At 67.4% G+C, this 110,771-nt stretch carries 114 protein-coding genes, 4 tRNA genes and 5 pseudogenes (1 of these 123 running past the window's edge); 73 read left to right on the top strand and 50 right to left on the bottom strand.

Going from position 1 to position 110,771, the window contains the following annotated elements:
* The 5 genes from ACX9NE_RS13510 to ACX9NE_RS13490 form a co-directional block, all read left to right on the top strand.
* Positions 1–429: the 3' portion of a class III extradiol ring-cleavage dioxygenase family protein gene (locus ACX9NE_RS13510; protein WP_459362048.1), read on the top strand. It extends 261 nt beyond the left edge of the window; the window shows 429 of its 690 coding nt (coding positions 262–690); its start codon lies off the left edge, out of view; it ends in the stop codon at positions 427–429.
* Positions 426–1,346 carry a tRNA (adenosine(37)-N6)-dimethylallyltransferase MiaA gene (miaA, locus tag ACX9NE_RS13505; RefSeq protein WP_459362049.1) on the top strand — a complete coding sequence of 307 codons (921 nt, stop codon included), beginning with the start codon at positions 426–428 and terminating at the stop codon, positions 1,344–1,346. Before ACX9NE_RS13510 ends, miaA begins: the two co-directional genes overlap by 4 nt.
* A gap of 4 nt (positions 1,347–1,350) precedes the next feature.
* Positions 1,351–2,223 carry a diaminopimelate epimerase gene (gene dapF, locus ACX9NE_RS13500; protein ID WP_459362050.1) on the top strand — a complete coding sequence of 291 codons (873 nt, stop codon included), beginning with the start codon at positions 1,351–1,353 and terminating at the stop codon, positions 2,221–2,223.
* Between the two features lie 46 nt (positions 2,224–2,269).
* Entirely contained in the window at positions 2,270–3,706 is a 1,437-nt protein-coding gene (gene hflX / locus ACX9NE_RS13495; RefSeq protein WP_459362051.1) for a GTPase HflX, read from the top strand.
* Positions 3,707–3,795: 89 nt separating this feature from the next.
* Entirely contained in the window at positions 3,796–4,956 is a 1,161-nt protein-coding gene (locus ACX9NE_RS13490; RefSeq protein ID WP_459362052.1) for an acyl-CoA dehydrogenase family protein, read from the top strand.
* Positions 4,957–4,959: 3 nt separating this feature from the next.
* On the opposite strand, the gene ACX9NE_RS13485 is transcribed toward ACX9NE_RS13490, so the two are convergent.
* Positions 4,960–6,135 carry a TerC/Alx family metal homeostasis membrane protein gene (locus ACX9NE_RS13485; RefSeq protein WP_459362154.1) on the bottom strand — a complete coding sequence of 392 codons (1,176 nt, stop codon included), beginning with the start codon at positions 6,133–6,135 and terminating at the stop codon, positions 4,960–4,962.
* Between the two features lie 323 nt (positions 6,136–6,458).
* Here ACX9NE_RS13485 and ACX9NE_RS13480 point away from each other — a divergent pair, with 323 nt between their 5' ends.
* Positions 6,459–8,726: an LGFP repeat-containing protein gene (locus tag ACX9NE_RS13480; protein WP_459377731.1), complete on the top strand. Its 2,268-nt coding sequence runs from the start codon at positions 6,459–6,461 to the stop codon at positions 8,724–8,726.
* A gap of 30 nt (positions 8,727–8,756) precedes the next feature.
* Here the strand turns inward: ACX9NE_RS13480 and lexA are convergent, their stop codons facing one another.
* On the bottom strand, positions 8,757–9,479 hold the full coding sequence (gene lexA / locus ACX9NE_RS13475) for a transcriptional repressor LexA (protein WP_459362054.1): 723 nt from the start codon (positions 9,477–9,479) through the stop codon (positions 8,757–8,759).
* Between the two features lie 294 nt (positions 9,480–9,773).
* On the opposite strand from lexA, the gene ACX9NE_RS13470 reads away from it, so the two are divergent.
* The 3 genes from ACX9NE_RS13470 to ACX9NE_RS13460 all read left to right on the top strand — a co-directional run bounded on the left by ACX9NE_RS13470 (position 9,774) and on the right by ACX9NE_RS13460 (position 11,409).
* Complete coding sequence (locus tag ACX9NE_RS13470) at positions 9,774–10,280, top strand: LysM peptidoglycan-binding domain-containing protein (protein WP_459362055.1); 507 nt, start codon at positions 9,774–9,776, stop codon at positions 10,278–10,280.
* Positions 10,281–10,440: 160 nt separating this feature from the next.
* Positions 10,441–10,902 carry a transcriptional regulator NrdR gene (gene nrdR / locus ACX9NE_RS13465; RefSeq protein WP_459362056.1) on the top strand — a complete coding sequence of 154 codons (462 nt, stop codon included), beginning with the start codon at positions 10,441–10,443 and terminating at the stop codon, positions 10,900–10,902.
* A 21-nt stretch (positions 10,903–10,923) separates the two neighbouring features.
* On the top strand, positions 10,924–11,409 hold the full coding sequence (locus tag ACX9NE_RS13460) for a peroxynitrite isomerase (protein WP_459362057.1): 486 nt from the start codon (positions 10,924–10,926) through the stop codon (positions 11,407–11,409).
* A 56-nt stretch (positions 11,410–11,465) separates the two neighbouring features.
* Here the strand turns inward: ACX9NE_RS13460 and ACX9NE_RS13455 are convergent.
* The 3 genes and pseudogenes from ACX9NE_RS13455 to ACX9NE_RS13445 all read right to left on the bottom strand — a co-directional run.
* Positions 11,466–11,543, bottom strand: a pseudogene (locus ACX9NE_RS13455) (PhzF family phenazine biosynthesis protein); the annotation flags it as partial.
* Positions 11,544–11,692: 149 nt separating this feature from the next.
* Positions 11,693–12,718 (bottom strand): alpha/beta fold hydrolase, encoded by a 1,026-nt coding sequence (locus tag ACX9NE_RS13450; RefSeq protein WP_459362058.1) that lies wholly within the window; start codon positions 12,716–12,718, stop codon positions 11,693–11,695.
* A gap of 41 nt (positions 12,719–12,759) precedes the next feature.
* The gene (locus ACX9NE_RS13445) at positions 12,760–13,737 is read right to left on the bottom strand and encodes a proteasome assembly chaperone family protein (protein ID WP_459362059.1); all 978 of its coding nucleotides are present in this window, start codon (positions 13,735–13,737) and stop codon (positions 12,760–12,762) included.
* A gap of 210 nt (positions 13,738–13,947) precedes the next feature.
* Between ACX9NE_RS13445 and ACX9NE_RS13440 the strand changes: the two genes are divergently transcribed.
* On the top strand, positions 13,948–14,760 hold the full coding sequence (locus tag ACX9NE_RS13440; RefSeq protein WP_459362060.1) for a trypsin-like serine peptidase: 813 nt from the start codon (positions 13,948–13,950) through the stop codon (positions 14,758–14,760).
* A 164-nt stretch (positions 14,761–14,924) separates the two neighbouring features.
* On the opposite strand, the gene sthA is transcribed toward ACX9NE_RS13440, so the two are convergent.
* Positions 14,925–16,331: a Si-specific NAD(P)(+) transhydrogenase gene (gene sthA / locus ACX9NE_RS13435; protein WP_459362155.1), complete on the bottom strand. Its 1,407-nt coding sequence runs from the start codon at positions 16,329–16,331 to the stop codon at positions 14,925–14,927.
* Between the two features lie 112 nt (positions 16,332–16,443).
* Between sthA and ACX9NE_RS13430 the strand changes: the two genes are divergently transcribed.
* The gene (locus tag ACX9NE_RS13430; protein WP_459362061.1) at positions 16,444–17,499 is read left to right on the top strand and encodes a DUF4192 domain-containing protein; all 1,056 of its coding nucleotides are present in this window, start codon (positions 16,444–16,446) and stop codon (positions 17,497–17,499) included.
* Between the two features lie 11 nt (positions 17,500–17,510).
* Here the strand turns inward: ACX9NE_RS13430 and ACX9NE_RS13425 are convergent, their stop codons facing one another.
* The 3 genes from ACX9NE_RS13425 to ACX9NE_RS13415 form a co-directional block, all read right to left on the bottom strand.
* Positions 17,511–18,203: a metal-dependent transcriptional regulator gene (locus ACX9NE_RS13425; RefSeq protein ID WP_459362062.1), complete on the bottom strand. Its 693-nt coding sequence runs from the start codon at positions 18,201–18,203 to the stop codon at positions 17,511–17,513.
* A gap of 149 nt (positions 18,204–18,352) precedes the next feature.
* Positions 18,353–19,324 carry a sigma-70 family RNA polymerase sigma factor SigB gene (gene sigB / locus ACX9NE_RS13420; RefSeq protein WP_459362156.1) on the bottom strand — a complete coding sequence of 324 codons (972 nt, stop codon included), beginning with the start codon at positions 19,322–19,324 and terminating at the stop codon, positions 18,353–18,355.
* A 147-nt stretch (positions 19,325–19,471) separates the two neighbouring features.
* Positions 19,472–19,879, bottom strand: coding sequence for a DUF3099 domain-containing protein (locus ACX9NE_RS13415; protein ID WP_459362063.1), 408 nt, complete (start codon positions 19,877–19,879; stop codon positions 19,472–19,474).
* Positions 19,880–19,956: 77 nt separating this feature from the next.
* Here ACX9NE_RS13415 and ACX9NE_RS13410 point away from each other — a divergent pair, with 77 nt between their 5' ends.
* Positions 19,957–20,196 (top strand): DUF3039 domain-containing protein, encoded by a 240-nt coding sequence (locus ACX9NE_RS13410; protein ID WP_459362064.1) that lies wholly within the window; start codon positions 19,957–19,959, stop codon positions 20,194–20,196.
* Here ACX9NE_RS13410 and ACX9NE_RS13405 read toward each other — a convergent pair whose 3' ends face one another.
* Positions 20,197–21,195 (bottom strand): YihY/virulence factor BrkB family protein, encoded by a 999-nt coding sequence (locus tag ACX9NE_RS13405; RefSeq protein ID WP_459362065.1) that lies wholly within the window; start codon positions 21,193–21,195, stop codon positions 20,197–20,199.
* Positions 21,196–21,260: 65 nt separating this feature from the next.
* Positions 21,261–21,446: a DUF7455 domain-containing protein gene (locus ACX9NE_RS13400; RefSeq protein ID WP_055578419.1), complete on the bottom strand. Its 186-nt coding sequence runs from the start codon at positions 21,444–21,446 to the stop codon at positions 21,261–21,263.
* Between the two features lie 120 nt (positions 21,447–21,566).
* Here ACX9NE_RS13400 and ACX9NE_RS13395 point away from each other — a divergent pair, with 120 nt between their 5' ends.
* Entirely contained in the window at positions 21,567–21,953 is a 387-nt protein-coding gene (locus ACX9NE_RS13395; RefSeq protein ID WP_459362157.1) for a DUF952 domain-containing protein, read from the top strand.
* Here ACX9NE_RS13395 and ACX9NE_RS13390 read toward each other — a convergent pair.
* The 3 genes from ACX9NE_RS13390 to ppgK form a co-directional block, all read right to left on the bottom strand.
* Positions 21,938–22,309 carry a RidA family protein gene (locus ACX9NE_RS13390; RefSeq protein WP_459362066.1) on the bottom strand — a complete coding sequence of 124 codons (372 nt, stop codon included), beginning with the start codon at positions 22,307–22,309 and terminating at the stop codon, positions 21,938–21,940. The genes ACX9NE_RS13395 and ACX9NE_RS13390 overlap by 16 nt on opposite strands.
* Positions 22,310–22,473: 164 nt before the next feature.
* Positions 22,474–23,952: an RNA polymerase sigma factor gene (locus tag ACX9NE_RS13385; protein ID WP_459362067.1), complete on the bottom strand. Its 1,479-nt coding sequence runs from the start codon at positions 23,950–23,952 to the stop codon at positions 22,474–22,476.
* 176 nt (positions 23,953–24,128) lie between these two features.
* Complete coding sequence (gene ppgK / locus ACX9NE_RS13380) at positions 24,129–24,917, bottom strand: polyphosphate--glucose phosphotransferase (RefSeq protein WP_459362068.1); 789 nt, start codon at positions 24,915–24,917, stop codon at positions 24,129–24,131.
* Positions 24,918–25,033: 116 nt separating this feature from the next.
* Here ppgK and ACX9NE_RS13375 point away from each other — a divergent pair, with 116 nt between their 5' ends.
* The gene (locus ACX9NE_RS13375; RefSeq protein WP_459362069.1) at positions 25,034–25,906 is read left to right on the top strand and encodes an inositol monophosphatase family protein; all 873 of its coding nucleotides are present in this window, start codon (positions 25,034–25,036) and stop codon (positions 25,904–25,906) included.
* Between the two features lie 4 nt (positions 25,907–25,910).
* Here ACX9NE_RS13375 and cei read toward each other — a convergent pair whose 3' ends face one another.
* On the bottom strand, positions 25,911–26,564 hold the full coding sequence (gene cei, locus ACX9NE_RS13370) for an envelope integrity protein Cei (RefSeq protein WP_459362070.1): 654 nt from the start codon (positions 26,562–26,564) through the stop codon (positions 25,911–25,913).
* A gap of 190 nt (positions 26,565–26,754) precedes the next feature.
* On the opposite strand from cei, the gene ACX9NE_RS13365 reads away from it, so the two are divergent.
* A complete protein-coding gene (locus ACX9NE_RS13365) occupies positions 26,755–27,057 on the top strand; it encodes a DUF4193 domain-containing protein (protein WP_003919098.1) in 303 nt (100 codons plus the stop codon).
* A gap of 9 nt (positions 27,058–27,066) precedes the next feature.
* On the opposite strand, the gene ACX9NE_RS13360 is transcribed toward ACX9NE_RS13365, so the two are convergent.
* Complete coding sequence (locus ACX9NE_RS13360; RefSeq protein WP_459362071.1) at positions 27,067–27,543, bottom strand: DUF3093 domain-containing protein; 477 nt, start codon at positions 27,541–27,543, stop codon at positions 27,067–27,069.
* A 25-nt stretch (positions 27,544–27,568) separates the two neighbouring features.
* On the opposite strand from ACX9NE_RS13360, the gene dut reads away from it, so the two are divergent.
* Together dut and ACX9NE_RS13350 are read left to right on the top strand one after the other, a co-directional pair.
* Complete coding sequence (gene dut / locus ACX9NE_RS13355; RefSeq protein WP_459362072.1) at positions 27,569–28,033, top strand: dUTP diphosphatase; 465 nt, start codon at positions 27,569–27,571, stop codon at positions 28,031–28,033.
* A gap of 47 nt (positions 28,034–28,080) precedes the next feature.
* A complete protein-coding gene (locus ACX9NE_RS13350; protein ID WP_459362073.1) occupies positions 28,081–28,836 on the top strand; it encodes a DUF3710 domain-containing protein in 756 nt (251 codons plus the stop codon).
* Here ACX9NE_RS13350 and ACX9NE_RS13345 read toward each other — a convergent pair.
* Positions 28,833–29,540: an alpha/beta hydrolase gene (locus ACX9NE_RS13345; protein ID WP_459362074.1), complete on the bottom strand. Its 708-nt coding sequence runs from the start codon at positions 29,538–29,540 to the stop codon at positions 28,833–28,835. The genes ACX9NE_RS13350 and ACX9NE_RS13345 overlap by 4 nt on opposite strands.
* A gap of 155 nt (positions 29,541–29,695) precedes the next feature.
* Between ACX9NE_RS13345 and ACX9NE_RS13340 the strand changes: the two genes are divergently transcribed.
* Positions 29,696–30,064 carry an OB-fold nucleic acid binding domain-containing protein gene (locus ACX9NE_RS13340; RefSeq protein ID WP_459362075.1) on the top strand — a complete coding sequence of 123 codons (369 nt, stop codon included), beginning with the start codon at positions 29,696–29,698 and terminating at the stop codon, positions 30,062–30,064.
* Positions 30,065–30,104: 40 nt separating this feature from the next.
* A complete protein-coding gene (locus ACX9NE_RS13335; RefSeq protein ID WP_459362076.1) occupies positions 30,105–30,767 on the top strand; it encodes a DUF3159 domain-containing protein in 663 nt (220 codons plus the stop codon).
* Positions 30,768–30,772: 5 nt separating this feature from the next.
* Here the strand turns inward: ACX9NE_RS13335 and ACX9NE_RS13330 are convergent, their stop codons facing one another.
* Together ACX9NE_RS13330 and ACX9NE_RS13325 are read right to left on the bottom strand one after the other, a co-directional pair.
* Positions 30,773–31,435: a potassium channel family protein gene (locus ACX9NE_RS13330; protein ID WP_459362077.1), complete on the bottom strand. Its 663-nt coding sequence runs from the start codon at positions 31,433–31,435 to the stop codon at positions 30,773–30,775.
* A gap of 85 nt (positions 31,436–31,520) precedes the next feature.
* Complete coding sequence (locus tag ACX9NE_RS13325) at positions 31,521–32,192, bottom strand: potassium channel family protein (protein WP_459362078.1); 672 nt, start codon at positions 32,190–32,192, stop codon at positions 31,521–31,523.
* Positions 32,193–32,341: 149 nt separating this feature from the next.
* On the opposite strand from ACX9NE_RS13325, the gene ACX9NE_RS13320 reads away from it, so the two are divergent.
* The 4 genes from ACX9NE_RS13320 to dxs all read left to right on the top strand — a co-directional run bounded on the left by ACX9NE_RS13320 (position 32,342) and on the right by dxs (position 39,076).
* On the top strand, positions 32,342–34,339 hold the full coding sequence (locus tag ACX9NE_RS13320) for an APC family permease (RefSeq protein ID WP_459362079.1): 1,998 nt from the start codon (positions 32,342–32,344) through the stop codon (positions 34,337–34,339).
* Positions 34,336–35,532, top strand: a complete 1,197-nt coding sequence (locus tag ACX9NE_RS13315) for a class I SAM-dependent RNA methyltransferase (RefSeq protein WP_459362080.1) — start codon at positions 34,336–34,338, stop codon at positions 35,530–35,532. Before ACX9NE_RS13320 ends, ACX9NE_RS13315 begins: the two co-directional genes overlap by 4 nt.
* Before the next feature lie 104 nt (positions 35,533–35,636).
* Positions 35,637–37,100 carry a cation:proton antiporter domain-containing protein gene (locus ACX9NE_RS13310; RefSeq protein WP_459362081.1) on the top strand — a complete coding sequence of 488 codons (1,464 nt, stop codon included), beginning with the start codon at positions 35,637–35,639 and terminating at the stop codon, positions 37,098–37,100.
* A gap of 59 nt (positions 37,101–37,159) precedes the next feature.
* Positions 37,160–39,076 carry a 1-deoxy-D-xylulose-5-phosphate synthase gene (gene dxs / locus ACX9NE_RS13305; protein ID WP_459362082.1) on the top strand — a complete coding sequence of 639 codons (1,917 nt, stop codon included), beginning with the start codon at positions 37,160–37,162 and terminating at the stop codon, positions 39,074–39,076.
* On the opposite strand, the gene ACX9NE_RS13300 is transcribed toward dxs, so the two are convergent.
* The 3 genes from ACX9NE_RS13300 to ACX9NE_RS13290 all read right to left on the bottom strand — a co-directional run bounded on the left by ACX9NE_RS13300 (position 39,073) and on the right by ACX9NE_RS13290 (position 41,907).
* A complete protein-coding gene (locus tag ACX9NE_RS13300; protein ID WP_459362083.1) occupies positions 39,073–40,380 on the bottom strand; it encodes an HRDC domain-containing protein in 1,308 nt (435 codons plus the stop codon). The genes dxs and ACX9NE_RS13300 overlap by 4 nt on opposite strands.
* A 1-nt stretch (position 40,381) precedes the next feature.
* The gene (locus tag ACX9NE_RS13295; protein WP_459362158.1) at positions 40,382–40,918 is read right to left on the bottom strand and encodes a DUF3000 domain-containing protein; all 537 of its coding nucleotides are present in this window, start codon (positions 40,916–40,918) and stop codon (positions 40,382–40,384) included.
* Positions 40,919–41,100: 182 nt separating this feature from the next.
* Positions 41,101–41,907: an enoyl-CoA hydratase/isomerase family protein gene (locus ACX9NE_RS13290; RefSeq protein ID WP_459362084.1), complete on the bottom strand. Its 807-nt coding sequence runs from the start codon at positions 41,905–41,907 to the stop codon at positions 41,101–41,103.
* Between the two features lie 58 nt (positions 41,908–41,965).
* Between ACX9NE_RS13290 and hemE the strand changes: the two genes are divergently transcribed.
* The 4 genes from hemE to ACX9NE_RS13270 are packed head-to-tail and all read left to right on the top strand — an operon-like array spanning position 41,966 to position 45,813.
* Entirely contained in the window at positions 41,966–43,030 is a 1,065-nt protein-coding gene (gene hemE, locus ACX9NE_RS13285) for a uroporphyrinogen decarboxylase (protein WP_459362085.1), read from the top strand.
* Complete coding sequence (locus tag ACX9NE_RS13280) at positions 43,027–44,361, top strand: protoporphyrinogen oxidase (RefSeq protein ID WP_459362086.1); 1,335 nt, start codon at positions 43,027–43,029, stop codon at positions 44,359–44,361. Before hemE ends, ACX9NE_RS13280 begins: the two co-directional genes overlap by 4 nt.
* A 4-nt stretch (positions 44,362–44,365) precedes the next feature.
* Positions 44,366–45,061, top strand: coding sequence for a hydrogen peroxide-dependent heme synthase (gene hemQ / locus ACX9NE_RS13275; protein WP_459362087.1), 696 nt, complete (start codon positions 44,366–44,368; stop codon positions 45,059–45,061).
* A complete protein-coding gene (locus tag ACX9NE_RS13270; protein WP_459362088.1) occupies positions 45,058–45,813 on the top strand; it encodes a class I SAM-dependent methyltransferase in 756 nt (251 codons plus the stop codon). Before hemQ ends, ACX9NE_RS13270 begins: the two co-directional genes overlap by 4 nt.
* A 22-nt stretch (positions 45,814–45,835) precedes the next feature.
* Here ACX9NE_RS13270 and ACX9NE_RS13265 read toward each other — a convergent pair whose 3' ends face one another.
* The 5 genes from ACX9NE_RS13265 to ACX9NE_RS13245 all read right to left on the bottom strand — a co-directional run bounded on the left by ACX9NE_RS13265 (position 45,836) and on the right by ACX9NE_RS13245 (position 52,373).
* Complete coding sequence (locus tag ACX9NE_RS13265) at positions 45,836–48,034, bottom strand: PE family protein (protein ID WP_459362089.1); 2,199 nt, start codon at positions 48,032–48,034, stop codon at positions 45,836–45,838.
* A 142-nt stretch (positions 48,035–48,176) separates the two neighbouring features.
* On the bottom strand, positions 48,177–48,596 hold the full coding sequence (msrB, locus tag ACX9NE_RS13260; RefSeq protein ID WP_459362090.1) for a peptide-methionine (R)-S-oxide reductase MsrB: 420 nt from the start codon (positions 48,594–48,596) through the stop codon (positions 48,177–48,179).
* A complete protein-coding gene (aftC, locus tag ACX9NE_RS13255; protein WP_459362091.1) occupies positions 48,593–49,897 on the bottom strand; it encodes an arabinofuranan 3-O-arabinosyltransferase in 1,305 nt (434 codons plus the stop codon). Before aftC ends, msrB begins: the two co-directional genes overlap by 4 nt.
* 38 nt (positions 49,898–49,935) lie before the next feature.
* Positions 49,936–51,495: an alpha/beta hydrolase gene (locus ACX9NE_RS13250; protein WP_459362092.1), complete on the bottom strand. Its 1,560-nt coding sequence runs from the start codon at positions 51,493–51,495 to the stop codon at positions 49,936–49,938.
* 86 nt (positions 51,496–51,581) lie between these two features.
* On the bottom strand, positions 51,582–52,373 hold the full coding sequence (locus ACX9NE_RS13245) for a pyrimidine reductase family protein (protein WP_459362093.1): 792 nt from the start codon (positions 52,371–52,373) through the stop codon (positions 51,582–51,584).
* Here ACX9NE_RS13245 and zapE point away from each other — a divergent pair.
* Positions 52,372–53,466 carry a cell division protein ZapE gene (zapE, locus tag ACX9NE_RS13240; RefSeq protein WP_459362094.1) on the top strand — a complete coding sequence of 365 codons (1,095 nt, stop codon included), beginning with the start codon at positions 52,372–52,374 and terminating at the stop codon, positions 53,464–53,466. The genes ACX9NE_RS13245 and zapE overlap by 2 nt on opposite strands.
* Here the strand turns inward: zapE and ACX9NE_RS13235 are convergent.
* From ACX9NE_RS13235 to ACX9NE_RS13225, 3 genes are all read right to left on the bottom strand, one after another.
* Complete coding sequence (locus ACX9NE_RS13235) at positions 53,444–53,938, bottom strand: GNAT family N-acetyltransferase (RefSeq protein WP_459362159.1); 495 nt, start codon at positions 53,936–53,938, stop codon at positions 53,444–53,446. The two genes, zapE and ACX9NE_RS13235, sit on opposite strands and share 23 nt — an antisense overlap.
* Position 53,939: 1 nt before the next feature.
* On the bottom strand, positions 53,940–54,464 hold the full coding sequence (locus ACX9NE_RS13230) for a hypothetical protein (RefSeq protein WP_459362095.1): 525 nt from the start codon (positions 54,462–54,464) through the stop codon (positions 53,940–53,942).
* Between the two features lie 85 nt (positions 54,465–54,549).
* The gene (locus tag ACX9NE_RS13225; protein WP_459362096.1) at positions 54,550–55,281 is read right to left on the bottom strand and encodes a Clp protease N-terminal domain-containing protein; all 732 of its coding nucleotides are present in this window, start codon (positions 55,279–55,281) and stop codon (positions 54,550–54,552) included.
* A gap of 130 nt (positions 55,282–55,411) precedes the next feature.
* Between ACX9NE_RS13225 and ACX9NE_RS13220 the strand changes: the two genes are divergently transcribed.
* The 5 genes from ACX9NE_RS13220 to ACX9NE_RS13200 all read left to right on the top strand — a co-directional run bounded on the left by ACX9NE_RS13220 (position 55,412) and on the right by ACX9NE_RS13200 (position 58,468).
* On the top strand, positions 55,412–55,741 hold the full coding sequence (locus ACX9NE_RS13220) for a DUF732 domain-containing protein (protein WP_459362097.1): 330 nt from the start codon (positions 55,412–55,414) through the stop codon (positions 55,739–55,741).
* Between the two features lie 21 nt (positions 55,742–55,762).
* Positions 55,763–57,160, top strand: coding sequence for an MFS transporter (locus tag ACX9NE_RS13215; protein ID WP_459362160.1), 1,398 nt, complete (start codon positions 55,763–55,765; stop codon positions 57,158–57,160).
* A 186-nt stretch (positions 57,161–57,346) separates the two neighbouring features.
* Complete coding sequence (locus ACX9NE_RS13210) at positions 57,347–57,493, top strand: hypothetical protein (protein ID WP_459362098.1); 147 nt, start codon at positions 57,347–57,349, stop codon at positions 57,491–57,493.
* A gap of 30 nt (positions 57,494–57,523) precedes the next feature.
* Positions 57,524–57,802, top strand: a complete 279-nt coding sequence (locus tag ACX9NE_RS13205) for a hypothetical protein (protein WP_459362099.1) — start codon at positions 57,524–57,526, stop codon at positions 57,800–57,802.
* 189 nt (positions 57,803–57,991) lie between these two features.
* The gene (locus ACX9NE_RS13200) at positions 57,992–58,468 is read left to right on the top strand and encodes an SRPBCC family protein (protein WP_459362100.1); all 477 of its coding nucleotides are present in this window, start codon (positions 57,992–57,994) and stop codon (positions 58,466–58,468) included.
* Positions 58,469–58,554: 86 nt separating this feature from the next.
* Here ACX9NE_RS13200 and ACX9NE_RS13195 read toward each other — a convergent pair.
* The 3 genes from ACX9NE_RS13195 to ACX9NE_RS13185 all read right to left on the bottom strand — a co-directional run bounded on the left by ACX9NE_RS13195 (position 58,555) and on the right by ACX9NE_RS13185 (position 58,817).
* Positions 58,555–58,629: transfer RNA gene (locus tag ACX9NE_RS13195), tRNA-Val, on the bottom strand.
* A 13-nt stretch (positions 58,630–58,642) separates the two neighbouring features.
* Positions 58,643–58,716 (bottom strand) — tRNA-Cys (locus tag ACX9NE_RS13190).
* A gap of 28 nt (positions 58,717–58,744) precedes the next feature.
* Positions 58,745–58,817: transfer RNA gene (locus ACX9NE_RS13185), tRNA-Gly, on the bottom strand.
* A 177-nt stretch (positions 58,818–58,994) separates the two neighbouring features.
* Here ACX9NE_RS13185 and ACX9NE_RS13180 point away from each other — a divergent pair.
* The 6 genes from ACX9NE_RS13180 (at position 58,995) to ACX9NE_RS13155 (ending at position 63,722) form a co-directional block, all read left to right on the top strand.
* Positions 58,995–59,066, top strand: a tRNA-Val gene (locus ACX9NE_RS13180).
* A gap of 525 nt (positions 59,067–59,591) precedes the next feature.
* Entirely contained in the window at positions 59,592–61,535 is a 1,944-nt protein-coding gene (locus ACX9NE_RS13175) for a PE family protein (RefSeq protein WP_459362101.1), read from the top strand.
* 226 nt (positions 61,536–61,761) lie between these two features.
* Positions 61,762–62,538: a polysaccharide deacetylase family protein gene (locus ACX9NE_RS13170; RefSeq protein WP_459362161.1), complete on the top strand. Its 777-nt coding sequence runs from the start codon at positions 61,762–61,764 to the stop codon at positions 62,536–62,538.
* 122 nt (positions 62,539–62,660) lie between these two features.
* Complete coding sequence (locus ACX9NE_RS13165) at positions 62,661–63,029, top strand: SpoIIAA family protein (RefSeq protein WP_459362102.1); 369 nt, start codon at positions 62,661–62,663, stop codon at positions 63,027–63,029.
* A gap of 69 nt (positions 63,030–63,098) precedes the next feature.
* Positions 63,099–63,392 (top strand): putative quinol monooxygenase, encoded by a 294-nt coding sequence (locus ACX9NE_RS13160; RefSeq protein ID WP_459362103.1) that lies wholly within the window; start codon positions 63,099–63,101, stop codon positions 63,390–63,392.
* A gap of 39 nt (positions 63,393–63,431) precedes the next feature.
* Entirely contained in the window at positions 63,432–63,722 is a 291-nt protein-coding gene (locus ACX9NE_RS13155) for a hypothetical protein (protein ID WP_459362104.1), read from the top strand.
* Positions 63,723–63,767: 45 nt separating this feature from the next.
* Here the strand turns inward: ACX9NE_RS13155 and ACX9NE_RS13150 are convergent, their stop codons facing one another.
* On the bottom strand, positions 63,768–64,445 hold the full coding sequence (locus tag ACX9NE_RS13150) for a GAP family protein (RefSeq protein WP_459362105.1): 678 nt from the start codon (positions 64,443–64,445) through the stop codon (positions 63,768–63,770).
* 414 nt (positions 64,446–64,859) lie between these two features.
* Between ACX9NE_RS13150 and ACX9NE_RS13145 the strand changes: the two genes are divergently transcribed.
* The 4 genes from ACX9NE_RS13145 (at position 64,860) to ACX9NE_RS13130 (ending at position 67,804) form a co-directional block, all read left to right on the top strand.
* Positions 64,860–65,735, top strand: coding sequence for a hypothetical protein (locus ACX9NE_RS13145; protein ID WP_459362106.1), 876 nt, complete (start codon positions 64,860–64,862; stop codon positions 65,733–65,735).
* A gap of 142 nt (positions 65,736–65,877) precedes the next feature.
* Entirely contained in the window at positions 65,878–66,660 is a 783-nt protein-coding gene (locus tag ACX9NE_RS13140) for a sulfite exporter TauE/SafE family protein (RefSeq protein ID WP_459362107.1), read from the top strand.
* Positions 66,661–66,826: 166 nt separating this feature from the next.
* On the top strand, positions 66,827–67,108 hold the full coding sequence (locus tag ACX9NE_RS13135) for a hypothetical protein (RefSeq protein ID WP_459362108.1): 282 nt from the start codon (positions 66,827–66,829) through the stop codon (positions 67,106–67,108).
* A gap of 141 nt (positions 67,109–67,249) precedes the next feature.
* On the top strand, positions 67,250–67,804 hold the full coding sequence (locus ACX9NE_RS13130) for a hypothetical protein (protein ID WP_459362109.1): 555 nt from the start codon (positions 67,250–67,252) through the stop codon (positions 67,802–67,804).
* A gap of 21 nt (positions 67,805–67,825) precedes the next feature.
* Here ACX9NE_RS13130 and ACX9NE_RS13125 read toward each other — a convergent pair whose 3' ends face one another.
* Positions 67,826–68,932, bottom strand: a complete 1,107-nt coding sequence (locus ACX9NE_RS13125; RefSeq protein WP_459362110.1) for a glutamate--cysteine ligase 2 — start codon at positions 68,930–68,932, stop codon at positions 67,826–67,828.
* Between the two features lie 215 nt (positions 68,933–69,147).
* Here ACX9NE_RS13125 and ACX9NE_RS13120 point away from each other — a divergent pair, with 215 nt between their 5' ends.
* Entirely contained in the window at positions 69,148–69,810 is a 663-nt protein-coding gene (locus ACX9NE_RS13120; RefSeq protein WP_459362111.1) for a TetR/AcrR family transcriptional regulator, read from the top strand.
* A gap of 4 nt (positions 69,811–69,814) precedes the next feature.
* Here the strand turns inward: ACX9NE_RS13120 and ACX9NE_RS13115 are convergent, their stop codons facing one another.
* Complete coding sequence (locus ACX9NE_RS13115) at positions 69,815–70,240, bottom strand: anti-sigma factor antagonist (RefSeq protein ID WP_459362112.1); 426 nt, start codon at positions 70,238–70,240, stop codon at positions 69,815–69,817.
* Positions 70,241–70,399: 159 nt separating this feature from the next.
* Here ACX9NE_RS13115 and ACX9NE_RS13110 point away from each other — a divergent pair, with 159 nt between their 5' ends.
* Entirely contained in the window at positions 70,400–71,041 is a 642-nt protein-coding gene (locus ACX9NE_RS13110; RefSeq protein WP_459362113.1) for a TetR/AcrR family transcriptional regulator, read from the top strand.
* 1 nt (position 71,042) lies between these two features.
* On the opposite strand, the gene ACX9NE_RS13105 is transcribed toward ACX9NE_RS13110, so the two are convergent.
* Positions 71,043–71,705, bottom strand: coding sequence for a DedA family protein (locus ACX9NE_RS13105; protein ID WP_459362114.1), 663 nt, complete (start codon positions 71,703–71,705; stop codon positions 71,043–71,045).
* A gap of 110 nt (positions 71,706–71,815) precedes the next feature.
* Here ACX9NE_RS13105 and ACX9NE_RS13100 point away from each other — a divergent pair, with 110 nt between their 5' ends.
* On the top strand, positions 71,816–73,453 hold the full coding sequence (locus ACX9NE_RS13100) for an acyl-CoA synthetase (protein WP_459362115.1): 1,638 nt from the start codon (positions 71,816–71,818) through the stop codon (positions 73,451–73,453).
* Between the two features lie 86 nt (positions 73,454–73,539).
* Here the strand turns inward: ACX9NE_RS13100 and ACX9NE_RS13095 are convergent, their stop codons facing one another.
* Positions 73,540–74,169: a phosphotransferase-like protein gene (locus ACX9NE_RS13095; protein ID WP_459362116.1), complete on the bottom strand. Its 630-nt coding sequence runs from the start codon at positions 74,167–74,169 to the stop codon at positions 73,540–73,542.
* 205 nt (positions 74,170–74,374) lie between these two features.
* Between ACX9NE_RS13095 and ACX9NE_RS13090 the strand changes: the two genes are divergently transcribed.
* Positions 74,375–76,762, top strand: a complete 2,388-nt coding sequence (locus ACX9NE_RS13090) for a PE family protein (protein ID WP_459362117.1) — start codon at positions 74,375–74,377, stop codon at positions 76,760–76,762.
* The gene (locus tag ACX9NE_RS13085; RefSeq protein WP_459362118.1) at positions 76,762–77,559 is read left to right on the top strand and encodes an IclR family transcriptional regulator; all 798 of its coding nucleotides are present in this window, start codon (positions 76,762–76,764) and stop codon (positions 77,557–77,559) included. Before ACX9NE_RS13090 ends, ACX9NE_RS13085 begins: the two co-directional genes overlap by 1 nt.
* On the opposite strand, the gene ACX9NE_RS13080 is transcribed toward ACX9NE_RS13085, so the two are convergent.
* From ACX9NE_RS13080 to ACX9NE_RS13055, 6 genes are all read right to left on the bottom strand, one after another.
* A complete protein-coding gene (locus ACX9NE_RS13080; RefSeq protein ID WP_459362119.1) occupies positions 77,547–78,278 on the bottom strand; it encodes a class II aldolase/adducin family protein in 732 nt (243 codons plus the stop codon). The genes ACX9NE_RS13085 and ACX9NE_RS13080 overlap by 13 nt on opposite strands.
* A complete protein-coding gene (gene hcaB / locus ACX9NE_RS13075) occupies positions 78,262–79,068 on the bottom strand; it encodes a 3-(cis-5,6-dihydroxycyclohexa-1,3-dien-1-yl)propanoate dehydrogenase (protein WP_459362120.1) in 807 nt (268 codons plus the stop codon). The genes ACX9NE_RS13080 and hcaB overlap by 17 nt, the downstream gene beginning before the upstream one ends.
* Positions 79,052–79,303 carry a dihydrodiol dehydrogenase gene (locus ACX9NE_RS13070; RefSeq protein ID WP_459362121.1) on the bottom strand — a complete coding sequence of 84 codons (252 nt, stop codon included), beginning with the start codon at positions 79,301–79,303 and terminating at the stop codon, positions 79,052–79,054. The genes hcaB and ACX9NE_RS13070 overlap by 17 nt, the downstream gene beginning before the upstream one ends.
* Positions 79,300–79,824, bottom strand: a complete 525-nt coding sequence (locus tag ACX9NE_RS13065) for a 3-phenylpropionate/cinnamic acid dioxygenase subunit beta (protein ID WP_459362122.1) — start codon at positions 79,822–79,824, stop codon at positions 79,300–79,302. Before ACX9NE_RS13065 ends, ACX9NE_RS13070 begins: the two co-directional genes overlap by 4 nt.
* On the bottom strand, positions 79,821–81,119 hold the full coding sequence (locus ACX9NE_RS13060; protein ID WP_459362162.1) for an aromatic ring-hydroxylating dioxygenase subunit alpha: 1,299 nt from the start codon (positions 81,117–81,119) through the stop codon (positions 79,821–79,823). Before ACX9NE_RS13060 ends, ACX9NE_RS13065 begins: the two co-directional genes overlap by 4 nt.
* Positions 81,120–81,264: 145 nt before the next feature.
* Entirely contained in the window at positions 81,265–83,706 is a 2,442-nt protein-coding gene (locus ACX9NE_RS13055; protein ID WP_459362123.1) for a PE family protein, read from the bottom strand.
* A gap of 252 nt (positions 83,707–83,958) precedes the next feature.
* Here ACX9NE_RS13055 and ACX9NE_RS13050 point away from each other — a divergent pair, with 252 nt between their 5' ends.
* Together ACX9NE_RS13050 and ACX9NE_RS13045 are read left to right on the top strand one after the other, a co-directional pair.
* Complete coding sequence (locus ACX9NE_RS13050) at positions 83,959–84,885, top strand: Rieske (2Fe-2S) protein (protein ID WP_459362124.1); 927 nt, start codon at positions 83,959–83,961, stop codon at positions 84,883–84,885.
* On the top strand, positions 84,882–85,367 hold the full coding sequence (locus ACX9NE_RS13045) for a hemerythrin domain-containing protein (RefSeq protein WP_459362125.1): 486 nt from the start codon (positions 84,882–84,884) through the stop codon (positions 85,365–85,367). Before ACX9NE_RS13050 ends, ACX9NE_RS13045 begins: the two co-directional genes overlap by 4 nt.
* Here ACX9NE_RS13045 and ACX9NE_RS13040 read toward each other — a convergent pair.
* Positions 85,364–86,143, bottom strand: a complete 780-nt coding sequence (locus ACX9NE_RS13040; RefSeq protein ID WP_459362126.1) for a class I SAM-dependent methyltransferase — start codon at positions 86,141–86,143, stop codon at positions 85,364–85,366. The two genes, ACX9NE_RS13045 and ACX9NE_RS13040, sit on opposite strands and share 4 nt — an antisense overlap.
* 198 nt (positions 86,144–86,341) lie before the next feature.
* Between ACX9NE_RS13040 and pcaH the strand changes: the two genes are divergently transcribed.
* From pcaH to ACX9NE_RS13025, 3 genes are read left to right on the top strand one after another with little or no spacing between them, the layout of a single operon-like run.
* Complete coding sequence (gene pcaH / locus ACX9NE_RS13035; RefSeq protein WP_459362163.1) at positions 86,342–87,025, top strand: protocatechuate 3,4-dioxygenase subunit beta; 684 nt, start codon at positions 86,342–86,344, stop codon at positions 87,023–87,025.
* Complete coding sequence (gene pcaG / locus ACX9NE_RS13030) at positions 87,022–87,591, top strand: protocatechuate 3,4-dioxygenase subunit alpha (protein ID WP_459362127.1); 570 nt, start codon at positions 87,022–87,024, stop codon at positions 87,589–87,591. The genes pcaH and pcaG overlap by 4 nt, the downstream gene beginning before the upstream one ends.
* Complete coding sequence (locus tag ACX9NE_RS13025; protein ID WP_459362128.1) at positions 87,588–88,805, top strand: lyase family protein; 1,218 nt, start codon at positions 87,588–87,590, stop codon at positions 88,803–88,805. The genes pcaG and ACX9NE_RS13025 overlap by 4 nt, the downstream gene beginning before the upstream one ends.
* On the opposite strand, the gene ACX9NE_RS13020 is transcribed toward ACX9NE_RS13025, so the two are convergent.
* The gene (locus ACX9NE_RS13020) at positions 88,802–89,602 is read right to left on the bottom strand and encodes a class I SAM-dependent methyltransferase (protein ID WP_459362129.1); all 801 of its coding nucleotides are present in this window, start codon (positions 89,600–89,602) and stop codon (positions 88,802–88,804) included. The two genes, ACX9NE_RS13025 and ACX9NE_RS13020, sit on opposite strands and share 4 nt — an antisense overlap.
* A gap of 134 nt (positions 89,603–89,736) precedes the next feature.
* Between ACX9NE_RS13020 and ACX9NE_RS13015 the strand changes: the two genes are divergently transcribed.
* From ACX9NE_RS13015 to ACX9NE_RS13000, 4 genes and pseudogenes are all read left to right on the top strand, one after another.
* Positions 89,737–90,396, top strand: a complete 660-nt coding sequence (locus tag ACX9NE_RS13015) for a helix-turn-helix transcriptional regulator (RefSeq protein WP_459362130.1) — start codon at positions 89,737–89,739, stop codon at positions 90,394–90,396.
* Positions 90,393–90,818, top strand: coding sequence for a hypothetical protein (locus ACX9NE_RS13010; protein WP_459362131.1), 426 nt, complete (start codon positions 90,393–90,395; stop codon positions 90,816–90,818). Before ACX9NE_RS13015 ends, ACX9NE_RS13010 begins: the two co-directional genes overlap by 4 nt.
* Before the next feature lie 13 nt (positions 90,819–90,831).
* Positions 90,832–91,179 carry a cupin domain-containing protein gene (locus ACX9NE_RS13005; RefSeq protein ID WP_459362132.1) on the top strand — a complete coding sequence of 116 codons (348 nt, stop codon included), beginning with the start codon at positions 90,832–90,834 and terminating at the stop codon, positions 91,177–91,179.
* Between the two features lie 2 nt (positions 91,180–91,181).
* Positions 91,182–92,094: pseudogene (locus tag ACX9NE_RS13000) on the top strand (NAD(P)H-dependent flavin oxidoreductase).
* A gap of 48 nt (positions 92,095–92,142) precedes the next feature.
* Here the strand turns inward: ACX9NE_RS13000 and ACX9NE_RS12995 are convergent.
* On the bottom strand, positions 92,143–92,646 hold the full coding sequence (locus ACX9NE_RS12995) for a DUF1990 domain-containing protein (protein ID WP_459362133.1): 504 nt from the start codon (positions 92,644–92,646) through the stop codon (positions 92,143–92,145).
* Positions 92,647–92,754: 108 nt separating this feature from the next.
* On the opposite strand from ACX9NE_RS12995, the gene ACX9NE_RS12990 reads away from it, so the two are divergent.
* The 13 genes from ACX9NE_RS12990 to ACX9NE_RS12930 all read left to right on the top strand — a co-directional run bounded on the left by ACX9NE_RS12990 (position 92,755) and on the right by ACX9NE_RS12930 (position 105,568).
* Complete coding sequence (locus tag ACX9NE_RS12990) at positions 92,755–93,624, top strand: aldo/keto reductase (protein ID WP_459362164.1); 870 nt, start codon at positions 92,755–92,757, stop codon at positions 93,622–93,624.
* A 72-nt stretch (positions 93,625–93,696) separates the two neighbouring features.
* On the top strand, positions 93,697–94,320 hold the full coding sequence (locus tag ACX9NE_RS12985) for a PaaI family thioesterase (RefSeq protein WP_459362134.1): 624 nt from the start codon (positions 93,697–93,699) through the stop codon (positions 94,318–94,320).
* 169 nt (positions 94,321–94,489) lie between these two features.
* Positions 94,490–95,470 (top strand): glycosyltransferase family 2 protein, encoded by a 981-nt coding sequence (locus tag ACX9NE_RS12980; RefSeq protein ID WP_459370727.1) that lies wholly within the window; start codon positions 94,490–94,492, stop codon positions 95,468–95,470.
* Positions 95,471–95,718: 248 nt separating this feature from the next.
* Complete coding sequence (thrS, locus tag ACX9NE_RS12975) at positions 95,719–97,791, top strand: threonine--tRNA ligase (RefSeq protein ID WP_459362136.1); 2,073 nt, start codon at positions 95,719–95,721, stop codon at positions 97,789–97,791.
* Positions 97,781–98,344, top strand: coding sequence for an ATP adenylyltransferase (locus ACX9NE_RS12970; RefSeq protein WP_459362165.1), 564 nt, complete (start codon positions 97,781–97,783; stop codon positions 98,342–98,344). Before thrS ends, ACX9NE_RS12970 begins: the two co-directional genes overlap by 11 nt.
* The gene (gene pgsA, locus ACX9NE_RS12965) at positions 98,341–98,994 is read left to right on the top strand and encodes a phosphatidylinositol phosphate synthase (RefSeq protein ID WP_459362137.1); all 654 of its coding nucleotides are present in this window, start codon (positions 98,341–98,343) and stop codon (positions 98,992–98,994) included. The genes ACX9NE_RS12970 and pgsA overlap by 4 nt, the downstream gene beginning before the upstream one ends.
* 23 nt (positions 98,995–99,017) lie before the next feature.
* Positions 99,018–99,941: a phosphatidylinositol mannoside acyltransferase gene (locus ACX9NE_RS12960; protein ID WP_459362138.1), complete on the top strand. Its 924-nt coding sequence runs from the start codon at positions 99,018–99,020 to the stop codon at positions 99,939–99,941.
* Positions 99,941–101,065, top strand: a complete 1,125-nt coding sequence (locus tag ACX9NE_RS12955; protein WP_459362139.1) for a glycosyltransferase family 4 protein — start codon at positions 99,941–99,943, stop codon at positions 101,063–101,065. The genes ACX9NE_RS12960 and ACX9NE_RS12955 overlap by 1 nt, the downstream gene beginning before the upstream one ends.
* Positions 101,065–102,096, top strand: coding sequence for an NUDIX hydrolase (locus ACX9NE_RS12950; protein WP_459362140.1), 1,032 nt, complete (start codon positions 101,065–101,067; stop codon positions 102,094–102,096). The genes ACX9NE_RS12955 and ACX9NE_RS12950 overlap by 1 nt, the downstream gene beginning before the upstream one ends.
* Before the next feature lie 268 nt (positions 102,097–102,364).
* Positions 102,365–103,291, top strand: a complete 927-nt coding sequence (pdxS, locus tag ACX9NE_RS12945) for a pyridoxal 5'-phosphate synthase lyase subunit PdxS (protein ID WP_459362141.1) — start codon at positions 102,365–102,367, stop codon at positions 103,289–103,291.
* 23 nt (positions 103,292–103,314) lie between these two features.
* Positions 103,315–104,160 carry an acyl-CoA thioesterase II gene (gene tesB / locus ACX9NE_RS12940; protein WP_459362142.1) on the top strand — a complete coding sequence of 282 codons (846 nt, stop codon included), beginning with the start codon at positions 103,315–103,317 and terminating at the stop codon, positions 104,158–104,160.
* Positions 104,157–104,768: a pyridoxal 5'-phosphate synthase glutaminase subunit PdxT gene (pdxT, locus tag ACX9NE_RS12935; RefSeq protein ID WP_459362143.1), complete on the top strand. Its 612-nt coding sequence runs from the start codon at positions 104,157–104,159 to the stop codon at positions 104,766–104,768. Before tesB ends, pdxT begins: the two co-directional genes overlap by 4 nt.
* Positions 104,769–104,812: 44 nt before the next feature.
* Positions 104,813–105,568 carry a YebC/PmpR family DNA-binding transcriptional regulator gene (locus ACX9NE_RS12930; RefSeq protein WP_459362144.1) on the top strand — a complete coding sequence of 252 codons (756 nt, stop codon included), beginning with the start codon at positions 104,813–104,815 and terminating at the stop codon, positions 105,566–105,568.
* 136 nt (positions 105,569–105,704) lie between these two features.
* Here ACX9NE_RS12930 and ACX9NE_RS12925 read toward each other — a convergent pair.
* Positions 105,705–105,861: pseudogene (locus ACX9NE_RS12925) on the bottom strand (type II toxin-antitoxin system PemK/MazF family toxin); the annotation flags it as partial.
* Between the two features lie 411 nt (positions 105,862–106,272).
* Here ACX9NE_RS12925 and ACX9NE_RS12920 point away from each other — a divergent pair.
* Positions 106,273–108,642, top strand: a complete 2,370-nt coding sequence (locus tag ACX9NE_RS12920) for a PE family protein (RefSeq protein ID WP_459362145.1) — start codon at positions 106,273–106,275, stop codon at positions 108,640–108,642.
* Positions 108,643–108,739: 97 nt separating this feature from the next.
* Positions 108,740–109,066 (top strand): annotated as a pseudogene (locus tag ACX9NE_RS12915) (PIN domain-containing protein); the annotation flags it as partial.
* A gap of 378 nt (positions 109,067–109,444) precedes the next feature.
* Here the strand turns inward: ACX9NE_RS12915 and ACX9NE_RS12910 are convergent.
* Both ACX9NE_RS12910 and ACX9NE_RS12905 read right to left on the bottom strand, forming a co-directional pair.
* Positions 109,445–109,752: pseudogene (locus tag ACX9NE_RS12910) on the bottom strand (type II toxin-antitoxin system PemK/MazF family toxin).
* The gene (locus tag ACX9NE_RS12905; RefSeq protein WP_459362166.1) at positions 109,739–109,984 is read right to left on the bottom strand and encodes a ribbon-helix-helix protein, CopG family; all 246 of its coding nucleotides are present in this window, start codon (positions 109,982–109,984) and stop codon (positions 109,739–109,741) included. The pseudogene ACX9NE_RS12910 and the gene ACX9NE_RS12905 overlap by 14 nt, the downstream one beginning before the upstream one ends.
* A gap of 376 nt (positions 109,985–110,360) precedes the next feature.
* Here ACX9NE_RS12905 and ACX9NE_RS12900 point away from each other — a divergent pair.
* Positions 110,361–110,771: PE family protein (locus ACX9NE_RS12900; protein WP_459377730.1), on the top strand; the 411-nt coding region annotated here is incomplete at its 3' end.

The raw sequence follows: 110,771 nt of genomic DNA, 5'->3' as shown, positions 1-110,771 counted from the left end.
CCCCTGTGCGCGCTGATGGCCGCCTGGGTCCGTGGCCGGGCCAGGCCGGAGGCCTCCGCCGGGGTACGCGTGTACGCGAGCGACCACGACGTCGCCACGGCGACGCTTCGCGGGCGGGAGCTACGGGCCGAGATCGACCGGACGGCGGATGCGACCGGTGTGATGATCGTCGCCGACGGCGTCAACACCCTGACACCACGGGCGCCGGGGGGTTATGACCCCGGCGGTGCCGCCGCGCAACAACTCCTCGACGACGCGCTGGCAACCGGTGACGTCGATGCGCTGCTCCGGCTGCCCGCGCCCGTCCTGGGCCGGGTAGCTTTCGCGGTGCTGGCGGGCCTGACCGGGCGCGCTCCGCGTTCGGCCCAGGAGCTCTACCGTGGCGCGCCATACGGTGTGGGCTACTTCGTCGGCGTCTGGCACCCGTGAGACCGCTTGCGATCATCGGCCCGACCGGCGTGGGCAAAACTCAATTGACCCTTGACGTCGTCGAGCGCCTCGGCGGCGCCGCGGAAATCGTCAATGCCGACGCGATGCAGCTCTATCGCGGAATGGACATCGGGACCGCGAAACTGCCCGTCGGCCGGCGCCGCGGCATCCCGCACCACCAACTTGACGTCCTGGACGTCACCGAGACCGCAACCGTTGCCCGCTACCAACAGGCGGCTGTCGCCGACATCGAATCGATCCGGGCCAGGGGAGCGGTCCCGGTGGTGGTCGGCGGATCCATGCTCTACATCCAGTCGCTGCTGGACAACTGGTCGTTTCCCGCGACCGATCCGGCGGTGCGCGCGCGCTGGGAGCTTCGGCTCGCCGAGGTCGGCGTGGCCCGGCTGCACGCCGAGCTGGCTCGGCAGGATCCCGCCGCGGCCGCGGCGATCCTGCCCACCGACGGCCGCCGCACCGTCCGGGCGCTGGAGGTGATCGAGATCACCGGCCGGCCGTTCGCGGCGTCCGCACCCCGCATCGGTGCGGCTCGCTGGGATACCGTGATCGTCGGATTGGATTGTCAGACAACGGTTCTCGATGAGAGGTTGGCACGGCGCACGGAACTGATGTTCGCCGAAGGGCTGGTCGCGGAGGTGCACGCGCTAGTGGGCCGGGGTCTGCGCGAGGGAGTGACGGCTTCGCGGGCACTGGGCTACGCGCAAGTGCTCGCGGCACTCGATGCCGGCGGCACCCCGGATCTGCTGCATCACGCGCAGGAGCAGACGTTCGTGGGCACCCGCCGCTACGTCCGGCGCCAGCGTTCCTGGTTTCGCCGCGACCACCGCGTGCACTGGATCGACCCGTCCGATGCCGGCGCGGTCGATGACGTCGTGCGGGTATGGCGGCACGTAACCTGATCTGGTGAGATTCGCCAAGGGCCACGGCACCCAGAACGACTTCGTGCTATTGCCCGACGTGGATTGCCGGGTTGCCCTCTCTGCTGTGCGCATCGCCGCTTTGTGCGACCGGCGCCGTGGCCTGGGCGCCGACGGTGTACTGCGGGTCACCACCGCCGCGGCAGCCCGCAGCGCCGGTGTGCTCGAACGGCTGCCCGACGGGGTCGGCGAATCCGACTGGTATATGGACTACCGCAACGCCGACGGGTCGACGGCCCAGATGTGCGGGAACGGGGTACGGGTCTTCGCGCATTACCTGCGCGCCAGCGGCCTCGAGACGCGGGACGAGTTTGTCGTCGGGTCGCTCGCCGGGCCGCGACCGGTCGTCATGCACCACGTCGATGCGACCGACGCCGACGTCACCGTGGACATGGGCAAGGCCAACGCGCTTGGTAGCGGCCACGCGGTGGTGGGCGGCAGGCGGTTTCGCGGCCTGGCTGTCGACGTCGGGAACCCGCATCTGGCGTGCGCGGATCCGCAGCTCACCCCCGACGGCCTGGCGGAACTGGATGTCGCGGCGCCCGTGCAGTTCGACGCGGAACAGTTCCCGGAAGGAGTCAACGTCGAGGTGCTCACCGTCCCGGTTGACGGGCTGGTCTGCATGCGCGTGCACGAACGCGGCGTCGGGGAAACCCGCTCATGTGGTACCGGAATCGTGGCGGCCGCCGTCGCGGCGCTGGACGCCACCGGTGCGCACACCGGCATACTCACCGTGCGGGTCCCCGGTGGCGACGTCAACGTCACCGTCACCGACGCCACCAGCTTCCTGCGGGGTCCGTCGGTGCTGGTTGCCCGCGGCGAGGTGAGCGGGGAATGGTGGTGCGCGCAGGAGCGTTAATTGGGGTGCATGACGCCGAGTCGGCGTGCAACATTGCTTATTGCCTATGAAAAATTCTGAGTCATTTCCCGAATTTCCCGACCACACCGTGCCGGAGCCCAGCACCGGCGAGCTGGCCCTCGAAGACCGGTCAGCGCTGCGGCGGGTGGCCGGGCTGTCGACCGAACTCGCCGACATCTCCGAGGTCGAGTACCGCCAGCTGCGGCTGGAACGCGTGGTGCTGGTGGGCGTCTGGACCGAAGGCAGCTCGGCGGACAACCGGGCCAGCCTGGCCGAGTTGGCCGCCTTGGCCGAGACCGCCGGCTCGCAGGTCCTCGAAGGGTTGATTCAGCGCCGCGACCGGCCCGACCCGTCTACCTACATCGGCTCGGGTAAGGCCCAAGAACTGCGTGAGGTGGTGCTGGCCACCGGTGCCGACACGGTGATCTGCGACGGCGAGCTGTCACCGGCTCAGCTGACCGCGCTGGAAAAGGCCGTCAAGGTCAAGGTCATCGACCGTACCGCGCTGATTCTCGACATCTTCGCCCAGCACGCCACCAGCCGGGAAGGCAAGGCACAGGTATCGCTGGCGCAGATGGAGTACATGCTCCCGCGGCTGCGCGGCTGGGGTGAGTCGATGTCGCGGCAGGCCGGCGGTCGCGCGGGCGGCAGTGGAGGCGGTGTCGGCCTTCGTGGACCCGGTGAAACCAAGATCGAAACCGACCGGCGTCGCATCCGCGAACGCATGTCCAAGCTCAAGCGTGAGATCAGGGACATGAAGCAGGTCCGTGACACCCAGCGCAGCCGGCGCCTGCATGCCGACCTGCCTTCGATCGCCATCGTGGGCTACACCAACGCCGGCAAATCCAGCGTGCTCAACGCCCTGACCGGGGCCGGGGTGCTGGTGCAGGACGCGCTGTTCGCCACGCTGGAACCCACCACCCGTCGGTCTGAATTCGAGGACGGTCGACCATTCGTCATCACCGACACCGTCGGCTTCGTGCGGCATCTGCCCACGCAGCTGGTCGAGGCGTTCCGCTCCACGCTCGAGGAGGTTGTCGACGCCGACCTCCTGGTGCACGTCGTCGACGGCTCCGACACCAACCCACTGGCCCAGATCAGCACCGTCCGTCAGGTGATCTCCGATGTGATCGCCGATCACGGCGCGCAAGCACCGCCGGAGCTGGTGGTTGTGAACAAGATCGACGCCGCCGCGGGTCCGACGCTGGCCGGGTTGCGCCACGAACTGCCCGGAGCGGTATTCGTATCCGCGCGCACCGGCGACGGCATCGACGCGCTGCGACGGCGGATGGCCGAGCTCGCGGTGCCGACCGACACCGCCGTGGATGTCGTCATCCCCTACCACCGTGGCGACCTGGTGGCGCGGGTGCACTCCGACGGGCGGGTGCAGCAGGCGGAACACCAGGCAGACGGCACCCGGATCCAGGCCCGGGTTCCGGTGGCGCTGGCCGCCGCGCTGCGGCAATTCGGTTCCAACGCCTGACCTCACGGACCGTCCCCGCCGACCAACCACCCGGTTGGTATATGTTGGGCGCAGGAGTCTTCCACCTATGACAGCCGGAGGTCGCACGCATGGGCAGCGCCGTCAAATACCAGCGCACACTGTTCGAACCCGAACATGAGCTGTTTCGAGAGTCCTACCGCGCCTTCCTGGATCGCCACGTCGCGCCGTACCACGACGAATGGGAGAAAGCGCACATCGTCGACCGCGGAGTGTGGCTCGAAGCCGGCAAGCAGGGATTTCTGGGCATGGCGGTGCCCGAGGAGTACGGCGGCGGGGGAAACCCGGACTTCCGCTACAACACGATCGTCACCGAGGAAACCGTCATCGGGCGCTACAGCGGCATCGGGTTCGGTCTGCATAACGACGTCGTCGCGCCTTATCTGCTGAAACTGACCAACGACGAGCAGAAGCAGCGCTGGCTGCCGAAATTCTGCACCGGAGAACTGATCACGGCGATCGCGATGACCGAGCCCGGCACCGGCAGCGACCTGCAGGGCATCAAGACCCGGGCGGTCAAAGAGGGTGACCACTACGTGCTCAACGGGTCAAAGACGTTCATCACCAACGGAATCAACTCCGACCTGGTGATCGTGGTGGCTCAGACGGACCCGGAGAAGGGCGCGCAGGGGTTCAGCCTGCTGGTCGTCGAGCGCGGCATGGAGGGCTTCGAACGCGGCCGTCATCTGGACAAGATCGGTCTGGACGCCCAGGACACCGCCGAACTGTCCTTCGTCGATGTGAAGGTGCCGGCCGAAAACCTGCTGGGCGAAGAGGGCATGGGCTTCATCTACCTCATGCAGAACCTGCCGCAGGAGCGGATCAACATCGCGATCATGGCGGCGTCCGCCATGGAATCGGTGCTCGAGCAGACCTTGCAATACACCAAGGAGCGCAAGGCTTTCGGCAAGCCGATCGGCAGTTTCCAGAACAGCAGGTTCCTGCTGGCCGAACTTGCCACTGAGGCCACCGTGGTGCGCATCATGGTCGACCAGTTCATCGCTTTGCATCTCGAAGAAAAGTTGACGGCTGAACAGGCCGCCATGGCCAAGTGGTACTCGACGGAGAAGCAGGTCCATCTGATCGACCGCTGCCTGCAGCTGCACGGCGGCTATGGCTACATGCGCGAATACAACGTCGCCCGTGCCTATCTCGATGCGCGGGTACAGACCATCTACGGTGGCACGACCGAGATCATGAAGGAGATCATCGGCCGCGGACTCGGTGTCTGAGGTCTAGCCCGCGGCACCGTGGGCGTCGTGTACTCGTTGCAGTAACGCGGTGAACTCGGTGTCCCGCTCGATCGCTGCGGTGTATCTGGCTGGGAGTGCATCGATCTGGCGTTCGGCGGCCAGCAGCTCGGCGTAGATCGTCTCCCGGTCGACCGGATCCTCGGTCAGGCTGAGGTATTCCACAGCGTGCCGACGCGCCCGGCTCACGGCATTCTGCGTTCGTCCGCGCGCCGAGAACAGCGACGTCAGCGTAGTTGTCAGCAGCACGAGGATGATCACCAGCAATGACACCGTCGTACTCAACTCAACCACCGCGATCGGCCTGCCGTGGTTGATGAACGGCAGGTTGTTGGCGTGCAACGCTTCCAAGATCAGCTTCACCCCGATAAAGGCCAGTATCACGGCGAGCCCGTAGGAGAGATAGACCAGCCGATCCAGCAGATTGTCGATCAGGAAGTACAACTGACGTAGCCCCATCAGGGAGAACGCGGTTGCGGCGAACACCAGGTAGATGTTCTGGGTCAGACCGAACATCGCCGGCACCGAGTCGAAGGCGAACAACAGGTCGGTGCCGCCGAGCGCGATCATCACCAGCAGCAGCGGAGTCAGAACCCGCTTGCCGTCCTGCACGATGAACAGCCCATCGCCGTCGTAGTCGCTGGCCGTCCGCAACCAGCGACTGGACAACCTGATGATCAGGTTGTCGGGGCTGCGGTCTTGTGCGGCTTCCGGTTTGGCAACCTTGCCGGCCATCATCAACAGGCCCAGGCCGAACACGTAGAACGCGGCATTGAAGCTGTCGATGAGCGCGCCACCGACCACGATGAACACCGTGCGGGCGATGAGCGCGAACACGATGCCGAACAGCAGCGCCTTCTGCTGGGCCACCCGTGGAACCGAAAAGCTGCTGATGATCAGCAGGAACACGAAAAGGTTATCCACTGACAGGGCTTCGTTGCTCAGGTAGCCGGCGAAGTATTCGACGGCCATGCGGGGGCTGCCCAGAATGGCCACGCCGAGACCGAAAAGCACCGCAATACCGATGTAGGCCACGGACCACGTCACGGCTTCACGTAGCGTCGGCACGTGGGTTTTGCGTACCTGAAAGGTGTAGTCGAACAGCATCAAGCCGACGATCAGGACGATCGTGATGGTCCAGACAAGCCCGGAAACACCCATTGGGGCGGGGTTTCCTCTCTCGTGGTTGGCCGACATGCCCGGCAGGATCTTGTCTCCGGCACGGTAACGCAATGTCGGCGCGCGCCGCAGCTCGGTTTCTCGCGACACGAGCGCGGGCCGGCATCATTTCGACATCGGCTCGGTATCCGTTTCCGTAATGTGTACGATTTGACTTCGCATTTCTCGTTCGCTAGAGCAAAGTTATGCGAGCCCGGTGACGATTCGTGTCGTAGCTGGGGAACAGCCCACGGCGGTGAAGCCGCCTGCTCGCCAGGTGGGCAGGGCATCGGCTGGGAGGCTTGGTGAACGGGCAGAGGGGTCAATTGAACAAGTTGGTCGCGCGTGCGCTGATCGGCCTGACGTCCGCCGCGCTGGCAACCGGGCTGGCCCTGGGGTTGCTGGCGCCGACCGCGTCGGCGTCTCCGATCGGCGACGCCGAGGTCGCCATGATGGCCGCGTGGGAGAAGGCCGGGGGAGCCTCGTCAACCCTCGGGGCCAGGAAAGGCGACGTCTATCCCGTCGGGGATGGATTCGCGCTGGACTTCGACGGCGGCAAGATGTACTTCACGCCGGCCACCGGCGCCAAGTTCATGTTCGGCCCGATCCTGGACAAGTACGAATCGCTCGGCGGTCCGGCTAACAGCGATCTGGGATTTCCGACCATCAACGAGGTTCCCGGTCTTGCCGGGCCCGACAGCCGGGTGAGCACGTTCTCGGCCAGCGACAACCCGGTGATCTTCTGGACGCCGGACCACGGTGCGTTCGTGGTTCGCGGCGCGCTCAACGCGGCATGGGACAAACTCGGCAGCTCGGGTGGAGTACTCGGCGCGCCGATCGGCGACGAAACCTACGACGGTGAGGTTGCTTCGCAGAAGTTCACCGGCGGCGAGGTGTCCTGGAACCGTAAGACCAAGGAGTTCACCACCAATCCGCCGGGGCTGGCCGAGCAGCTCAAAGGGCTGCAGATAGCGATCGATCCGACCGCCGCGATCAACATGGCGTGGCGCGCCGCAGGTGGCGCGAACGGCCCTCTGGGCGCCAAGAAGGACGGGCCCAGTCCCATTGGCGGCGACGGCATCGTTCAGGAGTTCAACGGCGGCAAGATCTTCTTCAGCCCTGCGACCGGCGCTAACGCCGTGGAAGGGCCGATCCTCCAGAAATATGAGTCCCTGGGTGGACCGGTCAGCAGCGACCTGGGCTTCCCGATCGCCAACGAGACCGACGGCGGCATCACTCCGGCCAGCCGGATCGCGACGTTCTCGGCAGCCGACAAGCCCGTCATCTTCTGGACTCCCGACCATGGCGCCTTCGTCGTGCGTGGGGCCATGAAGGCGGCCTGGGACAAACTCAAAGGCGCGACCGGAAAGCTGGGCGCGCCGGTCGGTGATCAGACCGTGGACGGCGACGTGGTGTCGCAGAAATTCACCGGCGGCAAGGTTTCGTGGAACCGCGCGAAGAACACCTTCACCACCGATCCGGCGAACCTGGCCCCGCTGCTGTCCGGTCTGCAGGTGTCGGGGCAGAACCAGCCGAGCAATTCCGCGGCACCGTCGCCCGGGAAGAAGTTCACCTTCCACTGGTGGTGGCTGGTGGCAGCGGTGCCGGTGCTGCTGCTGGTCGTGATGTTCGTGTTGGTGGTCATCGGACTGCGCCGGCGCCGCCATGGTCGGGACGTCCCCGCCTACGGTCACGGTCGCGACGTGGCCGAGGAGTTCGACGCCGTGGCCGAGGGGCACTGGTCGCACGATGATGCCGACTACGGTTCCGAGCGCTTCCCGCCCGTCGAGCACCACCCCGAAGAGCACGAGGTGCCGGAGTACGGCGCAGCGCCACGGGTGAGCTGGTCGCGAGGCGGGGCGGCTGTCGGCGCGCAGGAACACGGTTCTCCCCCCGGGGAATACGACGACGGCTACGACGACGACGCCTATGACGACGAGTACGCGCCGCGAGGCGAGCAGGGCGGCGATCAGGAGTACGAGGACGCCGGCGAATTCGAGGGTGACGAGGACCCCGACGCGGTCGATACCACTCCGACGCCCATCGTGACGCGTGGTGCCTTCGGTCAACTCGGGGTTGAGCCACAGATCGCGGAAACGGTGTCACCGGAGTCCTTTGCGGCGGAATCCGAGGTACCACATACACCGGCGCCGTCAGAGCAGGAGGTCGAGGTTCCGCGAACGCATCAGCCGGACGAATTCCCCGACATCTTCTACCCCCGCGGAGTCCCCGCCGAGGAGGAGATGCCCGACATGGCTTCTCCGGAGGCGGTCGAGGTCCCCGAGGTGAGAAAAGGCCGGCATGCCGCCGCCGACGACCCGGGATACGCGCCGGCAGCCGCCGAGGCGGCCTACGCGGCGGCGCCGCTGGCCGAAGCTCCGCAAGCGTCCCCGGGCGCTTCTGCGCGTCCTACCATTCATCTGCCCCTCGACGACGACCCATACCGGGCGCCCGAGGGTTATCCGATCAAGGCCAGTGCCCGGTTCGGCTTGTACTACACGCCGACCAGCGCGCTGTACCACGACACGCTGGCCGAGATCTGGTTCGCCAGCGAGTCGGTCGCGCAGGCGAACGGCTTCGTCAAGGCCGACTGACACGCCCGGAGCCCCGGTGAACCGGGGGGCCTAGACCTTTCGGATGACGGTGACGACCTTGCCCAGCACAGTCGCGTCGTTGCCGGGAATCGGATCGAAGGCCGGATTGTGCGGCATCAGCCACACCTGACCGCCCGCCCTCTTGAAGGTCTTGACGGTGGCCTCACCATCGATCATGGCGGCCACGATGTCGCCGTTGTCGGCAACGTTCTGTTGGCGGATCACCACCCAGTCGCCGTCGCAGATGGCCGCTTCGACCATCGAATCGCCGACCACCTTGAGCAGGAACAACGTCCCCTCGCCGACCAGCTCGCGCGGTAGCGGAAAGACGTCCTCGACCGCCTCCTCGGCGAGAATCGGACCACCGGCCGCGATACGCCCCAGCACGGGTACGAATGTCGGTTCTGGCAGGGCGTCGGAGCCGGCCACGTCGGTGGCGGGCGGCGTGACGGCGTCGTCGGCCGCGCGGACATCGACGGCGCGCGGACGGTTAGCGTCGCGTCGCAGGTAGCCCTTGCGTTCGAGGGTGCGCAACTGGTGGGCGACCGAAGACGTCGATGTCAGGCCCACGGCGTCGCCGATCTCTCGGATGCTCGGGGGATATCCGCGGGAGGTGACCGAGGCACGGATTACTTCGAGGATGGTGCGCTGCCGCTCGGTCAGCGGCGCGTCGACGGCATGCGGGCGGTCATCGTGCGCGGCTCCGCCGGAGGCGGTTCGATCAGCTACCGGGGGGTCGTTGCTGTCGTTCATGGCACTGAATGTAACCACACCTGGCCGCAGAATCAAACATGTGTTCGACCGGCGTGTCACATCTGGCCGGAACCGCCGTCCAGCTGGCCGGATTCGGCGAATCACAAGCGTGTAACTTTCTGCCGGATCGGGTATTCGAAAGTCATCCAGCTGGTTGCACCGACAAACTCTTGTCGGTGGCGAGGTTTATCGTTTTGCTCGCGCGACACGCGTCGCTCAGATGTTCGATATCGAACACTTGAGCGACTACGGTCGAACACACGAGCGACACGGAGTCGAGCCGGAGGCAACAAGATGACTATCAGCTACGCGGGCCCACAGCGCACCTGGAACGGCCAGAGGCTGGTGAACAGGCCTGTAAACAGGCCGATCGACGAATCGTCGCGCTACCGCGCGGGGCGGGTCCGTTCAAACAGGCCCGGCCCCGCGCGCCCGGAAGGTGCGCCGCTGCGCTACCACGGCACCGGTGTCGCGGTATCGACGGCGTCGCACCGCCGGCGTCCGGTCTCGGTGCTGACGACGGCGGCCCTGGCGTTGGTTGCGGGCCTCATCACACTCTGGCTCGGGCTCATGGCCAATTTCGGGAGCATGAGAAACCAGGAACCGGCCGATGTGTCCGCCCAGGTGCCCTCGGCGCTCGCAGTGGTGCGCGTGGAACCCGGGGAATCGCTGCAGCAGTTGGCGACTCGCGTCGCGCCCGGGGCGCCGGTCGGCGATGTCGTGGAACGTATCCGGAATCTGAACGCGCTGGACTCCAACGCGGTGTCGGCAGGTCAGACGTTGATCGCGCCGATTGGCTAGGGCTGCGGCGTACCGCGAATGCCGCTCTGCGCCAACGCTCCTCGGTGATCATCGCGGGGGGCACAGTCGGATCGTGCCAGCGTTGGCCCCGTCGCGAATGCGCAGGTACTCTCGGGTTGGTTCTGCGGTACCCCTGATCAGGCGCGGCAAAGGAGCGGTTATGCACTGCCCGTTCTGCCGGCATCCCGATTCCAGGGTGATCGATTCGCGGGAAACCGACGAAGGCCAGGCCATTCGTCGCCGCCGGTCCTGTCCCGAGTGTGGGCGCAGATTCACCACGGTGGAGACCGCGGTGCTGGCCGTGGTCAAGCGCAGCGGTGTGACGGAGCCGTTCAGTCGCGAAAAAGTGATCAGCGGTGTGCGCCGGGCCTGTCAGGGCCGACAGGTCGACGACGACGCGTTGAATCTGCTGGCCCAGCAGGTGGAAGATTCGGTACGGGCCGCCGGGCCGGAGGTTCCCAGCCACGAAGTCGGGTTGGCCATCCTGGGCCCGCTGCGCGAGCTGGACGAGGTGGCCTACCTGCGTTTCGCCTCGGTCTACCGGTCGTTTTCGTCGGCCGACGATTTCGAGCGGGAGATCGAGGCGCTGCGTGCTCATCGCAACGTGTCGACTCCGGGCTGATCGGGGCCCTAGGCTCCTCTCATGCCAGTAGACCTACATCCCGATCTGGAAGCATTGGCGCCACTGCTGGGCACGTGGTCCGGCCGAGGGGCGGGTGAGTACCCCACCATCGAGCCGTTCGAATACTTCGAAGAAGTTGCTTTCACCCATGTGGGCAAGCCATTTCTGGTCTACGCGAAGACGACGAAGGCGGCCTCAGACGGCAGACCCCTGCACGCCGAATTGGGCTACCTGCGGGTGCCGCAACAGGGGAGTGTCGAGTTCGTCCTCGCGCACCCGAGCGGAATCGCCGAAATCGAGTTAGGCACGTACTCGGTCGTGGACGGCGTCATCGACATCGAGTTGGCCACCAGCGAGATTAAGCTCACCCCGACGGCCAAAGTGGTGACGGCGCTAAGCCGTTCCTTCCGCATCGACGGTGATGAGCTGTCCTATTCGCTACGAATGGCTGCGGTAGGGCAATCCGAGCAGCATCACGTCGCTGCTGTGCTGCGGCGGGGAAGCTGAGGCCGCCCGTTCCGCCGGCGCGCTGATCGCGGTGAATTCGACCTAGTGACTCACCCCACCAGGCCAGCAGGCACCCGCAGCGTGCTGATCGGCGTTCCGCGACGGCGTAACCACCACGACGCGCCGACGCTGGGGGGCCAGTTCGGTGCGTGGGGTCTAGAGATGATGGCGCGGTCGTCGCGCCGTCGCCGCGCAACTCGACAAAATCGTTTCGCTGTAACCCCTGGCCGGCGTCGACCACAGCCAAGACGTCGATGCTCACGACCTGACCTACAACGGCGGATCAGGTGGCGCTGCGCTCGTCGGCTCCCATGGCGTTGAGTACGGCGACTCGGGTGTCGGTCGGCCCGGACACCGTCCGCTCTCCGCCGCCGCTGCGCAGCAGCTCCCGCAGTGCGGCCTGGTCGTACACCGGGGGCTCGGTGGTGTCGATGAAGCGCTGCACGACGTCGAGGAAACGGGCGGGGTCGTCGTGGAACGGGAAATGAGCGGAGTTCTCGAAGATCTCCAGTCGCGAGCCAGGCATCGCGGCGTGCGCCATGTGAGCGTGCCTGACCGGGATCACCGAGTCCTTCTGACCCCAGATGATCTGCACCGGGATGGCCTCCGTCAAATAACATCGGTCGAGCATTGTGACGATCTGGCCGCGCCAGTCCACGACAGCCCGAAGGGTGCGGGTGAACGCCGAGGATGCCGTCGGCTCCGGTAGGTCGTCGAGGATGCGCAGCATGTTGGGCAGATCCCGGCCCAGAGCCGTCGAACCCAGGGCAAGGCCGGCGAGGCGACCCATCAACTGAACCGCGGGCAACACCATGGGCAGACGCAACAGGGCCAGCGTCTCAGCGCCCATCGGTAACGACGCGAACCGCAATGCGATGTTGACGTCCCTGGTCACGCCACCGGCCCCCACCAGGATCAGCCTGTCGACCAAATGCGGGAACTGGTAAGCGAATTGCATCGCCACACCGCCGCCGAGCGAATGACCGATGATGGTCACCCGCTCGATGTCCAGCACACTGAGCAGGTCGCGCATGCCGTTGGCGTAGGCCGCGGTCGAGTAATCGGCGCGCGGCTTGTCCGACTTGCCGTGGCCCAACAGGTCCGGCGCAATGACGGTGAAACGCTGTGCCAACTTGGCGTGGACGCCGGTCCAGGTCGTCGAATTGTCGCCGATGCCGTGGATCAGCAGGACTGCCGGACCGGATCCCGCGATGCGGAACGCCCGCTTGTAGCCGTGAATGGAGCGGAATTGCAGCGACGGGGTTGTCACTTCCCGCACCGGGCGAAGACTGCGCGTTCGCTCGGTCATGTCGCCAACCTCGTCGTAGGGCCGTGTAGGCGTCTGTGCGGTTAGTTCGAGTCGTCGTCGTCGAATTTCTTCTCAGCCTGCTGGGCCAGGAACCGCTCGAACTCGGCGCCCAGCTCATCGCCGCTAGGCAGATCCTCGTCGTTGGTCAACAAAGATCTATTTTCCTGAGCGTCAATGAACGCATCGTACTGGCGCTCCAGAGCGGCCACCACTTGAGCGACTTCTGCACTCGCCTGCACCTGTTCGTCGATCTTGGCTCGGATCTCGGTCGCCGCCTCGGCGAGGGCGGTCAGCGGCAGCTCCAAGGATCCGGTCTTGGCGACCTGTTCCAGGAGCGCCTGGGCGGCGGCGGGATAATCGGTCTGGGTCAGATAGTGCGGGACGTGCACCGTGAATCCGACGACTTCGTGGCCGTGCTGTGCCATCCGGTATTCGAGCAGGTTGGAAGCGCTGCCGGGAACCTGGATCTCGGATATCCACGGTTGGAAGTCGCTGATCAGGGCCGGGTTGTTCGAGTGTGCGGTCATGGTGACCGGACGGGTGTGCGGAACGGCCATCGGGACAGTGCCCAGTCCGATGGTCTGCCGGACCCCGAGCCGCTCGGCGAGCAATCGCACCGCGGTGATGAACCGCTCCCACTTCAGGTCCGGCTCCATGCCGGAGAGCAGCAGAAACGGGGTGCCGACCGTATCGCGCAACGCGTAGAGGCTCAGCTCAGGATCGTCGTAGTGGGTGAAGTGGTCGGTCTTGAACGTCATGAGCGGCCGCCGAGACCGGTAGTCCAGCAGTTCGTCGATCGCGAAGGACGCGACCAGCTCGGTGTCCAGCGCCGCCTTGAGGTGTGCTGAGGCCAGCCGAATGGCGTGACCGGCGTCGGAGAAGCCCTCCAAAGCGTGTACCAAGACCGGACCGCGGCCGTCTGACGTCGACAACACGGGCGCCGGGAACTCAAGCTCGTACATGCCCGGTTGTCCCGGCTGATACTCCTGCGCCTCGCCGGAGTCATAGTGGTCGGACATTGGCGCTGCTTCCTCTCGGGGGTCTCGCGAAAGTCTCTTCAGGGTGCCCTGTCCAGTGTCGCTCAATCGACCGGAATTCATTATCGAACACCACACCTGCCGACGGTCGAGGCAGCCACAGCGCCCGGGCACTAACTTTGCTGCGGTACGTATCAACGCACAAGGGTCGGTTTCTATTGGCTTGCCAGCCCTTCCCTTCAGGCATGATGGATGGCGATGCGCGCCATGACGGGGATGCTGTGCCTGCCGATCGGCCTGACGTTGTTGTTCACGTCATGCGCCCGGCCCGTTCACCATGCGTCCGTCAGCAGCACCTCGGTGCCGCGGTCGACCAGCCCGGTGCAGCGGCTCAGCGAACCCGGGAGCGTGGCGCCGGACCCGCGTGTGGGCGCGATATTCCGCGGTGTCACCCAACTAGGGGGGAACCTGCACGTCTGCACCGGCGCGGTAGTGCACTCTCGTGGCGGTGACCTGGTGTTGACGGCTGCACATTGCCTACTCGGTGACATCGACGCGACCTTCGCCCCCGGTTTCGCCGGTGACGACACGTCCACCGACACCTTCACCGTTGCCGAGGTCTTCTTCGACCCGCGCTGGACGGGCAGCCGCGATCCCCGCGCGGACTACGCTATCGCGAAGGTGAGCGGTGGCGGGTCGCTGGAGCGTCGGGTCGGCGGCGGCTTCTCGTTGGGCACTTCGCCGCCACCGGGTAGCCGCGTGAGTGTGACCGGATATCCGGCCGGCGTCGGTGGGCGTCCCATCGCGTGCCAGGGCACCACCGGCGTCAACGAGCGTGGATTCCCTTCGTTGCCCTGTCAAGGGCTCGTCGACGGTACCAGCGGCGCACCATGGGTCAGCGAGTCCACCGTCGTCGGGGTGGTCGGTGGCTTCGAAGGCGGTGGCTGTACCGAAAACCTCTCGTACTCAGCGCCTTTCGACGAACGTACCGCGCAACTGCTGGCTCGTGCCGAAGCCGGCGGGCCAGGCGACAGCCCGCCGGCCGACTATGACGACACCTGCTAATCAACACTGGTGGCGACCCGCTGCGCGTGGCTGCGCCGCGCTTGCGATCGCCACGGGCAACACCGGTGGCGACCCGCTGCGCCCGGCTGCGCCGCGCTTGCGATCGCCACGGGCAACACCGGTGGCGACCCGCTGCGCCCGGCTGCGCCGCGCTGCGATCGCCATTAACGACGGAACTGGTTCAGCGCGCGCATCTTGTTGGTCACATCCAGCGCGGCGACCTTGTACGCCTCGGAGAACGTCGGGTAGTTGAACACCGCGTCAACCAGGTAGTCGACCGTGCCGCCACATCCCATCACCGCCTGCCCGATGTGCACCATCTCGGTGGCGCTGGTGCCGAAGATGTGGGCACCGAGCAGGGTTCGGTCGGTGGTGGAGACCAGCAGCTTGAGCATGCCGTAGGAGTCGCCGGCGATTTGACCGCGAGCAAGTTCGCGATACCGGCACACGCCCACCTCGTAGGGGACCGAATCCTTGGTCAACTCCACCTCGGTCTTCCCGACGTAGGACACCTCGGGAATCGAGTAGATCCCGATCGGTTGCAGTGCGGTGATGCCGTCGGTCGGCTCGCCGAATGCGTGATACGCGGCCAAGCGGCCCTGGTCCATCGAGGTCGCGGCCAAGGCCGGGAAACCGATGACGTCGCCGACAGCGTAGATGTGCTCGACCTTGGTCTGGAATTGATCGTCGACGAAAATCCTTCCGCGATGGTCGGTCTCGAGGCCGGCGTTCTCCAGACCCAGGTGCTCGGTCTGGCCTTCCCGGCCCGCGGAGTACATCACCGTCTCGGCGGGAATCTGCTTTCCGCTGGCCAGCGTGGTGACGGTTCCCGCCGAGCCCACGTCGACCGCCGTCACTTCCTCGCCGAACCGGAAGGTGACCGCGAGGTCGCGCAGGTGGAACTTGAGCGCCTCGACGATCTCCGGGTCGCAGAAGTCGAGCATGGTGTCGCGCTTCTCCACGACGGTGACCTTGGTGCCCAGCGCGGCGAACATCGACGCGTACTCGATGCCGATGACCCCGGCGCCGACCACCACCATCGATGCCGGCAGCGACCGCAGGTCCAGGATGCCGTCGGAGTCCAGTACCCGGCTCTCGTCGAATTCGATGCCGGACGGGCGCACCGGCTTGGTGCCGGTGGCGATCACGATGTAGTCGCCGCTGACCGTGACCCGCTCGCCCTGGGCATCCTCCTCCACGAGCACGGTGTGCGGGTCGATGAAGCGGCCATGCCCCAGCACCAGGTCGATCCGGTTTCGCATCAACTGTGAGCGCACCACGTCGACTTGCTTGCCGATCACGTGCTGCGTTCGCGCCAGCAGGTCGGCGGGGGTGATCTTGTCTTTCACCCGGTAGCTCGTGCCGTAGAGTTCGCGCTGGCTCATCCCGGTCAGGTAGACAACCGCCTCGCGCAAGGTCTTCGACGGGATGGTGCCGGTGTTGACGCAGACGCCGCCGACCATGCGCCCACGCTCGACGATTGCGACCGACTTGCCCAGCTTGGCCGCCGCGATGGCAGCCTTCTGGCCGCCGGGCCCCGACCCGATAACGACCAAGTCGTACTCGCGCATTGAAGTCATGAGTAGACGATAAAGCCCACAGTGGCGACTTTCTCCACAAGCGGGCGCCTGAATCACGTTGCGCGAGCACGAGGTGACGGTGCCTGTCGTCAGCGTTGACGCCATGACGACGCATGAACCTGCCTTCGACCTGAAACGCCCCGGCACCCTGATCGCCGCGCTACCGGCCATCCTGGGCTTCGTCCCGGAGAAATCGCTGGTGTTGGTGACGCTGGAAGACGGCGGCCTGGGCTCGGTGTTGCGTGCCGACCTTTCCGACCAACTCGCCGATCGGGTAACTGAACTCGCCGAACTGGCCGCAGCGGCAGATCCGGACGCAGCGATCGTGGTGATCGTCGACGAAGAAGGCGCCCGGTGTCCGGGGTGCAACGAGGGGTACCGGCAGCTTTGCGACGCGATCACCGAGGCACTGCATCGGTTCGGCGTCGAGCACTACGCGGCGCACGTGGTCGACCGGATCACCGCCGGCGGGCGATGGCACTGCGTCGACGGCTGCGGTGCGGGCGGTGAGATGGACGATCCGTCGGCGTCGCCGCTGGCGGCAGCAGCGGTGCTGGACGGCCGGCGGCTGTACTCGCGGCGTGCCGACCTGCAGGCGGTGATCGCTGCGGACCTGGTGCGCAGTTCGGCGTTGACCGGAGTTGTCGAGCACGCGGCCACCCTGCGCGAGATCGCCCGTCAGGCCGATCCCGCGGCCTGCAAGCGGCGCGATGTGGAGAACGCGATGGCGGCCGCCGCGCGGGTGATCAACGGGCAGCCGTTGTCTGATGCCGAGCTGGCCGAACTGGGCTGTGCGCTGAGCGACCCGCACGTGCGCGACACGCTGTACGCGCTCGCGGTGGGGGAGGACGCCGGCGCGGCCGAGTCACTGTGGGCGGTGCTGGCGCGCCTGCTCCCGCAGCCGTGGCGGGTGGAGGCTCTGGTGTTGTTGGCCTTCAGCGCATACGCGCGCGGCGACGGGCCGCTGGCCGGTATTTCGCTGGACGCCGCGCTGCGCTGCGATCCGCACCACCGAATGGCTTCGATGCTGGACCAGGCACTGCAATCGGGTATGCGGCCCAAGGATATTCGCGAACTGGCGGACACCGGCTATCGGCTTGCCATGCAGCTGGGGGTGAGGTTGCCGCCGCGACAACCGTTCGGCCGGCGCGCGGGTTAGGTGCCGGCGGGTCAGACCTTCTCGACCTTGACCGCGTGCGCCATCTCGTGTGGCAGGGTGACGTTCTCATGGCCCGGGATGAGGATGGTCACCCCGCCGCTCTTCCCGGTTTCGACGGTGACCCGCGCGTTGGGTACCACACCGGCGTCCTTGAGCCGCGTGATCAGGTCGATGTCGCCCTGCACGTGCTCGGTGAGCTGACGGACGACGACGGCGACCGGCGATCCGGGCGGCAGTTCGGTCAGCCGGACCAGGTTCGCCTCGTCGGATCCGGAGTCCGGGCCCACGCCTAGGTCCAGCAGACCCGGAATCGGGTTGCCGAACGGGGACGTCGTCGGGTTGTTGAGTACCTTGACCAGCCGGCGCTCGACATCCTCGCTCATCACGTGTTCCCACCGGCACGCCTCGGCATGGACTTCTTCCCAGGGCAAGCCGATGACGTCGACCAGGAGGCGTTCGGCGAGGCGGTGCTTGCGCATCACCGAAATGGCCAGGGCCCGGCCCTTGTCGGTGAGTTCGAGGTGGCGGTCGCCCGCGACACGGAGTAATCCGTCCCTTTCCATCCGGGAGACGGTCTGGCTGACGGTGGGTCCACTCTGCTCGAGACGCTCGGCAATCCGGGCACGCAGCGGCGTTACGCCCTCTTCCTCGAGGTCGTAGATGGTCCGCAGGTACATCTCGGTGGTATCAACCAGGTCGTTCATTCAGCATCCTCCGTTGCCGCCGAGTCTACTTCGCCAGCCGCGCGAGTGGCTCGTCTAAAACGCCCCACGGCAGCAGTATGCCCGCCGCGCCACAGGGCGCGGCGGGCACACCGTCTCCCACAAGCTTGCCGAACGGGCCGGCGCTGACCTCAGCTGGCGTAGGACCGCAGTCGGTCTGCCCGCTCGCCGTGTCGCAACTTGCACATCACGTCTCGCTCGATCTGGCGGACTCGCTCCCGGGACAGGCCGAACAGCTTGCCGATCTGGTCCAGGGTGCGCGGCTGACCGTCGTCCAGACCGAAGCGCAGCCGGATCACCTGGTGTTCTCGTTCGTCGAGAGTGGCGAGCACACTGCGGATGTCGGTGTGCAGCAGTTCGGCGATCACCGCGTTCTCCGCGGACATCGCTTCGGCGTCTTCGATGAAGTCGCCCAGTGGCGCCTCTTCCTCGGAGCCGACCGGCATGTCCAGGCTCACCGGGTCGCGGCTGTGCTCCAGCAGGTCGTTGATCTTCTCGATCGGGATGCCGGATTCGGCGGCGAGTTCCTCGTCGGTGGCCTCCCGGCCCAGGGTCTGGTGCATCTCCCGCTTGATCCGCGCCAGCTTGTTCACCTGCTCGACGAGATGAACGGGTAGCCGGATGGTGCGGCTCTGGTCGGCCATGCCGCGGGTGATGGCCTGCCGGATCCACCAGGTGGCATAGGTGGAGAACTTGAATCCCTTTGCGTAGTCGAACTTTTCCATCGCGCGGATGAGACCCAGGTTGCCTTCCTGAATCAGGTCCAGCAGCGGCATACCACGGCCGGTGTAACGCTTGGCCAGCGACACGACCAGTCGCAGGTTCGCTTCCAGAAGGTGCCGACGGGCGGCCTCGCCATCGCGGACCACCGCGGCCAGATCACGTTTGCGGTTGTCTCCCAGGCGTTTCCGTGTTTCCAGGAGATGCTCGGCGTATAAGCCGGCCTCGATGCGCTTGGCCAACTCGACCTCGTCGGCGGCGTTGAGCAACGCCGTCTTCCCGATGCCGTTCAGATACACGCGCACCAAGTCTGCAGCTGGGCTTTGAGCATCCAAGTCGCCGTCAACCCGGCTTGTGGTGGCCCGTGTAGTGAGTTCGGCCATTACGCCCTCCCGATCGGCTTGTCTTGTCATGTGGTTAACGAGAAGCCCGGCGAATGAGTTCCCACGCCGCCGCCATCTCACACCCTGTGACGTGCAGAAATACGGCCCCGACCTGAGAATGTCCTGAGAAGGTGCGCGAGGGGACGGCTAGTCGGAACCGTCCGGGTCGATCGTCTGGGCGTCCGGCCGCGGCGCAAAGTGTCGCCGTTGCTCGAGCGCCGGACGCTCGGCCGTGGGGAACAACGGGGTGCGCTGTCGAGTGTGCTCGAAGCGTCGTGGCTCGTCGGCGCTGCGCGGCGGTCGATCGTTGGCGATCAGAACGGCTATCCACGGCAACGGAATCGAAGCTGCCACGATCAGCAACGAGATGAGACCGTTGTGCCAGGCTCCGTAAGCGAGGGCCGCCAGCAAAAGTGCCGGGATGCGAAACGCCATGATGGTCAGGTACTTACGCACGCGCGCCCGATGCTGTACCTCATAGGAGGGTGCGGCCGCAGTGATCAGCACCGGCCGGCCCTCCTGGTCGAACCCATCGAACTCGGGGCCGCGCTTCATACGTCCACTGTGTCACACCTGGACAGATTGCGGTTCCCCCGGTGTCAGACGGCTGCTCAGGAGGCACAATGTGAGGGATGGACACCCAGACGATCGAGCGCACCGACGTCCGCGAACGCACCGACGACGGGACCGGCAGCGACACTCCGAAGTACTTCCACTACGTCAAGAAGGACAAGATCGCCGAGAGTGCGGTCATGGGTAGTCACGTCGTCGCGTTGTGCGGCGAGGTATTTCCCGTCACTCGCGCCGCCAAGCCCGGCTCGCCGGTGTGCCCCGACTGCAAGCAGATCTACGAGCGGCTCAAAAAAGGTTGATCAGGTTTTCGGTTCCACCGGGTCAGCGATCGGTTCGGTCGCCGCGGCGTCGGAGTGGGGTAGTGCCGGCTCGGATGCGCCCGACAGCGCGGCACTACGACGAACGATCCAGTTGCGCAGCCGGTGCGCGTGCGTGGCCGGCGCCGGCCACTCCTCTTGGATGGCGGCATTGAGTTCGGCGCCGATCATGACCGAGAAGCCACCGAAGAACGCGAACAGCAAGAACGCGATGGGCGTGGCCAGCGCGCCGTAGGTGTAGCCAGTGCTGCCGATCCAACGCAGGTAGATGCGCAGGCCCAGGGTGGCGACCAGGAACACCACCGCGGCCAGCACGGTGCCGGGGATCAGCCGGTGTGTGGGCAGCGGTACCGGCAGGGCCACGCGGTAGAGCACGGTGACGCCGGCCATCAGGCCGAGGATCAGCGCCGGGTAGTAGCCGTAGTGCAGCAGATTCTGCAGGCCCACCGGGATGTGTTCGCTCACCTTGCGCGGTCCCACCACGGCCACCGGCGCGGTGATCACCACGAAGGTCAGCATCACGATGTACAGAAACAGCGCGAAAAACCGCTGCCGCACCGGATGGCGCAGCGGAGTCTGATCGTGGGCCTCCACCACCGCGTCGACGAAAGACGAGATGGCAGAGGAGCCTGCCCACAGCGAGATGAGGAAACCCACCGACACCACTTCGCCGCCCGCGGTGGTGGTGATGTCGCGGATAGAGGGTTCGATGATCTCGTTCACCACGTTGGGAGAGAAAAAGTTGCGGGCCGAGGACAACGTGCTCTTGATGATGGCGTGTAACGTGTCGGCCCCGAACAGCGGAGCCACCCAGGCCAGCGTGCCCAGGATTCCCAGCAGCAGTGGCGGGGTCGAAAGGCAGGTCCAAAAACCGGCTTCCGCCGATTCGGAGAAAATTGAATCGTCCCAAGCCTTGGACAGCGTCCTTCGGCTGATTTGCCAAATGTGGTGGCGGGACGGTTTGGAGACCTGGTTGTTCATACCCGTCCAGCATTGCCGATCAAACCTCGCACCGACAGCATTGAGCCGGGCGAGTTTTGCGGCAATTACTGGCCGCTGACCTCCAGCACCGCCGCCAGCTCGGCCAACTTGGCTTCGTGCTTGTTGGCGTGGTGCTGGCAGAAGAGGAGCTCAGCGCCCGAGGGCAGCTTGGCACGTACCCGGGCCGCAGCGCCGCAGCGATCGCAGCGGTCTGCACGAGTTAGCTCGGGACTGGTCAGAGTTGCGTTCATGGCTCCTCCGTTCTGGCGATAATTTCACTCTGTCAGACGTTCGGAGTTTTCGCCTTGTTCCCCGACCGTTATCAGGTGTGTCGTTTCTCACGCATATTTGCCCGCAATTGGGGGAGGTTAATCACCGTGGTGCCAACTGCCGAATTCTTGGTGCGTTTGTGCTCTGAGCAGGAGTGGGCGTCGGCCCGGGAGCTGGGCTGGATAGCTCCCGAGTCCGACGGGTCGGGCGGGCAGGCATTCGTCCATCTCTCGACGCTCGAGCAGGTGCATCTGCCGGCGAACCGCCTCTACCGCGGCCGCACGGACATGGTGCTGCTGTATGTCGACCCGTCGTCCGTCGACGCGCCTGTCCGATGGGAGCCAGGTGTGCCGACCGACCCGGAGTCGATGCTGTTTCCGCATCTGTACGGTCCACTGCCGGTAGCCGCCGTGATGAAGTGGGAGGCGTACTTGCCGGGGGCCGATGGCAGCTTTGCGGCCTGCCCATCCAATCAGGGCCCGAGGTAAGCATCCGCCTCGATCTCCACCAGCAGCTCCGGTGCGATCAACGCCGACACCTCGACCATGGTGGCCACCGGACGGATATCGCCGAAGACCTCAGCATGCACGTCACCGACCTCGCGCCACCGGGAGATGTCGGTCACGTAGATGCGGGTGCGGATGACGTCGGCCAGCACCGCCCCGGCCTGCCCGAGCGCAATCTCGATGCGGCGCAGGGCATCTCGCGTCTGAGCGGCGATGTCGTCGCCGCTGCCGGTGGTGCCGGCCACGGCAACGACCGGTCCGAGGCGTACCGCTCTGGAATATCCGACGATCGATTCGAACTCGGAATTCGACGGAACGTTCTGGCGGCTCGCTGACATGGCGTCACAGTACGAGGGGTTTACGGGTTTACCCGCACCGCATCTGCTGGTAGCTGTGCTTGGGTGCGCAGCAACCTGCCTCTGGTGTGCTCCGTGGTCGCCCACGCGGTCTTGGGTTGCTTTGGCACACGGCACACCTGCGCACTGTCACTCCACGACGAGGTTCAGTCCAGGTAGTCGCGCAGCACCTGCGAGCGGCTGGGGTGGCGCAGCTTGGACATCGTCTTGGATTCGATCTGGCGGATGCGCTCCCGGGTCACCCCGTATACCTGGCCGATCTCGTCCAGGGTCCGCGGCTGGCCGTCGGTGAGTCCGAAGCGCAGCCGCACCACGCCGGCCTCGCGCTCTGACAGCGTGTCCAGCACCGACTGCAACTGATCTTGCAACAGGGTGAACGACACGGCGTCGACCGCGACGACAGCCTCGCTGTCTTCGATGAAGTCACCGAGCTGGCTGTCGCCCTCGTCGCCGATGGTCTGATCCAGCGAGATGGGCTCGCGGGCGTACTGCTGGATCTCGAGCACCTTCTCCGGCGTGATGTCCATTTCCTTGGCGAGTTCCTCAGGGGTGGGCTCGCGGCCCAGATCCTGCAGCAGCTCGCGCTGGATGCGGCCCAGCTTGTTGATGACCTCGACCATGTGCACCGGGATACGGATGGTGCGGGCCTGATCGGCCATGGCGCGGGTGATGGCCTGGCGGATCCACCACGTCGCGTAGGTGGAGAACTTGTAGCCCTTGGTGTAGTCGAACTTCTCCACCGCGCGGATCAGACCGAGGTTGCCCTCCTGGATGAGGTCCAGGAACGCCATGCCGCGGCCGGTGTAGCGCTTGGCCAGCGACACCACCAGCCGCAAATTCGCTTCCAGCAGATGGTTTTTCGCGCGGTCGCCGTCCCGGCAGATCCACATCATGTCGCGGCGCTGGGCGGCGGGCAGCTTCTCGCCCCGATCGTTGAGCTCCATCATCAGCTGCGTCGCGTAGAGGCCGGCTTCGATGCGCTTGGCCAGCTCGACTTCTTCCTCGGCGTTGAGCAGCGCCACCTTGCCGATCTGCTTGAGATAGGCACGGACCGAGTCGGCGGATGCGGTGAGTTCGGCGTCCTTGCGGGCCTGACGCAGCGCCTCGGATTCGTCTTCGTCCCAGACGAAATCGCCGGAGGCCTTGTCTTTTTCGGACGGTTCGGCGATCTCCTCGTCTTCCTCGACGGGGGCGGCGGTGACCACCGCCGGCGTCACGGCCTCGGCCTCCTCGGGATCGTCGGCGTCACCCGGGTCGAGTTCCCCGGCGTCCGGGGCCACCTCGACTTCCAGTTCGTCGAGGCTCAGATCGGCGGCGTCGATCTCCAGATCGTCACCAGGCTCCACGTCGATGTCGGCGTCGAGCTCCTCAGCGCCCTCGATGGTGACGTCGGCGTCGAGCAGCACGTCGGCGTCCTGCAGCTTGGCTGCCGGTGCCTTTGCGGCGGCCTTGGCCCGGGTCTTCTTGGGTGCCGCACCTTCGGATGCCGGCTCTGCGGTTTTCGCGGCCCGCTTTGCCGGAGCGGAGCTGCCGGCGGCCTTGGCCGCCGTGCGCTTGGCGGGGGACTTCGCGGCGGTGCGCTTCACCGGCTCATCGGTTGACGCACTTGCCTTGGTCGCTGCCACATACACCCCTTCGGTCGGACGCACTTCCGGTGGGTCTGGGCATGGTTGACCGAAAGTGTCTGCTATGTCGAATGTCGGCGTTTGATATCAGCGTGGTATCGCTCGCTATCGGTTTGGGCGGCCGCCGACGACCATTGTAACTTCACCGCGCCCTTGTACCGGCCGAGCGGACAAATTCAGTGCGTCACGTCGCCGGTCGATGCCATGGCGGCCCCGACGATACCGGCCGCGTTCCGCAGGGCGGCGGGCACCACGGGCGTGCGGTTTTCCAGCAAGTGCACCCACTTGTCGGCCTTGCGGCTGATCCCGCCGCCGGCGATGAACAGATCGGGCCAGATCGCGTTTTCGATGGCGACCAGCACTCTGGTCACCTGTTTCGCCCACTTCTCGTAGCTCCAGTGTTCGCGTTCCTTGACCGATGACGCGGCTCGTTCCTCGGCTTCCATACCGCCGACTTCGAGGTGGCCGAACTCGGTGTTGGGAATCAGCTTGCCGTTGTGGATGAGCGCCGAGCCGATGCCGGTGCCGAAGGTCAGCAGCACAACCAAACCCTCGTGCCCTTTGCCGGCGCCGTAGCGTTCCTCGGCCAGCCCCGCCGCGTCGGCGTCATTCAGGATCGTCACGTCCCGACCTCCGAGTTCGGCGCTGATGATGTCGCGAGCGTTGGTGCCGATCCAGGACTTGTCCACATTGGCCGCCGTGTGCACGATGCCGTGGCTGACCACACCGGGATAGGTGACCCCGAGCGGGCCGGTCCAGCCGAAACCGTTGACGACTTCGGCGATGGTCTTGGCGACCGCGTCCGGGGTGGCCGGCTGCGGCGTCAGCAGTTTGATTCGGTCGCCGATCAACTGTCCGGTGTCCAGATCCACGATGGCGCCCTTGATGCCACTACCGCCGACGTCTATGCCGAATCCGCGGCGCTGCGGCATACCGGTGTCGGTCCCAGAGACGGTGCTGGTCATCGAAATCTCCTCGGCGAGACTTGGTGGTTCGCCCACCTTATAGCGCCCCGGCACGGCAAACGGGGTGAGGCGGGCTGCATCCGCCGCCGAGTCGGCGGCTGTGGTGCGATAGACCGGTGACTCGACTCGACAAACCTCTCGCTGAGCCCGCGCGGCTGCGTGAGGTGGCCGTCACGGTCGCCACCGAGGCGGCGGCGTTCGTGCGACGCCGGCGCGCTGAGGTCTTCGGTCGCGGCGCCGAACCCGCGACCGGTTCCGACGCGGTTCGCGCCAAGACCACCCCGACCGATCCGGTGACGGTGGTCGACACCGAAACCGAGCAACTACTGCGGGAACGCTTGGCCGAACTTCGCCCCGGTGACCCGATACTCGGTGAGGAAGGCGGCGCGGATCCCGCGGGCGATGCCTGGGGAACGGTCACGTGGGTGCTCGATCCCATCGACGGGACGGTGAATTTCGTCTACGGCATCCCTGCCTACGCGGTATCGGTCGGCGCACAAATTGACGGCGTATCGGTGGCGGGCGCGGTGGCCGACGTCGTTGCCGGCCGGGTGTATTCCGCCGCGAAAGGCCTGGGGGCGCACGTCAGCGACGGGCACGGTAGGCAGGAACTGCGCTGCACTGACGTGGCCGAGCTCTCGATGGCGTTGCTGGGAACCGGGTTCGGGTATTCACCGGACCGCCGGGTTCGTCAGGCCGAGTTGGTGGCCCAGCTGCTGCCCGTGGTGCGCGACGTGCGGCGCATCGGCTCGGCGGCCCTAGACCTGTGCATGGTCGCAGCCGGCCGACTGGATGCGTACTACGAGCATGGTCTGCAGGTGTGGGATTGCGCCGCCGGCGCTCTGATCGCTGCGGAGGCGGGGGCGCGGGTCATCCTGCCGCCGCCGGATGCGGACGGGGCAGGCCTGGTCGTCGCCGCAGCCCCCGGCATCGCCGATTCGCTGCTGACGGCCCTGGGGCGGGCGGGTGCGCTGGATCCGATCCAGTGACCTGTCAGCAGCTGTTGGCGTGAATCTTGGCCAGCAGTGCGTGATCTGCCGGCTCGGTGGCCCCGGGCCGCAGGGTGGCCAGTACGGCGTCGATGTCGTCATTGTGGGCCAGTGAGCTGAACTCGGTGCCTAGTGCGAGATCCACCGAGTCGTCACCGCGACTGTCATGGAAGAGTTCGGTGCACGGCGCAACCAGCCACAGCGCCGCGGCGGTGGCTTGCCCCGCTGTCCCGAATCGGATCTGACCCTGGCAGTTCAGGCGTGTGCCGGCATAGACCGGGTCGTTGGCGGAAGTGGGCTGCGCGAAGCCCAGATCCTGTAGGGCACCGGCGATGTCGCCGGCCTGGCCGCCTCGGCCGCTGGCGTTGAGAACGCGGACCTTGGTGTCGCTGAGTTTGGCGGGGGTGACGTCGATCATCTCCGTCCGCGACACCTGCTCGCCGAGCTTGGCGGCCGGCGCGTCCCCGTTCGCCTGCGGCGGTGGGTTGCACACCGCCGCCTCGCGGACGTCCCCCGGTCGGGTGAGCGCCACGGTCCACACCACGCCGGTCACCACCACGAGGAAGATGACGACGATGATGGCGGGGCGGGGATTACGCCGCCGGAAGGGCCGTCCGTGCTTGTCGAAGGCGGTACCCTCGGTGATGTGTGCGACCACACCTGCACTGTAATCGCTACGTAAGCGCACGGTTTAAGGCCAAGTGCAGGGGCTAATCCAACGGTGTGACGCAAATCACAGTCAATTCGTCCGCAATACGGGCACGAATCATTTGGTGCACGCGTTCGACGCTGGTACAAAGCGTTCCTTGAGCTTATGAGGGCCCTGAGGGGATAAGGACGGGGAAAAGATGCCTACCGACTACGACGCTCCGCGGCGTACCGAGACCGACGATGTCTCGGAGGATTCGCTGGAGGAGCTCAAAGCGCGACGGAACGAGGCGGCGTCAGCCGTGGTTGACGTCGACGAATCCGAGTCCGCCGAGTCTTTCGAACTACCTGGTGCCGACCTTTCGGGTGAAGAACTGTCGGTGCGCGTGATTCCGAAGCAGGCCGACGAATTCACCTGCTCCAGTTGCTTTCTGGTCCAACACCGCAGCCGGCTGGCCAGCGAGAAGAACGGCGTGATGATCTGTACCGATTGCGCGGCCTGAGGACCGCACTCAGCTTCTCAGTGCTGACAGCACCCGATCGGGGTGACGGCAGCTCACCATCCAGTACGGGGTCGGATCGTCGGGATCGTCGAGGACCAGCAGCACCATCGGGCCGACCCAAGCCCGGTGCAGGACGTAGGCCGCCGGGTCGAGTTGGCGGCCCAGCGCCGCCGACTTGGCGCTGCGCACGACCTCCGCGGACCGGGAGACCACGGTGACCGGCAGATGGGCTTGCCCTGCCCACAGCTCGACGCCGCCGTCGTCGGCGGTGACTCGTATCTCGACGCGGCCCAGCCAGAGCAGCACTCCTGTGGCGACGGCGAACAGCACCGCGTACGGCAACCAGTCGGGCAGCGACCGAATGCCCAGGTTGACTTCGAACGCGATGATCGCCGCGAGCAGGAATCCCAGCGGCCACCACCACCAGGGCACCCACAGCCGCTCGCGATATCGCAAACTTTGCGGCGCGACGCGCGTATCGGACACGCGGTCAAGGGTAGTCTGTGCCCCCGTGTCGACCAGTCTGGCCGTAGTCCGTCTCGACCCCGGGCTTCCGATGCCCAGCCGCGCTCACCACGGTGACGCCGGTGTTGATCTGTTCAGCGCCGAAGACGTCGAGCTGGCGCCGGGTCACCGGGCTCTGGTGCGCACCGGCATCGCGGTAGCCATCCCGCTCGGCATGGTCGGGTTGGTACATCCGCGTTCTGGACTGGCGTCCCGTGTCGGGCTGTCGATCGTCAACAGTCCCGGCACCATCGATGCGGGATATCGTGGCGAAATCAAGGTCGCGCTGATCAACCTCGACCCCACCACCGCGATTGTGGTGCATCGCGGCGACCGCATCGCCCAGTTGCTGGTGCAGCGGGTCGAGCTGGTCGAGCTGGTGGAGGTCTCGTCGTTCGACGAGGCCGGTCTGGCCGAAACGTCCCGTGGCGACGGGGGCCACGGCTCCTCCGGCGGACATGCGAGTTTGTGATGACCCTCGGACGACCCAGAGCGAAGCGATGAAAAGGAGCGGCGCTGATGCCAGCATTCGGTAGGCGCACACGCAAGAACGACAGCGCTTCGGACGACCAGGCGTCCGCGCCGGTCGACCCGCCCGTCGAGGACGCCGGCGACAGCGAGGAGTCGCTCGAGGGGCCGTTCGACATCGAGGACTTCGACGATCCCGCGGCCGCCGAGGTGGCCCGGCTTGACCTGGGTTCGGTGTTGATTCCGATGCCGGCGGCAGGGCAGGTTCAGGTGGAGTTGACCGAGACCGGGGTGCCCAGTGCAGTCTGGGTGGTCACGCCGAACGGGCGTTACACCATCGCCGCCTATGCGGCTCCCAAGACCGCCGGTCTGTGGCGCGAGGTGGCCGGCGAGCTGGCGGATTCGTTGCGCAAGGACTCCGCGAAAGTGTCGATCAAGGACGGGCCGTGGGGACGCGAAGTGGTCGGCACCGCCGCCGGTGCAGTGCGCTTCATCGGAGTAGACGGCTACCGATGGATGATCCGGTGTGTGGTCAACGGGCCGCACGAGACCATCGACGCCCTGACCGACGAGGCGCGGGAAGCGTTGGCGGACACCGTCGTTCGGCGTGGCGATACGCCGCTGCCGGTGCGCACGCCGCTGCCGGTGCAGCTGCCCGAGCCGATGGCCCAGCAGCTACGCGAGGCGGCCGCTCAGCAGGCTGCCGGACAGGCCGAATCGCAACCCCCCTCCGGTGAGCCGGCCGCGCGTCGTGGCGCCGAGGGATCGGCGATGCAGCAGCTGCGCAGCACCTCAACCGGCGGCTAACGTTCGCCGGCTTCGGCGAGCGCGGCCAGGCAGGCCGCTCCCAGGGCGTCCGGCTGCGCACCCATTTCGTCCAGGGTCACCGTGCGTAGCGCTGCCCTGGGTGCAGCGGTCACCCAGTCGACGCCGACCTGCAACGGGTGGATCGGGTCGTCGACCGCGGCCACCACGCCCATCGGCGGCACCAGGCGCACCAGCTCCGAGCAACTCGGCGCGACGTAGGACGCCGCGTCTTCCATCGCGTCCGGTAGCTGCGGCCACTGGGCACGCCACGACCGCGCCAGTTCGTCGGCGAGCCACCGTGGGCTCGAGGCCCGCATCTGCGCCGTCGTTTCTTCCAGACCGTCGCGGCGCAACTGCGACGCCGTGTAGTGCGCGGCCAGCGCTGCGGGTGCCGAGCCGGGGTCCCCGATCCAGGGGGGCAGGGCGGCCAGCACGGCGACGGTGTGCTCCGGACGGGCCAGCGCCCACGCGGCAGCCACCGCGGCACCGATCGACACACCGCCGACCGCGATCGGGCCGCAGCGCGCTGCCTCGTCAAGCGCCGCAACGTATCCCGCGATGAGCTGACGGGGTTGCGGGGCCGGTGTGATCAACACCGCACCGGTTGCCTGCAACGGAGCCGAAAAGGCCCGGTCAACGTAATTTTCGTCGGACCCGGTACCCGGCAGCAACACCGTTGTGACACCGCGCAGATCGAAGATCACGATTTCCATAGTGCCTGGTACCCGGCGCCGCCCGGAATCAGTAGTTTCGTCTGTATGGCATCGGGGAACCAAGAGGTCTACGGTGACCGTTGGCATGGTGGAATGCTGCTTTAGAACATAGCTTTCTCAACGACGTCGAAGTGTCAGGAGTGGCCATGGGGGCCCAAGGGTATCTACGCCGGCTCACCCGTCGGTTGACGGAAGACCCGGAGCAACGCGACGTCGAAGAACTCTCCGACGAAGTCCTCAATACGGGCGCGCAGCGCGCCATCGACTGTCAGCGCGGCCAGGAGGTCACGATGGTGGGCACGCTGCGCAGCGTCGAGACGAACGGTAAGGGGTGCTCGGGAGGCGTCCGCGCGGAGTTGTTCGACGGCAGTGACACCGTCACGCTGGTGTGGTTGGGACAGCGGCGTATCCCCGGCATCGAGTCCGGACGCACCCTGCGGGTGCGGGGCCGGATGGGCAAGATGGAAAACGGCGCCAAAGCCATTTACAACCCGCACTACGAAATTCAGCGGTGACGATTTCCGGATTCTGGCAACCGAGGCACGTCGAATACCCGTGAGCGCTAACCGTTTCAGCTCCGACCGCCTGCTGGCGCAAGCCGGTGGAGTGAGCGGCCTCGTCTACTCGTCGTTGCCCGTGGTGACGTTCGTGATCGCCTCCAGCATCGCCGGGTTGCTGTCGGCGATCGGCGCCGCGGTCGCGGCGGCGACGCTGGTGCTGCTGTGGCGGCTGGTCCGCCGAGACTCCGTGCAGCCGGCGGTTTCCGGATTCTTCGGGGTGGCGGTCTGCGCGCTCATCGCCTACCTGGTCGGACAGTCCAAAGGATATTTCCTGCTGGGCATCTGGATGTCTTTGTTCTGGGCGGTGATCTTCGGGCTGTCGATTCTGATCCGCCGTCCGGTGGTCGGCTACCTGTGGACTTGGGCCAGTGGCCGCGACAACGGCTGGCGCGACGTGCCGCGGGCGGTCTACGCATTCGACCTCGCGACGCTGTGCTGGACGCTGGTATTCGTGGCGCGCTTCGGCGTCCAGGGCCACCTCTACGAGCTCGGCAAGACCGGGTGGCTGGGTGTGACCCGGATCGCCATGGGCTGGCCCCTGACCGCGCTGGCGGCACTGGTGACCTACTGGGCGATCAAAGCCGTACTGCGGGCAGTTCCGGCCGTGGAGCACGCGGTGACCGCCGAGATCGACGGAGATGCCGCCGCGACCGGCTGACGACGTCAGGTGCTCGGCAGCAGCAGGCTGCGCAGTTCTTCCTCCGCCTCGGTGACCGCGACGAACAACAACTCGTCGCCGCCTTCGAGTGGTTCGTCGCCCTCCGGGACGATCACCCGCGGTCCGCGCAGGATAGTCACCAGCGAGACATTGCGCGGCAGCTGCAATTTTCGCACCGGCTTGCCGCCCCACGGCGTGTCATCGGGCAGGGTGATCTCGACCAGATTGGCCTGGCCTTTGCGGAATTCCATCAGCCGCACCAGGTCACCCACGGCGACGGCTTCCTCGATCAGCGACGCCAGCATGCGCGGGGTGGACACCGCCACGTCGACCCCCCACGCGTCGGTGAACAGCCATTCGTTGCGTGGGTCGTTGACCCGGGCCACCACCCGCGGCACCGCGAATTCGGTCTTGGCGAGCAGGCTGAGCACCACATTCACCTTGTCGTCACCGGTGGCGGCCACGACCACATCGAAATCCTCGAGGTGCATCTTCTCGAGCAGGCTGAGCTCGCAGGCGTCGCCGAGCAGCCAGTGGGCGGCGGGGATCGCATCGGTGTCGAGATGGTCGGCGTTGCGCTCGATCAGCGTGACGTCGTGCTTGTTGGCGACGAGTTCACGGGTGACCGAGCGCCCGACCGCCCCGGCCCCGGCAACAGCTACCTTCATCTGCGCCACTCTCCCCCGCAAGCGGGTGGTACCCCCACAACCCCGGCTTGGAAACAGGGCAAGTCGACGTTCGCTTTTCCGCGCTTCATTTGTCCAGGTCCTCGCTCGGCGGCAGGGCGGCAATGGCCACGGCTTCGGCGGCGCGGCCCGAAATGGCGGCAACGTAGACCTGGTCGCCCGCCTGCAGCACGGTCTTGGGTTCGGGCAGGATGCCCGTTCCAAAGCGGATCAGGAACGCCACGCGGGCGCCGGTGGCCTGTTCCAGGTCGGTGGCGCGGCGGCCGACCCAGTCCTCGTGCAGCACCACCTGAGCGACCGCGACGGTGCCGGTGGGATCTCGCCATTTGGCGGTCTCGGTCTCCTGGGTGAGGGCGTTCAGCAGGCGATCGGTGGTCCACGGCACGGTGGCGATCGTCGGAATGCCCAGCCGTTCGTAGACTTCCGCGCGCTTGGCGTCGTAAATCCGCGCCACCACCCGGCGCACCCCGAACGTCTCCCGGGCAAGGCGCGCCGAGATGATGTTCGAGTTGTCGCCGGAGGACACCGCGGCGAACGCGTCGGCCCCTTCGATGCCCGCCCGCAGCAGTACGTCGCGGTCGAAACCCTGGCCGAGCACCCGGTCGCCGTCGAACTCGGGGCTGAGCCGGTTGAATGCGGCGCTGTCGCGATCGATGACCGCCACGTCATGGCCGATTCGCGACAGCCCGTCTGCCAGCGAGGAACCGACCCGGCCGCAGCCCATCACAACCACCTTCACTGGGAGGTCCTTTCGGTTGTGTCCTGCGCCTGGCACGGATTGTCGGCAACCTCCGTTGGCGTGCCGATTTCGGTCGCGGCGATCCTCCTGCGGGAGTCTCGCCAAGGGAACGCTACCGCCAAACCCGCGTGGGCTTACTCTTGGCTCTCGTGTCCAAACTTTCAACCGCTGCACGCCGCTTGCTTATCGGGCGGCCGTTTCGCAGCGACCGGCTGGCCCACACGCTACTGCCCAAGCGGATCGCTCTGCCGGTGTTCGCCTCAGACGCGTTGTCGTCGGTGGCCTATGCCCCCGAAGAGATCTTCCTCATGCTGTCGATCGGCGGTCTGGCGGCCTATGCGCTCGCGCCGTGGATCGGGCTCGCGGTGGCCGCGGTCATGTTGGTGGTCGTCGCCAGCTACCGGCAGAACGTGCACGCCTACCCCTCCGGCGGCGGTGACTACGAGGTGGTCACCACCAATCTCGGTCCCAACGCCGGGCTGACGGTCGCCAGCGCCCTGATGGTGGATTACGTTCTCACGGTTGCCGTCTCCACCGCGTCGGCGATGTCGAACATCGGCTCGGCGGTGCCGATCGTGGCCCACCACAAAGTATCGTTCTGCGTGGGCGCGATCCTGCTGGTGACGGCGATGAATCTGCGCGGGGTCCGCGAATCCGGGTTGGCCTTCGCCATCCCGACCTACGGTTTCATCATCGGCGTCACCGGCATGATCGGCTGGGGCCTGTTCCGGATCTTCGTGCTGGGAAACCCGCTGAAAGCTGAGTCCGCCGGATTCCAGATGCACTCCGAACACGGAACAATCCTCGGCTTCGCGCTGGTGTTCCTGATGGCGCGGGCGTTCTCTTCGGGTTGTGCGGCGCTGACTGGTGTCGAGGCCATCAGCAACGGCGTACCCGCCTTCGAAAAGCCCAAGTCGAAGAACGCGGCCACCACGCTGCTGATGCTGGGCGCCATCGCGGTCACCCTGCTGATGGGCATCATCGTGCTGGCCAAGAAGATCGGAGTGCAGCTGGTCAGCGACCCGGCCACGCAGCTGGCCGGAGCGCCGGCCGGCTACTACCAGAAGACTTTGGTCACCCAGCTCGCCGAGACCGTCTTCGGCAACTTCCACATCGGATTCGTACTGATCACCGCGGTGACCGCGCTCATATTGGTGCTGGCCGCCAATACCGCTTTCAATGGGTTCCCGGTGCTCGGTTCGGTGCTGGCACAGCACAGTTACCTGCCTCGCCAGTTCCACACTCGCGGCGACCGACTGGCCTTCTCCAATGGAATCGGGTTTCTCACGGCGTCGGCGCTGTTGGCGATCATCGCGTTTCGCGCCGAGTTGAGTGCCCTGATCCAGCTCTACATCGTCGGGGTGTTCATTTCGTTCACACTGAGTCAGATCGGGATGGTGCGGCACTGGACCAGGCTGCTGCGCACCGAAACCGAACCGGCGGCACGACGGCGAATGCATCGTTCGCGGATCGTCAACACCGTCGGGTTCCTCGCGACCGGCGCCGTGCTGATGGTCGTGATGGTCACCAAGTTCCTGGCCGGCGCGTGGATCGCGATCGTCGCCATGGCGTTGCTGTTCATGCTCATGAAGCTCATTCGCCGCCACTACGACGGCGTCACCCGCGAGTTGGCCGAACAGGCCGCCGAGCACGGCAACGAGATCGTGCTGCCCAGCCGCAATCACGCCATGGTGCTGGTTTCCAAGCTGCACCTGCCCACGTTGCGGGCCCTGGCCTATGCGCGCGCGACCCGGCCCGATGTGCTCGAGGCCGTCACGGTGAGCGTCGACGACGCCGAAACCCGCGAGCTGGTGCACGAGTGGGAAGAAAGCGATATCAGCGTGCCGCTCAAGGTGATTGCTTCCCCCTACCGGGAAATCACCCGCCCAGTACTCGATTACGTCAAACGGGTTAGCAGGGAATCAACGCGCACCGTGGTGACCGTGTTCATTCCGGAGTACGTGGTCGGCCGCTGGTGGGAACAGTTGCTGCACAACCAAAGTGCGCTGCGACTCAAGGGCCGGCTGCTGTTCATGCCGGGTGTGATGGTGACCTCGGTGCCCTGGCAGCTGACGTCCTCGGAGCGGATCAAGGCATTGCAGCCACAATCGGCTCCCGGCGACGCGCGACGGGGCATTTTCGATTGAACGACGAATCCGCTTGCGGGGAGCTGATTCTGGTCACCGAAGCCCCCGCCAACGGGGGCAGTTGCATCGCGCATCATGAGGGCCGGGTGGTATTCGTCCGTTATGCGTTGCCGGGGGAACGGGTCCGGGCGCGCGTGACAGCACAGCGCGGATCGTATTGGCACGCAGAGGTTGTCGAGGTCCTCGAGGAGTCGGCGGACCGCACGGACTCGTTGTGTCCGATTGCCGGCGTGGGCGGCGCCGGATGCTGCGATTTGGCGTTCGTCGTTCCTGCGGCGGCACGTGCCCTCAAGGGGCAGGTGGTGGCCAACCAGCTCGGCCGGCTCGGCGGGCACAGCTGGTCGGGCGAGGCCGAGACGCTGTCGGACGCCGGTTCGACCGGGTGGCGCACCCGTGTCCGGCTCGACGTCGGATCGGACCGCCGCCCCGGCTTCCACCGCTACCACAGCGACGAGTTGGTCACCGATCTGCGCTGCGCTCAGTTGCCAGCCGGGATGTGCGAGGGGCTGGGCGGGCCCGATTGGCCGACTGGTGCCCAGGTGCACGTCGTCGTCGATGACGTGGGTGAACGCCACGTGCTGCGCACGGTGCGGCAGGGTAAGCGCGCGACCTCGACGGTGATCGAGGGCAACTATCATGCGCTGCAACGGGTGGGCGCCCGTTGCTGGCGCGTGCCGGTGACGGCGTTCTGGCAGTCGCACCGCGATGCCGCGCCCGTATACAGCGGGCTGGTCGGCGACTGGGCGCAACCCGGATCCGGCGCGACGGCCTGGGATCTGTACGGCGGTGTGGGGGTGTTCGCGGCGGTACTCGGTGCAGCCGTGGGGGAGTCGGGCCGGGTACTGTCCGTCGACACCTCGCGGGGTGCGACGGGCGCGGCGCGTGCCTCCCTCGCCGACCTGCCGCAGGTCGAGGTCGCCACCGATTCGGTGCGCCGCGTGCTGGCAGCACAGCACACCAGCGCCGATGTCGCCGTACTCGATCCGCCGCGCACGGGTGCCGGTCGCGAGGTGATTGATCTGCTGGCCGCCGCCCGCGTGCCTCGGCTGATTCACATTGGTTGTGAGGCAGCGTCTTTCGCACGTGACATCGGTTTGTACCGGAGTCACGGCTACGCCGTTGAGCGGCTCAGGGTGTTCGATGCCTTCCCGCTGACCCATCACGTGGAGTGTGTCGCCTTGCTGAGCCGTTAGTCCGGGAGTGATGGCGCGACAGGCTAGACTCCGTCGCGGTGTGCCGGGAAGTCTGGTCGGCGATTTCTCTGTCGATCGATCGGACGGCCTGAAAGGCGGCTCCCGTGAACGAGACTGCCCGCTATGCACTGATCGTCCTGTTCTGTAGCGCCGTCGGTTTGATGGCGGTGCTGGCCAACCGGCTCACCGAGCGGGTGAAGGTCCCGGTTGCCTTGTTGGTCCTGGTCGGAGCCGCCCTGGCGGTGCACCTGGTGCCTGTGGTGCAGCCACCGTCGGAGCGGACGGTGGAGCGGGTGCTCACCATCGCGCTGGTACTGGTGCTGTTCGACGGCGGTATGCACATCGGGCCGGCGCGCTTCCGCGCAGCAGCCATCCCGATCCTGTCGGTCGGCGTCGTCGGGACCGGCCTGGTCGCTGCGGGCGCCGCGGTGCTGTTGCACTACGCCTGCGGACTCAGCTGGTATCTGGCGGTTCTGGTGGCAACGGCGGTAGCGCCCACCGATCCGGCCGTTGTCTTCTCAGTCCTGGGAAAACGCGAAATCGCCGGCCGCAGCAGCACGATTCTCGAGGGCGAATCCGGTACCAACGATCCGGTCGGCATCTCGTTGATGGCCGGCCTGGTCGCGGCCGGCGGACTGGGCGCGGCCGGATTTCTCAGTGTGGGAACACAATTCGTGCTGCAAATGGTCATCGGTGCGGTGGTCGGGGCGCTCGGCGGCCGGGCCCTGCTGGTGTTCATGCGCCGGGTGGCCTTGCCGAGTGAAGGCCTCTACGCGCTGCGAACGCTGGCTTCGTGCCTGATGCTGTACGGCTTGGCCACGCTGGCGCACGGCTCGGGGTTTCTGGCGGTGTTCGTCGCCGGAATAGTGATCGGGGATGCGCGCGCGCCCTACAAACCCGAAATCAAGCGGTTTCATGCCGCGCTGAGCGGTCTGGCTGAGATCGTCGCTTTCGCCGTTCTTGGCCTGACCGTCGACCTGCGCGTGCTCGTCCACCCGGACGTGTGGATCCCCGGGCTGGTTCTGGGCGTTGCGACGACACTGCTGATCCGTCCGTTGGCGGTGGGCGCCTGCCTGGTCGGCGTGCGATTGGAGCGCAACGAGCGCGTTTTCATCCTGTACGCAGGCCTCAAGGGCGCGGTGCCGATCCTGCTCGGAGAGTTCCTGCGCGCCGCCCACGTCCCCGAGGCCGAACGTCTGTACGGCATCGTGGTGGTGGTCGTCGTCTTCTCCGTCCTGGTGCAGGGCAGCTCGGTGCCCGGCGTCGCCAAACTGTTGCACCTGCCCATGCGAACGTTGGAAACCCAGCCTTGGGAGATCGGGGTGCGGCTCGCCGACGAACCGCACGGGGTCCATCGCTTCAGCGTCGCCGCCGGGTCCGAGGCCCAGGGGTGCACGGTCGAGGGCCTCGGGGATCGCGTCGGCGACATCTGGGTGAGCATCGTGGTCCGCACCACCGGTCTGGTGCCGGTGCGCGGCGACACCGAACTTCAAGCCGGCGACGAGGTCGTCGTCCTGGCCGATCCCGAACTTCACGACACGCTCGCCGAAATTTTCGGCGACTCGTAGGCTCATCGGTCGCCATCGCATGCGCTGCCGCGCTTGCGGTAGCTGCGTACACTGACGAGATGCTGGAACAGATCCGCGGGCCCGCCGATCTGCAGCACCTTTCCCAACAGCAGCTCGGCGAATTGGCGCACGAAATCCGCGAGTTTCTGATCCACAAGGTCGCTGCCACCGGGGGACACCTTGGCCCGAATCTCGGCGTCGTCGAACTGACACTCGCGTTGCACCGGGTGTTTGATTCCCCCTACGACCCGATCATCTTCGACACCGGTCACCAGGCCTACGTGCACAAGATGCTGACCGGGCGCGCCCATGACTTTGAGACACTGCGCAAGAAGGGCGGCCTGTCGGGGTATCCGTCGCGCGCCGAGAGTGAGCACGACTGGGTGGAGTCCAGTCATGCCAGCGCGGCGCTGTCGTATGCCGACGGCCTGGCCAAGGCGTTCGAGCTCACCGGCTACCGCAACCGGCATGTGGTCGCGGTGGTCGGCGACGGCGCACTCACCGGCGGCATGTGCTGGGAGGCGCTGAACAACATCGCCGGGTCGCGCCGGCCGGTGGTCATCGTCGTCAACGACAACGGGCGCAGCTATGCGCCGACGATCGGGGGCGTGGCCGATCACCTGGCCAAGCTGCGGCTGCAGCCGGCGTACGAACGATTCCTGGAGCGTGGCCGCAACGCGATGCAGGCGGTGCCGGTGGTCGGCGAGGCCGCCTACCACGTCATGCACAGCGTCAAGGCCGGCATCAAAGACTCCCTGTCGCCGCAATTGATGTTCACCGACCTCGGTCTGAAGTACGTCGGGCCGGTCGACGGCCACGACGAGCGGGCGGTCGAGGTGGCACTGCGCAGTGCGCGCGGCTTCGGCGCTCCGGTGATCGTGCACGTCGTCACCCGCAAGGGCATGGGGTACGGCCCGGCCGAGGCCGACGAGGCCGAACAGATGCATTCCACGGTGCCGATCGACCCGATCACCGGCGTGGCCACCAAGGTGGCGGGCCCGGGTTGGACGTCGACGTTCGCCGAAGCGCTGATCGACATCGGCCGCAAACGGCGCGACATCGTGGCGATCACCGCGGCGATGCCCGGCCCCACCGGGCTGGCGGCGTTCGGCGAGGCGTTCCCGGACCGCCTCTTCGACGTCGGCATCGCCGAGCAGCATGCCTTGACCTCGGCTGCCGGGCTGGCGATGGGCGGCATGCACCCCGTGGTCGCGATCTACTCGACGTTCCTGAACCGTGCGTTCGACCAGATCATGATGGACGTGGCCCTGCACAAGCTGCCCGTCACCATGGTTCTCGACCGGGCCGGCATCACCGGCAACGACGGTCCCAGCCACAACGGCATGTGGGACCTGTCGATTCTGGGCGTGGTGCCCGGCATCCGGGTGGCCGCTCCCCGCGACGGCACCCGACTGCGCGAGGAACTCGGCGAGGCGCTCGATATCAACGATGGGCCGACGGCCATCCGGTTCCCCAAAGGTGATGTGGGCGAAGACATTCCGGCTCTCGAGCGGCGTGACGGCGTTGACGTGCTGGCGGTGCCGGCCGGTGGATTGAACACCGACGTGCTGTTGGTGGCGGTCGGCGCGTTCGCGTCGATGGGGTTGGCGGTCGCCAAGCGGCTGCACAACCAGGGGATCGGTGTGACGGTGGTCGACCCGCGCTGGGTGTTGCCGGTGCCCCTTGCGCTGCGCGACATGGCGATGCAGCACAAGCTTCTGGTCACGGTGGAGGACAACGGGATGGCCGGCGGCGTCGGTTCGGCGGTATCGGCGGCGCTGCGTGCTGCCGAGATCGACATCCCCTGCCGCGATGTCGGACTGCCCCAAGAATTCTACGAGCACGCATCCCGGGGTGAGGTACTGGCCGAATTGGGGCTCACCGACCAGGATGTGGCTCGCCGCATCACGGGGTGGGTCGCGGCGCTGGGGACTTCGCCGGTCGAGCAGTCCGAGATCAGCGAGCAGCTGGATTAGTCGGGTTCCGCGCCGGGCTGCGGCGCACGCACCACCGCCGCGGCCAGAACGGGCACGACAAGTTCGCGTTGCCAAGGCCGGGCCTGCCCGGCCAGCAGGTACTCACCGGTGATGGCCAACGGATCGTCGCCGCCCGCGGTCAGCGCGTCCCACTCCCAGCACAGCCTGCGTACCAGCTCCGGGGAGACGAGGTTCTCGGTCGGGATTCCCACCCGCTGCGACAGGTCGGCGAGCGCGGCGCGGGCGAGTTCCAGTCGGGCGGCCGCGTCGGGTTTGCGTCTGCTCCACCGCGACGGTGGAGGCGGTCCCACCGTCTGCTCCGAGACCTGTGGCAGGTCCTGATTCTGCCGGGCAGTCTCCAACGCCGACAACCACATCGGCGCGCTGCGGCGCTGATTGCGTCCACTGAACACGGGCAGCGCCACCAACTCTTCGACCGATGTCGGATCGGCGAGCGCGGCGTCGATGATGGCCGAATCGGGCAGTATCCGGCGCGGCGCGATGTCTCGGCGCTGCGCAATCCGGTCGCGGGTGGTCCACAGCTCACGGACCGCGGCCAGCGCCCGGCGGTCTTGCACCCGGTGGATGCCCGACGTCCGGCGCCACCGGTCCCGCCGCGTGGGTGTGCCGGCCGCGCGCTCCTCCAATGTCCTCAGATGCTCGAATTCCTGTGCAGCCCAATCAGTTTTGCCTTGATCGGCCAGAATCTGGGCGACCGCGACGCGTAGTTCGATGAGTAATTCCACATCGAGCGCGGCATAGTTGAGCCACGCCGAGGGCAACGGACGCTTGGACCAGTCGGCGGCACCGTGCCCCTTGGCCAGGCCCTGGCCCAGCAGCCGCTCGACCATCGCCGCCAGATTGACCCGGTCGAAACCGGCCAGCCGTCCCGCCAGTTCGGTGTCATACAGGGCCGGGGGACGCATGCCGACCTCGGCCAGGCACGGCAGGTCCTGGTCGGCGGAGTGCAGGATCCATTCGTCCTGGCCGAGCACTTCGGCAACAGGCTGCAACACCGCCAGCGGATCGCCGCCGTGGCTGACCGGGTCGATCAGCACGGTGCCGGCGCCGGACCGCCGGATCTGGATCAGGTAGGCCCGGTTGGAGTAACGGAAGCCGGAAGCACGTTCGGCGTCCACGGCGAACGGACCGCGTCCGCGGTCGAGCTGCTCGGCCGCCGAGGCGATGTCGCGCGCGGATACCGACAGATGCGGTACGCCGTTGGCCGGGGACAAGAGCAGCGGAACTTCGGGCTCCGTGCTGCCCGGCGGATCGGTCTCCGCCGGAGACGGGTCGGGGCACATGTCAGGCGCGTGAGTGTGAACTCAGGTCGGTGACACCCGCCGGCGGCAGACCCGCGGCGTGCTCGAGAACATCGCAGAACGCTTCGACGTGACTGCCCACATCCGGGGTGGTTGCCGTCCACGACGCCCGCAGTTCCAGCTGGTGGGCACGCGGCGGGCCGGAGATGTCGCCGTAGCGCACCGACGTGGTCGCGGTGACGGTCCCGCCCAGCGCGGTCATGTGCTGGGTGTGCGCGTCCAGCGCCTCGACCAGCCAACTCCACGCCACTTCGGGCAACAGCGGGTCGATGGCCTCGTGCGAGTCCAGATCCGCCTGAATGTAGGCGACCAGCCGGATGGTGCCGTCCCAGGCGTCCGAACCGTCCGGGTCGTAAAGCAGGATCAGCCGGCCGAAGGCGTCGCCCTCGGACCGCTCGGGGACGATCTCGAGATCCGGGTGTTTGACCTCGGCGCCGAGTGCGTAGCTGAAGGGTGCCAGTCGCTGCGGCGGACGTATGGGGCCCAGCTCGATCTCCGGTCGCACCGTGACACCGTTCATCGCCGCGACCGCTGCGCGGAACGGTTCGGGTTCGACGGCTGAGGTCACGAGCGCCACTTGCCCCCGCGAGCCGGTGGTGCATCCACCTCAAAGCTCGGGGTCAGATCGTCGTCGGCGCGTCTCACAGCCTTCGACGGTAGACCTATCCGCTGACGCGCGTGCACAGGCGCGCCGAACAGGGCTCAGCCCGGCGGAGGGCCGTCGAACCGGGCGGGGCGCTTCTCACGGTGCGCGGCCAGCCCTTCGCGCACGTCGGGGCCGGTGAAGCCGATGAATTCCAGACCGAGGGACGTTTCGAACGCGGGCGCGAACATGCGGTACCAGTGGTTGAGACTGTGTTTGGTCCATCGGATCGCGTGCTGTGCGCCGGCCGCGAGTTGGCCGGCGAGTTTCGTCGCGGTGGCCAGCACCTCGTCGTCGTCGACGCAGGTCGAGACCAGTCCGATCCGTTCGGCTTCTTCGCCGGAGAGCGTCTCGCAGGTCAGCAGGTAGTACTTGGCCTTGGCCATGCCGACGAGCAGCGGCCAGCAGATCGCGGCGTGATCGCCGGCGGCCACGCCCAGCTTGGTGTGCCCGTCGATGATCTTCGCCGTCCGGCCGGCCACCGAGATGTCGGCGAGCAACGCCACCACCAGTCCGGCGCCGACCGCCGGTCCCCGGATTGCCGACACCACGGGCTTGTCGAAGTTGACCAGGTTGAGCACCAGGTCGCGGGCCTCCCGCATGATCCGGATCCGGCCCTCGTAGTCGCCGATCGTTTCGTCGATCAGGTCGAAGCTGCCTCCAGAGGAGAACGCCTTGCCTTCGCCGCGGACCAGGACCACCTTGACTTCGGGGTCGCGATTGATCACCGGCCAGATATCGGCCAGGTCGCCGTGCATCTGCGGTCCGACCGAGTTCAGTCCGGGCGCATCCAGTACCAGGTTCAGTAGTCCGTTGTCGCCGCGTTCGCAGCGCAGGCTGGGAAAGTCGTCATAAGTTGCGGGCATCCCGGCTGATGTTACGCAGCGCCGGTGCCGGCACCCCCTTCTGGCAGCATTGAGCCTGATGAACACAACCCGTCGCGATCTCCCTCAGTCGCCGTACCTCGCCGCGGTCGCCGGTCGTAAACCCGGCCGGGTACCGGTGTGGTTCATGCGACAGGCCGGCCGCTCGCTGCCCGAATACCGGGCCCTGCGCAAGAACCACAGCATGCTGGCCGCCTGCTTCGAGCCCGAGGTCGCGTGCGAGATCACCCTGCAGCCGGTTCGCCGCTACGGGGTCGACGCAGCGATCCTGTTCTCCGATATCGTGGTGCCGCTGCGCGCGGCCGGGGTTGATCTGGACATCGTCCCCGACGTGGGCCCGGTGATCGCCGACCCGATCCGCACCGCCGCCGACATCGACGCCATGAAACCCCTTGACCTGCAAGCGGTTCAGCCGGTGCTGGACACGGTCGAGATGTTGGTGGGCGCACTTGATGACGTGCCGCTGATCGGTTTCGCCGGGGCGCCGTTCACGCTGGCCTCCTACCTCGTCGAGGGTGGGCCGAGCCGCAATCACGCGCGTACCAAGGCGATGATGCTGGCCGAGACGGCCAACTGGCACGCGTTGCTGACCAAACTGGCCGACCTCACCATTGCATTTCTGCGCGGCCAGATCGAGGCCGGAGTGGATGCGATCCAGATGTTCGATTCGTGGGCGGGGACGCTGTCGCTGGCCGACTACCGGCGGTACGTTCTGCCGCACAGCCTCCGGGTCTTTGCCGCGCTGGCCGAATACGCGGTGCCGATGACACATTTCGGTGTCGGTACCGCCGAACTGCTGGGGGCGATGTCGGAGGCGGTGCAGCCAGGGGCGGCCCGGGTGGTCGGCGTCGACTGGCGGACCTCGCTGACCGACGCGGCGGGCCGGGTCGCGCCCGGCACCGCGCTACAAGGAAACCTGGACCCGGTGGTGGTGCTGGCCGGTTGGGAGGTTGCCGAACGCGCCGCACGTGCCGTCGTCGACGACGGGCGCCGCGCCGTCGACGCCGGGGCCGCAGGGCACGTCTTCAACCTCGGGCACGGGGTGTTGCCGGAAACCGATCCGGGCGTGCTGAGCGATCTGGTGGCGCTGGTTCACTCACTATGACCGGCTCGTATTGCGTTGTCGGCGGCGGAGTTTCGGGCTTGGTGGCGGCGTACCGGCTGCGGGTCGCGGTTGGCGGCGACGCCACGATTACCTTGTTCGATCCGGCCGATCGCCTCGGCGGCATCCTGCGCACCGAGGTGGTCGGTGGTCAGCCCATGGACCTCGGTGCCGAAGCGTTCGTGCTGCGCCGGCCCGAGATGCCGGCGCTGCTGGCGGAGCTGGGGCTCTCGGATCGTCAACGGGCCACGACCGGGGTGCGCCCGCTGATCTACAGCGGCCGGCAGCTGCACCCACTGCCGTCGGACACGGTGGCCGGAATCCCGTCCTCGGCGGCCTCGATGAGCGGGCTGGTCGATGACGACACGCTGGCGCGTATCGAGGCGGAGCCCGGGCGGCCCCTGCACTGGACTCCGGGAAGTGATCCCTCGGTGGCGGAGCTGGTGGCCGACCGGTTCGGTGAGCAGGTGGTGACCCGTTCGGTGGAGCCGCTGCTGACCGGGGTGTATGCGGGCTCGGCGGCGACGATCGGGTTGCGGTCGGCGGTGCCCGGCGTGGCGGCGGTGCTGGACCGCGGCGCTACCAGCCTCACCGACGCGGTGTTGCACTGCTTGCCCCCAACCGGTGGTGGACCGGTGTTCGGCTCGGTGCAGGGGGGCTATCAGGTGCTGCTCGACGAGCTCGTCGCCCGCAGCGGAGTTCGATGGGTGCACGCGGGAATTCGGGCGCTGGAACCCGGCTGGACGCTGCACGACGACACCGGTGCCAGTTGGCGGGCCGACGCGGTGATCATGGCCGTCCCGGCGGCACAGCTGGCCCGCCTGGTGCAGACGATCGCGCCGCGCGCGGCGGTCGCCGCGGGGCGGGTCGCGACGGCGTCGGCGGCGGTGGTGGCGCTCGCGGTGCCGGCCGACACCGCTTTCCCGCAGTCCTCGGGTGTGCTGGTAGCCAGCGGAGAACCGTTGCACGCCAAGGCGATCACGCTGTCGTCCCGCAAATGGGGCGGCGGTGACGACGTACAGCTGGTGCGGCTGTCCTATGGGCGGTTCGGCGACGACATCGCAGCCCAGACACCAGATGAGGAGCTGCTGGCGTGGGCGCGCAGAGACCTCGCCGACGTGTTCGGACTGACTGTCGACCCGGTCGACGCCTGCATACGGCGCTGGATCGACTCGATGCCGCAGTACGGCCCCGGCCACGCGGAGCTGGTTGCCGAGCTGCGCGACGGCCTGCCCCCGACGCTGGGCGTGGCGGGCAGCTACCTCGACGGGATCGGCGTGCCCGCCTGCGTCGGGGCAGCCGGGCGGGCGGTCACTGCACTGGTGGCACCATAGGGGCATGGCACGCCTCGATTTCGACGCCCTCAACGCAACCATTCGCTATCTGATGTTCTCGGTGTTCTCGGTGCGGCCCGGTGAGCTGGGCGAGCAACGCGACGCCCTCATCGACGAGACCGCCACCTTCCTCAAGCAGCAGGAAGACGCCGGCGTGGTGGTTCGTGGCCTCTACGACGTGGCCGGCCTGCGCGCCGACGCGGACTTCATGATCTGGACACACGCCGACCGGATCGAGGCGTTGCAGGCGACCTATGCCGACTTCCGGCGCACCACCACCCTGGGCCGGGCGAGCACGCCGGTATGGAGCAGCGTGGCGCTGCACCGGCCGGCCGAGTTCAACAAGAGTCACATCCCGGCCTTCCTGGCCGGCGAGGAACCGGGGAACTACATCTGCGTGTATCCCTTTGTGCGGTCCTACGAGTGGTATCTGCTGCCGGACGCAGAACGTCGCCGGATGCTCGCCGAGCACGGCATGGCCGCCCGCGAGTACAAAGATGTCCGCGCCAATACGGTGCCGGCGTTCGCACTCGGTGACTACGAATGGATTCTGGCGTTCGAGGCGCCCGAGCTGTACCGGATCGTCGACCTGATGCGGGAGCTGCGGGCCACCGATGCGCGGCGGCACACCCGTGAGGAGACACCGTTCTTCACCGGCCCGAGGGTTGCGGTCGAGCAACTGATCAACGCGCTGCCGTGACCGGGACGCCTCTCGACCCGACCGATCCCACCCGCTTCGAGGACAGATACCGCGACGATCGGGTCGCGCACGGCCTGCCCGCGGCGACGCCGTGGGACATCGGCGGCCCGCAGCCTGTGGTGCAGCAACTCGTTGCTCTGGGCGCGGTGAAAGGCGAGGTACTCGACCCGGGAACGGGACCCGGACATCACGCGATTTACTATGCGTCGCAGGGACTTTCGGCGACCGGGATCGACGGTTCGGCGACCGCGATCGAGCGGGCCCGGGACAATGCCCGCAGAGCCGGGGTTTCGGTGGATTTCCGGGTAGCGGACGCCACCAAGCTGGAGGGACTGCACAACCGTTTCGACACCGTGGTGGACTGCGCGTTCTTCCACACGTTCAGCAGCGCGCCCGAGTTGCAGAAGTCCTATGTGCAGGCGCTGCACCGGGCCACCAGACCGGGGGCGCGGCTGTTCATGCTCGAGTTCGGTGAGCACGATGTCAACGGCTTCACGATGGTGCGGTCAGTTCCCGAAGATGCTTTCCGGCAAGCACTTCCGTCGGGTGGCTGGCGGATCGACTACCTGGGGACGACTACCTACCAGGTGAATCTGAGCGCCGAATCGATCGAGATGATGGGTGCGCGCAGCCCCGAGGTGGCCGGTGAGATAGAGGCGCTTCTGCAGCGGTTCCGTGCAATGGAGCCGTGGCTGGTCAACGGCCGCGTGCACGCGCCGTTCTGGGAAGTGCATGCGACCCGCGTGGACTGACGCAACCGCCCCTGGTCAACCGCTACGGCGGGCCATCGGCCCCGTGCTTGCCGAACAGCACTCCGCCGGCACCGCCGGCTCCGCCCACACCACCCTGGGCGGCGCCGGCACCGGCTCCGCCGTTGCCGCCGTTGCCGATCAGGTTGGCGTTGCCGCCGGCGCCCCCGGCGCCGGAGCCGATCGGTGCGAAGAAGCCCGCGGGTATGGTCCCCGCGTTGCCGCCGTGGCCGCCGTTGCCGTAGATCAACCCGCCTTGTCCGCCGATACCGCCGTTACTGGGCACGATCACAGCACTGCCACCGCCCGGTTCGCCGGTGTTGCCGCCGTCGCCACCATTGCCTCCGTCGCCGAACAGGAACCCGGCCAAACCGCCGTCGCCGGCGGCACCGGCGGCACCGGTCCCGCCTCCGCTGGTCCCGCCTTCACCGGAATCCCCGCTGCTTCCGCCGTGGCCGCCGCCGCCGCCATTGCCGATCAGCCCGCCGGCGCCCCCGCCACTGCCCGCCCAGCCGCCAGCACCGCCGGCGCCGTTGACGGCGCCCACTGAACCGATGGCGTTTCCGCCGCTCCCACCACTGCCACCGGAACCGCCACGGCCACCGTGACCCAAGATGAGACCGCCGTCACCGCCGGAACCGCCGAAACTGCCGGCACCGCCCTGGCCGCCGGCGGTGTTGTCGCCGTTCACGGATTGACCGGCCCCGCCAAATCCGCCGTTGCCCCCGGCTCCACCATTGCCGAACAGACCAGCCCTGCCGCCGTTACCGGCTACGCCGCCGAATCCACCGTTAGCGCCTCGGACGACGCCGGCGCCAGTCATGAAGGAGCCACCGTTACCGCTGTCCCCGCCTGCTCCGCCATTGCCGTACACCCAACCGCCGTGACCACCATTGCCACCGTTGCCGGCGATGCCGGCGTTGCCGCCGCTCAGTCCCGAGGTAATGGAACCGGCCGCGGCCCCGCCGTTGCCGCCGACACCGCCTACGCCGCCGCGGCCGAACAATGACCCGGCTGAACCGCCGGCACCACCACTGCCGCCCGCGCCGCCCGCGTTGGACGGGATGACGCCCTGCCCGCCGTCGCCGCCTGAGCCGCCGTTGCCGCCGTTGCCGAATATCCAGCCGCCGGAGCCACCGCCGCCTCCGCTACCGCCCGCTTGGCCGGATTGGCCGGTCGACCCCACCGTGCCCACGCCGCCGTCGCCACCGTGCCCGCCGAGGCCGACCAACCAGCCTCCGACGCCGCCGTCGCCGCCGGACGCGCCGGGACTCCCGCCGCCTCCGGCGCCGCCGCTGCCGCCGGCGCCGAGCAACCAGCCGGCATCGCCGCCATCTCCGCCCGGTGCGCCGGGGCCTGTGATAGAGCCGCCCGCGCCTCCGTCACCACCGTGCCCGCCGATGCCGAACAAAAAGCCACCGGCGCCACCTCTACCACCCGGCGCGCCGGCCCCGTCGAGGCCGCCCGAGGATCCCGCACCGCCGGCACCGCCGACGCCGACCAGCCCGCCGGCGGCGCCTCCCTTTCCGCCCGGCCCGCCTACGCCACCGTCGCCGCCGGAGCCCACCAGAAAACCACCGGCGCCACCGTCGCCACCGCGCGCGCCACTGCTGTCGCCGCCGATCAGCAAGCCCGCGTCACCGCCTGTGCCACCACCACCGATCAGCCAACCCCCGGCACCACCGTTGCCACCGCTCTTGCCTGTTCCGCCGGTGCCTCCGCCGCCGCCGATACCGAACAATCCCGCTGATCCACCGTTGCCCCCGTTCTGGCCGACGCCGCCGGACCCGCCGTTGCCGCCGTTGCCTACCAGCCATCCGCCGGGACCGCCGTTTTCCCCAGTACCCGGGGCTCCGTTAGCGCCGTTGCCGATCAGCGGGCGTCCCGTCAGGGCCTGCACCGGCGCATTCACCAATTCCCCAAGCTGTTGCAGGGGTGCGGCATTGGCCGTTTCGGCGGCGGCATACCAACCGGCGCCGGCGCTCAGGAGCCGTACCAATTGCTGATGGAACGACGCCGCCTCGGCGGCTAGACCTTGATATGCCTGTGCGTGAGCGCCGAAGAGCGCGGCCATCGCCGCCGACACCTCATCGGCAGCTGCGGCCACGATGCCCGTCGTCGGCGCCGAAGCGGCTGCTCGGGCCTGGTCGATCGCCGAGCCCAAGCCAGCCAGGTCGGTGGCCGCGGCCACCATGTACTCGGGTGTTGCACTGACAAACGACAAGTCAACCCTCCGACCCTTGACGCCGGGCGACGACGGAAACACAAACAAGGCCCGACTGCCTCAGGACCCGAGTGATGTTATCGCCGGCCGCCCGCGAAGCGGGCCGCTTCGACCAAACCCGCGGTGCACCGCCGGGAGCGCTCTAGCTTTCGTCCGGGACCAGCGTCAGTGAGATCGAGTTGATGCAGTAGCGCAGGTCGGTGGGCGTCGGGTAGCCCTCGCCGGCGAACACGTGGCCCAGGTGGCTGTGGCAGTTCGCGCACAGCACCTCGGTGCGGGTGGTGCCCATCGAGTGATCGGGGCGCAGCACCACCGCGTCGGAATTCGACGGGTCGAAGAACGACGGCCACCCGCAGTGCGATTCGAATTTCTCTGTGCTGCGGAACAATTCGGTACCGCAGGCCCGGCAGTTGTAGACGCCCTTGGTCTTGGTGTCGGTGTACCTGCCGACGAACGGTGGCTCGGTGCCGGCACGCCGCAATACGTCGAACTCCTGCGGATTGAGCTTCCTGCGCCACTCGTCGTCGGAGAGTTGCAGTTTTGGACGTGCGAGTTCGGTCATGACTCCACGCTAGCTCGCTCCCGCTCGGCGAGCAGCCACGCCGGATCGATCCCGTCGTCCAGGCGGTTCTCTGCCTTGGCGTCCAGGTAGCGGAAATAGAGCACGGTGAACGTCACGATCAGCACCAGCGACCAGCCGTAGGTGATCTTCAGGTATTCCAGCGCCCGTCCCCACCGCATCCAGTTGAACAACAGCCACCGGTCCAGGGTCATGAAACCGTAGATCCCCAGCCATGCCGGCCAGTTGCGGATCACCGAGTTCGGCAGCACGACGGTCATCAGGAACGGGAACAGCATCATCGAGTAGTAGCCCTGGGCCAGTGACATCACCAGCCACGACCACAGCATCAGCACCCCGGAGGACGTGGTGATCCAGAACAGCGGGTCGCGGGTGCGGTAGTAGCGATAGAGCAACCACAAAGCGCCGATGGCGATCCCGGTGAACAGCAACCGCAGCGCGATGATCAGCCAGAAGGGCAGGCCGAAGTACACGCCGTTGCCCTGGATCGAGCTGTTGAAGTAGTCACGGGTGCCCAGGATGTAGGGCAGCGTCCGGGTGAAGAAATCCATCGGGTGGGGCACCAACGGCAGCGCGGCCAGGTTGGCGACCAGCGGCACCAGGAACGCCATTGCCAGCGCCCGCCACTGGCGGTTGAGCAGCGGCAGCAGCAACAGCGGGCCCAGCAGCGGTTTGAGCACCAGTGTCAGCCCGATCGCCAGGCCTGCCCACCACTGGCGGCCGGCTCGGCCGTCGAGTAGCCACTGCAGGAACAGCACTTCCAGCAGCAGGATGCAGCCGTTGATGTTGGTGAAGACCAGCGTGTTCGTGACGGTCTCGGTGCAGAACATCGCCAGGATCAGGGCCGGCGCGGCCACCGAGGACAACGTGAAGTGGAACATTCGCAGCATCAGGTAGGCCGCGACCAGGATGGCGACGGTGTTGATCGAGATGAACAAATAACGCGACGGCGCAAAGGGCAGGTAGCCGAAAGGCGCCATCAGCAGGGTGCCGCCCGGCGGGTACAGGTAGTGCGGGTCGACGTAGTCGAAATGCTCGTTGTAGATGTCCCAGCCGTGCCGGAAATTCAACACCGCACGGTAGACCGGCTTGAAGTCGTCGGTGATGTTGCCGTTGGTGGTCAGCACGATGCTGCGATGCAGTACCGACAGGATGGCGGCCGGCCACAGCGCCGCCCGCAGGACGGACGCCGTGGTCGGCCGGCGGGGACGGAAAGCGGCCTGCACGGAGGCGCGTAAGCCGGTTCTGGTCGAGTCAGCTGCCGTCACCAGCGCACCGTACACCGGTGAGCCAGCCCAAGTCTCAGGCGGTCCGGCCGTGTTTATGCGGGGCAGAACGTGTCGGTGCCGGGCAGCTTGCCGCTGTCCAGATAGCCGACCAGCGGTGGAACCGCGCACGACGAGTAGATGCTGGCGCCGTGGCCGATGCCCTGCCACATCACCCGCTTGCTGGCGGAGTTCGCGTTGATGACGGTGGCCGCCGTGGCCGCGACGCCCTCGTTGCCCGCGATCGGGTCGTTCTGCACGCCCAGCAGCAGCACATCCACCTTCAGTTCCTTCGGTGCCTGCGGGGTCGAACCGGTGGGCCAGTGCACGCATTTCACCAGGTTCCGGGCGGCGACGGTGCCGAACTGTGGATAGAGCTTGGCCCAGGCGACCACCAGCTCGCGCACCCGGTCCGGGGTGGGGCGGTTGACCGCGTCGCTACAGGTGTTGACGAACTGGCCGTCGCTGTCCCGGATGCTTTCGGCGCGGTTGATGAGGTTGTTCAGCTGGTTCATGTCGCCGGAGCGGGCGGCCGCCAGCGCGTTGGCCAGGTTGGTGGTGTTGCCGACGCGGTCGCCGACGGGGAAGCCCAGCGCGGCGGTGATGGCGCCGGCGATCGATGCCACCGATGCGCCGCCCAGGCCTTGGCCGCTGCGCGCGCTGGTCAGCAGCGCGCTGACGGCGCCCTTGGGATCGGGACCGAGCGCACAGCTCATCGCCACGCACTGTGCCGCGAACGCATCCAACGCGGCCTGCTGACCTTTGACCTGTTGTTCGGCGGCGGCTTCGGCGCTGGCGCCGATGGCGACGGGCGAGTCGAGGATCAATCGGGCCACCTTGTCGGGACGAGATCCGGCGTAGGTCAGCGCCACCTGGGCGCCGTTGCCGATCCCGACGAGCGCGACCGCCGGCACATCCCAGATGTTGCGCAGCCGCTCGATGTCGGACGCCGCGTGGGTGTTGTCGTACGCCGAATCGCCAGGCGTGATGGCGTCGGTGCAGTTGGTGGTGGCGGTGTTGGAGATTTCCGAAAGGTTGGCCACCGGGTCGTCCCCGGTCTGGAACTGGGCCTGGTCGCGCATCTCGTCCCGGTCGAGGCGGTCGCGGCAGTCGATCGGGCTCGACATCCCGATGCCGCGGCGGTCGACGGCCACGATCGGGTGACTGTCCAGCACGTCGGTGCCCGCGTGGGACAGCCAGATCGGCAGCTGGGTGGAGGATGCGATGTCAGATCCGGTGGTGAAAACCAGGGGACCGGCATCCTTGGGAGTCTTGGGCGAGCGGGCGCGGACCACGCCGATGCTCAGCGACCCCGTCCCGCCGTTGACCGGGTCCAGGTCGGCGTCGAAAGTGGCGCAGTCCAGTTTGACCCCGGGGGCGCCGGGGACGCCGGCGTCGGCGTTGACCTTGGACGTGCAGTCGCGCCAGGACAGGTCGTTCTTCGGGGCTGCGATGGGCCCGGGGCCGCTGGGCGGCGGTTTCGGGGTGACTGCACCTTGCGGCCGGGCCCCGGAGTCTGTGGCGAAACGCGGATCGGCGCCGAACATCGGGATGCATCCGGCCAGCACGGTGCTGACCGCCAACAGGGTGGTGGCGGACGTGATGTGCCGTCGCATGCCGACCACAGTAGCGGGAACCGCCCGGCTGGGCTGGATGGTCCGGCTCCTCCTCCCGCCGCTGCACGGCGCGCATCGTCGCCAGGCTAAACCTTGACGTAGCGCGTGTACAGATAGCCGGCGTCATCGGTGAGAACGTGGGCGCGTCGCATCCGCGTGAGCATCTGGCCCGATCCAGCGGCGATCCGGTGCGCCTGTCCACCGACCACGAGCGGGGCGATCGTCAGGCACAGCTCGTCGAGCAGGTCGGCCTCGATGAACGCGCCGAGCAGCATCGGTCCGCCTTCGGTCAGCACGCAGCGCAGCCCGCGATCGGTCAGCGCGCTCACGATCGCGGCGATGTCAACCTCACCCGGATCGTCGGCTGAGCAGTCGATCACCTCGGCGGCCAGTCCGGCGACACGGCGCCGTGTCTCGTCGGCGGCCGCCGCGCAGGTGAGCACCAGCGGCCGCACTTCGGTGCGGGTGAAGACTCCGAGATCGTTGTCGAGGTGACCGGACTTGGTGACGATAGCCAGCGGCGGGACTTCGCTCTGGCCCCGCGCCTGCCGCTGTTGGCGCTGGCCGACGCTCAGTTGAGCACCCGAATAGCCCTCCGCACGCACCGTGCCCGCTCCCACCACGATCACGTCGGCGAGTTCGCGCATGACGACGAACACCGCCCGGTCGCCCGGACCGGCCAGTGCGCCGGACAGGCCCTCGACGGTGGCGCCGCCGTCCAGGCTGGTGATGAAGTTTGCCCGCACGCAGGTGCCCGCTGCGGGGTAGCCGTACAGCCTGGGCAAATCGCCGGTACCGAGTTCGAGCTGCGAGCCCAGCAGCGCCAGCGTTGTCTCGGCGGCCACACCGGACGCGATTCCGGCCTCGAAGTCGGGCATGTGCTCGATTGGAGCACGTCGCTACAGTGCCAGCATGCGCGGGTCTACGCCTTCGGCTGCGGTCGGCCATTTGGTGGATCGGCATCCGGCGGTGTCGCCGGAGCGGCTGATAGCCCAGCTGCGGCCACCGCCGACGTTCGCCGATGTGAGTTTCGCGAGCTATCGACCCGACCCGGCGGAACCGACTCAGGCTGCCGCGGTGGTGTCGTGCCAAGAGTTCTGCCGTCAAGCCGAGGAGCGACGGGCCGGCCGAAAGAAACTCTTTGGTCGCCGAGAGGTGTTGCCCGGTGTGGGTTTGTATCTGGACGGCGGGTTCGGGGTGGGCAAGACCCACCTGCTGGCGTCGGCGTACTACCGGCTGCCCGGAACGGGTCCCGGCACGACGGACACACCGAAGGCATTCGCGACCTTCGGTGAGCTCACCCAGCTGGCGGGTGTGTTCGGGTTTGCGGAGTGCATCGAGCTGCTGGCCGATTACACCGCGGTGTGCATCGACGAGTTCGAGCTGGACGATCCCGGTAACACCACACTGATCTCGCGAATGTTGTCGTCGCTGGTCGAGCGGGGCGTCTCGGTGGCTGCCACCTCCAATACGCTTCCCGAGCAGCTGGGCGAAGGGCGTTTCGCTGCGCAGGACTTCCTGCGCGAAATCAACACGCTGGCACAGATTTTCACGACGGTGAGAATTGAGGGCCCGGACTACCGGCACCGCGATCTGCCTCCGGCGCCGCCGCCGCTGTCAGATGACGAAGTCACCGCCCGCGCCGCCGAGGTCGCGGGGGCGACATTAGACGACTTCGACGCGTTGTGCGCGCATCTGGCCACCATGCATCCGTCGCGATACCTGACGTTGATCGAGGGGGTGACTGCGGTGTTCATGACCGGTGTGCACGCTCTCGAGGACCAGAACGTGGCACTGCGACTGGTCGCGCTGACCGACCGGCTCTATGACGCCGGCATTCCGGTGGTGGCGTCGGGGGCCAAGCTGGACACCATCTTCAGCGAGGAAATGCTGGCCGGGGGATACCGCAAGAAGTACTTGCGGGCCACCTCGCGGCTGCTGGCGCTGACTACCCGACCCCCCGGCTCATGACGTAATCGTCTTCCAGGTGTGGGCCGAGCCGAAACGTCCTGGTGCCGCTGACCGCAAATCCACACTTGGCGTAAAAGCATTGCGCGCGCAGGTTTTTCTGGTTGACACCCAACCAGATTCGGTGTGCTCCCCAATCGGCGGAGCGGGTGAGCGCGGCATCCATCAGCGCCCTGGCAACCCCGGTGCCGTGAAATTCGGTTTCTACATACAGCTTTGACAGTTCGACGTCGCCGTCCGCGCCGCGAATCAGCATGGCGTAAGCGATAATTCGGCCGCCGTGCCGCACGGTGAGAATCGCGCGCTGGGGATCGCTCAGGTAGTCGGTGAACCGGAGGGGTGAAAGCTGGGCGTCGATGAACGCGGCGACGTGCTCGGCTGCCACGGACGACGGGCACGCCAACGGAAAGGTCCGCGCGGCAAAGGCGGCCAACTCGTCGGCCGCAGTGGGAGTGGCGCTGGCTACCTCGTGCAGATCAGAGGTTCCACTGCGCGAGGTGCTCGCCGGTCTTGCGGTCCAGCAGCACGACCACCGACACCGGGTCGCGGTAGGCGTCCCAGTACACCCCGCCCCGGACCACCGCACCCTGCGGGGCGTTGCCGAGGGCGGCGTCGAGCCAGTCAGGTGCGTCACACGGTCGCGGCTTGTACGCGTCGGCGAACGGGGTGACGCCGTCGAAGCTGAAGTTGCTCGCCATGATGTAGGAGTTGGGCACCCGGACTGCGCGCACCACCACGTCGGCGCGGTTCACCGAGCTGTCCGGGAAGCTCTTGACCGGGACGCCGCTACGGGTGTAGCCGAAACCTGGTGGCGGGTCGACCGGTACGACGCTGGTGACGGTGACGTCGGCGACGTAGGTGCCGGTGTCCACCCGCAGCGTGTCGCCGATGTGGCCGATCGGGGCGTCGCCGGCACGCGCGCGGGGGAGGGCGTCGTCAACCGACAACACACCCGCCGCCGTGACCAGGACGGCGGACAGGACGATCAGCCAGCGGTGCATCGTTGCCTCCTGGGCTGCCTGTGTTCCGGACCCACTTTCTCGCATGATTACACACGCGGCTTGGTCGCGGGGAGGGTTGGTCCGCTCAGGTTTGGGCCTCGGTGGTTGCGGTAAGCGACTCGAGCGCGGTCACCAGATCCGCCTCGACGCGCTCCTTCTCGACGCGGGCCCGGTGCAACGGTCCGGTGCCGTCTTCGAGTTCGAGCAGTGCCAGCAACAGGTGTTCGGTGCCGATGTAGTTGTGGCCCAACCGAAGTGCCTCACGGAAGGTCAGTTCGAGCACCTTGCGAGCGGGGCCGCTGAAGGGGATCAGCGCGGGGGATTCGTCCTCGGCCGCGGGAAGCTGCACCGATTGGCGCAGGGCTTCGGTGTCGACCTTCTGCAGATGCAGCAATACGGTGGCCAGGGCGGCGGGATCTGCCAGCACACCGAGCAGTAGGTGGTCCGGGGTGATCTCGCCGTTGCGGGCCTCGTGGGCGGCATTCTGGGCGGCGACGACCGCGCCTCGTGCCCGGGGGGTGAACCGGCCGAAACCCTGCTCCGGGTCCAGGGTGGTGGCTTCGGCTTTCGGGACGAACCGCTTCTGGGCGGCCTGCTTGGTGACGCCCATGCTCTTGCCGATCTCCGTCCAGGAGGCGCCGGACCGGCGCGCCTGATCGACGAAGTGCCCGATCAGGTGGTCGGCGACCTCGCCGAGGTGCTCGGCGGCCAGGACGGCGTCGGTCAGTTGATCGAGGGCATCGCTGTGCACCGTCTTGATCGCGTTGATCAGTTCGTCGAGCCGCACGGGATGGGCGATCTGGATGGGTTCGGCCATAGCGTCAACGTTAGGTTGACGAAGTCTACGTTGTCAACTTTGGGTTGACGCCTGCGGCACGATTGTTCACTGTCCGTTCGCCGTCTCTCGAGATGCGCCCTGACCTCGGGTTTGGGAGAATCGCAGGGCTATGAGACTGCTTCCGTTAGCGGCCTGCGCCGCGGTTTTGGTCGGTTTCGCGGCGCCTGCGCACGCCGACGCCAACCAGGATCAGGCTTTCCTGGTTTCGCTGGGCGCGGCCGGCCTCACCTATAGGGACCCCGAGAGCGCGATCGCGGCCGGCAAGAAGGTGTGCGACATGGCCAACGAGGGCAAGACCGGCCTCGAGGTGGTCAAGGTGCTGCAGGACGGAAACCCGGGCTTGACCCAGGTGAACGCGGCCCGGTTCACCGCAATCTCCGCCGGCGTGTACTGCCCCTCGCAGCTGCCGCCCGCGCAGCCGGTGGCGGGTGGCGGCTGATCGTTGGTCGAGCGAAGTGGCCTGCGCCCCAGCGGGTCTGAATTTGGCTCGGCGCATCTTCGCCGGATAGTCGCCGCGTCGATGGCCGGCACGGTCGTCGAATGGTACGAGTTCTTCCTCTACGGCACAGCGGCGACGCTGGTATTCAACAAAGTGTTCTTCGCCCAGAGCGGCAATGACCTGGACGCTATTCTTGCCGCCTTCGTGACCTACGCTGTCGGCTTCGCGGCGCGCCCGTTCGGCGGCGTGGTCTTCGGCCAACTCGGTGATCGCTACGGGCGCAAGAAGTTACTGCAACTGAGTCTGCTGCTGGTGGGTGCGGCCACATTCCTTATGGGATGTCTTCCGACGTTCGGCCAAATCGGCTACTGGGCTCCGGCCCTGTTGGTGGCATTGCGTTTTATCCAGGGATTCGCGGTGGGCGGTGAGTGGGGCGGTGCGGTGCTGCTTGTCGCCGAGCACAGCCCCGACTCCAGCCGGGGCTTCTGGGCGAGCTGGCCGCAGGCCGGCGTGCCGGGCGGCAACATGCTGGCAACGGTGGCGCTGTTGGTGCTGACATCGACACTTTCGGACAAAGCTTTTCTCAGCTGGGGCTGGCGGGTGGCGTTTTGGATGTCGGCGCTTGTCGTCGTGGTCGGCTACTACGTGCGCACGAAAGTCACCGACGCGCCGATCTTCGTCGAGGCGCAGCGGCAGGCCGAGCATTCCAGGGCGACGTCGATTGGTGTCGTCGAGGTGCTGAAGCGTTACCCGCGGAAGGTTTTCACCGCGATGGGATTGCGCTTCGGCGAGAACGCGATGTACTACCTGGTGGTCACCTTCTCGATCACCTATCTCAAGGTGCATGTACATGCGAACACCGCCGCTGTCCTGTCGTGGTTGCTGGCCGCGCATGCCGTCCACTTCGCCGTCATCCCCCTGGCCGGACACCTCAGCGACCGATTCGGCAGACGCCCAATCTATTTCGTCGGTGCCATCACCGGGGGCACGTGGGGTTTCTTCGCCTTCCCGATGATGGACAGCCGCCGCAACGTGCTGATCCTGCTGGCCGTGGTCCTCGGCCTGGTATTCCACGGACTGATGTATGCGACGCAGCCGGCGGCCATGGCCGAGATGTTCCCGACCCGGATCCGATATTCGGGGGTATCGCTGGCCTACCAGGTTGCCGCGATCGTGGCCGGTTCCCTCGCGCCGATCGTTGCCGTTCGGCTGCTCGAGACGTATAGATCGTCGGTGCCCATCGCCTGGTATCTGGCGGCCGCCACGACCGTGAGCGCGGTGGCCGTGCTGGCGGCCCGCGAGACAAAGGGCATCGATCTGGCGGACCTTGACCGCGCCGACGCTCAGCCTCTGACCACCAATCTTCACCCTTCGGTGGATGGGACGACAGACTTGGCCGAAGAAGCGCCGCTGCGTTAGGCAGCGCAGGTAGGTAGCGTGGCGGAGCGGCGAAAACCGGGAGGTCGCGTTGAGAGCACCCTTGGCCGCGGGCGCGGCACTGGTGACGACTGAATACGCCTTTCACCGCCAGGTGCGGACATGGCTCTGGGCGCGGATGCCCCGCCGTGAATTCCCGATCCGCCCGCGTGAAAGTGATTACATCCCATGACATTTGCCGCCTCCACCGTTAGCGGTGCCGTCGCGTGGCGGCCCGACCTCTACGAATCCGCCATCATCGACGTCGTCGCCGACGCCCTCATCCTGACCTGCACCACCGTGGCCAGTGATGTCGACGGCGACCAACCCTCCTAGCACGTCGGCTACTTCGACGACGCCACCGCCGTGTTCAAGGCAGAGGCCGCCGAACTTGACGAGTCCGAACCCGACCTGTCCGAAGTGTTGATCCACACCGCCAAGTTGACGCAACCGTCTACGGCAGATCAGTTGGCGCACAGCGTCAATCGGGCCATCATCCGGCCCGCCGACATCGGGTTCGTCGCCGAAGCCGCACCCGTGGGACCAGCCGTGGCACCCATGCCAGGCCTGCTCAACGTCGCCAACATCGTTGAAGGCGGCGAAGTCGCCACCGACCTCGATCAGCGACTTGATCGCCACGCTTGAGGACAACCTGGCGACCCCGTCCGCCATCATCGTCGACCCTTTGGGGTGGCGCGAGATACGTAAATTGAAGATCAGTAACGCGTACGCAGATGCTGTTCCGCCTGCCCGTATCCGTGAACCGCGCGACAGCGGTGAAAAGGAGCGAAATGGTGAGCGTCCTGCCTCGATCAGCGCATTAGGCTTCGATCCATGCCGACACCGCAGCAAGGGAGCGCAAGTATCGAGATTGCAGCCCCACCAAATGTCGTATACGACCTCATCGCGGACATTACTCGGATGGGCGAGTGGAGCCCTGAGTGCTACAAGTGCGAGTGGCTGGACGGAGCCAACACCGCTGCCGCAGGGGCGCGGTTTCGTGGATATAACCGCCTTGGTGTCTACCGTTGGGAACGAAGCGCGGTTGTCACCACGGCCGACCGCGACCGCGAATTTGCCTTCAATACTGTCGACGACCGCACTGGGCGTCACGAAACCGAATGGCACTACACGATGGAGCGGTCGCCGTCCGGGACGTTGCTCACCGAATCTTTCCAGTTCCTTTGGTGTTCGCTTCTGGACAGGGCCACCGAGCTGTTCATCCCACGAGGACGTCAAGTAAACCGCGGTATCGAAGAAACACTGCGACGTATCAAGCAGGCGGCCGAAGCTATTCACGGGGGTGAATAATGCGGCGTCGCGCAGCATCGGCGGCGGGCGCGGCGTTCCGGGTCCGCGTATCCCGCATGCTTGGCGGCAGAACCGCAGGTAAAGCCTGGTGCGCGATACTGGGATTGAACCAGTGACCTCTTCCGTGTCAGGGAAGCGCTCTCCCGCTGAGCTAATCGCGCTGGCGATAACAATTGGAGGTGGAGACGGGAATCGAACCCGTGTGCACGGCTTTGCAGGCCGTTGCCTCACCACTCGGCCACTCCACCGCTGGGATTGATGCCATTTGCACCTTCGAGCGGATGACGGGATTCGAACCCGCGACCCTCACCTTGGCAAGGTGATGCGCTACCAACTGCGCTACATCCGCGCGCAACGGGCGAGATCGTCGCCCGGTGCGAAGCACGACGATAGTCCAGTGAGCGTGCCCACACAAATTCCTTGCTCAGGCCGTGTCGGGGTGATGCCAGGACCTGCAAACGCACCTGGCCCGCCGGGCTCACCCGGGCGTCGTGCTAGTCTTCGACCTCGTTCGCCTCTCGGCACCGGTCCCGTGGCTCAGTGGAAGAGCGTCCGCTTCACACGCGGAAGGTCGCTGGTTCGATCCCAGCCGGGACCACAACTAAACATCCTGACCGGTTGCGGTATCTAGCCAGGTTCAATGAATTCCGGGTTATCGGCGCGGTGAGCTTCACCGTCGTTCGTGCCGGCAATGTGGACACCTGGCAAGGCTGTCATCCGGCCGCGCGACCCGGCGCCGAAGCCGACAGATTTCCGGCTCCCGTCGTCCGATCTTGAGCAGCCACAGCGACCTACTTCCTTGCAGGGCCTGGCTTTTTGCGCAATCGAACCGAACTGGTCGAGGTAAGCAACTGACACGGGCTCATCGGGCTTGCTGAGATCGGGGGCTGCCAGGGCATTGCGAGGCGGCCAACGCCGAACGTTCAAGACGAGAGCGTGCCGTCGACACGGGCGCCACCCGATGACGGCGGCATGCCACCTGCGCGACGACGAACGGAGCGCCCGTGAGTGTGCCGCGAAGGTGGCGTGGCTTAATACCCGAAATACCAACCAAGAGCAGCGAATCCTGGATAGGCTCTCTTCGTTTTCGGTATCACCTCGACCGTCGGGAAAGAGGCTGGTCATGTCGTATTTGGTAGCTTTTCCCGCCGAGGTCGTCACGGCGGCCGGGAACTTGGCCGCGATCGGATCGTCGATCAGTCAGGCCAATGCCGCGGCGGTGGGACCCACGATCGCGGTGGCGGCCGCCGGAGCTGATGAGATTTCTGCCCTCATCTCCGACCTGTTCGGCGCCCACGGCCAGGCCTATCAACTGTTCAGCGCCCAGGCGCAGCAATTCCACGACCAATTCGCCCAGACACTACAAGCCGCCGGAAGTTCGTACGCCCTGGCCGAAGCCGCCAATGCCACGCCCCTGCAAAGCTTCGGACAAAACCTGTTGGGCGCAGTCAACAGCCCCACCCAAGCCCTGTTCGGACGCCCACTCATCGGCAACGGCGCCAACGGCGCGCCAGGTACCGGTTCCGACGGCGGCGCGGGCGGAATTTTATTCGGCAACGGAGGAAATGGCGGATCCGGGGGAGTAGGCCAAAGAGGAGGAAACGGTGGTGCCGCGGGCTTATTCGGGTCTGGTGGTTCAGGAGGAACCGCCGGAAGTGACGGAGGCAGCGGGCCAGGCATCGGAGGCAATGGCGGTTCTGGCGGGTTAATCGTGGGTGCGGGCGGAACAGGTGGAGATGGTGCCCCTCCCACTGGCGCCGGCGGCTTCGGTGGGAACGGTGGAAATGGTGGGGCGGGCGGGCTGTTCGGTCCGGGTGGAACGGGCGGTAACGGCGGGCCGAATCTGGGTGGTGGTACTAGCGCCGGGTCTGGTGGCAACGGCGGGAGCGGCGGGGTTTTCGGCGCCGGCGGCGCCGGAGGTAACGGGGCGCCGAACCCGGGCCTGGGTAACGCCGGCTCCGGCGGCAACGGAGGGCACGGCGGGCTGTTCGGTCCCGGCGGCCCCGGCGGCAACGGCGGCCCGGGTGTGGCGGGCACCGGCAACGCAGGAGCTGGAGGAAACGGTGGGGACGGCGGTCTGTTCTACGGCGACGGTGGCGCGGGAGGTGCCGGCGGGCGCAATGAAAATGGGGGCTTGCCCGGGGCAGGCGGAAACGGCGGTGCGGGAGGACTATTCGGCGCGGGCGGCGTCGGTGGGGCGGGCGGCGTCAATCTCGCGGACCTGACGGGTTCAGGTGGGGCCGGCGGGCGTGGCGGCGCCGGCGGGCTGTTCGCCGGTGCAGGGGGAGCTGGTGGCGCTGGCGGAAACAACGAAGTCGGTAACGGTGCCTCAGGTGTCGGCGGCGCGGGCGGTAACGCCGGGGCACTCTCCGGCGCCACTGGCGGAGCAGGTGGCGCTGCCGGGGACAACCTCAGTGGCAATCTCGTCAGCTTCGGCGGTAATGGCGGGAATGCCGGTCTCTTCGGCAACGGTGGGGCAGGTGGGTCCGGCGGCCAACGGGGCAACAACAATGGCGGGACCGGCGGAGCCGGTGGGTTGCTCTTCGGCGTGGGCGGCGTTGGCGGGGCGGCGTCGGTGGTCGGGGGTGGCACCGGCGGCAACGGTGGCGTGGGAGGGATGCTGATAGGGATTGGCGGCGGCGGCGGGGCCGCGCCACTATTCGGCAGCGGAACCGGCGGAAACGGTGGGAACGCCGGTCTGATCGGTATTGGGGGGGTCGGCGGGGCCGGCACCATAGTTTCTGGGGGTGGCGGCGGTGGTGCCGGCGGTAATGGCGGGACGCTGATAGGCATAGGTGGGAACGGTGGGACCGGCGGGGTGGGTACCGACGGTGGAGCCGGGGGTAATGCCGGATTTATCGGTAACGGTGGCAACGGAGGGACCGGCGGAGTCGAAGGCGGCAATGGAGGGGCCGGTGGCAACGCCGGGTTTGTCGGGGACGGTGGAAACGGCGGCAACGGGGGAGACGCGCTGGGCACCGGATTGTCAGGCAGTGGCGGCACAGGTGGCGCCGGGGGCAGGCTGCTCGGGTTCAACGGCGCAGATGGAGCAAACGGAGCCCCATAAAAGCCCGGGCGGCGCCGGATCACCACACCGCACCGAGCACCCGCCTGTCGCGGTCCGGCTAACCTCAGGTCTCAAGTTCATACCTACTGCGACACCCCACGCTCAGGCCCGGAATTGTGGCCAGCGTCGGCTTAGCCTGTCAGACATTTGGCGGATGGATTGTCGGCTAGGAGTGCACGTGAGCGAACTGGCCCGGCGGCGGTTCCTGGTCGCGATTGCCGCATCCGTGGCGGCGTTAGCGACCACGACTGAGCCGCCGGCACGAGCCGACGTTCTCGACTCGGCACCCAACCCAGGCCCGTTGCGGCCGACGGTACTGCCGCCACCGGACCCGGCGTCGCGCGTTGTCGTGCCGCGCGGGGCAGTCCTGAACAAACTGCCCGGCAACGGCGACCTGCTGGCCTGGACGGTCGACGACGGCGCGGACAGCGAGGTGGTGCGCCTGTACACACAATTCGCGAAGGACACCGGTGTGCGGCTCACCTACTTCGTCACCGGCACCTATCGCTCCTGGACGGAGAACTCCGCGCTGCTTCGACCGCTCGTCGAATCCGGGCAGATTCAGCTGGCCAATCACACATGGACACACCCGGACCTGACGAGGCTTCCGCCCAAGCAGATCGCCGAAGAACTGAAAAGCACCGACGTTTTCCTGCGCAGCACCTACGGAATTGATGCCGCGCCGTACTTCCGGCCGCCGTACGGCCACCGCAATGCCGCCGTCGACGCGGTAGCTGCCGATCTGGGTTACCAGACCCCGACGCTGTGGAGCGGCGATCTACGGGACTCGTCGTTACTTCCCGAAGAGCAGATCGTCGCGCTGGCCTCCCAATACTTCCTTCCCCAGAACATCGTGATCGGGCACCTCAACCACGCTCCGGTCACGCATGTCTACGGACAGTTGGTCGAAATCATCCGAGCGCGCCGGCTGCGCACCGTGACGCTCAACGACGTCTTTCTCAAACCCGGGATCCCGCAACGCACAACGGGATTGCCCGGCTGAGGGCGGCGCCGCCATCGCGCGCCCCGAGCTCCTGCCACGTTCGGAGGTCGTTGCGCGCGCAAATCTGCGCGAGTTGACTGGCGATAGCGGGGGGTTCGCCGAGAGCGAGAAAGAAGAATCAGATGATTGAAATATTGCCGGACATGCCCGAGGGAGTAACCGGGATTCGCGTGTCGGGCCGGCTCGGTGGTGACGAACTGCGTGAGATAGAGCCAAGCCTGCAGGAGCGGCTCAAGGCCGGCGAGGTCAGGATCGTCGAGGTCATCGCCTCGGACTACGAAGGCTTCGGGCCCGGTGGGCTGATCGAGGACCTCAAGCTCGGATTCGGCACTGTCCTGCCGCACCATTCGGCGTTCAAACGAATCGCGATCGTCTCCGACATGGACTGGGTCGCTCATGTTCTTCATGCACTGGCGTGGCTCGTCCCTGGCGAGCTGGCCGTGTTCGGCCTCGATGAGCTCGAACGGGCCAAGCAGTGGGCAGCCGGCTGACGGGCCGCCTGTAGCTTGTGACAGGTCTCGCTGCGTTAGCAGTGCGCGGGCACTCGAAAGGGATACGACATGTCGGTGACGGTGATTCTCGAACTCAGATTCAAGCCCGAGTCGGTGGCCGCCGCACGGGAGCTGATGGGCCGCACGCTTCAGGTCACCCGCGCATTCGCCGGCAGCCTTCAGACCGAGGTGTGGATCGACGAGGATGACGAGGCGCACTGGCTGATCTACGAAGTGTGGGAATCGGTTGAGCACGACGAGGCCTACCGCCGTTTCCGCGCCGGAGAAGGCAAGGTGACCGAGCTGCCGCCGCTGTTGGCTGCGCCGCCGGTCAAGACGAGGTACACCAGCGCCGACATCTAGGGCAGGCGAGGCGTACCGATTTGGCCTACCGTCGGCTCCATGAGCTTTTCCGAAGGCATCGGCACGCTGAAACTGGAATGTCCGCAGGCTCATCCGGTGGGCAGGATCTTGCGCGAAACCGCGCACCAAGCGGTCCAGTACGATCCGGGCGCCGCGGTAGGCCCGCGCCGGTTCTGGCCGGAGGAGGCCGAGCTGACCCGCTTCAGCACTGTCTGCCGCTTCTGCGAGAAGCCGGTCGGAGAAGCCACGGCGACCCTGCGGGAGAGGTTCACCGAGCTGCTGGCAGACACCGTCGAGACCTATCGCACCACCACGCTGCCGTATCTTTAACGTTTTCACGGCTTTTGACGATCATCGACCGGGGCCGCGCCCGGTTCAGCGCTTCAACGCGTCAATTCCGTTGTAGAGCACCATCGCGCCGATCACTATCAGGATCGCCGCCATCAAGGCGGCGTTATTCTTCTCCATCCAGTCTTTGAGCCGGGCCATCGCACCGTCCAAACGAGCGCCCGCAACCGCATAGGCGAGTATGGGAACAGCGACTGTCGACGCGGCGAGCGCAACAAAGAACAGGGCGGCCAACCAGACGTCGACGCGGTCAAGCCCGCTGGCGCCGATTGCCAATCCCGCTGGGACGCAGATGAACAGCACATCAGGGCGGCCGACCACCAGCGCCATTGCGGTCAGTGCGGCACGGGTCGGGCTGATCGTGGAAAACGAACGCATCCAAGCCGGCGACTCGTTGTGGCCGTGCCGAGTGAACCACCGGTAGATACCGAATAGGACGAGCGCCGACCCCAGGACGATGCGCAGCCAGGAAGCCCAGGTCGGTGTGGACTTGTGCAGACCACCGAGCAGCCCGGAGGCCGCGACGCACACAGCCGTCAGCGCCGCCAGACCCAGTAGCCACCCCGCGAGGAAAGCGAGCCCACTGGGCCGCGGCCGCGGTGCCTGTAACACCAGCACCGCGGGGATGATGGTGATCGGCGAGACCGCGACGACCAATCCGAGTGGGATGAGCCCGGTGAGGACAGAGCCCCAGCTTCCTGCCATGGGTAGTGAATGTAGTGGACGACGAGGCTTCGTACGGGTGAAAGCCGAGTTCTCGGAGCGACGCAACCGTGGCTGCTTTCCCAAGCGCCGCAATGACTCTGCGACGCCGACCTATAGACGACCGAGGTGTTCTTGAGGCATTCGGTCACCGCGCAGCCGCAGCCGGCACTCAGGAACAGACGAGCGATTGAACCTGATATGCGCGACACCGGCCACTCGCGGATTGCGCCCGCCGATACTCAGGCCATGCAGCTCTATTGAGCACCTGCATAGTAGCTGGCGCCTTGATTGCCGATGCCGAAATCCCAGGCTCTTGATTGATTTCCTAAGGTTCATGAGGAAACGTCTACGCAAGCGCACGACAGCATGTCCTTCTAGGTCCACGGCAACATTCCCTACCAGCACGGAGTTCTCATGACGCGGATCCACAGACACACGCTGGGCGTCCTCGTGGCAATGGTGGCGAGCTTCGCCGCGGTTGCTTCGTTCGGGGCGCCACCGGCACACGCCTTCTACGTGAAGTACCACGAAACGATCACTCGCAACGCCCTGCCCGCCGACCAGGTGAGTCAGCTGGCCATCAATCAGATCCTCATCGGTCCCCCTCCTGGCGGCGGCGCGATGGGGAGCGACGTGTTTGCCACCGACGAATTCCGTCACCTGGACAATTCGATCAACCCGGTCGACATCTGCAATCGGGCCCGCCAGGCATGGGACGTCTTCTCGCCCGTCGTCATGAGCGGCTCGGTGCTCAACGGCAACGTGGAGGCCGACGGACCGGCCGCCCGCGCCGCGTTCGGTGCGCTGCTGCACACTCAGCAGGACTTCTACGCCCACTCCAACTGGGTCGAGGAGAACGAGGCCATCGGCCAGCTGGACCGGCTGGCGCCCCCGATCTTCCCGACCTGCAACCCGGCCGACTTCCCGGCGGATCTGCACACCGGCTACTACAACATCGACTTCTCCCAGCAGTTCCCCCTCGAGGGCTGCCCGGCCGGTGGCCCGCCGCCCGGCTTCCAGGAGTGCCACACGGTTCTGAACAAGGACGGCCCACACACCCCGCGCGGCAGCCAGGTCATCCCCGGCACGACCATGACCATGTATGACCTGGCGGCGAAACTGGCCACCGAGGCCAGCACCAATCTGTACACCACGGTGCGAGACTGGGTGGCCAACGAAAACGGGCAGAACGCCGCGGTTCAGCTGTTCCAGCAGGGTGGCCCGATGCCGTCGTTGAACAGCCTTCCCCACATCCCCAACCTCCCGAACCTGCCCTACACCGGCAGCTAAGGCAGGCTCAGCGGTTGCTCGGGTCAATCCAGTCGATCCACTCTGCGCGGGCGGCCACCCGAGGGCACCGCTGATCCCGGCTTGGCCGAAGGCCGCGACGAAGTCATTGGCCCCCTTGTGTCGTGCGTCTAGGGTTCTGCGGGTGTCGGTTTCCCACATGATCGTGATCGGGCTCGCGGGGCTTGGTGCGGGTGCCATCAACGCGCTGGTCGGGTCGGGCACCCTCATCACGTTCCCGACATTGGTCGCTCTCGGCTACCCGCCGGTCACCTCGACGATGTCCAACGCGGTCGGTCTGGTGGCCGGCAGTGTCTCGGGCACCTGGGGCTATCGCAGGGAACTGCGGGGGCAGTGGGATCGGTTGCGGTGGCAGATCCCGGCCTCGTTGATCGGTGCGGTGCTGGGTGCCTACCTGCTGCTGCATCTGCCCGAGAAGGTCTTCACCCGAATCGTGCCGGTGCTGTTGGTGCTTGCCATCATCTTGGTGGTCATCGGGCCGCGCATCCAGGCGTGGGTACGCCGTCGGGCCGAAGACGCGGGACGCTCCGCCGATCACATCACGCCGGCGCGGATGGCCGCGCTGGCGATCGGCACCTTCCTGGTCGGCGCCTACGGCGGTTATTTCACCGCCGCCCAGGGCATTCTGCTAGTCGGCGTGATGGGGGCGCTGCTGCCGGAATCGGTGCAACGCATGAACGCGGCCAAGAATCTACTCACGCTGATTGTGAATATCGTTGCAGCCGTGAGCTATACGTTGGTGGCGTGGGGGCGTATCAGCTGGCCGGTGGCCGGTTTGATCGCCGTAGGGTCACTGATCGGGGGTTTGATCGGCGCGCGGTATGGACGGCGGCTGTCGCCGAATGCGTTGCGTGCCACCATCGTGGTGGTGGGGTTGATCGGGTTGTACCGTCTGCTGACCGTGTGATTGCGCCCGATAACGCAATCGCCGTGATCCGGGGCACCGGGGGTGCCTGCCCCGGCTACCGTGCGCTACACGCCAAAGCACCCTGTCCCGAGGCGGTGGAAGCGCCCGAGGATCAGTGACTTAGTTCCCTACCCTGGTGGGGTATCTGAGTCGTAGCGTCCAGGGTGTGACGCAAGAATCTGAATCGGCGGTCGAGGATCGGCCGGTGTGGCTGGGCAAATTGTTGGCATGGGTGGGCATCATCGCCGGTGTCGTGTTCATCGTGGCGGTGGTCTTCTTTTCGGGCTTCTTCGTGGCCTGGTCGCAGGATGGACGCTCCTGGCGGCAGGGTGGTTCCGACGGACGGGACGGGACCTGCCCGATGATGGCGCCCGGCGCGACGATGGGCCCGGGCCGACCGATGGCCCCGCAGCAAACACCGTCCACGACCACCCGGCCGACGCCCTAGCTGCGGCTGCGCGACGGCGCCAGATGCGCCGCGCCACCTTCGACAAGAACCCTATGACGTGGGCCGTTCCTTCCTGTTCGCTGCCCCCGGAACTGTCGAATCGCGGCACTCACCGGCACCGGCGGACGTAGGATTCGGCGCATGCCCGCCACCACTGCCGCAAACCGAGTGCCGATACCGCTGCGCGAGCGTCGCCGCGACTGGTTCTTCATTGTCGCGTTCGCGTTTTTCGCCGCGACGTCGTTGATCACCGACACCATCAACACCGTGGGGCCGCCACGGCGAGAATCGTGGTACACCGTCGAGCGGTTGCTCCTGGAGAACGGCAACGAGCGGTTGGTGATCGAAAACCCGCGCTTCGTGCAGATCACTGTCGGGTTCGTCTCGGCAATCCTGTTCGGCATCTTCTATCTCGTGCTGATCTACGCCTTCGCCCGTGGCCGCGAATGGATTCGATTGCCGGCCGTGTTCTACGCGGGCATGGTCGTCATGGGCACTGGCGTCTATCTTGCAGTCGGAATCCTCGGTGATGCACCACTCTTCCAACGCGTGTGCGGACCGGGCACGACATTCGACTACAAATTCGTCAACGCCGCGTTGTCGGTCGCCTATAACCTGCCCTACCCGCTGGTCGGTCTACTGTTGGTGGCCCGAATGTGGCGCGATCATCCGTTCACCCGCCGAGCTGAAGCATGAAGCGCTGCGCAGCAACAACTTTCAACTAATCGTCGCCGCCGCGGCATCCTCGATGACGTCGTGCACCGCACCTCGGCGCCGCCACGCCCGTAGTTGCCGCATCGCCCCGTTGCCCAGGGCGGTGACACGATCGAGTTCCTGGACGACGTGGTGATATTCGCCGAGCCTGTCCAGAGCGGGGCGCAACCGGTGCACCAGCACGCTCAACTGCTCGCGTACCGGCACCGCTCCTCGGTCGCCGACCAAATCCAGTGTGCTGCCGGCCAGTCCGTCGTGTGCCGCCTTCCAGTACGCCGCCCGCAGCGCCGCCGGCTGCAGCCGCTGCACCCGGAGATCGAGCTCCTCGACCGCAGTCATCACGGCGGCGCGAATCAGCGTGGCCAGCAACACAGTATCGGCGACCGTCGCCGGCACATCGGCCACCCGGACCTCGACGGTCGGAAAATCCGCTGACGGGCGCACGTCCCAATAGACCATCCCGTCATCGAGGATCACTCCGGTGTCGACCAGCATGCGCACGGTGCGGTCGTACTCTTCGGCGGAGTTGAAATACGGCGGTGCACCCGCGACCGGCCAGCGTCGCCACAGCACGCTGCGCCAACTCGCATAACCGGAGTCGCTGTTGCGGTAGATTGCCGAGTTTGCCGATAGCGCAAGTAGTGTCGGCAACCAGGGCCGCAGCCAATTGCTGACGTGGACGGCGACGTCACGGTCGGGTACCTCGACGTGGACATGACACCCGCAGATGCCCTGCTCATGTGCCACCATGCCGAACTGGTCGCCGATCTGCCGGTAACGGGGTGTGTCGGTCACCGGGAACTCGTGCGGCGTGACGGGGGGCAGCCCCAGCGCCAGCAGGCGGACGCCGACGGCTTCGGCGGCCTGTGCGGCCGTGCGTCGCAGCCGGGTGAGCTCCTCGTGCAGCTGTGCGGCACTGGTCGCCACGCTCGACGTCGTCTCCACCTGGCAGCTGGCGAGCTCCAGATCGAGATCGACGCCCCGGCGCGCGGCCTCGGCGGCCACCACACCGTTGCGCGGCGCCGGCTCACCGGTCTGAGGGTCGACGAGAAGGAACTCTTCTTCGACACCGACGGTCGGAAGGTCGCTCTCAGAGCCCCGCGTGCTCATGCCCGCAAGCTACCCGAGGCCGGCCCCGCCGAACCAGCGCCCCCGTATACCGGCGTTCCGCCTGAGAATCGACCAGGTCGTCGATTTCCCAGTAAGAACCCGCTCCGTTGGGGACAATGGCCTCGAAGGGAACCCGGAAGTCGGGCCTCACGGGGTTTCTTGGCTTGGGTTCGGCGTGCCTGCAAAGCACGTCACAACAAAGGAGCGATTAGCTAGTGGCGAGCCCCCGGTTGCACGAACACGATTACGTCCTGGATTCCACCGAGGACCTGGTCGCCCAGGATGGCATCGAAGCCGTGACGATTCGTGCCCTCACGAAGGCGACCGGCGTGTCCAACGGCGCGATCTATCGGACCTTCGAATCCCGCGGTGGTCTGCTCGGCCGCGTCTGGATACGAGCGGAACGCCGCTTCCTGGACAAACTCACCAGTTTGATCGAGGAGGCCCAGGCGCAGCCAGGCAGCGAGCCGCTGGACGAGGTGTACGCGGCGGCAGAGACGTCGCTGCTGTACCCGGACCTGTACCCGGGGTCCTCGGCGTGTCTGATGACGGTGCGCCGTGACGACGTGGTGAGCCAGCCGATGCCGGCCGAGATCGCCGAGCAGTTGCAGGTCCTGGAGCGTGAACTCGCCGCGGTGATGGCTCAACTGGCGCAAGGACTTTGGGGCCGCAACGATGACATCGCGGTCAATCTGGTCGCGACGTGCATCATCGATCTGCCGAAGTGGATCGCCTCACGCGCGGGGCGGTACAACCTGCCCGTCGTGCGGGACTACCTGCGGGCGGCGGTGCGATCCGTGCTCGAGGTGGGTCCGCCTCCGACCGGAGCCGCCCGCGAACTGGCCGGCAGTGGGGCACGCCGAGACGGCGCGGCCTGACTTCTCAGCTGACTGAGAGCGCCCGATCCACCGTGGCGTAGATCGGCAACTGCGCACTGAGTCCGCAGGCCCGGACGATCCGGGTGACGATCGGCGCCTGGGTCACCAGCCGCAGTTCGATGCCGCGCTTCCGACATTGCTCAGCCGCGTCGGCGAGCACGCTGTAAGCACAGCAGCCCATGAAGTCGACGTCGCTGACGTCGACCACGAAATGTCCGCGTGCGGTTGCTGTGGCTGCGGCTTCGGTCACCAACTGACGCCAGGTGTTCTCGTTGCAGGCGTCGATCTCACCGCCGGCATGAATCACCACCGCATCGCCGCTGCGGTCGGTGATCGCGCGCAGCGTGCTGCGCGGCTCGCCGAGCTCGTAGACCAGACGGGTACTCAGCGTGAGATGTGTGGAAAATGATTCAGCAATTACCAGGCTCATGGTGCACTCCTAATCGACTGGCGTCGAAACGCCGCGATGGATTGCCCGCCCTGCACATCTGAAGACAGACAGATTGATCGCTCCTGTAAGTATCAGGTCTATAACAAGACAGGGCGGTCTGTCTACCCGGACCGACGTAAGAGTATTTTAAGGCTCAATATGACAACGCCCGACGTCAACGGGTCTGACGTGCCTGTCGTCCCCGCCCGCGAACGTATCTTGAATGCCGCCTACGAACTTTTCAGTCGGCGCGGAATCCGGGCTGTCGGCACCGATGAAGTGATCGAGCGGGCCGGGGTGGCCAGGGCGACGCTCTACCGCCACTTCGCGACCAAGAACGCGCTGGTCCTGGCGGTGCTCGAACGCCGAGAACAGCTGTGGACCCACGGCCTGATCGAGCAGCAGTCCGCGGCTCTGGCCAGCACTCCCGAAGAACAGCTGCTCGCGATCTTCGACGTCCTGCACGAGTGGTTCCACAATCGCGATGGCTGCGAGGGTTGCTCGTTCATCAATGTGCTGTTGGAGCTGGGTCCGGACCATCCGGCCGGGCAGGCCAGCATCGGGCACATCAACAATGTGCGGCAGATCGTGCGGGCACGCGCGGTGGCGGCGGGTCTGCGGGACGTCGAGGATTTCGCGCGGTCCTGGCAGATCCTGATGAAGGGCGCGATCATTCTGGCGGCGGTCGGCGACACCGATGCTGCCCTGCGCTCCCGGGCGATGGCCGAGGCGCTTATCGAGCAGTACCGGCCCGGGGGCGGCCGTCGCTTCGAGCAGGACCGCCGCGGGGCCGTCGGATAGCTCAGGCGGCCTGTTCCGCGGTTCCTGTCTTGCGGTAGTGCTCTTCCTCGAGTTCGGCGATCGCGCGGGAGGTGCGTTCGCGCAGCAGTATCGCTGCGGTGACGCCACAGATGACGGCGATCACCAGGGCAACCCAGGAGAACCGCGACATCCAGCGCTCGGCCGCCACGCCGGCGTAGTAGACCAGGGCCGTGGTGCCGCCGGCCCAGCAGATTCCGCCGCTCACATTGGCGGCCAGGAAGCGGGGATACCGCATTTTCAACGCCCCGGCCAGCGGCCCGGCGAAGATGCGCAGCAGGGCGATGAACCGGCCGAAGAACACCGCACGCACACCCCAGCGGTTGAACATCCGTTCCGCAAGAGCGACATGGCCGGGGCCGAAGTGCTTCGGGAACCGGCGGCCGAGCCGGTCGAACAGCGGCATCCCGAACCGGCGGCCAATGGAATAACCGATGGAGTCGCCGATCACGGCGCCGATCACCGCGGCGGCGCCGACGCCGATCGGGTTCACGCCCAGCTCGTGATGCGACGCCATCAGAGCCGCGCTGACCAGCACGATCTCGCCTGGCAGCGGGATGCCGAGACTTTCGACTCCGACGACGCCGCCGACCAGCAGATAGACCGCCAGCGGCGGGATGGAATGCAGCAGGACGTCCAGATCCATGGATAAAGGATGCCTGACCGGTCGGGTCTGCGCGGGGCAAAGCCGCCAGACGAACGCCCCGGTGTCGATACTGTCGTGACGTCAGACCTCAGGACGGCTCGGGAGGTGCGGTGGAATTCAATCTGGCTGAGGTGTTTTCGGCGGTGGCCGCGGCCAATCCGGACCGCGACGCCATTGTCTTCGGCGATCGCCGCTTCACCTTCGCCCGTACCGACGAGCGAGCCCGGCGGTTCGCACGCGCCCTGCACAACTGGGGCTTCGGCGTCCGCCGCGAACGCCGGGAGCTGGCGCCGCACGAATCCGGTCAGAGTCATCTCGGCCTGTACCTGGCCAACTGCAACGAGTATCTCGAGACGATGATCGGGGCATACAAGGCCCGCGTCGCACCGTTCAACATCAACTACCGCTACGTGGCCGAGGAGCTGGTGTACCTGATCGGCAACGCGGATGCCGACGCGGTCGTGTACCAGGCGCGGTTTGCGCCGACGCTTGCCCAGGCGCTGGAAAAAGCGCCGCTGCGCCCGCGGCTGATCCACGTCGACGACGAATCCCGGAACGCGCCGTTGCCCGGCGCGGTGCGGTACGAGGAGCTGCTGGCTTCGGTGTCCGACGAACCGCTGGACATCACGCCGTCACCGGACGATCTCTACATGCTCTACACCGGCGGCACCACCGGAATGCCCAAGGCGGTGCTGTGGCGTCAGCACGACATCTTCATGAACGCGATGGGCGGGCGGGCCTTCGGGACCGGGGAGCCGGTCCGCAGTCTCGAGGAGATCGTGCGGCGATCGCGGCCCGCCGGGCCGGGATCCATGACCGCCGCCCCGCTGATGCACGGTGCGGCGCAGTGGGCCGCGTTCATCAACCTGTGTGCCGGACGCCCGTTCGTGATGGCGCCGACGACCACCCATCTGGATCCGGGCGAGGTCTGGGCGCTCGCCAGCCGGGAGCGCGTGGTGTCACTGTCCATCGTGGGGGACGCCTTCGGCCGGCCGCTGGTCGACGAGCTGCAGGCAGGTTCCTACGACCTGTCGGGCCTGTTTGTTCTGGTCACCGGCGGGGCGGCGCTCAGCGCTCCGCTCAAGCAGCGATTCGTCGAACTGTTGCCGCACCTGACGATCCTGGACGCCGGTGGCTCGTCGGAGTCGGGCGCCCAGATGGGGCAGGTCTCCAGCGCCTCGCAGGGTGCCTCGGGCCGGTTCGCGCCCAATCCCGGGGCGGTGGTCGTCAGCGAGGACCTGACGCGCATCTTGTCGCCCGGCGACCAGGAGATCGGCTGGCTCGCTCAGCAGGGTGAGATTCCGCTCGGCTATCTCGGCGATCCGGAGAAGACCGCCCGGACGTTCCCCGTCATCGAAGGTATCCGCCACTCGGTTCCCGGGGACCGGGCCCGGAGGGACGCTGACGGACAGATCGAACTGCTGGGCCGGGATTCGGTGACCATCAACTCCGGGGGCGAGAAGATCTTCGCTGAGGAGGTCGAGGCCGCCATCCGCGAACACCCCGCCGTCTACGACGTCGTGGTGACCGGGCGGCCCAGTGAGCGGTGGGGCAACGAGGTCGTCGCGCTGGTTCAGCTGGCCGAGGGCCAGCGGGCCGACGCGGAGAGCATCATCGCCGAGGCTGCGCGCCACATCGCGCGCTACAAGCTGCCCAAACAGGTGATCTTCCGCACCAGGCTACAGCGCTCACCATCTGGCAAAGCCGACTATCGATGGGCGAAAGAGCAAGCGGCACAAGCTAATTGAAAAAGCCCCGACTAGTTGTCGCCGCTGTGGAAGCCGCCGGAGCTGCCGGGGCTCCGAGATAACCGGCCCCGCAGGAGGCTTTGGGGTCAGGCCAGGAGGCGGGTGCGCATCCGCGTGAAGGCTTGGGGCTCCGGGCAGGCCCGGTAAAACCCGAAGAGGCGGCGCGCAAGGACCGCTACCGGAGTGGCGGTGGTATCCAGTTCGACGTCGTACTCCGCGTCGGCGTGGGCCGCGCGAGCGCTGCCGCGGTTCCAGCCGGGATAACGGTCTCCTCGCTCCTGTTCCCGGCGCGCGCCTTCGGCGTCGGAGACGTGCACCCCTACCATCCACACCTGATATCCCCGGAACACCCGCAGGGCGTCCACCAGCCAGTCACGCGTCCAGATCACGTCGTCGGCGATCACGTTCATCCCGTGGTCCAGGTAAGCCCGGATGGCTTGGTGGCGGGCGCGCATCGCCTGGTCCAGCATCGGGCCGGGGTGCACGGTGAAGTACTCCAGGCCGTCGTCCTCGAGTGCGCTGTCCCACGTGTAGTACTCCGGATGCACCCTGGCCAGGTCGAGTTGTCGGGGCGGCAGCGCGAGCCAGAACACGTCGATGCCCAGGTGCATCCAGCATTCGTCGGCCACGTCCTGAAACCCTTGCGCCAGCGATGTCTTACCGGCGCTGGATCCGCCGTTGAGGACGATGAGCTTGCCCGGAGCCGCTGACGTCATAGCCGCAAGAGGTTAGCGCAACGGGCGCTGCGGCGGAGCGATTTCGCGGGGTCTGTGGGCAGCTGAACCGAGTCCACGGCGCCAATCGACGCGACCGTGATAGGCGGTCAAAAGCCCGTCGCCGCGCCGGCGGCGGGTCTAGGATTTGGTGCTGCCCATATCGTCGCTGATGCGGCAACCGTCGGACCCCATCGGGAGGTCGCAGATGTCGTTTGTTATTGCGCTGCCGGAAGCGGTGTCGACGGTCGCGTCGGCATTGACCGGCGTGGGATCCGCGCTGACGGCCGCGAATGCGGCGGCCGCGCTGCATACCACCGGGATGACTGCTGCGGCCGGTGACGAGGTGTCGGCTGCGATCGCAACGCTCTTCGGGAGCTACGGACAGGGCTATCAGAGCCTCAGCGCGCAGGCCGCGGCCTTCCACGAGCAGTTCGTGCGGTCGCTGGCCGGCACGGCGCGCGCGTATGCCTCTGCCGAGACGGCCGGTGCATCGCCGCTGGCCGACGTGCTGGGGTTGATCAACGCACCCACCCAGACACTGTTAGGTCGTCCGTTGATCGGCAACGGCGCGGACGCGCCGGGCGGGTCGGGGGCCGCGGGTGGGCCGGGCGGATTGTTGCTCGGTAACGGAGGCCGCGGGGGATCGGGCGCGGCCGGACAGGCCGGCGGCACCGGTGGTGATGCCGGGCTGATCGGCAACGGCGGGATCGGCGGAGTCGGCGGCGCGGGCGTGGTCGGAGCGGGTGCGCCCGGTGGGGCGGGCGGCCGGGGTGGCTGGCTGATCGGAAATGGCGGTACCGGCGGCTTCGGTGGAGCGCAGGGTGCGACGACGGTCGGCGGGCTCGGCGGCACCGGCGGGGCCACGGGACTTTTCGGCAGCGGCGGTGCCGGCGGTCATGGTGGCGTGGGTGCCACCGGGGGCGTCGGCGGGACCGGTGGTGTCGGGGGCGTCTTCGGCAACGGGGGCTTCGGTGGCGGTGGCGGGGTCGGTGCGACCGGAGGTGTGGGCGGAGCGGCGAGCTTCTTCGGGTCCGGTGGAGTCGGCGGCCCGGGCGGTTCCGGTGCACCGGGCGGTGACGGCGGCGCCGGGCCGCTGTTCATCGGCAACGGCGGCAACGGCGGCCTCGGCGGGGCCGGTGCGGCCGGCGGCAACGGCGGCGTCGGCGGGACAGTGCTCGGTGACGGCGGCGCCGGGGGTCAGGGCGGCCCGGCCGTCGCGGGCGTGCTGGGTGGCTTGCCGGGCCACGGTGGGCACGGCGGCAATGCGCTCTGGTTCGGCTCCGGCGGTGCCGGCGGTCAGGGCGGCAACGGCCTTGCGGGAACGGACGGGGTCAACCCCACGCCCACCGGCACGGCCGATCCCGGCAAGAGTCCCGGAAGCCTGCCGATCACGGTCTCCGGCAGTTCTGTCACCGTAATCGGCAGCGGCGGCGGTGATGGCGACAACGGCGCCGCCGGCCAAACGGGTGGCACCGGCGGTACAGGCTTGAATCCGATAGTCACGGTCGGTCCGCCCGGGATCACAGCGGACCTCACGGTGACGACCGGCGCCGGGGGCAATGGAGGCGCGCCTGGTGCTGGCGGCGACGGAGGTGCCGGCGGGCGGGGCGGCAGCTCCTTGATCGTGGCCAGCGCCGCGGTCGGGGGTACCACCACTGTTTCCGGTGGAGCCGGCGGCAACGGAGCCGCGGGCGGGCCTACCGGCGGCGCAGGTGGCGCCGGCGGCCTGGGCGGATTCGCGAACAGCCCCTATGCGGGTACCGCGACCGGCGGCAACGGCGGTAGTGGCGGCGCAGCGAGTACCGCAACCGGCGTGGCAGGTGGCAACGGTGGTGCGGGCGGTGCGGGCGGCGACGGCGGTCACGGCGGAATGGTGATCGGCAACGGAGGCGCCGGAGGTGCCGGAGGAACCGGTGGCACGGGTGGAACCGGAGCGGCAGGGTATGCGGGCGGCGGTGGCGGTGACGGTGGTTCGGCCGTCAACAGCGCGACCGGTCAAGCCATCGGTGGCACCGGCGGCACCGCCGGCCAGGGCGGGATCGGCGGTGCGGGAGGAACCGGGGGCGGCGGCGGTATCGGCGGCAACGGCGGCGCGGCGGGTTTCATCGGAATCGGCGGTGACGGCGGTGCGGCGGGTGCCGGTGGGGTTGGCGGCGTTGGCGGCATCGGCGGCGCCGGCGGCAGCGGTGGCGACGGCGGTGGAGTCATGATGAGCAGCGGTTCCGCCGGTGCGATCGCCGGCAACGGCCACGCCGGCGCCCTCGGCGGCGATGGTGGCACCGGCGGCACGGGCGGCGCCGGCGGAGTCGGCGGGGGCAGCGGGGGAGCCGGGGGCCTGATCGGGTGGGCCGGTTCCTCCGGCGGCAACGGCGCCGGAGGATCGGGCGGAGCGGGAGGCCAGGGCGGTGCCGGCGGTAACGGCGGCAACGGCGGTGATGCGTCGGTGGGTGGCTCCGTAGGCTCGGGCGGCAACCTGGCATTGGGCGGGCAGGGCGGCGCCGGCGGGGCGGCCGGAGGTCCGGGCGGCAGCGCCGGAATCACTGGGCTGTTGGGCGTGCCGGGCAGCAACGGGAAGGCCGGGCAGATTTTCTAGTGGTCGCTGGTGGCGGGAAGCTACGCTCGGAGGTGCCCAATGAGGTGCCGCAGTATCCGATCGAGTCGGTCGACAATGCGCTGAAGCTGCTGCTGCTACTCGGTGAGCAACCGCAGATCCGCCTCAGCGAAGCGACCCGGTACCTCGGCGTGGCATCGTCGACCGCGCACCGGCTGCTGGCGATGCTGACCTATCGCGGGTTCGTTCGTCAGGACCCGCAGTCGAAGGCCTACCTACCGGGTCCGGCGCTGACCAGCGTGGCGTTCGCGATCTTCGGGCGCATGGACATCCCGCGCACCGCCCTGCCCATCATGCGTTGCCTCAGCGAACGTCTCGGCGAGTCGATCCACCTCGGCATGCTCGACGGCGCCAGCGTCCGCTTCGTCGCCGCGGTCGAGGGTCCCAAAGCGGTTCGGGTGGCCTCCCGGTTGGGGCGCACGATGCCGGCACACTGCACGTCCACCGGCAAGGTCCTCCTCGCTGGATTGCCGGAAACCGAACTGCGGCAATTGTTTCCGTCCGAGGAGCTGCAAGGAATCACGCCGCGATCGATCGGCACCCGCGCCCGTCTGCAGACCCAGCTGTCCCGCATCCGCAGCCAGTGCTACGCCACCAATCGCGAGGAGAGTGAAGAGGGCGTCGCCTCGGTCGCGGTGGCGGTCCCCACCCGCGCACCCGGATTGCTGCTGGCGCTGAACGCGGCCGCCCCGCTGCAACGGTTGCCCGCCGCCAAGTATCCGTCGGTGGCAGCGGCACTGCAGGAGGCGGCCCGCGACATCGGGGATCAGCTGGGCTGATCGCCCAGCCGGGCAACTTCGTGCTGCCAGGCGGATTCCACGTTGAAGCCGGATCCCAAGTCCGGCAGATCATTCCAGTCGGCTTCGTCGATATCGTGCAGGGTGCCTCCGGCGGCGCGCACCCGCAACGACATGCGGGCCAACTCGTTGATGCTGATCGCCTGCAACATCGCCTGCTCGATGCCGGCGGCGGCACTGGTGATGCCGTGGCCGCGCAGTATCACCACCGGACGACCTTTCATCGCCGCCACCATCTCCTTACCCAGCTGCGCAGTACGGATCAGCACCGCGCGTTCGTAGACGGGTACGCCGTCGCGGGCCAGCCGGGCGCCCGGGATGTCGAAGGCTCCGTAGATCGGCCGGATGGCGATGCCGGCCAGGTCTGCGGCGACCACGGACGGTGGGTGTAGGTGCGCGACGGCCCGATGCCGCGCGTCGGCCCGCATCGTTTCGAGGTGGATCGGCAGCTCGTTCGGTAACCGGTAACCGTCGAGTTCGCCTGCGGCGCCTGCGGTTCCGCCGAATGTGATGAGCCGGATGTCATCGGGCCGGGTGAAGGCGACGCCGCTGTCGGTCGCGCTGCGACAGCGGATCAGCAGACGGTCGTCGTCGATTCGCAGGCTCAGATGCCCGAGCATGCCCTCGACCAGGCCGCGGGCGGCCGCGACTCGGCAGGCCTGCGCAATCAGGGTGCGCTGCTTATCAAGTGTTCGGGTCACGGCGACCTCCGAGCCCGGATCCGCCGTCGGGGTGGGCGGTTCGACCGGTGATGCCGCGCGACCGGTCCGAGGCCAGGAATACATAGCTCCAGGCGTGGTCTGCACCGGTGAGGGCGACGTTCAGCGGGGTGCGTGCGGCCAGATCCGTTGCGCGGTCGGGCGAGTCGTCGAGGCGCACATCGTCTTGGCCCAGGCTGGCCAGCCCGCGCAGGTCGGTGTTCAGCGTCCCGCCCGGTGCCACGCCGTTCACCCGGATCCGTGGTGCCAGCTCATGCGCCAGTGCTGTCACCAGCCCCCGCACCGCGAACTTCGATGACACGTACAACACGCCGCCGCGCCCGGGCTGGTACGACGACGTCGACTCGGTGAGCACGATCGAGGCCCCACTCGCGTTCTGCAGGGCGGGGATCGCGGCTTTGACCGACTGGAGGTGGCTCAGCACATTGGTGCGAAACATCTCGTCGAAGGCGGCCGGCAGTGCGGCGGTGTCGATCTCGGTGACACCGCGGTAGAAGTCGAAGACGCCGACGCAGTTGACCAACGTGTCGAGTCCGCCGTAGGCGTCGATGACGGTCGCGACCGCCTGCTCGTTGGCCGCGCTCGTCGTGGCGTCGCCTCGAATCACCGGCGCCCCGGGCATTTCCTCGCGCAGCCGGTCGCACTTAGCGCAATCACGTTCCAGCACGGCAACTTTCGCGCCCTCGCCGAGGAAAGCATCGACGACGGCGCGCCCGATGCCCGAACCCGCGCCGACGACCAGCGCTCGCTTTCCGTCAAGCCATCCGGTCATCACGGCCCTCTGCTTCGTCAGGCAGCAGCGGGGCCTGGGAGTTGCCGACCATGGCCGCCAGCGTACGGGGGTTCTGCCGGGTGAGTGCCTCGACCTCGAGCGCGTCCAGTGTGATCGACCGTCCGGTTTTCGGTGAGCTGATCAGCAATCGCGAACCGTTGCGGGTGTCGACCCGCTGGACCACCACCTCGGTGAATTCGTTGGCAATGCTGATCGGCTCGCCGACCGGGTTCACAGAAACACCGCCAGATTCTGCATGCGCAGCACCGACTCGTCGGCAATGATTTTGCGGTGGGCCAACTTCCAGCGGCCTTCGGCCCAGCGCAGCAGGTCTTCGCGTCCGCAGGACAACAACGCGCTTTCGTTGACGTCGCCGCGACTACGAAACAGCAACTCCGCGGATTCCACCAGCAGATGCGCCGGATCATGTTCGAAGGTGCGCACATTGGTGATGAAGTGGCGCAGCCGGGATGGCGGATCCTCGGCCCATACGTGTTCGGTGCCCATGCGGGCGACGCGCAGAGTCAGCGAATACTTGTCTTCATCGAAGTGGTCCATACCCGGTGAGGTGTCGAACCCGGCGCCGCGGGCGGTGGTCACCCGCACCGGCATGACGTAGCGGACGTCGTCGGTCATGGTGTCCAGCCACGCCTCGTACTGCTGCCGGTCGAGCAGGTAGGCCTCGTCGACCAGGAACTGATGTGCCTGCAGATGCCGAATGTCATTGAAAGGCAACGACGTCAGTGGTTTAGTCATACGGACTCCAATTGCTGTGCCCACAGCTTGAGCAGCTCACGCTGGTTGTACTCGTTGTAGCCGACCTGCGCCCGGCCCGGCCCGTGAAATGATTCGGCCGGTAACGCCTCGACCACCGGCCGGTCGTCGGAGAGCAGGCCCATCCGGCTGTTCAGGAGCAGTCGCCGGGCCATCGACCCGCCCGCGGTGGTGGTCAGCGACACCCAGTTCTCCACGTCATCCTGCTCGAACATGCCGGTCGACCCGAAACACATCAGGTACGCCTTGTAGGAATCTTTCTTGAACTGCTCGGGCGCGGCCGAGTCCACGGCGAACCAGGAACACACCTCGGTTTCGTTCTCGCTGATCGGCTGCCACTGCCGGATCGAAATGAACGGCAGCACGGCTCCTTCCGTTCCGGATTTGCTCTCCGGGAGCTTGGGCCAGTTGTGCACGAAGCTGAGGTTCGGAAAGCAGGTGGCGGCCGAGAACATGAAACCGTCCTCGGCGACCACCTGCCGCTGGGCCGGTGACCAGACGTCTTTGATCCGGACGATCATCTCGTTCGGGTAGCCGACGTAGCGCATGCGTTCGTCGAAATCACCCGGCGGCAGCTTGTAGGTGGTCCCGCCGCCGCGGTGCGCCCAGTAGGTGGCTCCGTCCTTGCGTTTTTGTGCCCGGGGTTCACGGAACAGCCCGATGTCGACGATCGAGGCGTGGGTATGCGGAGTGTGATACATGTCGCCGCAGAAGTTCTCGGCGCCGATTTTCCAGTTCGCCCTGATCCGCCACCGTTGTGGTCCCGTGACCTGCAGGCCGTGCACGCTCTGTTTGGTGTAGAAGTCCAGATAGAACGCGAAGTCGCCGAGGAATTCCCGCAGCGGCGGCGCGTGCGGGTCCAGGTTGACGAAGATCAATCCGTTGTAGGTCGCCAAATGCGCTGCAGGCAGCAGGTTTTGGCTCTTGTCGAAGCCGTCGTCGCCGCCGTAGGCCTCCCGGTGGAACGGCAGTCCGGTCAATCGCCCGTCGTTACGGTACGTCCACCCGTGGTAAGGGCAACGGAAATTGGAGGCATTGCCCATCTCGGCGCGGCACACCTGCATGCCGCGATGCAGGCACATATTGAACAGGGCCCGCACCACGCCATGCGAATCCCGCGTGATGATGAACGAATCGTCGAGCACCCGGCGCACCACGTAGTCGCCATCGTGCGGGATCTCCGACTCGTGGGCCACGAACATCCACGCCCGACTGAACAGCCGCTGCTTCTCCAACGCGAACAGGTCTTTGTCGTTGTAGATGTACGCGGGGATCATGCCTCGCCGGACGTGCTCGAAAAGATGACCGGTCACCTGATTCCAATCTCCGTGAAGCTGTCTGCTCAGCAGAGAGCTTTTCCTTCACATAGAGAATGCTGGCTTGGGTATTCCGGGGTCAATGGGAGCGGGCGGCCATCAACCGCTATGCCAGGCCGTTGTTTCCGGTCGCACCCAGGAGGAGACCGCGCTTTCCACCGGCTCCGCCGGGCCCGGCGGGGGCGCCCGTCACCGTGCCGCCGTTGCCGCCGTTGCCCCCGGGGCCGATCAGCACGGCGTTGCCACCGGCTCCGCCTGCGCCGCCGTTGGCAGTTCCGTAACCACCCGCACCTCCGGCGCCTCCTGCACCGAACAGTTGGCCGGCCCGCCCACCGGTCCCGCCCGTTCCGCCGGTTCCGCCGGGGAAGCCGTAACCGCTTCCGCCCATCCCGCCGGCACCGCCGGAGCCCACAAGTGCGCTCTGTCCACCGTTTCCGCCGGCCCCGCCGTCGCCGCTGTAACTGAACCCACCTTGACCGCCGTCACCGCCGGAGCCGAACACCAAGCCGGAGCTACCGCCGTGGCCGCCGGCGGCGCCGTCACCAAGGGTCGAGGTTCCACCGACACCGCCCGCGCCACCGGACCCGAACAGCATTCCGCTGTTGCCACCGGCGCCGCCGGAACCGGCGTTCTTGAGGCCGAACGCACCGGCCCCGCCGTCCCCACCCCCGGCTCCGACCAAACCTGCGAGCAGCCCGCCGGTTCCGCCCGTGCCGCCCGCGCCGCCGATCGCGTTCGTTCCACCGAAACCGCCGCCTCCGGCGCCGCCGTGTCCACCGCCGCCGAACAACCCACCGGCACCACCGACTCCGCCCGCACCGCCGAGGGTTGCGGCCGTGCTGACCACGAATCCTCCGGAACCGCCCGTCCCACCATCACCGAACAACCAACCGCCGGCGCCGCCGGCGCCGCCATTGCCTCCGGCCGCGCTGCCGGTGGAGCCCCAGCCGGCGCCGCCCGCCCCGCCGGTACCGAAGAGTCCGGCCGCCCCACCGGCCCCGCCGTTGGCCCCGACGCCGCCGGATCCGCCGGCGCCGCCGTCGCCGAGCAGGATTCCGCCGGCCGCGCCGTTTTGGCCGCTCCCAGGCGCTCCGGACAGGCCGTTACCGATCAGTGGGCGCCCCAGCGACGCTTCGAAGGGCGCATTGACCATGCTGAGCGTCTGTTGTTGCAAGACGTGCACGGGAGAGTTGTTCAGCGCCGCGTTGAACCCATCGGCACCCAGCAACAAGCCGCTGCTACCGCCGATGCCGGTGCCGCCCGGTGCCGGGCCCGTGCCGCCGTTGCCGCCGTTGCCCCCGTTGCCGATCAAGACGGCGTTTCCGCCTGCCCCGCCGGCGCCGCCGGACGTCACGCCCTGCCCGCCGGCGCCGCCCGCGCCGCCGTTGCCGAACAACGCCCCACCCCAGCCGCCATCTCCGCCGGACGCGGCGATACCTCCGGCCAGGGCGGCGCCGCCGGTGCCGCCGATCCCGCCGTTGCCCAGCAGCAGGGCGCGCCCGCCGTTCCCGCCGGCGCCGCCGGTAGCGTTGCCGACCCCGCCGGCGCCCCCGACTCCGCCGTTGGATGCCAGCAGGCTGGCGGTGCCGCCGTCACCGCCGCTACCGCCGGCGACGGCGCCGAATCCTCCGTCGCCACCCGAACCGCCGTTGCCGAACAGCAACCCGGCGCTACCGCCGTTCCCGCCGCCGCCGCCGGCGCCGATCAGCCCCGTTCCACCGGCCCCGCCGGCACCGCCCTGGCCATACAGCAGTCCTCCGCTGCCCCCGGCGCCGCCGGTACCACCGTTGCCGGTGCCGCCGTTGAGGCCGAACAGCACGCCGTCGCCGGCGTTGCCCCCCGCCCCGCCCGCGCCGAACAGGCCCGCGCCGCCGCCGACGCCACCGTTGCCGCCGTTGCCGTTGCCGCCCAGCGCCGAGCCGCCCAAACCACCGGCTCCGCCCTGTCCCCACAGGAACCCGCCGGCACCGCCGTTACCGCCGGCCCCGCCGTTGCCGCCGGTGCTGTTGCCACCGGCTCCGCCGGCCCCGCCGAGGCCGATGAGGCCGGCGGCCCCGCCGCTTCCGCCGGTGCCGCCGGTCAGGTTGGGTCCGTCGACGACGACGCCCGACCCGCCGGCCCCGCCATCACCGATCAGCCATCCGCCCGGTGAACCGTGCTGGCCCGTTCCGGGGGCTCCATTGGCCCCGTTGCCGATAAGCGGGCGTCCCGTGAGCGACAGCACCGGCGCGTTGACCACATCCAGGAGCGTCCGCAGCGGCTCGGCGTTGGCGGCTTCGGCTCCGGCATAAGCGGCCGCGCCGGCGGTCAACGACCGCACGAACGTTTGATGAAGAGCCTCCGACTGCGTGCGGAGCGTCTGATAGGCCTGCGCGTGGCCGGAGAACACCGCCGCGATCGCCGCCGAAACGTCGTCTTCGGCGGCGGCCAGCAGCGCGGTGGTCGGAGCCGCGGCGGCGTCGCCGGCGAAACTCAACCGTGAGCCGATGCCCGCCAGGTCTGTGGCCACTGTCTCCAGCACTGCTGGCAACGCGAATACAAACGACACTTGCGACCTTTCCTCCGAGTCGGCGGGCTCGATACCCCGCACGAGAGCCGGGCAAGTGCATCATGTTGCGCGCGAGCATGTCTTGGCTTTGGCGAAAACCGGTGTCAGGTCCTGGCACGGGCCCACAGCAGCTCGTTGGGCAATTCACAGCCGGCTCACATTCACACCGCGGCGCGCGAGGGGAATTCTGGCAATGCGGCGTGAAGCGGGTGAATGGGACTGCATGTCGCTGATCCGGAAGGGGGACTTCGGGTGGTCGTTGCGACAGCGGAGGGGCGTACGCGCAGGCTCGGTCCGCGGGTGGTGGCCAGGGTCGCGCGGCAGGAGTGGCTCGATCGGCCCAGTTACCGGTTCGAGCATGTGTTGGCATTGGCTCTCAATGCGTGGGGCCCCGCACGCGACCGGGTGATGAACGTGCTCAACGGTGTCTGGCTGGGACACCCGGTGCATCCGCCGTTGGCGTCGTTGGCCAGTGGGGCGCTGGGAACGACGGTGGCCCTGGACGCCCTGAGCCTGGTGCCCGGACGGCGCCCCGCCGCCGACCGGAACACCGCGCAGATCGCGTCGCACTCCCTGGAATTGGGGCTGCTGGCGAGTGTCGGCTCGGCCGTCACCGGTGTGTCCGACTGGCAGCACACCCACGAGGAAGATCGGCGCGTGGGGTTGGTGCACGGTGCGGTGAACACCTTCGCGACGCTGCTGTACGCCGTGTCCTGGCACGACCGCCGCCGGGGCCGCCGATTGCGGGCCATGGCGCTGTCCGCGTTGGGTTATGCGATCACGATGGGCGGCGGATATCTGGGCGGTGCCCTGGTTTTCGAATCCGGTATCGGAGTCGACCAGTCCGGTGACCGGCTCCGCACCAGGCAGTGGACGCCGGTGCTGCCTGCCGGCGCGCTGAACGGAAAGCCGGTCCGCGTCGAGGTGGACGGCGTGGGCTTGGTGGTGTGCCAGACCGGACCCGGAGAGGTATCGGCCTTCGGCGAGTTCTGTCCACACCTGGCGGCGCCGATGGCTGACGGCTGGATCGATCGCGGGCGGATCGTATGTCCCTGGCACGGTTCACGATTCGCGCTGGATTCCGGTGAAGTGTTGCGCGGTCCCGCGGCGACGCCGTTGCCGCGCTACGAGGCCCGATTGGTGGAAGGAACAGTAGAAGTGCGCGGAGTAGCCCATTGAACGCCTACGAAGTACTCAGGGAACATCATGTGGTGCTGAAAGGGTTGGGCCGCAAGGTCAGTGAGGCACCGGTGAACAGCCAGGAACGGCACGAGCTTTTCGACGAGATGCTGTTGGAGCTCGACATTCATTTCCGCATCGAGGATGACCTCTACTACCCGGCACTGTCGGCGGCCAGTGAGCTGATCGCGATAGCCCATGCCGAGCACCGCCAGGTGGTCGACCAGCTGGGTGTCCTGTTGCGCACTCCGCAGAGTGCCCCGGGCTACCTCGACGAGTGGAACACATTCAAGACCGTCCTCGAGGCCCATGCGGACGAGGAGGAACGCGACATGATTCCGGCGCCCCCGCCGGTACAGATCACCGACGCCGAACTGGAGCAACTCGGGAACAAGATGGCCGCGCGGATCGCACAGCTGCGCGGTTCGTCGCTGCACAAGCTGCGTACCAGGGGCAAGGCGACGCTGCTGAAGGCGATCTAACCCGGGGCGCGCCGGCCGATTCCGGCCATCATGACCGGCGTGTGCACGCGGATGTCCTCCCCGAACCGCGCCGCGGCTGCGTCGGCGTCTTCGCGCGAGAGCAACCCGGCTTCCACCACGGCTGCGCGCAAGCTTTCGAAGGACAACCGAAAGAAGTCGAAACCCGTTGTGCGTGAATCGATGACCTTAGCCCGGCCCTCGCCCCGAACCTCGGTCAGTCCGGCGTCGGCCATGTCGGCGACGACGCGTCGCCCGTAGTACGGCTCGGAACCGGCACGTCGGCTGAATTCGAGGATCGCCTCTCTGACCCGTTCGAACAGCGGGTCGTCTCGATCGAAGCCCAACGCCGTGCAGTCGAAATCCTCGATCACCATCCAACCGCCGGGGCGTAGCGTCGCCGCCAGCCGGTCCAGAATCTGGCGTCGTTCCGGCAGGTGCTCGAGCACCAGCCGGGCATGCACCAGGTCGAACTCGCCCTCGGGCAGGTCGGCGGTGCGGATGTCGAGGCACCTGACCTCGATGTCGTCGTCGGCGAGTGAATCGAGAAAACGGGTGTCGATGTCGACGGCTACCACGGTGGCCCCGCGACCGGTCATCCAGTGCAGGAGAGATCCGCCGCCGGCGCCGACTTCCAAACAGCGCCAGGGCTTTTCATCCGCGCGAAGGCCGAGCTCGGCCAGCAGCGCCCGGGTGCCCGGATCCCAGAGGCTCTCGATCGCGGCCAGCCGGGTCCGTTCGTCGGCGTAGCCCTGGTCGTAGACGTAGTCGCTCGGCATGGGGCCAAGGGTATCGGTCTGCTCCAGGGCGACCGACGTGTGCCGGATGCACCTGGACTGGCGGTGCTGCCGCCCAGCGTGTGACGTATGACGAACTCGCTCAGGAATAGGGCCGAAATCGGAAGTCGGCGAGTAGCCTCACGCTACGTGGAGGCCGCATCGAAGCCCGTCGCGTCGCAACGTGACATCTCGGCGGAGATGGCCATCATCGCGGCCGATTACCAGTCAAGTGGCGAGGCTGAAGCAATGCCGCGCCTGGACTATCCACCTTATCGCAGCAGCATCCTTCGCTACCCGAGCAATCCGTTGCTGGCCGTCGACCCCGACGAGATCGAGCGGTGGGCACCCTGTTTCGGTCATCAGGACGTCGACCCGCTCGACGCCGACCTGACAGCCGGCCACCCGGGGGAACCGATCGGCGAGCGCATCATCGTGACCGGGCGGGTGATCGACGGTTCCGGCCGTCCGGTCCCCGGGCAGTTGCTGGAGATCTGGCAAGCCAACGCGAGCGGCCGCTACCGGCATGAACGCGACCGGCACCCGGCGCCGCTCGACCCCAACTTCACCGGCGCCGGTCGCTGCCTGACCGGACCCGACGGCTGCTACCGCTTCAGGACCATCAAGCCCGGGCCCTACCCCTGGCGTAACCACCGCAACGCCTGGCGACCCGCGCACATCCACTTCTCGTTATTCGGAACGGCTTTCACCCAGCGACTGGTCACCCAGATGTACTTTTCCGGTGATCCGCTGCTCGCGCTGGACCCGATCTTTCAGTCGGTCCTGGATCCCGCGGCGCGGCAACTGCTGATCGCCCACTACGACCACGGCGTCACCGAACCCGAGTACGCGATGGGGTACCGTTGGGACATTGTGCTGCGATGACCCAATATCACTGCACCGCAGGACAAACGATCGGACCGTTCTTCGGTATCGGCCTGCCGTTCGCGCGCGGTAACGAATTGGTCTGTGACGCCTTCCCGGGCGCTGTTGAATTGTGCGGCACCATTTTCGACGGGGCCGGCGCCGGGGTGCCCGACGCCTTGGTGGAGATCTGGCAGGCCGACGGCGCCGGCCGGATTCCGCGGGCGTCCGGGTCCCTGCGACGCGACGGTTGGACGTTCACCGGCTGGGGGAGGGCAGCGACGGACGCCGACGGGCACTACGGCTTCACCACGGTGACTCCGGGTCCGACTGGTGCCGGCCGCGCGGCGTATTTCGCGGTCACCGTCTTCGCACGGGGTTTGACGGATCGTCTTTTCACCCGCGCCTACCTGCCCGAGACCGACCTGGACAACGATCCGGCGCTGGCCGCGGTCGACCCCCGGCGCCGGGCGACCATGCGCTGCGTCGCCGACAACGGCTCGGGCCGAACGCGATACCGTTTCGATGTGCACTTGCAGGGGCCCCAGGAGACCGTGTTCCTGGCATACCGGGGCGATCGGCGGTGACCAACCTGCTCTGGCCCGGTGACGAACGCGCCGGCGACCACATGACCGACCGGGCGCTGCTGCAGTCGATGGTCGCAGTGGAGACGGCATGGCTGGGTGCGCTGGCCGCGGCCGAACTGGCACCGGTGGCACGGGTGGACCTGAAGTCGCTGGTGACGGAGCACGACTGCGAGCGGCTCGCCGTCACCGCGGAGAACGGCGGCAACCCGGTGATCGGATTGGTGACACTGCTGCGTCAGCGTGCGGTGCCGGCACTGGGTCCATGGATCCATCGTGGACTGACCAGCCAGGACGTCGTCGATACCGCCCTGATGGCGGCCCTGCGGGCCGTCATCGACCAACTCCGAACCCAGTTGCTGAGCCAGATCTCCGCGCTGGCCGACCTTGCCGCCGCGCACCGGATGACGCCGATGGTCGCGCGCACCCTGACTCAACATGCCGCGCCCAGCACGTTCGGCGTCAAAGCGGCCGGCTGGCTCAACGCTGTTCTCGATGCCTTGGCCCGGCTGGACACAGTGTCCACCCCCGCACAGTTCGGTGGCGCCGCCGGAACCTGTTCGGCCATGGTGGAATTGGCGACGTTGCGCCCCGGCGATGCTGACCCCATTGCGGTCGCTGAACGTGTAGCGCGCAGCGCCGCAACGACTTTGGGACTCGACTTCCGCCCGCCCTGGCACACCGCACGGGCACCGATCACGGTTGCGGCCGACGCGTTGGTTGCATGCACCGACAGTTGGGGCCGCATCGCCTCCGACGTGGTCACCCTGGCCAGGCCTGAAATCGCCGAACTGAGCGAACCCGCCGTCGACGGTCGCGGCGGGTCGTCGTCCATGCCGCACAAGCGCAATCCCGTGCTGTCGATCTTGATCCGGCGCGCCGCGGTGGCGGCTCCGCCGTTGGCGGCAACACTGCACACCGCCGCCGCACTGGCCAACGACGAGCGTCCCGACGGCGCCTGGCATGTCGAGTGGGACACCCTGCGGACGTTGGCACGGCGCACAGTGGTGGCGGCCTCCCAATGCGACGAACTGCTTTCCGGCCTGCGGGTGCATGTCGAACGAATGGCTGAAAACCTCTCCGCCGCAGATGTTCTCGGTGAGCAATTGGCGATCGCGGATCTGACGGGTAGGTCGCCGTCGTCGACCTACTTCGGCGCGATCGACAGACTTATCGACGAGAGCTTGCTGCGGGCTCGACGGGCACTCGCCGGTTAACCCGGCTTCTGCGCGACGATGGCCACCGCGGCCAGGCGCTCACGGTGCTTGCGGAAGGTGTCTCGCATCGCCATTACCCGCTTGCGGGCTTCCGGGTGGGTCAGCACATTCTTGCCGAATCTCAATGCCCCCCAGAGGCCCTCGTCGGCGAGCACCCGTCTCGGCTGGAGCAGGGCCATCGGCGCCGTCGCGACATGCTGCACCACCAGTCCATGGCCGCCCAGCAGCTCCGACCACTCCGCCACCGTCAGCGGACGCGCATTGACCTTGATTGCGCGAGCCAGTGCCTGCCGGATGTCGGTCTTGATCTCCACGGGCAGATCATCAGGTGTCAGCGCGAGTTCGTGAATGGCATAGCGGCCTCGCGGACGCAGCACCCGCGCGGCTTCGGCGACGATCGCGTGCTTGGCGGCATCGCTCTGCATGGTCAGCATCGCCTCGCCGATCACGACGTCCGCACTGGCGTCCGGCAACCCGGTCTGCGCCGCGTCGGCGACCCTGACCTCACCGTGGCCCGCCAGCAGGCCGCGTACCCGGTTGGCCGCGTCCGGGTCGGCTTCCGCGCCCACGTAGGAGCGAGGACCCCGGGCGATGATCTCGGCGGCGGTCCGGCCCAGCCCCGGGGCCAGCTCGAGCACATCGGCGTCGGCCACTTCGGCCCGGGCCAGCAGGGTACGGGTGGTTTCCACGCCGCCGGGGCGCAGCACCCGCTTGCCCAACCGTGCCAGCAGCCAATGCCCCGGGACGTGCGCGTCGTCCCGGTCCGATTGGGGAAGGGGTTCCGGGTGGGCGGTCATCAACATCGTCCCTGTCGCTCTGTCAATCCGGGCTGGCGGTGAACTGTAGGGTTGCAGCCATCCCGGGTTTTTGCAATGTGACTTGTGCAAAACTGCTCGTGCCGCACGAGCTCGGAAAGGGTGGGTGACCCGTCATGTCGGAGCCTGATCAACCAGGGGCCACCGGTAGACGTCGCGAGGTGCTGCGGATTCTGCGCGCATCCCGCGTGCCGCTGAGCATCGCCGCGATCGCCCGCATGCTGCGCGTCCACCAGAACACCGTGCGTTTCCACCTGGACGGCTTGGTCGGCGACGGCAAAGTCGAACGTGTGGGTCCGCACCGCCGCGGTCCCGGACGGCCGCCGCTGATGTTCCAGGTGGTGCCACAGATGGACCGCGACGGGACGCGGCAGTACCGCTTACTCGCCGAGATTCTGGCCATCAGCCTTGCCGGCAAACGGAATTCGAGTTCCCTGGCGGTCGCCGCCGGGCGGTCCTGGGGTGAGCGGCTGGGATCCCCGGGGGCCTACCCGGTTGCCGATCAGTCCATCGGACACCTGATCGGGGTGCTTGACAACCTGGGCTTCGAACCCGAGCTGCGGGACTCTGACGGCAAGCAGCAGCTCGGGCTCCGGCACTGCCCGTTCCTCGAACTCGCCGAACGGCAGTCCAGTGTGGTGTGCCCGGTGCACCTCGGGCTCATGCGCGGAGCCCTGGAAGCGTGGGCCGCGCCGGTGACCGTCGACCGGCTGGAACCGTTCGTCGAGCCTGACTTGTGCCTGGCGCACCTCGCTCCGGCAGGAGCCGCGCGGTGAACGCCGGACCAGCCGTCGAAGTGGCCATCACGTTCATCTGGCTCGGTATGGTGCTGGCAATCTCGTTCCTGGAGGCCCCGCTGAAGTTTCGGGCACCCAATGTGACGCTGCAGATCGGGTTGAGTATCGGCCGGCTGGTCTTTCGTGCGCTCAACACCGTGGAAGTAGCGTTCGCCCTGATAATCGGTGCTCTCCTGGTGGCCGGCCCGACCCCGCTGCGGATCATTGTGGCCTTCTCGGTGGCAGCGGTCACCCTGGCCGCGCAGCTGCTCGCGGTGCGTCCGCGGTTGACCCGTCGTTCCGATGAGGTGCTCGCCGGGCTGGATGCACCGCGCTCGCGCGCTCACTACGCCTACGTCGGTTTAGAGGTGGTCAAGGTGGTGGCGTTAATTGTGGCGGGGATACTGCTACTGAACAGCTGAGAGATGAGGTGCCATGGAATCCATTTCGCTGAACGACCTGGCGTCCGAGAAGCTGGCCGAGGCACGCACGACGCACAGCGGCCGCGCCGCTCACACCATCCACGGTGGCCACACTCACGAACTGCGCCAGACCGTGCTGGCCCTGCTCGCGGGCCACGACCTCGCCGAGCACGACAGTCCCGGTGAGGCGACCCTGCAGGTGCTGCAGGGTCACGTACGCCTGACCGCCGGTGCGGACGTGTGGGACGGGAAGGCCGGAGATTACGTGGCGATCCCGCTGGTACGGCACGCGCTGCACGCGGTGCAGGACTCGGTGGTGATACTGACCGTGCTGAAGTCCCAGCCGGGCGCCTCGCACTGAACGTGCTTGCCACGTCCTGGTCGCGGGACTTCGGTTTGCGGGTGCCGATCGTCAACGCCCCGATGGGCGGCGTCGCGGGCGGCAGGCTGGCGGCCGCGGTGAGCGCGGCCGGCGGTCTGGGCATGGTCGGGATGGGCAGCACCTCAACACGGGCGTCGCTGGCCGCCGAATTGCGGCACGTGCGCGGGCGGTTCGGCATCGGTCTGGTGGACTGGGTGATGAGAAGGAGCCGCGGCCTGCTCGACGACGCGCTTGCCGCCCAACCGGTACTGCTGTCGGTCAGCTTCGGCACCGACTGGTCCTGGGTTGCTCTGGCACGCGACGCCGGGATCGCCACTGCCATACAGGTTTACGACGCCCCGGGTGCCCGCCGTGCGGCGGATGCCGGTGTTGACATCCTGGTGGCGCGCGGGTCCGAAGGCGGCGGTCACGGCGAGACGCGGCTCGCGACCCTGCCGTTGCTGGATGTGGTGTTGGACGCGGTGTCGGTGCCGGTGCTGGCCGGTGGTGGAATCGCCTCGGCGCAGCCTGGCCGCCGTGCTGGCCGCCGGAGCCAGCGGGGCGTGGGTGGGCACCCGGCTGGCGGCCTGCCCGGAGGCTCTGACCGGCGAGCCGGCCCGCCAGGCGATGATCGGCGCGGCCGCCACCGACACCCGGGTCACCCGGGTGTTCGACGTCGCCGCCGGTCTGCCGTGGCCGCAGAGGTACCCGTCGCGGGTGTTGGCCGACGAGTTCGTCACGCGCTGGACGGGCCGCGAGGAGTCACTGGCGGCCGACCCGGTCGCCTGCGTGCAACCGCTGAATCCGGTCGACGCCGGCCAGAGTGTAGGGATGGTCCGCGACGACGCCCCGGCAGCCGAGGTCATCGGCACGATGTGCACCGGTGCGCAGCAGCTGTTGGCGCGCTGGGGCTGATGCACGGCCCAATGGTGCTGCGTCTCAGCGAGATTCGGGGTAAGTGACTCAGACGCCGCGCAGGTACCGCTTGGCGGCCACCCGCTGGGCGACCGCGGCGAACGGTCTGCCGAGTTTGCTCCACCAGGTCCCCGGACGCGAGAACGCCGAAACCTCGGCGTACACCGCGGAGGTTTTCGGATCGTAACGGATGGCGAAGCGCTCCTCGCCGCATTCCGGATGGCCGGGAAGTGTGCCGTAAGCGAAGCCGCGCTCGTCGGGTTCATCGATCACGTACACAACCCGGCACGGGGCGCGCAGCACGCCCAACATCCCGACGACCACCACGGTAGAGACCGCGACGGTCTCCGAGCTGGCGGTCACCTTCAGCCCGGCGCCGCGCTGCATACCCCAGTGCATGACAGCGTTGGCCGCCTCTTCGAATCGCTGCCGTCCGGCGCCGATCTGTGCCGATACGCTCAAATGGCGGTAGCCCGGCGGTAGTTGGTCTGCCGCCGTCGCGCCCACTTCCTGATAGGTCAGCTGCTGGCGGGCAAGTGCGTCCAGGTCCACCCACCCCAGCTTGCCACGTCTGCCGCCGGCCGGGTCTGCCGTGCGGCCCGTCGAACCAGGGGGGTGATCTGTGTGCAGCGGTTCTTCCGGTCAGGCGGTACCGTCAAAATCGTGGCTCTACAGGCAACGGGAACATTCACACTCGGCAGCGACTTGACGATCAATCGGCTCGGGTTCGGCGCGATGCGGCTGACCGGAGACGGGGTCTGGGGGCCGCCCGCCGATCGCGGCGAATGCGTGCGGGTGTTGCGCCGCGCCGTCGAACTGGGCGTGAATTTCATCGACACCGCCGACTCCTACGGCCCGTATGTCTCGGAGGAGATCATCCGCGAGGCGCTGCACCCCTATTCCGGCCTGGTGATCGCCACCAAGGCCGGTCTGCTGCGCACGGGTCCGAATGTCTGGGTGCCCCTGGGCAATCCGAGTTACCTGCGGCAGGAATGTGAGATGAGCCTGCGGCGGCTCGGCGTCGACACCATCGACCTGTTTCAGCTGCACCGCGTCGACTCCAACTTCCCGCTGGCTGACCAACTCGGTGAGTTGGTGACACTGCAGGGCGAAGGCAAGATCCGCCACATCGGGCTGTCCGAGATCGATGTCGACCAACTCAACGCCGCTCGCGAGATCGCGCCGATTGTCTCGGTGCAGAACATGTATAACCTGACATCGCGGGGCGCCGAACCGCTACTGGATGTCGCGACCACCCAGGGCATCGGTTTCATTCCCTGGTTTCCTCTGGCATCGGGACCGCTCGCCGCGCCCGACGGTCCGTTGCAGAAGATCGCCGCCGCCCACGACGCGACGCCGTCACAACTCGCTCTCGCGTGGCTGCTCAAGCGGTCGCCGGTGATGATTCCGATCCCGGGCACCTCGCGGGTGGCGCACTTGGAGGAGAACGTCGCCGCTGCCGACATCGAGCTGACCGACGAGGAATTCGAGGCACTGTCGGCCGCCGGCGCCGCGCAGCAGCCTGATTGAGCGTCGCGGGCTCGCATCGAGCGACCGCGCACCCCCGAACTACCGGTTCTGGCAGGCCAATACGGTGTTCTGATGGCAGCCGACCCTCAGCAGCACCCCGGCGGCGGCTTCAACCCGCCCGAACCGACCGACAGGGGCGGGCCGGACTACGGCAGGTTCATCGACGCGGTGCGCGCGCTGCAGGATCACGCCCGAGCCGTCGACGCCCCCGACGAGGTGATCACAGCGGCCGCCGACAAGCTGGAGGAACTCTCAGCGCTGCTGGCGCCGTACGACGCTGACGAATGGCAGTCGCCATCGGGCCGCCGCATGGACCTGCCCATGCGCGGCAACGTATTGACGGTGCCGATGAGTGCCCACAAGACCGACGACGGCCGCATCGCGGGCTGGGCACGATTCGCCCGGTTTCACCTCGGGCGCAACGGCGCGGTGCACGGCGGTTCGCTCGGCATGCTGTTCGACACGGTGCTCGGTTTGACGGCGTCGGTGCTCACCGGCAGCCGCCGTCAGCGCACCGCGTATCTCAAGATCGACTACCGCAACATCGTGCCGATCGAACAAGAGCTGCAATTCGACGCCGGGATCGACCGCGACGAGGGACGCAAGATCTTCGTGTCCGGCCGGTTACGCGACGGCGACCGGCTGTTGACCGAAGCCGAGGCCTTGTTTGTGCGGCTCAAGCCCGGTCAGCCATGAGGGCGCGGCTCCCGAAAAATATGGTCATCCAGTTATAGTCGCCGCAATGAATAATAGCCTTGACAAATCATTGCATTAGTGTCGAATATTGACTGGTGCGGTGCTGGTTCGCTGATCCAACCCGGGCATCCGGCGCCGCACCGTGCCGAGGACATCGGCACTGACGGCAATGGAGATGGTGGTCGGGACCATGACCGAGATCCTGTATTCGGCGAGTCGTCGAAACCGGTCAGCCGGTGGACAAGAACCCTCCGTGGCGATCGTCGTCCCCGCATATAACGAGGAACCCTTCATCCGCAAGTGCCTGGAGTCCTGCGTCCGGCAAACGTCCCTTCCCGACGAGATCATCGTCGTCAACAACCGCTCGACTGACGACACCGAAGTAATCGCGCGCCGTTTCCAAAGCGAAAATCCTCACATCGCCATCCAGGTGTTGAGCCAGGCCGACTATCAAGGCATTGCGCCGACCCGCGATCGCGGATTCGACAACGTAAGCAGCACCGTCATCGGCCGAATCGACGCCGATTCCCGGCTTCCCGAGCAGTGGGTCGAAACGGTGCGCCGCCGCTTTCGAGACCCCGATCTCGACGCGGTGACGGGCCCCGTGTGGTACTACGACATGCCGCTGCCGGGGCCGGTCTTTCGGCTTGATCGCGCCGTCCGGGGCTGGTTGCACCGAAACGCGAAAGATCAGCGATTTCTGCTCGGGTCGAATATGGCGATGCGGACTTCGGCATGGCGCGCCGTCCGTCACCTCACCCGGCTGGATCTCGAAGACCAACTTCATGAAGACATCGACCTGGCTCTGACCCTGTTCAAGAACAATTTCACGATCGACTACGAGCCCGCACTCGTGGCGGGAGCGTCCGGCCGGCGGGTGGAGAACTCTCCGCGCGATTTCTATCGGTACGCGACGCGCTACCTCAGGACAACCAAGGTCCACCACGTTGACAGCCGCGCAGCCCTGATCACCATTGCAATTCTGTTGTCGGGGTATTTCCCGGCGCGCGTCATGCGCTTGTTCCACAAAGTCTTCTGCGAAGTCGACAACACCCTTGCGCCGGTGGGCAAGCCGCGCACAATCGGCGCACGGGGGACTGTGGTTACCCAGCCGTTCGCGCCACCACTGCCGTTTCCGCCGGCGGCCTGATGCGAGGTTCGGGTTGACTCCGGTCAGCCCGGGTAGCAATCGCTCTCACGCGGGCGGTATCAACCCGCACGAACGGACGCACGAGCCTCGTGTCCCACAGCCTGTGACGAACGGCGACCACCTCGTCGCCGCCGGGGACGCCCGATTAGCGTGCCTCGGCCCGGACAGCGTTAACTCACCTTGAGTGCCTCCCCGATAGCATGGTCCGCGATCGCTTGCTAACCCGCTGAGCATTGGAGACCAAACCGATGACCGCCGCCGCCCAACCCGACAGAGCAGCCCCGATCCGGGTTCCTGCCGGGACCACCGCGGCGGCCGCGGTCGGCGAGGCAGGTTTACCGCGGCGCGGGACGCCCGACGCGGTCGTGGTGGTCCGCGACGCCGACGGCAAGCTGCGTGACCTGGCCTGGGTTCCCGATGCCGACGCCGAGGTCATCCCGGTGGCAGCCAACACCGAGGAGGGGCGCAGCGTCATCCGGCACTCGACCGCGCACGTGCTGGCCCAGGCGGTGCAGGACCTGTTCCCGCACGCCAAACTCGGCATCGGCCCACCCATCGCCGACGGTTTCTACTACGACTTCGACGTCGCCGAACCGTTCACGCCGGAGAACCTGCAGGCACTGGAAAAGCGGATGCGCCAGATCGTCAAGGAAGGCCAGCTGTTCGACCGGCGGGTCTACGCGTCCAAGGACGAGGCGCGCGAAGAGCTGGCCAACGAACCGTTCAAGCTCGAACTCGTCGACGACAAGTCCGTGGGAACCGACATGATGGCCGAAATCATGGAGGTGGGCGGGGACGAACTCACCGCCTACGACAACCTCAATCCGCGCACCCGGGAACGGGTGTGGGGGGATCTGTGCCGCGGCCCGCACATTCCGACCACCAAACACATTCCCGCGTTCAGGCTCACCCGCAGTTCGGCGGCATACTGGCGCGGCGACCAGAACAACGCCAGCCTGCAACGCATCTACGGCACGGCCTGGGAGTCGCAGGAGGCACTGGACAGGCATCTCGAGTTGATCGCCGAAGCCCAGCGCCGCGATCACCGCAAACTGGGTGTCGAATTGGACCTGTTCAGCTTTCCCGACGAGATCGGTTCCGGCCTGGCGGTGTTTCACCCCCGGGGTGGCATCATCCGCCGCGAGCTGGAGGAGTACTCACGGCGCAAGCACGAGCAGGCCGGGTACCAGTTCGTCAACACCCCGCACATCACCAAGGAACAGCTGTACGTGACGTCGGGCCACCTGGAGTGGTACGCCGACGGCATGTACCCGCCGATGCACCTCGACGCGGAGTTCAACCCGGACGGCACCGTGCGCAAGCCCGGGCAGGATTATTACCTCAAGCCGATGAACTGCCCGATGCACCACCTGATCTACCGTTCGCGGGGCCGGTCCTATCGCGAGCTTCCGTTGCGGCTCTTCGAGTTCGGCAGCGTCTACCGCTATGAGAAGTCCGGCGTCATCCACGGCCTCACCAGGGTGCGCGGCATGACCCAGGACGACGCGCACATCTACTGCACCCTCGACCAGATGCGCGACGAGCTGACGTCGGTGTTGCGGTTCGTGCTGGACCTGCTGGCCGATTACGGTCTGAACGACTACTACCTGGAGCTCTCCACCAAGGACCCGGACAAGTACGTCGGCTCCGACGAGGTGTGGGAGCAGGCCACCGGAATTCTGCGGGAGGTCGGTGAGGCCTCCGGCCTGGAACTGGTCCCCGACCCCGGCGGCGCGGCGTTCTACGGCCCGAAGATCTCGGTGCAGGTCAAGGATGCGTTGGGCCGCAGCTGGCAGATGTCGACGCTGCAGGTCGACTTCACCATGCCGGACCGCTTCGAGCTGGAGTACACCTCAAGCGACGGCACCCGGCAGCGGCCTGTGCTGATCCACCGGGCGCTGTTCGGGTCCATCGAGCGGTTCTTCGGCATCCTGACCGAGCACTACGCGGGGGCGTTCCCGGCCTGGCTGGCACCGGTTCAGGTGGTCGGCATCCCGGTCGCCGACGAGCACATCGCTTACCTGGAAGATGTTGCCGCCCAATTGAAATCGCACGGGGTGCGGGTGGACGTGGACACCAGCGACGACCGGATGGCCAAGAAGATCGTGAACCACACCAACCAGAAGGTGCCGTTCATGCTGCTGGCCGGAGACCGCGACGTCCAGGCCGGCGCGGTCAGTTTCCGTTTCGGTGACCGCACCCAGATCAACGGGGTGGACCGCGACAGCGCGGTGGCGGCCATCGCCGACTGGATTGCCCGGCGCGAAAATGCCACGCCCACAGCAGAACTGGTGAAAGTCGCGGAGAGCGATCGTGAGTGACCCGGCTGACGAGGACACGATTCTGGATCGCGGCGTCGGCGAGCGTGACCATCTGCAGCGGTTGTGGACCCCGTACCGGATGAACTATTTGGCCGAAGGGCCACTCAAGCGCGACGAGGACAGCCGCGCCGAACCGTTCACCGACATCCCGCGGATGTCCGACGAAGAAGGTCTGGTGGTCGCGCGCGGCGAACTCGTCTACGCCGTCCTCAACCTGTACCCCTACAACCCGGGTCACCTGATGGTGGTGCCCTACCGGCGGGTGTCGGAGCTCGAGGACCTCACCGACGCCGAGAGCGCCGAGGTGATGGCCTTCACCCAGAAGGCGATCCGCGTCATCAAGAATGTCTCGCGACCGCACGGTTTCAACGTCGGCATGAACCTCGGCACTTCGGCGGGCGGCTCACTGGCCGAGCATCTGCACGTGCACGTGGTGCCCCGGTGGGGTGGCGATGCGAACTTCATCACCATCGTCGGTGGGTCGAAGGTGATACCGCAGCTGCTGCGCGAAACCCGTCGGCTGCTGGCCGAGGAATGGGCAAAGCAATCATGAGCAAGCTCCCGTTCCTGTCCCGGGCGTTCTTCGCCCGCCTCACCGACCCGGTGGCCCGGGCGGCGCTGAGGGTGGGTCTGACGCCGGACATCGTCACCGTCATCGGCACCGTCGGCTCGATGACCGGTGCATTGGTGTTTTTTCCGATGGGCAAGCTGTTCATCGGCGGGTGTGTGGTCTGGTTCTTCACCCTCTTCGACATGGCCGACGGGGCAATGGCGCGCGAGCGCGGCGGCGGCACCCGCTTCGGCGCGGTACTGGACGCCACCTGCGACCGGATCAGTGACGGCGCGGTGTTCTGCGGACTGGTCTGGTGGATCGCCTTCCACATGCACGATGAGCCGCTGACCATCGCGACCCTGATCTGCCTGGTCACCTCGCAGGTGATCTCCTACATCAAAGCCCGTGCCGAAGCCAGCGGATTGCGCGGCGACGGCGGCTTCATCGAGCGCCCGGAGCGGCTGATCATCGTGCTGGTCGGCGCCGGAGTATCGGATTTCCCGTTCGTGGCTTGGCCGCCGGCGTTGCCGATCGCGATGTGGCTGCTGGCGGTGCTCAGTGTGATCACCTGCGGGCAGCGGTTGTATGCGGTGCGGACCTCGCCCGGGGCCGTCGATCGCATTCCCATTCCACGAAAGGGCGAGCAGTGATACCTCCGTCGGTGGGTCTGCGAATGCCCGCCAGGCACCGTGAGCTGTTGACCGGCCGGGCCACCGACTGGGCCTATGCGACGGGCTGGCGGGCGGTGCGGGTGTTGCCGGAGTTCGCCGCGCGCAGCACCTTCAAGGCCGGTGCCCGCTACGCGGCCCGCAATGGCGGGCCCGAACAGTTGCGAAAGAACCTGGCGCGGGTCATCGGGGTCCGGCCCGAGCGGGTGCCGGACTCGCTGATGCGCGCCTCGCTGGTGTCTTACGCCCGGTACTGGCGAGAAGCGTTCCGCCTGCCGACGATGGATCTGCGAGACCTGACGCGCCGCCTGGACAGCGGCACCCACGGGCAAGACAACCTCAACGCCGCGCTGGCCGCCGGCCGCGGCGTGGTGCTGGCGTTGCCGCACAGCGGCAACTGGGACATGAACGGGGTGTGGCTGGCGCAGACCTACGACACCTTCGCCACGGTCGCCGAACGCCTGAAACCCGAGTCTCTGTACCGACGTTTCATCGAATACCGCGAAACGCTCGGCTTCGAAGTGATCCCGCACTCCGGCGGTTCTCGACCGCCCTTCGAGGTGTTGTGCGACCGGCTGCGGGACAACCGGATCGTGGCGCTGATGGCCGAGCGTGACCTCACCCGCACCGGTGTCGAAGTCGACTTCTTCGGCGAACCCACCCGGATGCCCGCCGGGCCGGCCAAGCTGGCGATCGCGACGGGGGCGGCGTTGCTGCCCTCGCACTGCTGGTTCTCCGGCGACGGCTGGGAATGCAAGATGCAGGAGCCGCTGGACTGCAGCAGCGGCGACGTCGCCGCCATCACCCAGGCCCTGGCCGATGAGTTCGCGCGCAATATCGCTGCCCATCCCGCAGACTGGCACATGCTGCAACCGCAGTGGCTGGCGGATCTGTCGGACGACCGCCAGGCCTGGTTGAAGGACGGCTGATGCGGATCGGGATGGTCTGCCCCTACTCGTTCGACGTGCCCGGCGGGGTGCAGTCGCACGTGTTGCAGCTGGCCGAGGTGATGAGGGCCCGCGGACACCAAGTCAGCGTGCTGGCACCGGTCTCCTCCGAGACCTCCCTGCCCGACTACGTCGTGTCCGCCGGGAAAGCCGTCCCCATTCCCTACAACGGGTCGGTGGCCCGACTGCGGTTCGGACCGGTCACCTACCGCAAGGTGAAAAAGTGGCTCGCCGACGGCGATTTCGACGTGCTGCACCTGCATGAGCCGGGCGCCCCGAGCCTGTCACTGCTGGCGCTCGACATCGCCGAGGGCCCGATCGTGGCGACGTTTCACACGTCCACCACCAGGTCGGTGGCGATGTCGGTGCTGGGCGGCATGCTGCGGCCCCGGTTCGAGAAGATCGTCGGCCGGATCGCGGTGTCAGACCTGGCGCGGCGCTGGCAGATGGAGTCACTGGGCTCGGACGCGGTGGAGATACCGAACGGTGTCGACGTCGACTCCTTCAACTGCGCGCCGCTGCTGGACGGATACCCGCGACCGGGCAAGACCGTGCTGTTCCTGGGGCGCTATGACGAGCCGCGCAAGGGCATGACGACGCTGCTGGCTGCCATGCCGACCGTGGTGGCCCGTTTCCCCGACGTGCAGCTGCTGATCGTCGGGCGTGGCGACGAGGACGAATTACGCAGCCAGGCAAGCGAATTCGCTGACCATCTGGAGTTCCTCGGACAGGTCGACGACGCCGGCAAGGCGTCGGCGATGCGCAGTGCCGACGTCTACTGCGCGCCGAACACCGGCGGCGAGAGTTTCGGCATCGTCCTGGTGGAGGCGATGGCGGCGGCCACCGCGGTGGTGGCCAGCGACCTGGACGCGTTCCGGCGGGTGCTGCAGGACGGGGAGCTGGGCCGGCTGGTCCCGATCGAGGACGGCGAAGCGATGGCCGCGGCGTTGATCGAGGTGCTCGAGGACGACGCGCTGCGCGAGGCGTACGTCGCCGCCGGTAGCGAAGCGGTGCGACGGTACGACTGGTCGGTGGTGGCCAGTCAGATCATGCGGGTGTACGAGACGGTCGCCGGGTCGGGCGTCAAGGTCCAGGTGGCCAGCTGATGGTGTGGCTGTTGTGGGCCCTAGCCGCCGCGCTGTTCGTGGTGCTGGTGGTCTTCGGCGCCTGGGGCTATCAGCGGGCCAATCGGCTCGACCGGCTCAACGTCCGCTACGACCTGTCCTGGCAGGTGCTGGACAGCGCCCTGGCTCGGCGCGCGGTGGTGGCGCGTGCGGTCGCGGTCGACGCCTACGGTGGCTCGCCGGAGGGCGAGCGGTTGGCGGCGCTGGCAGACGCGGCCGAGCGTGCGCCCCGCGGCTCGCGTGAGACCGCCGAGAACGAGCTCTCGGCCGCCCTCGCACTGGTCGATCCGGCTTCGGTGCCGGCGGCCCTGGTGGCCGAGCTGGCCGATGCCGAGGCGCGGGTGTTGCTGGCCCGCCGCTTTCACAACGACGCGGTCCGGGACACCCTGGTGCTGGCCGAGCGGCGCATGGTCCGGTTGTTCCGGCTGGGCGGAAGAGCGCCGCTGCCGACTTACTTCGAGATCGCCGAGCGGCCGCATGCGCAGCGGCACAGCGGCGACAAGCTCAACCACCGCACCTCGGCGCGGGTGGTGCTGCTGGACGAGGACGGTGCCGTGCTGCTGCTGTGCGGCTCGGATCCCACTATTGCCCGCGCGCCCCGGTGGTGGTTTACCGTCGGCGGCGAAGTCGGGCCCGGTGAACGGTTGGCCGAAGCCGCTGCTCGGGAGCTGGCTGAGGAAACCGGACTGCGGGTCGCGCCGTCGGATCTGGTGGGCCCCGTGTGGCGGCGTGACGAGGTTTTCGAGTTCAACGGGTCGATGATCGACAGCGAAGAGTTCTATCTCGTGCACCGCACCCGCCGGTTCGAGCCGGTGCTAGACGGGCGGACTCAGCTGGAACGCAGCTACATTCACGGCGCCCGCTGGTGCGGACCGGCGGACATCGCCGAGCTGGTCGCCGCGGGCGAGGTGGTGTATCCGCGGCAGCTCGGCGAGCTGTTGCCGGCGGCCAACGAGCTGGCCGACCGGGCAACCAGCCCGCGCGATGCCGTGGTGCCGCAGTCGATCCGCTGACCGTTCGGCGGCCAACACCTTCCGTGACGCGCGCCGCCGAAAGCAAGGGCCCCGCACCCGCGCCCGCCAGGATGCGTGCCGAAGTGAGTTCCGGCGGCGATACGGCGAAATGCATCGCGAGGCTCCCGAACTCGCTGGCCGACAGCTTAGGGCGCGCCTGGGGCCCGCACGCTGAACTTTCGACGAAGCTGCTGCAGCAATCACGGCGGGAAACCGGTTTGTCGCGCCCCTTTAGACTGGTGGTCACTTCGTTGAGTCAAGGAGAGTCGTGGACAACAGCGCCAGCCAGCAGAATGGCGCCCAGCCGGCGTCCGGCCAAACCGGAACCGCGCGGGTCAAACGCGGTATGGCCGAGATGCTCAAGGGCGGCGTCATCATGGACGTCGTCACCCCGGAGCAGGCCCGTGTCGCCGAAGGTGCGGGTGCGGTCGCGGTGATGGCGCTCGAGCGGGTGCCCGCCGATATCCGGGCCCAGGGCGGGGTGTCCCGGATGAGTGACCCCGACATGATCGAGGGCATCATCGAGGCGGTCACCATCCCGGTCATGGCCAAAGCCCGAATCGGCCACTTCGTCGAGGCGCAGATCCTGCAGAGCCTCGGGGTGGACTACATCGACGAGTCCGAGGTACTCACCCCGGCCGACTACACCCATCACATCGACAAGTGGAAATTCACCGTGCCGTTCGTGTGCGGGGCGACCAACCTCGGTGAGGCGCTGCGCCGCATCGCCGAGGGTGCGGCGATGATCCGGTCCAAGGGGGAAGCGGGCACCGGCGACGTTTCCAACGCCACCACGCACATGCGCGCCATCGGTGCCGAGATCCGGCGGCTCAGCTCGTTGTCCGAGGATGAATTGTTCGTTGCCGCAAAGGAATTGCAGGCGTCCTACGATCTCGTCGTGGAGGTCGCCCGGGCCGGCAAGCTGCCGGTGACGCTGTTCACCGCGGGCGGCATCGCCACCCCCGCCGACGCCGCGATGATGATGCAGCTCGGGGCCGAGGGCGTATTCGTCGGGTCCGGCATTTTCAAGGCCGGCGACCCCGCGCAGCGGGCCGCGGCGATCGTCAAGGCCACCACCTTCTACGACGACCCCGACGTGCTGGCCAAGGTGTCACGCGGGCTGGGCGAGGCGATGGTCGGCATCAACGTGGAGGAGATCGCCCAGCCGCACCGACTGGCGCAACGCGGCTGGTGACAGGCGGCTGGTAAGAACATTCCGTGGCGATCGAAGAGATCCTCGATCTCGAGCAACTCGAGGTCAACATCTACCGCGGCAGCGTCTTCAGTCCCGAGTCCGGCTTCTTGCAGCGCACATTCGGCGGGCATGTGGCCGGCCAGTCCCTGGTTTCGGCGGTGCGCACGGTGGACCCGCGCTACCGGGTGCATTCGTTGCACGGCTACTTCCTGCGGCCCGGGGATGCCAAGGAGCCCACCGTGTTCATCGTGGAGCGCACCCGCGACGGCGGGTCGTTCGCGACCAGACGAGTCAACGCGATTCAGCACGGCGAAATCATCTTCAGCATGGGGGCGTCCTTTCAGACCGACCAGGAAGGCATCAATCACCAGGACGCCATGCCCGCCGCGCCGCCACCGGACGGGCTCCCGGGCCTGTCCTCGGTGAAGGTCTTCGATGACGCCGGCTTCAAGCAGTTCGAGGAGTGGGACGTCTGCATCGTGCCGCGCGACCAGCTGAAACTGCTGCCCGGCAAGGCATCTCAGCAGCAGGTGTGGTTCCGGCACCGTGATCCGCTACCCGATGACCCGGTGCTGCACATCTGCGCGCTGGCGTATATGAGCGACCTGACGTTGCTGGGCTCGGCGCAGGTCACCCACATGGCCGAGCGCGAGCACCTGCAGGTGTCGTCGCTGGACCACGCCATGTGGTTCATGCGGGCGTTCCGGGCCGACGAATGGCTGCTCTACGACCAGTCCTCGCCGTCGGCGGGCGGCGGTCGCTCGCTGTGTCAGGGCAAGATTTTCAAGCAGAGCGGTGACATGGTGGCCGCGGTGATGCAGGAGGGGCTGACCCGCTTCAAGCGCGGCTACCGGCCGACCGACCAGTGAGCGCGCCGCTGATCGGCGTGCTGGCACTACAGGGCGACACCCGCGAGCACCTGGCCGCCCTGCGCGAAGCCGGCGCCGAGGCGACGACCGTGCGCCGCCGCGCCGAACTGGACGCGGTGGACGGCCTGGTCATTCCCGGGGGCGAGTCAACCGCGATGAGCCACCTGCTGCTTGACTTGAAGCTGTTGGAGCCGCTGCGGGCCCGGCTGGCCGACGGGTTGCCCGCGTATGGGGCCTGTGCCGGGATGATCCTGCTCGCCAGCGAGATCCTGGACGCCGGAGCGGCCGGCCGGGCGGCGCTACCCCTGCGGGGCATTGATATGACGGTGCGGCGCAACGCGTTTGGCCGTCAGGTCGATTCCTTCGAAGGCGACATTCCGTTCCAGGGCCTGGACGGTACCGTGCGTGCGGTGTTCATCCGGGCGCCGTGGGTCGAGCGCGTCGGACCTGACGTCCACGTGCTGGCCGAGGCCGCGGGACATCCCGTCGCAGTACGTCAGGGCGCCGTGCTGGCGACGGCGTTTCACCCCGAGGTGACCGGAGATCGGCGGGTGCACCAGCTCTTCGTCGATGTGGTGAACGCTCGGCGTGACGGGGCGCACACGTAGACTCGGTGAGCGAACTTTTCCAGCGAAAGAGGGACGAGACACCGATGAGCGGCCATTCCAAGTGGGCCACCACCAAGCACCAGAAGGCCGTCAAAGACGCCCGCCGTGGCAAGGAGTTTGCCCGGCTCATCAAGAACATCGAGGTTGCCGCCCGAACCGGCGGTGGTGACCCGGCGGGCAATCCGACCCTTTACGACGCCATCCAGAAGGCCAAGAAAACCTCGGTGCCCAACGACAACATCGAGCGGGCACGCAAGCGCGGAGCCGGTGAGGAAGCCGGCGGCGCCGACTACCAGACCATCATGTACGAGGGATACGGGCCCAACGGTGTCGCGGTGCTGGTCGAGTGCCTCACCGACAACCGCAACCGCGCCGCCAGTGAGGTGCGGGTGGCGATGACGCGTAACGGCGGCACGATGGCCGACCCGGGTTCGGTTTCCTATCTGTTCTCCCGCAAGGGGACCGTCACCCTGGAAAAGAACGGTCTCACCGAGGACGACGTGTTGATGGCGGTGCTCGAGGCCGGGGCCGAGGACGTCAACGATCTCGGCGACAGTTTCGAGGTCATCTCGGAGCCGACCGACCTGGTGGCGGTCCGCACCGCCCTTCAGCAGGCCGGCATCGACTACGAGTCGGCCGAGGCCAGCTTCCAGCCTTCGGTGAGTGTCCCGGTCGACGTCGAAGGCGCCCGCAAGGTGTTCAAGCTGGTTGACGCACTCGAGGACAGCGACGACGTGCAGAACGTCTGGACGAACGTCGATCTTTCCGACGAGGTGCTGGCCGAACTCGACCAGGAGTAGGGCCCGCGGCCGGTAGCGTTGCCTGCGTTGACGTCCGCCAGGACCCGGTCAGATGCCGGCGGCCAGGGCGGGTGCCAACGACCCCCGCGGCGGATCTGGGCATCTTTGGGCAACAGTTTCGCAGACACTTGGGGCCCGTTACTTCCAGCTCGGACAACAGTCCCCTGCGAGGACGGGTCAGTGCGGCTACGACGACCGCGCCGATGCGGTGAGCGATGGGTCTTAGGGGTAAGGATGAGCACGGGCCGGTCGCCGCCGGACGTTGCGGTGAAGCAGGGTTCATCCCGGTGCATCGGCCCAGTCAGTGCAGTCCTCGGCAGGTCCCAGTCGCGGATCTGGGCGAGGGACTTCTCGGCCTCTGTCAAGGGTTGCTCGGCGCAGGCATACCGTCCTGGTCGGCTGCGAGTTCGGCCAGGTGGCGGCGCAACGCAACGCGAAGGAGGTTCTGACCGAGTCGATGAGCAGCTGCCGTGCCTCTTGGTCGGCGTTGGCGGGGTCGGCGTCCTTTGCGCGAAAGCGGATCGTCGCCATACAAACGATGCAGGGCGCATGACGCTTTGCTCGAGGAGAGCTGGGCATCCGCATACCCCCCCGAAGCGACCGGCGCCGCGGTGCATCGGCACCGGGATAACCTGCGTTGCTGGCAGGCGCTGGTTTGGGCTTGGTGCACTAGAGTCCTTTTCGGCGTGGTTGGGAGGTGCGGCGTGTCGTTTGTGACGATGGTGCCGGACGCGTTGGCGTCGGCGGCCACGGAGTTGGCGGGGTTGGGGTCAGCTCTTGGAACGGCGACTACGGCGGCGGGGGCCTCGACGACGGCGATAGTGGCCGCGGGTGCCGATGACGTTTCGGCGGCGGTAGCGACGTTGTTTATGTCACACGCCCAGGAGTATCAGGCACTCAGTGCGCGGGTGGCGGCGTTTCATGCGGAGTTTGTGCAGCTGCTGGGCGCGGGTGCGGGGACTTATGCGACCGCCGAAGCGGCCAGTGTGTCCCCGTTGCAGGCGCTCGAGCAGTTGGTGTGGGGTGTGGTCAATGCGCCGACGCAGGCGGTGTTGGGTCGGCCGTTGATTGGTGATGGTGCTCCCGGGGCCAGCGGTCCGGTGGGGCAGCCCGGCGGGGCGGGCGGGTTGTTGTTCGGCAATGGCGGGGCTGGTGGCGGCAGCACGGCGGCGGGAGCTGCCGGTGGTGCTGGCGGCTCGGCGGGGTTGATCGGTATCGGTGGCGCGGGGGGCATGGGCGGGCCCGGTGGAGTGGGCGGCCGCGGCGGCTCCGGCGGATGGTTGTTCGGCAACGGCGGGGTCGGGGGAATCGGCGGCGTCGGTGGCGTCGGTGGGTCTGGCGGTAATGCGGTGTTGCTGGGCAACGGTGGCGCCGGTGGGGCGGGCGGCATCGGCGCAGCCGGTGCGGCTGGCCCCAATGGTGTGACAGCGGGGGATTCGGGTGGTGACGGTTCCGCTGGTGGGGCCGGTGGTCGTGGCGGTGATGGCGGAACGGGTGGCCTGATCGCAGGTGATGGCGGCCGAGGCGGCATCGGCGGTCAAGGCGGTCAGGGCGGTCAGGGCGGCAGCGGCGTCGATGGTGCGGCTGCCACCACCGCCGGTGGCGCTGGGGGCGACGGCGGCGAGGCCGGCAGCGGTGGGACCGGTGGTACTGGCGGTGCAGGTGGCAGTGGCGGTGCTGCTCAGGGACTGGGCAGACCGGGGATTGACGGCGACGGCGGGACCGGCGGCACAGGCGGGAATGCTGGGACGCCGGGCAACGGTGGGCGTGGCGGGGCGGGTGACGTCGTCAGTCGCGATGGCGGGGCGGGCGGGCGTGGTGGTGACGCCGGCACCCCAGGCGCTGGCGGTGTCGGCGGGACGGTCGGGGCCGGGGGTCTCGGCGGAAGTGCCGGCGGCCATGGCGCCGCTGGTGCGGGGTTGGCTGGCGGTAGTGGGGGTAACGGCGGTGCCGGCTTCAACGCTCCGACCGTGCTGGAAAGCGGTGGCAACGGTGGTCCTGGCGGCGTGGGTGGTAAAGGCGCCGCGGGTGTCACCGGCAGCGATGGGATCAACCCGGGTGATCCGGGAACCGCCGGCCTTAACGGCGGGGGCGGCGGCAGGGGCGGTAACGGCGGTGTCGGCGGCACATCTGGGATTGGTAGCGGCGGTGTCGGGGGTGCGGGGGGTGCTGGCGGCGTCGGAGGTACCGGTGGCGGCGGGGGCGGCGGTGCCGCGTCAACGACGGGTGTCGGCGGAGCCGGTGGTCGCGGCGGTGGCGGCGGAATCGGCGGGGCGGGCGGCACTGGCGGCGCAGGTGGCTTCGGCCCCAACGGGACCGGCGGAACAGGTGGTGTTGGCGGTGCCGCCGGTGGCGGCGGAGCTGGGGGCGGCGGCGGTCTTGGCGGCGCGTCCAGTAACGGCAACGGCGGCGCAGGCGGGATCGGCGGTGGCGGCGGCAACGCCGGTAGCAGCGGCGCAGGGGGAATCGGCGGTCCGGGCGGCTCGGGTGGCGCCGGCGGAGATGGCGGCGCCGGTGCCGCGGGCGGCACCGGAGGAGCAGGAGGCATGGGTGGCGCATCGGTTAGCGGCACTGGCGGTGCTGGCGGTGCCGGTGGTGTCGGCGGTGGTGGTGGTATCAGTGGGGTTGGTGGACGGGGCGCGGTGTTCTCGCCCAACACTCCCGGTGGTAGCGGCGGAGTGGGCGGGGTTGCCGGCACCGGCGGTAGCGGCGGCCCTGGTGGCGCGGGAGGCACGTCGGTTGCTGGCGCTGCTGGTAACGGGGGGGCGGGCGGTATGGGCGGCGTCGGCGGGACCGGCGGTGGCGGCGGTGATGGCGGCCCAACCTTCTCACAGGGTGGAATTGGCGGTGCCGGCGGTGATGGCTCGCAAGGCGGCAAGGGCGGTGGCGGCGGCGACGGCGGGGACGGCGGCGGCCCCGGCGGAATCGGGGGTATGGGCGGCGCGGGCGGTGTTGGCGGCGCGGGGGGCACCGGTGGGACTGGGGGCAAGGGCAATGGCAGCGCTGGTGGCGCCGGCAAGTCAGGCGGGCAAGGTGACGACGGCGACCCCGGCAGCAACGGCCTGAGCGGCTGACGGCCAAGCGCGCATCCCCTCTGCGCATGCGGAGCCGGTTCGAATCTACTGGCAGACCTCCATGCGAGGTTCTGTTCCATGATGGGGTCGGGCGCTAGTGGATACCTCCGTCGTCATCGACTACCCGGCTGGTGCCGTTGCCGCGCGTTTCTCCCTGGCCGCGGTGGGCACCACCACGCTTGCCCAGTTATCGTACGGATCGCACACTGCCGATCCGCGCCTGAACGCGGCCCGCGAGCAGCGCTGTCACTGGATCGCTAATGCATTGGATCCGATCCCGTTCGATACCCGCGCCGCGCGAATCTATCGAGCGTTGTGCGCCACGGTTCGAGCGGTGGGCCGGGACCCCCAACTGCGCCGGTTCGACCTCTTTATCGCGGCGGTAGCCGTCGAGCCGGAGATCCCGCTCATCACCAGCAATGAGGGTGATTTCGCAGGTGTTCAACACACAGGTTGCAGATCATCGCTGTTCGGTGAGACCGCCCATCGCGAGGCCGCGACCGTCAATGCGGCGCCGCGCCCGCCGAAGGTGCTGCCTACTCACCTACTGCAGCTCCGGCGGCACAGGCGACCCCGGTCAGTGGACATCAGCCAGGGCGCCGGCCCGGTCTCTTCCCCGGGCAGCCAGGCGGCTGACCAGTTTCATGCGACCGCGTTCCGGCTGTTCGAGCTTCCAGTTTGCGCGACCCATAGCGCGAATCCGACGAACACCTCAGAGATGGTTGTCGATGCGTTCGAGCAGATGCTGGTCGTCGCGGGCGGAGTGCGACATGTCAGCACTGGGCGGTGTCGGGAAGGGGTGTCAGCAACCGGTGCTTGTCCGGAGTGTCGGCAAGCCTGATGCACACGTGCCGGGGAGAGGCGGGTTATGCGGCGTCGGAATGCGGTGCGCGGCAGTGTGTGAATGCTGTCGAAGTTGACGACACAGTCGCTTGGTACGCGGTCTTCGGTGGCGGTCAGTTCCAGCTCGGACACCAGTCCCCTGCGAGTACAGCTCAGGGCGGCTACGACGACCGCATCGATCCGGTCGGCGATGGGTTCTCGGGTAAGGATGAGCACGGGCCGCTCGCCGCCGGGGGTTGCGGTGAACCAGAGTTCATCGCGGTGCATCGGCCCAGTCGGTCCAGTCCTCAGCGGGTCCCCAGTCGGCGATCTGGGTGGGGGTCTTCTCGGCGTCTGTCAAGGGTTGCTCGGCGTAGGCATGACCGTCCTGGTCGGCTGCAAGTTCCGCCAGGTGGCGGCGCAACGCATCGCGAAGGAGTTCGGACCGGTCGATGTGCAGCCGGCGTGCCCATTGGTCGGCTTCGGCCGCGTCCGCGTCGTCTGCGCGAAAGCGGATCATCGTCATACAACGATGCTAGGGCGTATGGCGCTCTGTTCGAGGAGCGCTGGGCATACCAGCTGGCGGTTTCGGTGATACCGGTGTCCGGCAGGGTGTTCTAGCTCGTCGACGCGCCAGTACAGCGACGATCTGCAGCATGTGTGGGCCAATGTCAACTGCTCGATGAGGTGTGGTCCGCTTTCGACGAGGAGTGAGGCCGGCGTCGACGTGGCGCCGTGCGCGGGCGGGTGCGGGCGTGCCCAGTTGGGGCGAAAGAGCGGTGGTGAAACGGGGATGGCGCGCGATTGGATCGTGGTGCACGGCGGGGTTGTCAGGGGGCTGGTCCGGGGCTTAGGTTGCTGGTGGATAGATCCCGCCCGGTTGTCGGAGGCGCGAGATGTCGTTTGTAATTGCTACACCGGACGTTTTGGCTTCGGCGGCTTCGGATTTGGCTAGTCTAGGGTCGGCGATCGGGGCGGCCAATGCGGCGGCGGGATTGTCGACTATGGGGGTGTCGGCTGCTGGTGCTGACGAGGTGTCGGCGGCGGTGGCGGTGTTGTTTGGGGCCCATGGGCGGGAGTATCAGGCGGTCGGTGCGCGGGCGGCGGCGTTTCATGCCCAGTTTGTGCAGGTGTTGAGTGCGGGTGCGGGGTCGTATGTGGCGGCGGAGGCGGCTAGTGTTTCGCCGTTGGCGGCGCTGGAACAAGCGGTGTGGGGTGCGGTGAATGCGCCTACCCGGGTGTTGCTGGGTCGGCCGCTGATTGGAAATGGGGCGCCGGGGGCCAGTGGGCCGGTGGGCCAACCGGGT

It is taken from the genome of Mycobacterium sp. ML4, assembly GCF_054515735.1.
This window is presented reverse-complemented; position numbering and strand designations above follow the sequence as displayed.

What these genes read in the sequence shown, in the direction of transcription:
- hflX (WP_459362051.1), top strand. Translation starts at nt 2,270, where the DNA reads ATGAAAAATTCTGAGTCATTTCCCGAATTTCCCGACCACACCGTGCCG.
- ACX9NE_RS13490 (WP_459362052.1), top strand. Translation starts at nt 3,796, where the DNA reads ATGGGCAGCGCCGTCAAATACCAGCGCACACTGTTCGAACCCGAACAT.
- ACX9NE_RS13485 (WP_459362154.1), bottom strand. Translation starts at nt 6,135, where the DNA reads ATGGGTGTTTCCGGGCTTGTCTGGACCATCACGATCGTCCTGATCGTC.
- lexA (WP_459362054.1), bottom strand. Translation starts at nt 9,479, where the DNA reads ATGAACGACAGCAACGACCCCCCGGTAGCTGATCGAACCGCCTCCGGC.
- ACX9NE_RS13470 (WP_459362055.1), top strand. Translation starts at nt 9,774, where the DNA reads ATGACTATCAGCTACGCGGGCCCACAGCGCACCTGGAACGGCCAGAGG.
- nrdR (WP_459362056.1), top strand. Translation starts at nt 10,441, where the DNA reads ATGCACTGCCCGTTCTGCCGGCATCCCGATTCCAGGGTGATCGATTCG.
- ACX9NE_RS13460 (WP_459362057.1), top strand. Translation starts at nt 10,924, where the DNA reads ATGCCAGTAGACCTACATCCCGATCTGGAAGCATTGGCGCCACTGCTG.
- ACX9NE_RS13450 (WP_459362058.1), bottom strand. Translation starts at nt 12,718, where the DNA reads ATGACCGAGCGAACGCGCAGTCTTCGCCCGGTGCGGGAAGTGACAACC.
- ACX9NE_RS13445 (WP_459362059.1), bottom strand. Translation starts at nt 13,737, where the DNA reads ATGTCCGACCACTATGACTCCGGCGAGGCGCAGGAGTATCAGCCGGGA.
- ACX9NE_RS13440 (WP_459362060.1), top strand. Translation starts at nt 13,948, where the DNA reads ATGGCGATGCGCGCCATGACGGGGATGCTGTGCCTGCCGATCGGCCTG.
- sthA (WP_459362155.1), bottom strand. Translation starts at nt 16,331, where the DNA reads ATGCGCGAGTACGACTTGGTCGTTATCGGGTCGGGGCCCGGCGGCCAG.
- ACX9NE_RS13430 (WP_459362061.1), top strand. Translation starts at nt 16,444, where the DNA reads ATGACGACGCATGAACCTGCCTTCGACCTGAAACGCCCCGGCACCCTG.
- ACX9NE_RS13425 (WP_459362062.1), bottom strand. Translation starts at nt 18,203, where the DNA reads ATGAACGACCTGGTTGATACCACCGAGATGTACCTGCGGACCATCTAC.
- sigB (WP_459362156.1), bottom strand. Translation starts at nt 19,324, where the DNA reads ATGGCCGAACTCACTACACGGGCCACCACAAGCCGGGTTGACGGCGAC.
- ACX9NE_RS13415 (WP_459362063.1), bottom strand. Translation starts at nt 19,879, where the DNA reads ATGAAGCGCGGCCCCGAGTTCGATGGGTTCGACCAGGAGGGCCGGCCG.
- ACX9NE_RS13410 (WP_459362064.1), top strand. Translation starts at nt 19,957, where the DNA reads ATGGACACCCAGACGATCGAGCGCACCGACGTCCGCGAACGCACCGAC.
- ACX9NE_RS13405 (WP_459362065.1), bottom strand. Translation starts at nt 21,195, where the DNA reads ATGAACAACCAGGTCTCCAAACCGTCCCGCCACCACATTTGGCAAATC.
- ACX9NE_RS13400 (WP_055578419.1), bottom strand. Translation starts at nt 21,446, where the DNA reads ATGAACGCAACTCTGACCAGTCCCGAGCTAACTCGTGCAGACCGCTGC.
- ACX9NE_RS13390 (WP_459362066.1), bottom strand. Translation starts at nt 22,309, where the DNA reads ATGTCAGCGAGCCGCCAGAACGTTCCGTCGAATTCCGAGTTCGAATCG.
- ppgK (WP_459362068.1), bottom strand. Translation starts at nt 24,917, where the DNA reads ATGACCAGCACCGTCTCTGGGACCGACACCGGTATGCCGCAGCGCCGC.
- ACX9NE_RS13365 (WP_003919098.1), top strand. Translation starts at nt 26,755, where the DNA reads ATGCCTACCGACTACGACGCTCCGCGGCGTACCGAGACCGACGATGTC.
- ACX9NE_RS13350 (WP_459362073.1), top strand. Translation starts at nt 28,081, where the DNA reads ATGCCAGCATTCGGTAGGCGCACACGCAAGAACGACAGCGCTTCGGAC.
- ACX9NE_RS13340 (WP_459362075.1), top strand. Translation starts at nt 29,696, where the DNA reads ATGGGGGCCCAAGGGTATCTACGCCGGCTCACCCGTCGGTTGACGGAA.
- ACX9NE_RS13330 (WP_459362077.1), bottom strand. Translation starts at nt 31,435, where the DNA reads ATGAAGGTAGCTGTTGCCGGGGCCGGGGCGGTCGGGCGCTCGGTCACC.
- dxs (WP_459362082.1), top strand. Translation starts at nt 37,160, where the DNA reads ATGCTGGAACAGATCCGCGGGCCCGCCGATCTGCAGCACCTTTCCCAA.
- ACX9NE_RS13300 (WP_459362083.1), bottom strand. Translation starts at nt 40,380, where the DNA reads ATGTGCCCCGACCCGTCTCCGGCGGAGACCGATCCGCCGGGCAGCACG.
- ACX9NE_RS13295 (WP_459362158.1), bottom strand. Translation starts at nt 40,918, where the DNA reads ATGAACGGTGTCACGGTGCGACCGGAGATCGAGCTGGGCCCCATACGT.
- ACX9NE_RS13290 (WP_459362084.1), bottom strand. Translation starts at nt 41,907, where the DNA reads ATGCCCGCAACTTATGACGACTTTCCCAGCCTGCGCTGCGAACGCGGC.
- hemE (WP_459362085.1), top strand. Translation starts at nt 41,966, where the DNA reads ATGAACACAACCCGTCGCGATCTCCCTCAGTCGCCGTACCTCGCCGCG.
- ACX9NE_RS13280 (WP_459362086.1), top strand. Translation starts at nt 43,027, where the DNA reads ATGACCGGCTCGTATTGCGTTGTCGGCGGCGGAGTTTCGGGCTTGGTG.
- hemQ (WP_459362087.1), top strand. Translation starts at nt 44,366, where the DNA reads ATGGCACGCCTCGATTTCGACGCCCTCAACGCAACCATTCGCTATCTG.
- msrB (WP_459362090.1), bottom strand. Translation starts at nt 48,596, where the DNA reads ATGACCGAACTCGCACGTCCAAAACTGCAACTCTCCGACGACGAGTGG.
- ACX9NE_RS13250 (WP_459362092.1), bottom strand. Translation starts at nt 51,495, where the DNA reads ATGCGACGGCACATCACGTCCGCCACCACCCTGTTGGCGGTCAGCACC.
- zapE (WP_459362094.1), top strand. Translation starts at nt 52,372, where the DNA reads ATGTGCTCGATTGGAGCACGTCGCTACAGTGCCAGCATGCGCGGGTCT.
- ACX9NE_RS13245 (WP_459362093.1), bottom strand. Translation starts at nt 52,373, where the DNA reads ATGCCCGACTTCGAGGCCGGAATCGCGTCCGGTGTGGCCGCCGAGACA.
- ACX9NE_RS13230 (WP_459362095.1), bottom strand. Translation starts at nt 54,464, where the DNA reads ATGCACCGCTGGCTGATCGTCCTGTCCGCCGTCCTGGTCACGGCGGCG.
- ACX9NE_RS13225 (WP_459362096.1), bottom strand. Translation starts at nt 55,281, where the DNA reads ATGGCCGAACCCATCCAGATCGCCCATCCCGTGCGGCTCGACGAACTG.
- ACX9NE_RS13220 (WP_459362097.1), top strand. Translation starts at nt 55,412, where the DNA reads ATGAGACTGCTTCCGTTAGCGGCCTGCGCCGCGGTTTTGGTCGGTTTC.
- ACX9NE_RS13210 (WP_459362098.1), top strand. Translation starts at nt 57,347, where the DNA reads ATGACATTTGCCGCCTCCACCGTTAGCGGTGCCGTCGCGTGGCGGCCC.
- ACX9NE_RS13200 (WP_459362100.1), top strand. Translation starts at nt 57,992, where the DNA reads ATGCCGACACCGCAGCAAGGGAGCGCAAGTATCGAGATTGCAGCCCCA.
- ACX9NE_RS13175 (WP_459362101.1), top strand. Translation starts at nt 59,592, where the DNA reads ATGTCGTATTTGGTAGCTTTTCCCGCCGAGGTCGTCACGGCGGCCGGG.
- ACX9NE_RS13165 (WP_459362102.1), top strand. Translation starts at nt 62,661, where the DNA reads ATGATTGAAATATTGCCGGACATGCCCGAGGGAGTAACCGGGATTCGC.
- ACX9NE_RS13160 (WP_459362103.1), top strand. Translation starts at nt 63,099, where the DNA reads ATGTCGGTGACGGTGATTCTCGAACTCAGATTCAAGCCCGAGTCGGTG.
- ACX9NE_RS13155 (WP_459362104.1), top strand. Translation starts at nt 63,432, where the DNA reads ATGAGCTTTTCCGAAGGCATCGGCACGCTGAAACTGGAATGTCCGCAG.
- ACX9NE_RS13150 (WP_459362105.1), bottom strand. Translation starts at nt 64,445, where the DNA reads ATGGCAGGAAGCTGGGGCTCTGTCCTCACCGGGCTCATCCCACTCGGA.
- ACX9NE_RS13145 (WP_459362106.1), top strand. Translation starts at nt 64,860, where the DNA reads ATGACGCGGATCCACAGACACACGCTGGGCGTCCTCGTGGCAATGGTG.
- ACX9NE_RS13130 (WP_459362109.1), top strand. Translation starts at nt 67,250, where the DNA reads ATGCCCGCCACCACTGCCGCAAACCGAGTGCCGATACCGCTGCGCGAG.
- ACX9NE_RS13125 (WP_459362110.1), bottom strand. Translation starts at nt 68,932, where the DNA reads ATGAGCACGCGGGGCTCTGAGAGCGACCTTCCGACCGTCGGTGTCGAA.
- ACX9NE_RS13115 (WP_459362112.1), bottom strand. Translation starts at nt 70,240, where the DNA reads ATGAGCCTGGTAATTGCTGAATCATTTTCCACACATCTCACGCTGAGT.
- ACX9NE_RS13110 (WP_459362113.1), top strand. Translation starts at nt 70,400, where the DNA reads ATGACAACGCCCGACGTCAACGGGTCTGACGTGCCTGTCGTCCCCGCC.
- ACX9NE_RS13105 (WP_459362114.1), bottom strand. Translation starts at nt 71,705, where the DNA reads ATGGATCTGGACGTCCTGCTGCATTCCATCCCGCCGCTGGCGGTCTAT.
- ACX9NE_RS13095 (WP_459362116.1), bottom strand. Translation starts at nt 74,169, where the DNA reads ATGACGTCAGCGGCTCCGGGCAAGCTCATCGTCCTCAACGGCGGATCC.
- ACX9NE_RS13090 (WP_459362117.1), top strand. Translation starts at nt 74,375, where the DNA reads ATGTCGTTTGTTATTGCGCTGCCGGAAGCGGTGTCGACGGTCGCGTCG.
- hcaB (WP_459362120.1), bottom strand. Translation starts at nt 79,068, where the DNA reads ATGACCGGATGGCTTGACGGAAAGCGAGCGCTGGTCGTCGGCGCGGGT.
- ACX9NE_RS13065 (WP_459362122.1), bottom strand. Translation starts at nt 79,824, where the DNA reads ATGACTAAACCACTGACGTCGTTGCCTTTCAATGACATTCGGCATCTG.
- ACX9NE_RS13060 (WP_459362162.1), bottom strand. Translation starts at nt 81,119, where the DNA reads ATGATCCCCGCGTACATCTACAACGACAAAGACCTGTTCGCGTTGGAG.
- ACX9NE_RS13040 (WP_459362126.1), bottom strand. Translation starts at nt 86,143, where the DNA reads ATGCCGAGCGACTACGTCTACGACCAGGGCTACGCCGACGAACGGACC.
- pcaH (WP_459362163.1), top strand. Translation starts at nt 86,342, where the DNA reads ATGGCCATCATCGCGGCCGATTACCAGTCAAGTGGCGAGGCTGAAGCA.
- pcaG (WP_459362127.1), top strand. Translation starts at nt 87,022, where the DNA reads ATGACCCAATATCACTGCACCGCAGGACAAACGATCGGACCGTTCTTC.
- ACX9NE_RS13020 (WP_459362129.1), bottom strand. Translation starts at nt 89,602, where the DNA reads ATGACCGCCCACCCGGAACCCCTTCCCCAATCGGACCGGGACGACGCG.
- ACX9NE_RS13015 (WP_459362130.1), top strand. Translation starts at nt 89,737, where the DNA reads ATGTCGGAGCCTGATCAACCAGGGGCCACCGGTAGACGTCGCGAGGTG.
- ACX9NE_RS13005 (WP_459362132.1), top strand. Translation starts at nt 90,832, where the DNA reads ATGGAATCCATTTCGCTGAACGACCTGGCGTCCGAGAAGCTGGCCGAG.
- ACX9NE_RS12985 (WP_459362134.1), top strand. Translation starts at nt 93,697, where the DNA reads ATGGCAGCCGACCCTCAGCAGCACCCCGGCGGCGGCTTCAACCCGCCC.
- ACX9NE_RS12980 (WP_459370727.1), top strand. Translation starts at nt 94,490, where the DNA reads ATGGAGATGGTGGTCGGGACCATGACCGAGATCCTGTATTCGGCGAGT.
- thrS (WP_459362136.1), top strand. Translation starts at nt 95,719, where the DNA reads ATGACCGCCGCCGCCCAACCCGACAGAGCAGCCCCGATCCGGGTTCCT.
- pgsA (WP_459362137.1), top strand. Translation starts at nt 98,341, where the DNA reads ATGAGCAAGCTCCCGTTCCTGTCCCGGGCGTTCTTCGCCCGCCTCACC.
- ACX9NE_RS12960 (WP_459362138.1), top strand. Translation starts at nt 99,018, where the DNA reads ATGCCCGCCAGGCACCGTGAGCTGTTGACCGGCCGGGCCACCGACTGG.
- ACX9NE_RS12955 (WP_459362139.1), top strand. Translation starts at nt 99,941, where the DNA reads ATGCGGATCGGGATGGTCTGCCCCTACTCGTTCGACGTGCCCGGCGGG.
- ACX9NE_RS12950 (WP_459362140.1), top strand. Translation starts at nt 101,065, where the DNA reads ATGGTGTGGCTGTTGTGGGCCCTAGCCGCCGCGCTGTTCGTGGTGCTG.
- ACX9NE_RS12930 (WP_459362144.1), top strand. Translation starts at nt 104,813, where the DNA reads ATGAGCGGCCATTCCAAGTGGGCCACCACCAAGCACCAGAAGGCCGTC.
- ACX9NE_RS12905 (WP_459362166.1), bottom strand. Translation starts at nt 109,984, where the DNA reads ATGATCCGCTTTCGCGCAGACGACGCGGACGCGGCCGAAGCCGACCAA.